This is a genomic window from Pseudomonas libanensis (genome assembly GCF_001439685.1).
Classification (GTDB): domain Bacteria; phylum Pseudomonadota; class Gammaproteobacteria; order Pseudomonadales; family Pseudomonadaceae; genus Aquipseudomonas; species Aquipseudomonas libanensis.
In genome coordinates this window covers 55,640-170,170 of the sequence record NZ_JYLH01000007.1, presented here as the reverse complement: position 1 = coordinate 170,170, position 114,531 = coordinate 55,640, and the positions used below count along the sequence as shown (strand labels likewise).

The following is a 114,531-nucleotide window of genomic DNA, read 5'->3' as shown; positions in this document are numbered from 1 at the left end:
CAATCGCAAGTTCGGGGCGTTCTTCTTTCCGCGTGATGACCAAGCTTCCCAGCCCCCATCACTCAGGTCGGCCGACCTGGGGAAGGCGGTGGTTGCTTGGAGGGCAGCGGCACGCCTGGCGGGCTGGAACGTCGACAACTGGGACCACATCAAGGCGGCGGCAGCATGAATCCGACTAAAAGTGTGTTGGGTGTGTTGGGTGTGTGTTGGGTTGGTTTTCGATACCCCACACAATTTAAAGCCTTCTATTTCGCGGCTTTCCGGCTTGTGTGTTGGGTGTGTTGGGTTTGCCGTCGCGCACGCGCATGGGTGACACTATTTCAATCCATGACGGCACGGTTTTTTTCTTATGCGATGACCGTTAAACCCAACACACCCAGCACACTCAACACAGACGTTTTAAAGCTATTGAATTTAAAGGCTTTTAGCTGTGTTGGGTTTGTGTTGGGTATGGCGTTTTTTGTGTTGGGTTGGGTTTTTAGCGGGGGAGCGGGGCAATGATCGAAGAAATGGAAACTCTGTTGAAGCACTGGGCCGAGCAATGCCGAAGCAATGGGATGGGCGGCGGAATGGGAAGCCCCATGGCTACGATAATGGAGTGGGGTGGTTGCGCTCCTCGCGGTACGCCTGGCCCCCGCATTATCCTTGGTGCTGGCGCTGGTCCTGATGGTGTTGCTCAAGAGGTCACTGCTGGTTTGTCTGAGATTGAGCGCCAGGACAAACGTGGCGAGGCACTGGCCCGGTTGGCGGTTGTTCGGTATGGGAGTGACCCCACACCAAGCTGGCTTATGCAGATGCATCTGGCGGGCTTTTCATCTACGGCCCGTCAGACGTATTACGATCAGGTGCACGCTTTGCATCTGCGGTTGCTTCAAGCGCTGACCCGCCGGGCAGAGGTTCGAAAACAACTGGCCGTTCGTCGGGGCGGACAGACTCAAAGTGTTCTCAAAGTTGCGTCAAAGTTGCGTCGAGCGAATTAACCGAAATTGCCCCCTTTTCGGTTCCGTACTCAAGGGGTAAAAAGTCCCCACGATATGGAATTTGCGCCTCGGCGCTGACCTCGCACGTGCTGTGCAGCTTCACCCGGTTCCCCTAGACCGGTTCCTCAACCCCGCCTTGTGCGGGGTTTTTAATTTCTGCCCGATGGGTTTTTGCAATGGAGTTATCAGCATGGGCGAGCCAGCGAGCACGGCTGCAACTGTTGTCGTGGCCGGCGCCGCCGGTACTGCTGTAACGGGGTTGCTGACCGGTGTTGATGGGCTTGCCGTAATCGGCGCTCTTGCCGGTTCACTTGTATTTTTTACCACGACCGAAGAGTTGCCCGTCTGGAAGAGGTTGGTGTTCCTCCTGGTGTCATTCGTGATGGGTTACTTGTTCGCCCCAGGTCTCGGTGAACTGGAGTTGTGGGGCATTCGACCGTTCAAGCACTCCGGCCCGGCTGCGTTCGGTGCGTCGGTACTGGTTGTCACGGTTGCACTTGCCATCATCAAGCGACGCGGTCTCGATGCCGAGCCGCAAGGGAGGCAGGATGGATAGTCACGTGATTCAGGCAGTGCTGACCCAGGCCACGTTCTGGTTGTGCGTGGCGTTGTTCGTTCGCTTGTTCACCTTCCGGCGCCGTGGGGCGCGCTTTCGCCGCGACATGAGCTGCCTTGCCTGGATGGTGATGGTGGCGTCCGGTGCAGTGATTGTTTACATCGGCAAAGGCCAGTTGATCATGCCGCGTAACGCGTGGCCGCTGGTGGTACTGCTGGCGGTGTTCGTTGGGTCGGTGTGCCAGAGTTCGGGCAACCTGGCCCGCGTATGGCGAGTCGGTTAACTGTGATGGCCGGAGATGATGCACATGATGCGGCTTGAGATGCGCGACAACATCGACCAGATCGTCAAGGAGATGCGTGGCATCAGCCGGTCGAAGGTGCCCACGGCAGCAGCCAAGGCGTTGACCTTCACGGCAGAGCGCGTCCAGGCCGCCGAGAAGGCTGAACTGGCGCGGGTGTTTGATCGCCCCACACGCTGGACACTGAACGCCATCTTCAAGCGCAGCGCCACGGTCAACCGGTTGTATGCCCGGGTGTGGGTCAAGGATGAAGCCAGCTCAGGTGTGCCCGCGTCCAAGTACTTGCCGGTACACATGGATGGTGGCAACCGCCCGCACAAGCGCTTCGAGAAGGCGCTGATTCATTACGGCCTGATGGCTGCTGACATGTATGCAGTACCAGGTCGGCGTGCCCGAATGGATGGCAACGGGAACATCAGTCGCGGCCAGATCGTGCAGATCCTTTCCGCCCTCGGCGCAGCAGAGCGGGTGTCGGGCTTCATGGCTAACCGCACGAAACGAAGCAAGCGACGCAACCGCAATGCACCGGACTACTTCGTGGGTCGGCCCGGTAACGGCACCGGACCTCGCGGTATCTGGCAGCGGGTCGGCAGTGGTGCCAGGCCCGTTCTGATCTTCGTCAAGCGCCCAACTTATCGACGGCGCTTTGACTTCTACGGGGTCGCCAATCGCGTGGCCCAGGCCGAGTTCGAACCGCTGTTCCGGCGTGCCCTGGCTCGGGAGATGGAAAGGGGCTGACCTCCCGTCGATTTCGTGCTTTTTCTCTTAAAAAGTGGCGACATTTCAATGATTTGGCAGGTTTTAGTCTTGACAGGGGCATATGTGCCCCGAAATCAATGGGTCCTTCCGGGCACCGGGGCCAACGGGGTAATTCGAACCCCGACTTTTTCACAGATTCAACCTGACATAGGGGGTTCCGCTTCCATGTCGGCAATAGGACAAGACCATGCAAACCCAACGTGAAGTCGCTGATCACCTGGACATGAGCGAGCGAAATGCCCGCGATGTGCTCAAGGCGTTGGACCTGGACTGGCAGACCGCAAGCCTGGACGAGATCCGGACGGCCTATATCCGCGACCTGCGCGGAAAAGCCGCTGGGCGTGGGGGCAGCCAGCTGGAACAGCTCAACAGAGCGCGCATCGATGACCTGCAGCAGAAGTCGGCAAACGGACGGTTGGCCTATCACGAAAAACTGAGATCACTGATCCCGGCAAGTGAGGCTGAGCGGGTGCTGTCCGACTGGGCCAGCTTCGCAAACCGGGAATACCTGGGCGGCCTTGAACGAATCATTCAGGAAATCGAGAACGTGCAGAAACTCACGGTAGATCGAACAGTGGTGGCCAAAGTTGCTGGACCTACAACCGAGCGAATTGCAGGCTACGCGCGAAAACTTGGCGCGGAGCTTGTCGGCAGCAGCGGGGAAATTCAACCCGCCCCGTGATATCCCGACCGCGCATTACATGAGCACCGAGTTTTACCTGCCCGCCGAGAGCGGTGTGCTGCACGGGCTCTACGACTTCCAATACACGCCTTACTTTCTCGGCGTCGCCGCCGCCCTGGACGATCCTCGGGTGAGCGAAGTTGACCTGATGAAAGCGGCGCAGATCGGCTGGACGTGGTTCCTGATCGGCTACCTGTTCAAGTTCATCCACAACCTGCCGCGTCCGATCATGATCCTGTTTGCCAAGGAAAAGGACGGCAAGAACTTTCACGACGAAAAGCTCAAGTTCGGCGTCAACGCGAATACCGAGGTGGCGAAGCTCATGCCGGTGGACGTCAGCCGCACATCGGGCAACCGATGGGACCATAAGACCTTTCCAGGCGGGTTCCTCAAGCTGGTCGCGTCCAACTCCCCGGGCAACGTCAAATCCACGTCTTCTGTGGGCTTGTCGGTGGTAGAGGAACCGGACGATACCAGCGACGACGTGAAGGGGCAGGGCGATGCGATCGCTCTGCTGGAAGAGCGTGGCAAACGCTATCCCGGCTCTAAGATGCTGGTTGGCGGGACGCCGGCAATCAAGGGCGCGAGCAAGACCGAGGCGCGCCTTGCACAGACCGATTGCCGGGTACTGCCGGTTATCTGCCATTCCTGCGGCCAGGCGCATGTGCTGGACTTCGCTCATATCAAGTGGCTCGACATTGAGGAAGAAGCAACCCCTCATGATATCTACGGCCGCGCGGATCCTGATACCGCTGGCTATGGCTGCCCGCACTGCGGCGAGATCTGGGACGACTACCAGCGTAAAGAGAACATCCGCAACACGGTGTTCAATGCGGTCGAAGCCGGCGACCCGTACTGCGGTTGGGTTCCGACCAAGCCCTTCGCCGGGCGCGCCGGGTTCATTGAGCTGAATGAACTGTATGCCTGTTTGCCCGGCACCAGCCTGGCCGACATCGTGCGCGAAAAACTCAACGCCGAGCACCGGGCGTCGATGGGCGACCTGTCGCTGCTGATCAAGTTCGTTAACCAGAAGCAAGGCCGGGCCTACGAGTACAAATCTGATCTGCCCGAAGCTTACAAGCTGGCCGAACGCGCAGAGGACTACCCGGAGATGTACGTGCCCATGGGCGGGATCGTGGTCACCGCCGGCGTCGATGTGCAGCACGATCGCCTGGCGGTGGTGATGCGTGCCTGGGGGCGAGGTGAGGAATCTTGGTTGCTTTACTGGGGTGAGATCTACGGTGAGGTGGTGTTGCCTGACCAGGGCGTCTGGTTGGATCTGGAAAAGCTGCTGTTTGCGGCAATTCCACACGCCTGCGGCGCCAAGCTGAAGGTGTTGGCTACGTCACTCGACACCTCCGACGGCACGATCACCCAGGACGCAGCTTATGCGTTCTGCCGCAAACACCAACGCAACGGCGTGATGGCGATCAAGGGCGCGAGCGAACGCGGCAACACCCGCGACGACGAGCGCCGGGAAATCTTCAGCGCGCCTCGGCAGGGCGTCGATACCGACAAAGAGCAAAAGGCATCGAAGTACGGCCTGCGCCCTTACATCGTCGGCACGTCGCGGGCCAAGGATCTGTGGATCGAGGGTCGGCTGCCGTTGACCGGTGATGGTCCTGGCCGCATGCACTTTTACAAGACGGTGCGTCCGGATTACTTCCGGCAGATCACCGCCGAAGTGAAGGCGCCCAGTCGTCGGCATCACTACCGCAAGGTGTGGCAGAAAAAGGCTGGTGAGCCGAACGAAGGCACGGACTGTGAAACGTATGCCTTGCACGCGGCCCGCTCTCTGAAAACGCACCTACTGCAGGAGCAGGATTGGGCGGCACTCGATGCACAGATCCGACAGGGTGGGTTGTTCGATCAGCCCGATCCGGTTAAGCCAGAGACGGAGCCCGATATCGAAGGGGCGGCCCCTGAACCATCACCACCAGTTGAACCACCCGATCTCCCGCCTGCTGGCGGGAGAGTTGTTTCTGGGCGCCGCAGTGCAATGCGCGTGCTCTCCCAACGTAGGAATTAATCATGGCTATCACCCTGGAACAAGCACAGGGCCAGCTCCAAGCCTGGCTCGATGCGAGCATGAAGGTCAGCCAGAAGCAAAGCTACCGGATCGGCACCCGACAGCTGGAGTACGCTGACCTTGCCGAGATCACCAAAACGATCGACTACTGGCAGAAGCAAGTTGATGGCCTGGAAAGCGGCCGGCCACGGGGGATTGTCCTGCGTGGAATCACGCCGCGATGAGCCGCGCACCGAAAGCCCCAGAACCCACACTGCTCGACAAGGCCATCACTTGGTTGAGCCCTGAACGCGGCGCCAAGCGCATGCATGCCCGCCTCACAATGACCGCGCTGGGCGGTTACAGCGGCGCATCGAAGGCCAAGCGTTCGTTAAGCGCGTGGAACCCGGCCGCCGGCAGTGCAGCGGCTGACTTGTTGCCCGACTTACCCACGCTGCGCGAGCGTTGCCGTGACCTTGAGCGCAACAACCCCATCGGCGGCGGTGCGATCAACACGGTGACGACTAAAACGGTCGGTACCGGCTTAGCGCTCAAGTCCGTGGTGAATCGCCAGATCCTCGGCTGGGATGAAGATCAGGCCCGGGAGTGGCAGCGCAAGACTGAATCGCTCTTCAAGTCCTGGGCGGAAACCACCTGCTGCGACATCACCCGCGAGCAAAACTTCTATGGCTTGCAGGATCTGACGTGGCGTTCGGTACTGAGCAGCGGTGATGTGTTTCCGCTGTTGACCCACAAGGAGCGCCCTGGTCATCACTACTCGGCGTGTATACAGCTCATTGAAGCTGACCGAATCTGCAACCCGTCGGGCAAAGCTGATACGGAAACCCTCACCGCCGGTATCGAACGTGATGCCGACGGCGCTCCGATCAAGGCTCACATCCTGCGCAGCCACCCAGGTGCGCTGGGCGTTAAAGAACGGGTATGGGATGAGCGTCCGTTCTTCAACGAGCGTGGGGGGCGGGTGTTGTTGCATGTGTACCGACGCCGCCGGGTGGGCCAGCCGCGGGGCGTGCCGTACCTTGCGCCGGTGATCGAAAAGCTCAAGCAATTGGACCGCTACACCGATGCCGAGTTGGAAGCCGCGGTGGTTTCGGCGTTCTTCGCTGTGTTCATCAAACCGGGGACAGGCGGGAGCCTAAGCCCATTGGCATCTGCTGCCACCGGCAACACGCCTGTCGGTGGTGACCGGCCTGCGGGAAGGGAACAGGGTGGCTGGGACGGTTCACTTAGTGGCGGCATTGTCGCCGAGCTGGACGATGGCGCGTCCATCGACACTGCGGCCCCAGGCCGCCCGAACATGGCGTTTGACCCGTTCGTGCTGGCTATGCTGCGCCAGATCGGCATGGCCCTGGAATTGCCCTATGAGGTGCTGATCAAGCACTTCACTGCCAGCTACACCGCCGCGCGTGCAGCCGTCATGGAAGCGTGGCAGTTTGTTCGCGGTTGCCGTGACTTCCTGGGCTCACACTTCTGCCAGCCGGTGTACGAGCATTGGCTTGAAGAGGCCATTGCGCAGGGTGATATCGAGGCCCCCGGGTTTTTCGATCACCCGCTACTGCGCTATGCCTACTGCGGTTCGCTGTGGGTGGGCGATGGTCCTGGCACCGTAGATCCGCTGAAGGATATCAACGCCGCTGAAAAGCGGATCGATATCGGCGTCAGCACGCTGGCGAAGGAATCCATGCTCTACGACGGCAGCGACTGGGAGGAAAACCACGAACAGCGCGCCCTGGAAGTGAAGCGCCGTCGCGATGACGGGCTATCAGCTTCACCGACGGCCCGCCCGGACAATGAACCGCCGGCCAATCCCGACCTACCTGAACGGACCTAACTATGAGCGACAACCCAACCGATGCACCCGTGCACCGGGTGACGGCGTTCGACCTGGTGTCACGCGAGCCCTGGGCCATTACCCCGGACATGCTGCAGACCATCACCGCCATTGCCCGTCGGGAGCATGAAGGCCCAGAAGCGCTGGAGGCCAGGCAGGGCAAGCCCCTGCAAAACAGTCGGGTGGTGACTCAACGCGGCAACGTTGCCTTGTTGCCAGTCACTGGCCCGGTGTTTCGCTATGCCAACTTGTTCACGGCGCTGTCCGGTGCAACCTCGCTGGATGTCCTGGCCAAAGAGTTCACCAATGCCGTCGACGATCCACGTACCGACACCATCATCCTGGTGATGGATACACCGGGCGGCATTGCCAGTGGTATCGCTGAGTTCGCTCAGATGATCCGTGCTTCTCCCAAGCAGGTGGTGGCCTACGTATCCGGCAACGCAGCCAGCGCAGGCTATTGGATGGCGGCAGCGGCACATGAAATTGTCATGAGCCGTACCGGCGCCGTTGGCTCCATTGGCACGGTGTTGACGGTGCGTAAAAGCGAAGACGACGGCAGTTTCGAGATCGTCAGCAGCCAGAGCCCGAAAAAGCGGCCTGACTTCGGTACCGAATCTGGCCGTGCTGTTGCACAGGCGCACGTTGACCGACTGACCGACATCTTTGTCGAGGACGTTGCCAACTATCGCGGCCTCAGTGTTGAAACCGTTCTGGCGGACTTCGGCCAGGGCGACATGCGGATTGGCTCGGATGCCGTGGCATTGGGCATGGCCGACCGTGAATCCACCCTTGAAAACCTTATCGCCGAATTCAACGGCAGTCCCTCTGGAGATCGATCCATGTCTACTACCACCAGCAGCACCGCACCCGCACCGACGCCAGAAAAACCAGCTATTACCCGTGAATACCTCGCCGCGAACCATGCTGAGTTGCTTGCCAGCCTGGAGCATGACGCACATGCAGCTGGCGCTCGCGCCGAGTGCGATCGCATCAAGGCAGTCGAGGCGGCCGCGTTGCCCGGGCATGAAGAGCTGATCGCCAGTCTCAAGTTTGATGGCAAAACCAGCGGCGCTGAAGCGGCTGCACAGGTGATTGGCGCCGAAAAGTCCAAGCGCGCCACTGCTCTTGCCGACATCCGCAGCCAGGCCCCTGCGCCTGTACCCAACGCACTCACTCCACCGGTTGCACCAGTTGCCGCCGAAGAGGATCCGGAGGCGCCCCTGGAAGAGCGCGCCAAAGCGACCTGGGACGGTGACAAGGATCTGCGCGCCGAGTTTGGCACTTTCGAGGCCTATCACGGTTATCGCAAGGCCACCGACCGTGGTTTGGTCAAGGTTCTGAAAAAGTAAGCCCTGGTCCGACCCTTAAACCCTGGCTCTGGAGAATCCCATGCCTCTTACACTCGATACCCCCCGCGCTTACGAGATCGGCACCATCAACGACTTGTCGGTTGCCGCCGGTGTGCAGATCTTCGAAGGCTCGGCCGTTGGCATCATCGCTGCTAGTGGCCTTGCTCGCCCTTTGGCGGCGGGTGACCTGTTTGTCGGTTTCGCTGATCGCGGCGTCGATAACCGCACCGGCGCCGCTGCGGCCGCGCGGGTCCGTCTTTGCGAAGAAGGCAAGATTGAATTGCCTGTGGCTGCCCTGGCACTTGCCGATATCGGCAAGCAGGTCTACGCCAGCGACAGCGGCGCGTTCCTGCTGACCGCCGCCGGGAATAGCCTGGTTGGCCATGTTCACCGTTTTGTCCGCTCCGGCGTCGGCATCGTCAAGTTCGCCGCCCAACCAGTACCCGTCGCGCCTTAACGCAACACCCAACCCCCTTTTTTGACCGTATCCTTCTTCAGGAGAATCACCCATGGGTGCTGAAGTACTTTCCAGCCGTGCCGTCATAGGCATGTTTTACGAAATGCTCGAACAGAATGTGGGGTCGAACTGGATCGACGCCGTGTCCAACCTGTTCGATTCTGACCAGGCCAAAGAAACCTACCCGTGGATTGGCATGGTGCCAACGCTGCGTGAGTGGATCGGTGGCCGTCATGCCAAGGGCTTCATCGGCGCTGAACTCGAAATCGAAAACCTGCACTTCGAAGCAACCATTGAGGTTCTGGTCAAGGAGCTGCGCCGAGACAAAACCGGGCAGCTGCGGATCCGCCTTGGTGAATTGGCTGACCGCACAAATGCCCACTGGGCCAGACTGCTCTCGGTACTGTTGCTCAATGGCGAAACCCAGGTCTGCTACGACGGCCAGTACTTCTTCGACACCGACCACGAAGAAGGCCAGAGCGGGGTGCAGTCGAACAAAATCACCACCAAGCTTTCGGAACTGGCCGCGACTGTTCATGGCACGCCGACTCGTCCGAGTGTTGAGGAGTTTCAGCAGGCAGTTGCTCGGTCCGTTACCCAATTGACCAGTCTCAAGGATGATCAGGGCGAACCCATCAACGAACTGGCCCGGGAATTCCTGGTGATGGTGCCGTTCAACCTGTTGAGCGTTGCTCAGTCAGCGTTGAGCGTTCCACGCGGCACCAACATCAACGAGATTGTTATGCCCGACAACGTTGTGGTTCGGGTGGTGGGCAACGTGCGACTCAATGCCTGGCAGGACAAGTTCGTGACCCTGCGTACCGATGGCCGCTTGAAAGCGTTTATCCGTCAGCAGGAAACCGACGTCGCGATGAAGGCGAAGGCGGAAGGCTCGGAATACGAGTTTGACAACGACGCTCATCAGTACGGTGTCGACACCTGGCGCAACGCCGGTTTTGGCCGCTGGCAGTACGCCGTCCTTAACCAACTGGTGGCATAAGCCGGTCGGCCTGCCACCTCACCGAGGACACTGATATGCCGAAATACCGTGTTAAAGAGACCATCACCCTTTACGGCGGGGAGTTGATCCTGACAGCCGCTCAGGCTAGCGCACGCCAGCACTGCCTGGAGCCGGACGAAAAGAAAAAGGGGCGCTACACCATTCTGGAGCCTGTCCAGTTCAAAGTCGGGGAGGTGATCGTCATTCCTGGTGAGCCGGACAAGGCGCTGGAGCAGCGGCTTGTAAAAGTGGACAAGGCAGGAGGGGCCAGCGATGCCGAATAAAACCTATACCGTTCTGTCAGGTTCTTTCCGCCGGCCAGACAACAGCCTGGTGGGCCAAGGTGGCGTAGTCGAGCTGCCGGACGATGTGGCAGATCGCTTTCGTCACCAGTTGGAAGTCGTGGTGCCCGGTCCATCGCTGGCGCCGGCTGGTGATGGTGGACGCAAGTCGAAGGTGAGTCCCGATGCTTGACGAAGACCTCAGGGGCTTCCTTGAGGACTTCGACGTCGGCGGGGTGGTTGATGGTGAGCCGTTTCTGGCGGCACGCGACATGCCTGATGAGATCCATGGCATGGGCGGCACCAACAGCCAATCCACCGGCTACGAGATCCTTGTCATCACCTCGGACGCCGAACGCCTCGGTATCAAAAATTCCAAGCTGATCACCGTCGGTGGTGTGTCCTACCGGGTGCGCGACTGCCGGATGATCGATGACGGCGCCTTCAGCCTAGCCTCACTCACCAAGGTTTAAACCATGCCTTCGATCCAAGAACGCATCGTCGCAAAGGCGCAGGCGCTGATCCTGGCTGCCGACACGCCGGCGGCTGATCGCGTGTTTCGCAGCCGTACCGAGGCGATCACGCGCGACATGACTCCAGCGCTCGTTCTGCGGCCCAGCCTCGAAACTACTGAGCGGGAAAGCTTTTCCGTGGACCGCAACCAGTTCGAACTGACGGTGGAAATCATCGCCCGGGAAGACACTGTCACTGGAGACGCCTGGGACCAGGTGGCTGACCTCGTAAAGGTCGCCGTGCACGCTGTGCTGACCACCGAGGATGCCTTTCCTGAAGCGGACCGGGTACAGCGCTTTTACATCGACTGGATCGAGGACGAAGGCGACAACACAGCCGGCAACTGCCTGGTCCGCTACCGCTTTACCTACCTGTGCAACACCGGCGACTTGACCACCGGCCCCACCTTTTACTGAGGAATAAACTATGCAAATTGCATTCGGCAGTGGGTTGTTTTACGCCACCCCGCTGATGGACGCCTATGGCAACGCCCTGGCGTCACCCACCCCGATCCTGCTGGGCATCATGCAGGAAGCATCGGTTGATCTGTCCTACGACTCCAAGGAGTTGTTCGGTAGCGAGCAGTTCGCCGTGGATGCGGCGCGCGGTCAGGGCAAGTTGTCTGGCAAGGCCAAGGCCGCCCAGATCAGCCTGTCGCAAATGAATGCGCTGGTGTTCGGGCAAACCCTGCAGGCCGGCCAGGTGCTGGTGCACCACGCGACCACGCCCCAGGACATCCCGGTGGGTGGCAAAATCATTGTCGCCGCACCAGGTGCTGGTTTGCTGTCGGGTGATCTGGGGGTTCGCGGCGGTGGTGCAGCTCCCTTTACCCGTGTTCTGGCGGCGCCGGAGAAGGGGGAATACACCTTCGACTCTAGTACCGGTGAATACGCGTTCGCCACTGCGGACGTCGGTGTGCCGGTCTTTATTGACTATCGCTACTCGGTCGCCACCGGCAAGAGCCTTTCAGTGCGCAACTTGCCGATGGGCGATATGCCGGTGTTCCAGGGCGAGCTGTACCTGAAATACAAAGGCAAGTCGATCTACGTGCGCGTGCCCAACTTCGTCAGCAATAAGTTGAGCCTTTCGACCAAGCAGGACGACTACACCATCCCTGACTTTGAATTCACCGGCTATGCCGATGAATTTGGCGAAGTCGCTTACTGGAGTTCCAGCGAATGACCGTCGTTAATATCCCAGGTGTTGGCTTCCCGTTCCCCGGTAAGACATTGGTTATTCCGCCGCTGACGCTGGGCGACCTGGAGCAGCTGCTGGATCGGATCAACCGGGTCATGGCCGGCAACATGGACAAGGACAGTATCGCCACGGTGATCGACGCAACCCATGCGGCGCTTCGTCGAAACTACCCTGATATGGAGCGCAATGAGGTCGCCAACCTGTTGGACCTGAGCAACATGCGCGAAGCACTCAACGCCGTTATGGGGGCGTCTGGGCTTGAGGTGACGGAGCCGGCGCCGGGGGAAGGCCAGGCCCCTTCGACTGGGGCCAGCTCTACGCTCACCTGATTGCCAGTACGGGCCAAAGTCCGGTCACCCTGCGGCGTGACTGGGACATGGTGATGGTGGGCCATATGACGGACTACTGGCGGCACCATCCGCCCGTGCATGTGCTGGTGGCCGGGTATATGGGCTATAAACCGGCAGGAGACGTCACGGATGCGCCTGATCTGGCGAGCAACCTGGCGGCAATGGCTGCGGATATGCGCGGAGAGTTGCCAGAGCATCTGCGCGGGGCGCTGGACGCGTTTGTGGCGCCCGGTTAGTGACTGGACGCCATAGCGCTGCCGCGTTAGCCTCCCGACACCAAACCAGGGAGGCTATTTGATGCGTTATTTGGTTGCTTTAATGATTGGAGTGATTGCTTTCAGTGCTGAGGCGGATACTGATAAGGAATTCAAACAAACTGCTCTCGCAAAAACATTGGTTAAAGCGCGACTCAAAGATCCTGATGCTGTTAAGTTTCAAGGGATTTACGCAAACAAATTACCAAATGGAAATCTGGTTATTTGTGGAGAGGTGAATTCTAAAAATAAGTACGGGGGTTATGCCGGGTATCAAAGGTTTTTCAGTACAGGCGCCTCTGTGAAATTCAAAGAGGACTCGCCTGAGACATTCGATCAAATTTATCAAATGGTTTGTCCTAAATAAGTTTGCCTGTAAAAACAAGACCTCGCCTCGGCGGGGTTTTTTATTCTCTGCGATATGAGGCCCTGGCATGGATAGGAATATTGCGTATCAGTTCACTGCCGGTACTCAGGGCTTTGATCGAGCAATTGAAAGTATTGAACGTAACATGCGCGATGCCAGGACTACGTTTAGTCGGGAACTGAGGGCCATCAATACAGAGATGGTGGGAAGTCAGGCCCAGCTAAGCCGTTTTGGTCCAGCGGTAAATGACGCTCTCGGTGGTGTTAGCACGATCATGCGTTCAGGGCTTTCCAGTGTGGCTGCTGGGTTGATCGGCGTGTTTGCGCTGGGTGCCTTCAAGGTCAAGCAGCTAGTTGCGGACAGCAAGGATGCGGCGATTCAGCAACAAGCTGCTTATCGTGGTTTGGAAGCCGTAGCCAACCATGCTGGCGTGGGTATTGGCCGCGCTATGGATGAGGCGAATAAGCTCGCGGCTGACGGTCTACTCAGCGTCGGTGATGCAGCGAAGGCGCTTCAAAATCTGTTGAGTCGGGGATATAGCGTCGATCAGGCCGTAGGAGTAATTACCCGTTTGAAGGACGCTGCAGCGTTCAACCGCCAAGCGAATCTCAGCATGTCTGAGGCAGTGGTGACAGCTACCGAAGGTTTGAAGAATGAAAACTCGGTACTGGTCGATAACGCTGGCGTGACGAAAAACGTTGCAAAAATGTGGGACGAATATGCCAAGAGTATTGGCACTACCCGCGACAAGTTGACTGACTCGCAGAAGATCACCGCTGAATACAACGGTGTGATGAAAGAGACAACTGCACAGGTGGGTAACGCGGCGAAAGCGGCGGAAGGGCTAACCGGTAGCCAGGCCGAACTCGACTCTAAAAGCAATGAGCTTCAGGTAACTATTGGAACCATTCTTGAGCCTGTCTTCGTTAGCTTAAATAAGAAACTCTCTGAAACCGCAGGTTGGTTCAATAGCTTGTTGAAAGGCATGACAGGTGTAGGCGCCACCGTGGATGAGGTGGCTGCAAATGTCGCCCGCTACGAAGCTATCCTCAAGGATTTCAAGCCAGGCCCGCGGGGTAACGGCAGCAAAGCGCCGCTCGAAGCGGCTTTGGTGGAAGAGCGTTTATTGCTGGAAAACATGCAGCTTGTCTCCAACAAGGTAGACGAAGTGGACGCCGGTATGCGTTCTCGTGTTGCGCGTATTGAAGAGCAGCGCCGAAAGGTGGCTGACATGGCGGCAACGGGTGACACGGCGCTAACTAAGGCTCCGCAGCAAGGTAGGACGGCGCCAACAGCTTACGGCATCGAGATCGCCCGTCTGACCAAGCTTGAAGCCGGCTATGCCGCCGCAATTGAGCATCGAAAAAAGGTCGAGGAGGCGACAACGCCACCGAAAAAAACTGATACCCCTGCAACAGCACCCGGCAAAGCAACCTCGCGAGTAAGCGAATGGTCCGAAGCGCTGGATGCGCAAAAAGTCGCTCACGCCCAGCAGCAGGCAGAGCAGGGCACGTTTCTCCAGTTCTCCCAGCAGCAGGAGGCGGATTACTGGCAAGGTATCCTCAAACGCGCCGACTTGACGGCCAAGGAACGCCTGGGCGTGCAACGCAACTACCTGACGGCTCTGGGTTCACTACGTCGCCAGGATGAAGGCAAGGCATTTGCTGACCTCCAGGCCCAGGCCCAGCAGTTTCGCAACAACATGGATGCGCGTTTGAACATCGCTCAGCAGACGCTGGAGCGCAGCCGGCAGCTCTATGGCCAGGACAGTCAGGAATACCGTAGGGCGGCGTCTGAGGTCGTCGCCATCGAGCGGGAGAAACAGCAGCAACTCACCAACATGAAACAGCAGGAATATGCCGCTGATAAGCAAGCCCGGCTGACCGATGTTGCCCATGCCGAACAAATGGCTCAGTTGGACCTGCAAGCCAATCTGATCACCCAGGCTCAGTTACTGCAATCCCAAGCCGAGTTTGAAAAACAACGGTATGCCATCGAGGCTGAAGCGCTGGCTCAACGCAAGACCCTGCTGGATCAGGATCCTGACCGTAATCCGGTCGCGCTGCAGCAGGTCCAGCAGCAGATCCTCGCCCTGGAGCAGACTCACCGAAACAGCATGGCCGTGATCGGCCGGCAGCAAACCATGGAATCTCAGAGCAACTGGACCGGGATGATGGGGAGTTTGCAGTCCAGCTGGTCTAGCGGGATGAACGGCATCCTCACTGGCACGATGGGCACACAGGGGCTGCTCAAAGGGATTTTCGGCAGCATCGGTACGGCGTTCGTCGAAAACATGGTCACCAAGCCATTGATGGCCTGGATCTTCGGCGAGACGGCGAAAACGGGCGCGACTGTAACCGGCGTCGGCTTGCGAACTGCCGCCGAGGTTGGAGGTGCCGCGATGTCTGTAGCGGTCTGGGGCGCGGCCACCATCAGCAACATCATTTCCAGCGCCTACCAGGCCATCGCGGGCGCGTTTGCAGCGATGTCGGCAATCCCGATCATCGGCCCGGCTTTGGGGGTTGCAGCGGGTGTTGCTGCTGGTGCGTTCGTGTTCGGCTTGATCAAGAACGTGGCGTCTGCTGAAGGCGGCTACGACATCCCGGCCGGGGTGAATCCAATGACCCAACTCCACGAACAGGAAATGGTTCTGCCCAAGCAGTACGCCAACGTAATCCGTCAGGCAGCGAACGGCGAAGGTCAGTTGGGCGGCGGTGGTGGCGGGGGTTACCACTATCACGACAGCAGCGGCCGGCTCACACCGGCGGACATTCGGCGCAACGCCCGGGTGTTTGCTCTCGAAATGCAGAAGCTGCAGCGCAACGGTGCACTCAAGGCATAAGGAGTTTTCATGCTGCTCGGGCCATTTTTTCCAGCGCGATGGATTGCCGGTTTACCGGATCGCGGTGTTATGGCGGACGACGTGTTGCCCTACATGCCAGGGCAGACGTACCTCGCCAAGAAGTCTCCAGCGTGGAGCACGGGAGTACAGACGTCGGCCAGCGGTCGACGTCGTACCACAGCGTATTACCCGGCGCCGTTCTGGACCTTTCAGATCAACTACAACGCGGTGCGCAAACGTCCAGGTCTTGATGAATGGTCGCGGCTGGTGGCGTTCTTCAATCGCCGAAAAGGGCAGTTCGGAGACTTTCTGTATTTCGACAGGACCGATCACCAGGTGACCAAGCACCGCTTTGGCTTCGGCGACGGGGTTACCCGAACGTTTCAGCTGACGCGGGCCATTGAAGGGTGGGTCGAACCCGTTTACGGAGTAGTCAACATTGACCTGATGACCATCGCCGGAGCGCCTGTGACGGCCTACAGCGTCAGTGCTCTCGGCCAGGTCACGTTCGCCCAGGCACCCGGGCTCGGCCAGGCCTTGGAGTGGACAGGCGCCTTCTTTTTCCGCTGTGCATACGACTCAGATTCGCTAGACGGCGCCCAGCCGTTCGGGCGGATCTGGGAGATGAAAAACGTCTCTTTCACGAGCATCAAACCATGATCGATGTCAGTCCTGAGTTGAAACAGTTTCTGGCTACGGCCCGAAGCTTTGTGATGGCCGATCTTTACACCATTACCCTGGCAAGTGGTCAGGTGCTGCGTTACACCGATGCCGGCGTGCAATTGTTCGCCGATGGCGCGAATTATTCCGCGTCCGGCCCCCTGCTCAAACGTACCGGCATCCGCACGGTTCGAGGGGTGGAGGTCGACACCTTGAGCGTCACCCTCTACGCCGGCGTCGAGGACACGTTGCTGGGGGAACCGATTCTGGCGTTCATCGCCGGTGGTGGTTTCGATGGCGCGTCATTGAGCCTGGCCCGGGCGTTTATGCCCGATTGGACGGCTCCAGTAGTCGGTACCGTGTTGCGCTTCATTGGGCGGGTTGCCGAGGTTGATCCTGCTGATCGCGAGCAGGCGACGTTCTCGGTTAAATCGCCGATGGAGCTGCTCGATACCAAGGTGCCTAAGGGGGTCTATCAGCCTGGATGCCTGCGGACGGTTTACAGCGCTGATTGCGGCGTTAATCGCTCGCTGTTCGAAACTGCAGGTTCGGTGCTGGAGGCTGCTAGCGGTCTACGCATTCGTACCGATATCGGCGCCGAAAACGGTTGGTTTGACCAGGGGGTGATCCGGTTCGTGAACGGCGGCAATGCCGGCGTTGCGCGCACTGTCCGTCGTCAGACGGCTGACGGTTCAGTCACTGTGATTCTTGGTCTGCCGGCAGAGCCGCAACCGGGGGACCAGTTCCTGATTTATCCCGGTTGCCCCCGCACGCTGGACGCCTGCACGAACAAGTTTGGCAATCGCGGGCGTTATCGTGGCATGCCGTTTATCCCTGTTGCGGAGACTTCCGTATGACCGAATTGGAGTTGCAGCAGCGCGAAGCCGTGGTCGCCGAGGCAAGGCGCTGGCTCAGGACGCCTTATCAGCACCGTCAGCACTTGCTGGGCGTGGGCGTGGATTGCGCCTGGCTGTTGATCGAGGTGTATCACTCGCTGGGCCTCTTACCTTGGATTGATCCTGGGTCTTACGCCCAGGATTGGCACTTGCACCGCAGCAAAGAGTTGTATCTGGCCTGGCTGGAAGAGTACGGGCGGCAAGTCGAAACCCCGCAACCCGGCGATGTCGCCATCTGGAAGTTCGGCCGCACCTACAGTCATGGGGCAGTCGTTATCGATGAACACCGAGTCATTCACGCCTTTTTAGATATCGGTGTGGAAGTGGCTGATATGCGCGAAGAGCGCTTGGCAAGCAGACCGGTGCGTTATTACACACTCAACAGTTTTGGAGGCAGTGATGGGGGGAGGTGGCGGTAGTTCAATTTCCAATAGTGCAACGCGCATCAACGCGCTGCAGATCCAGAGCAGTGCCAGTGGCAAGCCCATCGCCTGGATTGCTGGACGTAACCGGATCAGTCCCAACCTGATCTATTACACAGACTTCGATGCGGTTGCCAAAACCACCAAGACCAAGACTGGCGGCAAGGGCGGCGGCGGAGCCACACAGAAAGACACCAGCTATACCTACTATGCGGCAATCATCCTCGGTATCGGCCGGGGCCAGCTCGGCTCGGTGCGGCGGATCTTTCGTGACAAGGAAGTCTTCGCCGATAAGGTTGTCGATGGTGTCACGCAGTCGGCACTGGCTCAGATAGGTTTGAGCTTCATGCCGGGCACAGCAGACCAGCCTGTCTGGGGTTACCTGGAGACTAATCACCCGACCGAGGCGATCGCCTATTCGGATACATCGTATGTGTATGCGGCGCGCTACTTGCTCAATGACAACGCCGGCGTGCAGAACCATACCTTTGAGGTTGACGGCCCTTATCAGGTGCCTGGCTTGCCCGATGCTAACCCTGGGCTCTTTCTGCCGGGGCTGTTGCTGGACCCGCTGGATGGCATAGGTTTTGATCCTCGTTGGATTGATGACCTGAGCAGTTATCGCGATTACTGCCTGGCCGAGAACTTGTTGCTCAGTCCCGTGCTGGATGAGCAGGCCCCGTGTAGCGAAGCCATCACGCGCTGGTTGCAGCTGACCAACAGCGAGGTGATTTGGTCTGCTGGAAAAATGAAGGTGATTCCCTTCGGTGATCAGGTGGTCACTGGCAACGGAGTGACCTGGTACCCGAATGTCACTCCGGTGGCACACCTCACGGATGATGACTTCTTGACGGAGGAGGGTGAGCCGCCGATTCAGTTGAAGATCAAGAGCCAGGCCGACAGCTACAACGAAGTGTCGCTGGAGATCCTCGACCGCGATCACGAGTACAACACCGATGTAGTACGCGCACCGGATCAAGCTGCTATCGAGCAGTTTGGCTCTAAGCCGATGGACACCATCAAGGCTTACGAGATCTGCAACACGGCCATTGCGTCGCACTCGGCGCAACTGCTGGTGCAACGCAAATTGTATATCCGCAATGAATACCAATTTTCCCTCGGTTGGCAGCATGTGCTGCTGGAACCGATGGATTTGGTCACGATCACAGAGCCGGCGTTGAAGCTTGATCGCCGCCTGGTCCGGCTGATTTCTGTTGAGGAAGATGAAGACGGCAAGTTGGCTGTTGTGGCTGAGGATGCCTTGCTGGGGACGGGCAGCGCACCGAATTATCCTGTGCAAAGCAAGACGGGTTATCAGGGCAATCAGAACGCGGCGCCAGGTCCAGTGCTGCCACCGATTATTTTCAACCCACCAGAAAGTCTGCTGCTACCAGGGGAGACGCAGGTCTGGGGCGCGGTCGCCGGTGCCGGTGAGGCTTGGGGTGGCTGTGAAGTCTGGATCAGCGCCGACGGTGACAGTTATCGGATGGTGCAGAGTGTCTACGGTCGCTCACGTATTGGACGACTAACGTCGCCGTTGCCTCCTGGTAGTGATCCTGACACCACCAACAATTTGGCAGTGCAACTCTCGGTCGCCGATCAGTTGACCGCCGCTACAACCGCTGAAGCAGATAGCGGTGCAACACTGTGCTGGATAGACGGCGAACTGATCAGTTACCGCGATGCGATCCTCACGGGGCCAGGAGCTTACAACCTGCAGTACTTGCGCCGGGGCCGCTTGGGGTCATCCGTGGCAAACCACCCTGTGGATGCGTCATTCGTGCGCCTGGATGACGCTATTTGGAAGTACAGCTACACGGCGGACCAGATCGGCCACACCGTCTGGGTCAAGTTCCGCTCGTTTAACGTGTTTGGCCGCTCGCTTGAAGATCTGGCCGACGTAACACCCTACAGCATCACGTTGTTGCCGGCTCGGGTTGTCCCTGGTGTGGCGCAGGGGCTTGCGCTGGTCGGAGCGTTTGAGGCGCCTTATTTCACCGTTGGCTGGTCCGCTGGGGCCCATGCAGCAGATCGCTTGATCAGGATCCGCAATGCCAGCACGAACGCTTTGTTGCGTGAGGTGGCCACCACCAGCACCACGTTCACCTACCAGTTGGCAGACGCCTTGGTTGACGGTCCTTTGGTCCGTAGCTACCGGGTTGAGGTCATTGAGCGCAATTCAGCGGGGAGCGCACCAGTCGCCGCCCTAGTCGTGGTCAACACGGCGCCGCCCGCTGTGTCAGGTACCGGTGCGACGGTTAGTGGCACGACCGCCAACGTCAGCTGCAGCACAAGTGTTGCGCCTGACGTCGCAGGCTACATGTTCGTGTACGCCACTTCGCCTGGGTTTGATCCAACTATCACCGGCACCATCGGCTATCAGGGCGCCTCAGTCGCCGGTCAGATCACAGGCCTGGCGCCAGGCACAACTTACTACCTGCGCGCTGCCGCGTTCGATACGTGGAGCAGCGTCCGCTCCCAACTCAATTTCGCTCCTGCGATTACATTTAAAACCTGACAGAGATTAACTATGCAGCCTATTCAGTTCTTCGCCGCACGGGCCGAAGACGGTGCCCTATTGCCTGGAGCAAGCGTGGACGTGTTCGTTCATGGATCGCAGGAGCGTGCCGTCTTGTTCTCAGACTCTGCCGGTAATATGCCGCTCAGCAACCCGTTTCTCGCTGACGCCAACGCCCGGGTGTTCTTCTACTCAACTACTAATCGCATCGACATTCAGATCAGCCGCTATGGCTACGTTGCGCCCAGGATCATGGATATCTCGACCTTGGACGTGGCGACGGCCGTAGAGCAGGTACGGGGCGAGATTGATGCAGCATTGGGGAAGATCTCGGATTCGTTGGTTGCTATGGAGGACGAGTTCTATCAGCTTCTGAAAAACTCTGGTTATGAAAGCGCGTTCTTGACCTACGGGGCGGGCGTGGTGATAGAGCGCATCACCCAATTGGTCCAGCGGGAGGATCGTCGCTACCGGGTTCTAAATCCTGATGATTTGCCTTTGACCCTGACTGGCACCTGGGCGACAGACGCACTGAAGCTTTCATTTGTCGGTGATGACGCATTGCGTCAGGAGCTTTATGACTACCTCGATCCAGCAAATACGGGGTTCAGCAAGGTTGGCCGTGCTGTTGGTTTCATCCATACAGCGGCCGAACTCAGTACCGTTAAGGGCCGCTATGAGGGTGATGTGGTTTATCTGGCCGGTAATACTTCGGAATCGGACGGGTTTGCTGGCTTACTGCCTTGGCGGGCATCCAGCACAGCGCCAGCTGATGGCAAGAATGTTTATGGAGTAGCGGGCGTGCCGGTGGGGCGGTGGGTTCGGGATAAGAAGCCGTTCACACCGAGCGCTGCCGAAGTATTTACGTCAATTGGGAGTCCGGTGGTTGCAGAAGTACTCAGAATGCAGGCGATGTTCAAGGCTGAGGCTATTCGCCGTAAAGCGGGCTGTCAGCCTTGGGTAACGCTCGGGCCGGCTGATATGACAAAAGTGGGCGTTACCACAGACCCGCGCGTCAACTCGGCAGCAATCTCGATTACTTCGGCTGCCAGTGCGCAAGCTTTGGCAGCTGGCGGCACGGGTACCGCGCTTGATCCTTACATCATCAAAAACAGAAACCTGACATTCGCCAGCGGTACGCCCGCGTTCGTATTCAACGATCCTTCCGCTACTTACTACGTTCGATTTTACAACGTGCAGGCGTCCGGTACGTCCAACGGTTCGTCCGCGATCAATATGGTCGCCTTTGGGACACCGATAACATTTGAACGATGCAAGTTTGCCGGAGCTAGCGGTACCGGTGATGAGACGTTGGCGACCATCAGCGCGGGTGCATTGGAGCTGTATGGCTGCGAAGTCTCAGGCATGTCTAGTTATTGCTTTGTAGGAGCCGGACTTACTTCGAAGAGGGTGAAGTTGACTGACTGTATCGTCGTCGGTACTGCAAAGGCCGTTAACACCAATGGTGTTTTTTATGCGGCAGCAGCTGGCGAGTTCATAGTTGAAATTTACCGTTGCTCATTCACTTCGCGGCACTTCCACTGGCACGTTGGCAACGGATGGACGATTGATTATGTCCAGGTCCAAGACACCATCATTGGCGGTTGCGCTGTGGGGATTGGCGACCTCAACTATTTGAAGCCTGGTGGCAATATCCTCAGCCAGCTTCCCAACATGATTCGGCGTAGTCACTTCAAAAATGTTCGTTTCAGCTATACGCCAGGTGTCACGCAAACAGCCGCTTACGGCAATGGCGCCGATAAGTGCACTTTTGAAAACTGTTCGTTTGACGGGAACGTCGCAGATCGCCGCCTCTTTGAATGGCGTCGTACCAGTGATGTGACAGTACTTCGTTGCTACTTTTCGAAGTTGCAAGGCGGCAATACCGCAGGGAACGAGGTATGCGAGTTCTGGGAGTCTGCAGGTTTGACGATCCAGGAATGCTGGACCAACGGGGCGCCGGAGGACTGCTACGAGTTAGTCAGCTCCTACGGTCGGAATAAATTCATTGATAACGTTGCTGACAACGTGACCGGGCAAATAATTGACTTGTTCGGCGTGGGCAGCTTTGACGTTGAAGTTAACGGGGTCTATGGCGATTGCGGTGATGCCGTGGTGCTGGTGACCGACGTTGACTACGTGATGATTACGAATGTGTATGCCAAACAGACCGGCACATCTGCTTTAGGTGCGGTGGTGCTGGAGCGACGCAACGCAGTTCCTGGCGCATCTCCCAAAGGCTGTGTGGTGACCGGGTTCCTGCCGCTACCCGCTGTGTGTAGCCAAGGCAAACCGTTCGCAATCGACACCCGGCAGGCTGGCGCAGCGGGTGGGCTTGGATCGAACTTCGCTACCTGGTGGGAAGATGGAGAATTGAAACTCCACGGCGCTGCGAATCCTGATCGCCTGATTCTTTGCTAACAACAATATTGCCCCGCTTATGCGGGGCTTTTTTACGGCTGGAGAAAGCTATGTCAATTACAGAGCAGCAGTTGCTGCAGATACTCCCGAACGCCGGCCGCCAAGCCGGCGTTTTCGTTCCTGTACTGAATACGGCCATGACAAAGTACGGGATCGTCACTCGACTGCGAGCCGCCGCGTTCATCGCTCAGGTCGGGCATGAGTCGGGGCAGTTCCGCTGGCTGAAAGAGTTGTGGGGCCCCACTCCGCAACAGGCCGGGTACGAAGGCCGTTTCGACCTGGGCAACAAGGTAAATGGCGATGGCTTCAAATACCGTGGACGTGGCCTGATCCAGGTTACCGGCCGGGCGAACTATGCAGCGTGCGGTGAGGCGCTTGGCCTGGACCTGATCAATCAGCCCGCACTGCTCGAGCAGCCGCAGTACGCAGCTATGTCGGCGGCGTGGTTCTGGTCCTCCCTCGGGCTGAACACCCTGGCAGACCAGGGCGATTTGCTGAAGATCACTAAGCGCATCAACGGTGGTACCAACGGACTGGCCGACCGTCAGGCGCTGTATGGCAAGGCGCTGAAGGTGCTGGCGTGACGCTGGTGCAGAAGTTGGCTGTGGTCCTGCTGGCCATGGCCGTGAGCTTCGGCGCCGCCTGGCAGGTGCAGGACTGGCGGTATGACGGGAAGCTGGCCAAGCAAGCGGGGCAGTTTCAGACGGACCTCGACGCGCTCGGCAATGCCGCTACCACCCAGGCGCGCGCCGAGCAGGACAAGCGCCTGGTCATCGAGCAGAAACTCGCTATCCAGGACCAACAACACACAAAGGAATTATCCGATGAGCAACGCAAGCAGGCTGTTATCCGTGATCGCCTTGCTACTACTGAACTCCGGCTGTCAGTCCTTCTCGACGCCACGGATTCAGCCAGTGGCTGCAGCGTGCCTGCCACCTCCAGCGCCGTCGGCGTGGTTCATGCAGCCCGTCGAGCCCAACTTGACCCAGCGCATGCTCAACGAATTATCGGCATCACCAACGCCGGCGACCAAGGATTGATTGCGCTAAGGGCGTGCCAGGCTTACGTTAGAGAGGTATCTCGATAAATCCTGGTTATCATATTGGCTCGGGGTTAGATGATTCGATTCCCCTAACTGGAGCGCCATGCGCCAGCATCTCGTTGCCAGTGGCTTGATCGACAAGAATAGTTAGCTGAAGAAATTGACATTTTTCGACTGTACAGTCGAGAAGTAACGTTACACCTGAAAGGAAAATGTTTGAAGGAAGTGCGATTATTTCGCCGCAGTTATTAAAAGAGTTATCTCGATATAAGCCCCCGATAATCGCAAGTGTGGAAGGGCCAGTGAACACGCATCCTTTAAAGTGTTTGTTCTTATGGAGTTGCTGTCCGGGCAGTTTTAGGTCTTCAATATGGATTATCAGGTTTGTGAAACTTTCGGCTAATGGATTTACATCGCTTTTTTTCATTAGCTGAACTTTGTAAAGATCCGCTATTGACTGCTTAAGCATTGCCGACTTAATTAGGAAAAATATCAATGATAGGGCCAGCGCAACAACTATCCCTGTGGCAATCCAGTAAATTGGCCCGAACTGGCTTAGGATAGGGTCAGCTTTGGCGATTAGAGCGGAGCCGGTGGCGCTACCCCCAATGAAAACTAAAGTTATTATGCGCCATCCCCACTCGGCAGCGGATAGCCCCGTTTCAAAAATTGTAATGGAACTCCATATTTTATTATTTGCCATATTGGTCTATTTCCATTCGATGAGATGTAATGGCTCGCCTCGCTTTCGGCTCACAGGGTTCCTCGGCGGAACAGAATGGGCCTTTCTTACTCCAGGTGACAATTATGCGAATCTATCATGTTGTTCGCGTTGTATACGATTTTTCATGCTCCTTCTTGCAGCATGGATTGGAGGCTCCTGAATTAGGAGGGCCACCTAGGAGCTTCGTTGTATCAGCTTTGGTCCTTTGTTCCGTACATTGCCCACGGCCGTATCGACCTTGAACCATTCGAAGGCCTCGGCCGGGTCGCCCTGGTGCAGCACCATCTGCTCGGCGCGCTCCTTAGGCGTGGCCGGGTCCAGCCATTCTCGGGCCAGGTCCGGCGTCAACACCACGGGGCGCCGGTCGTGGATGTCCACCATACCGCCGGCGCTGTCGGCGGTGATGATCACGAACCCGTCATGCTCGCCTGGGCCTTCTTCGCTGTCGGGCAGTTGGCCAATGGCAGCGCACAGCACGGGCGCCCCATCTCGCCGGCGGATGAGGTAGGGCTGCTTCTTTGGTCCGCCTTCGTCCACCCACTCAAACCAGTTATCGATGGGCGTGATTGCCCGGTGCGGCCAGATCGCCCGGAAGAAAGGGCTGAGCGCTACTTTCTCCACGCGTGCATTGATTGGCGCCGCACGATCCTTGGCCCAGTATGGCCGCCATCCCCAGCGCACCGGGTCAGCGTGTAGTAAATCGCCCTTCAGGTGCAGCAGCGCAACCGCGGTTGTCGGTGCGACGTTGTAGCGCTCTAGCGGCTGATCGCCTACGGAGTTCGCCAGAGCATTGGGCATACTCAGCGCCGCAACGAAGTCGTGGATGCCGCTGTATTGTGAAAGCCTCCCGCACATAAGCACGTCTCCGTCCGTCGAAATCCCCGACAGAAAAATTGACCGCAAGCCGGCTGCAAAGTTAACTGTACATTCGTACAGTATATGTAGAAGGCTGCATCATGAGCTTTACCATTTTAGGCCCTATATCCGAAGGCGGCACGAAGCTGCCTTACTGCTCATTTCGTGTACCGGCTGGGTTCCCATCACCAGCGGCCGATCACATTGAGCAGCATATCTCATTGGATGAGGTTCTAAATATCAGGGCGCCGCACGTCTATCTGATCGCGATTACTGGCGAAAGCATGCAAGGGGCGGGAATTTTCGAGGGAGATCTGGCTGTTGTGGATCGTTCAATTGAGCCGGCCCACGGGCACGTCGTTGTGGCACTTTTAAACAATGATCCCGTCTGCAAGCGACTGTGCAAGCGTGGGAAAGAGGTGATTCTCCTGTCAGAAAATCCGAAATACCCAGCGAGGTATGTTTTGGAGGGTGACGAGCTATCGATTTGGGGCGTGATCATCAGCACGGTGCGCAGCCATGTCTGACACGCCAGTCTTTGCACTGATTGACTGCAATAGCTTCTATGCAAGTTGCGAGCGTGTCTTCCGTCCGGATCTGGCAAAGGTGCCCATCGTGGTATTGAGCAATAACGACGGTTGCGTCATTGCCCGGAGTTATGACGCCAAGCCTTTTATCAAGATGGGCGAGCCGTATTTCCAAATCAAACACAAGCTCAAACAGCACGGCATCGTTCCCTTCTCATCCAACTACGCGCTTTATGGCGACATGAGCGAGCGAGTAATGACCCTAATCGAATCGATGGTTCCTACCGTCGAGATTTATAGTATCGATGAGGCCTTTGCTGACCTATCGGGTATTCCTGAGTTGGATACTTTGGGCCGACAGATCCGGGCACGGGTGTTGCGCTGCACTGGCATACCGGTGGGTGTTGGAATAGCGAACACTAAGACCTTGGCCAAGCTGGCCAACCACACCGCAAAGCGACTGCAAGCTCAGACCGGTGGCGTGGTGAACATTACCGATCCGGTGAAGCGCGATTGGGTGCTGCGTAATACTCACGTCTGCGAAGTGTGGGGCGTAGGCCGCAAAATGAAACTCCACCTCGACGCCATGGGCATAAAATCAGCGATGGACCTGGCCAAGGCAGATCCTTGGACGCTCCGTAAAAAATTCAGCGTAGTGGTCGAGAAGACGGCGCGTGAATTGGCCGGCACGTCGTGCCTGGAGCTGGACGAGCCCGACCCGCCGAAGCAGGAAATCTGCTGCAGCCGGATGTTCGGCAAGCGGCTGACTGAGCTGTCACCGATCAAGGAGGCGGTGGCCACCTACATGATGCGCGCCTCAGAAAAGCTGCGCGCCCAGAACTCACTTTGTAAGAAGGTCCGCGTCTGCATCCGCACCGGGATGTTCAACCCCGAGGAGGCGAAGTATGCCAACGGTGTGGTAGTCGATATGCCGTACCCCACCGATGACGTGCGCCTGCTCACGAAAGCCGCCGTCGATGCGCTCGACAGGATTTTCCGGCCAGGTTTCAAATACAGCAAGGCAGAGGTAATGCTGCTCAACCTGTGCCAGCCAGGCGAATATACCGATGATCTTTTTGCAATATCGCAGCCGACCAAGGCTACCCAGGTTATGACTGTCCTTGACCAGATCAACGAGAGGTGGGGAAGGGGAACGCTTCGTTCTGCTAGCGTGCCCATCAATCCCGAGTGGGGTATGCGTCGGGAGATGATGAGCCAGAGTTACACCACCAAGCTGGACGAACTTTGGGCTGTAGCTTGCAAGTAGCCGTTATTCCGGACTCATCAATACCGCCAGAGTCAGCTTGATGAATTCCTCGTTATCGTCGATGGCATGGAGGGCACCGCGAATATTTTCTGCTACTTCCGCGGAGCCACGCTGCTCCACCCAGTTTGATAGCTCCATGATGGAGGCTTCCAAGGCGAGTTGATTTTCGTATAGCTTTGAAAGCAAGGTTGGGAGTATGTCTGAGTTGGGCATGGGCTTTCCTCGATAAAGGTTGAGCTTAGCAGTTTAGGTCAGAAATCAATTCCGCAATCCGACTAAACTGCCACGAATTTAGCGGGTTACAACGCAGCAGATAAAGTGGTATTGCGGAATTTATTTCCAATTAAGTTGCTGATAAATAAGAAAAATTCCGCGGATTGCAAATCCGCCTACGCCGGTTCGATTCCGACCTCGGCCTCCACTCTTAGAAACCCCGTAGATTAACCTCTACGGGGTTTTTTATTGGCTGGGATTTGACGGTCGCTTCCATGAATTCATCGGGCGACCTCAAATGCCGGTTTAGCCGCGCGTCTATCCTGCCTGTGCAGGATAATGCTCGTAATCATCAAAGCTGACAGGGTGAACCATGAAACAGAACATTCTTCTCGTGGCCGTTTGTGCTGCATTGATCCAAGGCTGTGCCGCCACCTCCAAAAGCCCTGAAGAGTCACCCTCCATGCCCACCGCTACCTCGGCGGCTATAGCCCAGCCAGCCTTATCCGCTTACTACTGGAACCTGGTCTCGGCGACTGATGCTTCGGGCAAACCTCTCGTTGCTTTGAACAAAGGTGTCGAACGCAAGCTGCGCGTTTCCTTTGGTGAGAAAAACCTGAACATCAGCGGTGGCTGCAATGGCCAGTTCGGCGGCTATCACTATCAGGGAGGGGTTTTGAAGGTACAGCCACTGGCCTCTACGCTTATGGCCTGCGATAAGAGCCTGATGGACCTTGACGCCCAGGTAGGCCGACTGTTCAAGGGTGATCTGCGCGCCGTCATCACTGGCGATAACACCGAACCGATGCTGCAACTGATTACAGTGGACGGCTCGGTGCTCAAGCTACAGGGTGAAGCCACTCCAGAGACCCGCTACGGTAGCCAGGGCGAGGTCAAGTTCCTGGAAGTGGCGCCCAAGACTGTCAAGTGCAGTCACCCGATGATCCATGACTATCAGTGCTTGCAAGTACGCGAGCGCCGCTATGACGACACTGGCCTGCAACTTCCGCCCCAGGACCCATGGCACCCGCTGTATCAGTCTATCGAAGGCTTTGAGCATCGTGATGGCGTGCGCAATGTATTGCGGGTCAAGCAATACGAATGGAAGAATCCGCCAGCCGATGCGCCTTCGACGGTCTACGTGTTGGATCTGGTGGTCGAGCAGGACGCTTGCGGAGCTGATAAGTAGGGAGAGCCAGGGCAGGTCGGTGTGGGTGTCTACGGGGTTTTATTGCCGGCGTTTATCGAGTGTCCCGCAACGTAACGGGCTGTGCGCAGCGGGAGCTAACGCTTGAGCCCCATGCATGCATCGTAGGCGTCTTTGCTTCTTTCGAGGTTATTCAATAGCTCCTGGCGACGAGCGCCTTTGGGTGAATACACATCAAGGCCCGACATCGCCAGGCTGTTCTCCAGATGTGCAATCTCGTCCCTGTAGGGCGCGCAGCGCTTGTCTGCAGCCACCAGGGCTTTGTAGGCTTGTGCTTCGGATTGGGAGTTGAGCGCGGCCTGGCTCGCAGAAGTCAGCTGTTTTTCTGTCTCGTTGAACCGAACTTCTTTTTTGGCGAGTTCTACCTCAGCCTTTCGCAGAGAGTCCGCCAACTGCTTGTTGTCCAAGCGAGCAGCGTCCAGGTCTTTGCGTGCCTGCGTCAATGAGTCGGTTAAATGTCTTGCGTCGCTTCGCAACTGGCCCCGGTCTTCCACAACCGTAAATGCGTAGATGGCTAGCGTTATGAAAGCGGCAAACCATGTTCCGTCCTTGAGCAGGCCCCAGCGCGATGGCTTGACTGGATCGGGGTGGTCGCTTTTCAGTTGGCGCATATCAAACTCTCCTGTGTTATCGCTTGAGCCTTCGCAAGCTCTACCGCAGCCGCTATTGCCGCCCGGGCCTGAGGGCTGTTCTTCCAGCAGGTAGACTTCAATGCGGCAGAAGCATGCGCCAGGATATCTCCCACTTGCGACTTTCCGAGTACCTCCATCGAGTCAATACCCATTTGCTCCAGCCGTGCGATCACGGTAGGGCCAACGCCTTTGAGCGCAAGCAGCGCGGTTCTTTCTTCCAATGAAAACGGCACTTGGGAATTCCTTTCTCCACGGGTGAAAAATCTAAGCGGGATACCGTCAAGCAACCGGCAACACCATTGAGGCATTTTCGACGAGTGACAGGTCTAGAGCAAGGGTCCCAGCCCGGTTGGGGTTGTCACTCGAGCATTTGCCGACCACCCTGAAAATGTTTGCCATTGGCTTCGGATCTGTTGATTTTCTGTGCTTTGACTTCATTGGCATAGGCTTCAAGTCTTTGCTGCTGAACGGCGAGTAACGCGCAGACCTTCCTTAAAGCAACCGCGTCACCTGAGAGCCCGCCGGCGGCCAATGCCGTCAGCTCAACCACCGACCATCCGATAACAGCGCTGGCGTCTTCAAGGTCATAGAACAATTCCTGTTGCGCGGTCCTGGGGCCTTCAAGGTCTTCTATCAAAGCGTTCACTCTGGTCTGTTTGGGTTAAAACGAATAGATGCGTACGGCATGATATTCATCCAGGGGTTAATGTTTTTAGCCTGGCGCAAATAACAGGCAAAGAAAAGCCCGCGATGGGGCGCGGGCTAAGAGAAGCTGATTAAGGAGCTGAGGCCACCATAAATGCTGGTCTGTGAAAGGGTTGTGAAACGTGACCTGCGTCGGTGTGAGTGATGTAGACCGCCAAAGTGTACGCCTCGATCTGTCTCCAGCTGTATGGGCCGATGGGCGCCGCAACCCACTAACGTCGCAGGCATATCACTGTCGTTTGGATACCGCGCCCCATGCTCATGTCTACCAGCCTGTTGTCAGCCTTCGTGCTTTTTGCCTTCGTGTCTTCCATCACCCCTGGCCCCAATAACACCATGTTGCTGGCCTCGGGAGTGAACTTCGGGTTTCGTCGCTCGATCCCTCACGCCTTGGGTGTCAGCATAGGGTTCATGTTGCTGGTGATCTGCGCCGGATTGGGTCTAGGGGAAGTGTTCAAGCTGTTCCCATGGGCGTACACGCTGCTGCGCTATGTTGGCGCCACCTACCTGCTGTACCTGGCGTGGAAGATCGCTACCGCTGGCGGGATGTCGGATAGTGATAACGAACAGGGCAAGCCGATGACGTTCCTGGGGGCGGCGGCTTTCCAGTGGGTAAACCCCAAGGCCTGGATCATGGCGCTGGGTGCAATCACCACCTATACGCCGGCCGAGGGTTACGCCACTAATGTGCTGGTGATTGCGGTGGTATTTGCCGTGGTCAACCTGCCAAGCGTGTGTGTATGGCTCGGTTGCGGTAGCGGCCTGCGCAATGTATTGCGCGAGCCGCGCTGGCTGCGGATGTTCAATTGGTCCATGGCTGGGTTGCTGGTGTTGTCGTTGTATCCGATGCTTTTCGTGAGCTGATTCAGGTTCAGACCGGCGAAATAGTCGCCAGCAAACCGATACCAATGGTCAGTACCAAAAAGCCGAACAGGAAAATTGCCATTTTGGTCATAAGGCCTCCGAAGGGCGGGGAGCGACAGGGATGTCGAGATGGCGCCTATTGTCCGCCTGGGACGGCGTTCAATACAGGTGCAGATGACAGAGAAAAAACCGTATCAGATGATGCCGCAGTAGCTGGGCTGCGGCTTTTGAAGCATCTTTGATTGATCAATATCAGGGACGCCGATTGAGACAGTGACAGCGTTTGCCCCTAAGATAGCGCCCATTGCATCAACAATAAGAGTGGGCCAACCCTCGATGGAAAGACGCCAGTTCAGCGGTGGCATGCAAGGCAAGAACCTGCGCTACCTCAATGACAAAACCCAGCAAGCAACCTCCGTTACCCAAGTCGGTTTCCTGCTGCTCGAACACTTCTCCCTGCCGGCCTTCACCCAGACCCTCGACACCCTTGTGACCGCCAACCTGCTGCGCCCCGAGCTGTTTGCCTCGCGCACCTTCGGCTGGGGCGAGGGTGAAGTGATCAGCGACCTTGGGCTGGTGATCCGACCCGATGCGAATCTGGAGTTGTCGGCACTTCAGGATCTGGACCTGCTGGTCATCTGCGGTGGTTTTCGCACCGAGCTCAAGGCCAGCGAACCGTTCATTCAACTGTTGCGCAGCGCTGCGGAGGCGGGCATTCGCCTTGCCGGTTTGTGGAACGGTTCCTGGTTTCTCGGTCGCGCCGGGCTGTTGCAGGGCTACCGTTGCGCGATCCACCCTGAACACCGCCCGGCGCTGGCGGAAGTGTCCAAGGGGGCCCAGGTCACCAGCGAGCCCTATGTGATCGACCGCGATCGCCTCACCGCATCGAGCCCCTCCGGCGCCTTCCACATGGCCCTGGACTGGATCAAGAGCCTGCACGGCAAGGCGCTGGTCGAAGGTATCGAGGACATCCTGGCATTCGAAGAATCACGCTACCGCCGCATCAAGCCAACCGAGAACGTCTGCGTCAGCGCGCCCCTGCGCGAAGTGGTGAAGCTGATGGACGCCAACCTCGAAGAACCGCTTGAACTCGATCAGCTCGCCGTATACGCCGGCCGCTCCCGTCGCCAATTGGAGCGCCTGTTCAAGGAGCAACTGGGCACCACGCCGCAGCGCTACTACATGGAGCTGCGCGTCACCGAAGCGCGCCGCCTGTTGCAACACACCGAGTTGTCACAGGTGGACGTGCTGGTGGCGTGTGGGTTTGTCTCGCCTAGTCATTTCAGCAAGTGCTACAGCGCGTATTTCGGCTATCGCCCCTCCAAGGAGAAGCGGTTGGTCAAGTAGCTGGACAGCTCCCACCCTTGTGTTTCGGGATCAGTCGTCTCAGAAACGGTCCAGTCGATAGGACTGTAACTCAGGCACTGACTCTCCTGCCGCCAGTTGCCCGATCCTTTCAGCCGTCACCGCCGCCTGAGTCAGCCCCAGATGCTGATGACCAAACGCAAGCAGCACCTTACCCTCGCACACCCGGTCAATGATCGGCAGCGAGTCGGGCAGGGACGGCCGAAAGCCCATCCACGCTGTGGCGTCACTGTCGTTCAGGTCGTGGCGAAACAGCCCCTGGCTCAAGCGGTGCAGCTGCCAGGCCCGTTGCATATTCGCCGGGCGGTCGAGGCCGGCGAATTCGACCGTTCCAGCCAGGCGCAAGCCGTCGGCCATGGGGGTCATGATGAACTTGCGCTCCAGCGAGGTGACGGCGAAGGGCAGGCGCTGGTGTTCGTGGGGCAGCATCAGGTGATAGCCGCGCTCGGTGTCCAGCGGTACCTGTATGCCTGTCAGGGCCGCAGTGAGTTTGGCCGAGTGGGCGCCGCAGGCGATCAGCACCTGGCGCGCCGTCACTACGCCTTGATCGGTCATCAGTGAAACACCGCTGTCTTCCAGGCGTCCATCCAGAACACGCTGCTGGAGAAACTGCACACCCTCGGCCTTGGCCGCATTCACCAGTTCGCCGACCACGGTATAGGGGTCGAGAAAATGCCCGGTACTGGGGAAGAACAAACCACCTTGTATGGCGTCGCTCAATTGCGGCGCGGCCGTGCGCACCGCCTCGTCGCTCCAGAATTCCACGGCTACGCCTTGCTGTTGCATGCGTTGCTGCAACGCATCCAGGGCGACGCGGGATTCGGCGCGCTCAAACACCAGCAGCGAGCCATCTTCGCGCAGCAGTTGCGTTTGCCCAATGGAATGCAGCAAACGCTGCCACGCACCCAGGCTGCCTTCGTTCAAGGCACGCAGGCCGGCCACGGTGCGCTGGTAGCTCGCCGGTCGCAGGTTCAGCAGCAGGCGGATAAACCAGGGTAGGGCATGGGGCAAGTAGGTCCAATCCAGCCGCAACGGGCCCATGGGGTCCAGGAGCATGGCCGGCAAGCGCTTGAGGATCGACAGGTCGGCGATGGGGAATACCTGCTCCGTCGCCAGATGACCGGCGTTGCCGTAGGAGGCGCCCATGCCCGGCGCCTGCGCGTCGATCACCCGCACCTGCCGGCCTTGGCGTGCCAACTGCAAGGCACAGGCGACGCCGATGATGCCGGCGCCGACCACCACGATATCCGCTCGATTGGGCTCGGCCATGGCTACGCCTCTCTCTGGCCGTCAAGCAGGCGCCGCAGCCCCAGCGGGTTGGCCTGTTGGAGGGCATCGGGCAGCAAAGTATCGGGGAAGTCCTGATAGCACACTGGGCGCAGGAACCTGTGGATCGCCGCCGTGCCCACCGAGGTGCTGCGCGCATCCGAGGTCGCCGGGAACGGCCCGCCATGCACCATCGCATCGCAGACTTCCACGCCGGTCGGCCAGCCATTGACCAACAGGCGCCCAGCCTTGCGTTCCAGTACCGGCAGCAGTGCGCGGGCCTGTAGCAGGTCCTGGTCATCCATATGCAAGGTCGCGGTGAGTTGACCTTCCAGGTGTTCGGATACCTGGCGCACTTGCTCGACATCGCGGCATTCCACCACCAGCGAGGCGGCGCCGAAGACCTCGATTTGCAGGTGTTCGTTGCTCAGGAATGCCTGGGCCTGGCTCACGAACAGGTGGGCCTGGCCTTGGTTTGGCCCGGCGGCCGCCACGCCCTTGGCGGCGACTTGGGCGTGCTGGGCCAATGCACTCACGCCGGTTTCGTAGGCGCTGAACATGCCCGGGGTGAGCATGGTCTGGGCAGGGCAACGTGCAAGCCGATCACTGACGACCTTGATAAAGCGGTCCAGGGCGCTACCTTTCACGGCGATTACCAAGCCGGGGTTGGTGCAGAACTGGCCGGCACCTTGGGTCAGTGACGCGACAAAGCCTTCGGCCAATGCTTCAGCCCGTGCTTCAAGCGCGGCAGCAAACAGGTAGACCGGATTGATCGAACTCATTTCCGCATACACCGGGATCGGTTCCGGGCGTGCCTGGGCGGCCTGGCACAGCGCGATACCGCCACTGCGCGAACCGGTAAAGCCTACGGCCTTGATGCGCGGGTCGGTCACCAGGGCGATACCCATCTCGTTACCCGCGCCATAGAGCAGTGAAAACACACCTTCGGGCAAACCACACTGTTTGACCGCCTGCGCAATGGCGCGGCCCACCAGCTCGCTGGTGCCAGGGTGGGCGCTGTGGGCCTTGACCACCACCGGGCAACCGGCCGCCAGTGCCGATGCGGTATCGCCGCCCGCCACGGAGAAGGCCAGGGGAAAGTTGCTGGCGCCAAACACTGCGACCGGGCCCAGGGCGATATGGCGTTGGCGCAAGTCGGCGCGAGGCAGCGGTTGGCGCTGGGGTTGCGCGGTATCGATCCGCACGTCGAGCCATTCACCCAGGCGCACGGTGCGGGCAAAGGCGCGCAACTGCCCGCAGGTACGACCGCGTTCGCCTTGAATGCGTGCGCGGGGCAGGCCGGTTTCGGCGCTGGCGCGTTCGATCAATTCATCGCCCAGGGCTTCGATATGGTCGGCGATGGTTTCAAGAAACCTGGCGCGATCTGCCAAGGTTGTTTCGCGGTAAGTGTCGAACGCGGCCCATGCCAATGCGCAGGCCTGTTCGACCTGCTCGCCGTCGCCGCCGGCGTAGGCGGGTTCCAGTGGCGTGTCGGAGGCGGGATTAATGGCGCGAATCGCATCGCGATGGCCGCAAAGGGATTGCTGACCGATCAGCATCTTGCCTGTCAGAGTCATGGGGCATCCTGGAAAACAGAGGGGTGTTGTAGGGGCGAGCAAGCTCGCTCCTACAGAAATTCAAGCGACGTTCTGTTCAGCCGACCAGTTGGCATACCACTGGCGGAACAGCGCGTATTGCTGCTCGGCGTACCGACGCTGGGCAGCGCTGAGCACATCGGTTTCGTTGAAGTGCAGGGCGTACCCCTGGTCACCATTGAGCACCATCAGGTGCTTGTAATACAGCACCAGGTCGCAGCCTTCGTCGAACGACGACAGCACCGCCAGCGCGGCTTCCAGCTCGCGGGCCTGGCGACGGGCCTTGGCATCGCCCTTGGCGGCTTTTTTGCTCAGGGCCACCAGCTGCAGGACTTCCCGTGGCAGCGCGTTGCCGATACCGGTGATCGCGCCGGTGGCGTTGCAGTTGACGAAACCGTGCACCACCTGGGTGTCGACGCCGACCATCAGGGTTACGTCATCGTCCTGGGAGGTGATGTTTTCTGCGGCGTAGCGCAGGTCGGCAGCGCCGCCGAACTCCTTGAAGCCGATCAGGTTCGGATGCTCACGGCGCAGTTCGAAGAACAGGTCGGCGCGGGTGGCGAAGCCGTAGTAGGGGCTGTTGTAGATCACCGCCGGCAGGTTGGGCGCAGCGTTGAGGATCGCCGCGAAGTGGGCCTTTTGCGCGGTGACCGAAGCCCCACGGGACAGCACGCGGGGAATCACCATCAAGCCATGGGCGCCGACCTTGGCGGCATGGGCCGCGTGGGCCACCGCCTCGCGGCTGTTCACCGCGCCGGTACCGACGATGGTCGGCACGCCGGCCGCGACCAGGCGCGCCACGCCTTCCTGGCGCTGTGCCTCGGTGAGCAGCGGCCAGTCGCCCATAGAGCCGCAATACACCACTGCGCTCATGCCGATATCGATCAGTTCGCGGCCTTTGGCGACCAGGGCGTCGAAGTCCGGCTGGCGCTCGGCGGTGCAAGGGGTCATCAGGGCGGGCATGCAGCCGGTGAAGATGTTGTCGCTCATGGTGCTAACTCCATTCAGGTCAATAAATAAAAGGCTCAGATGCCCCAGGCAAATGGGTCCTGCTCGTCGATCAGCAAGGTGCTGTCGGCAGTCATGTACGCGCGGCCGGTGATGAAGGGGCGCACGCGTTCGCCGTCCCATTCATAGTGGCCCTGGAACTGGCTGCCGGTGATGCTGGCTTGTACCCAGGTGTCTCCTGCGGCCAGTTTGCCGTCGGCGGCCAGGCAGGCGAGCTTGGCGCTGGTGCCGGTGCCGCAGGGTGAGCGGTCGTAGGCTTTGCCGGGGCACATGACGAAGTTGCGGCTGTCGGCGTGGTCGTCGTCGGCGAACAGTTCGATATGGTCGATCAGCGCGCCATCGGCGCCATGAATACCCTGGGCCTCAAGGGCCTTGAGCATCGCCCAGGTGTAGTCGGTCAAGGCCTCCACGTTGTCCATCTGCAACGCCTGGCCGTGGTCCGAGACCAGGAAGAACCAGTTGCCGCCCCAGGCAATGTCGCCCAGCACCGTGCCATGCCCAGGCACCTGCACCGCTATCTGCTGGCGGTAGCGGTAAGCCGGCACGTTGCGCAGGGTCACGTTGCCGTCCTCGTGCAGGGTGGCCGCCACCGGGCCCACCGGCGTGTCGATGGTGTGCACACCCGGGGCGACAAGCCCGAGGTAATGCAGCGACGCCACCAGGCCGAGGGTGCCGTGGCCGCACATGCCCAGGTAGCCGGCGTTGTTGAAGAAGATCACCCCGCAGGTGGCGCCCGGCGTGACGGGCGCGCAGTACAGCGCGCCGACCAATACATCATTGCCCCGAGGCTCCAGCAGGCAGGCGCGGCGCCATTGATCGTGGTGGGTGCGCAGGTAATCCAGTTGCTCGGCGATGGAGGCGCCGAGCAACTCAGGGAACCCGCTCATTACCAGGCGCGTAGGTTCGCCGCCGGTGTGCGAGTCGATCACGTGCAGCCGTTTCATAGAACGCTCCATCAGTGGGTAGTCGGGGACAGTGGGGCGCTGTAAGGCGCGTCGTTCACGGCTTCGCTTTCGTCGTCTTCGTGTTCCAGGCGCACCAGGTGGGCCGGCACGCCGGTGGCGGCGCCCCAGTAGTAGATGGCTAGAGCACAGGCCGCCACGACCAGAGTGTCAAACGGGTGGCTGATCACACCGATGCCGCCAAAGCTGCCGAGCTTGGAGAGCAGGATAATCACGGCGTAGAAGCCGATCAGCCAGGCCGACGAGCGCACTTGTTGCTTGAGATTCAAGTGCCCGGTCGGCACCCAGCGTGCGCACAGCAGGTACAGCACAAACATCAGGATTTGCAGGCCCAGCAGCCAGGACACCGTGCTCCAGCCCGACCAGTACACAATCAGTGCGGCGATGATGAACGACAGCGGGCCCAGCACCGCCATGCCCTTGACCCGGAACGGGCGCGCCATGCCCGGCGCATTGCGGCGCAGCGCGGCGACGGTCACCGGGGCCACGGCGTAACTGAGGATCAGCGCCGCGGACACCACGTTGATCAGCGCTTCCCAGGACGGGAACGGCAGGGTCCAGAACACCGACAGGCCAAAGGTCAGCCACAGCGCCGGGCGCGGGATGCCGGACTTTTCATCGATGCGCGTGAAGATCTTGAAGAAGGTCCCGGTCTGTGCCCAGCCATACACCACGCGCGGCGTTGCGTTCATGTAGATATTGCCGCAGCCGCTGGGGGAGATGACCGCATCGGCCACCACCAGGTAGGCCAGCCAGCCCACGCCCAGGGCCAGGGCGATATCGCGATAGGGCAGGGCCAGTTCCTTGCTGATCCCGGCCCAGCCATTGGCGAGCATTTCGGTGGGCACGCCGCCGAGAAACGCGGTTTGCAGCAGCACATAGATGGCTGTCGACAGCAGCACCGAGAGGATCAACGCGATAGGAATGGTGCGCTGCGGGTTCTTGACTTCGCTGGCCACTGAAATGATCGGCGTCAGCCCCAGGTAGGCAAAGATCACCCCGCCTGCCGACACCGCCATCTCGATGCCTGAGAGGCCGAATGGGGCAAAGCCGTGCATCTGGAAATTCGCCGGTTTGAAGAAAGTGAACAGCACGCCGATCACCAGTAACGGCACGATGAACTTGAACACGCTCACCAGGTTATTGGCGATGGCGAACGTCTTGACGCTGCGGTAGTTGAGGACAAAGAACAGGCACAACAGGGCGAACTGCACCAGCCAGCCCAGGGTGGTCGGGTCGCTGGAGCCGGCCTTGGTCAGCTCGGGAAACCAGGCCGCGGCGTATTGGCGCGAGGCAACCACTTCAATCGCCACCAGGCTGGAAAACGCAATCAGCGTGATAAAGCCCATCAGGTAGCCCAGCAGCGGGCCATGGGAGTACACCGGATAACGCACCACGCCACCGGCGCGGGGCAGGGCGGCGCCGAGTTCGCAGTAGACGATGCCCAGCAGCAGTACGGCGAAACCACCCAGCAACCAGGAAAAAATCCCCGCCGGGCCGGCGATGGCCGACACATGGCTGGCAGCGAACAGCCAACCCGAACCGAAGATGGCCCCCAACCCGATAAAGGTGAGGTCCATCAGTGACAGCTGTTTCTTGAACTTGCCTTGGCCTGACATAGCGGCGCCTTCTTGTGAGTTATTGGATAGGCATGCAGTGGCGCTATCGTGAACCCATCGACATGGCAGCGATTGATGTTTTGCGTGGGGATGGATGACGAATTCAGCACAGTTTGCCGTGCTCGACAGTGCCTGGCGCATGGCGCAATCTGCTCGTTTAAAAAGCATGAAAAGGGCAGTGATAGTCATGTTGCACAGCGCGTTTGCGAACCTTTTCCAAGGCAGTCGACCCCACAGCATCGAACAGCTATTGAGCGGTGTAGAGCAGTTGCTGCCGATGCTCGACGTATTGCCCAACGCCGCGATTTTTATCAAGGACATCGACGCCCGCTACGTGCTCGCCAACCGCACCCTGGTGCAGCGCTGCGGCCTGCGGCAATTGCAACCGCTGCTGGGCAAGACCAGCGCCGAGGTGTTTCCCGCGCAGCTGGGGCCGGGCTATACCGAGCAAGACCGGCGTGTACTTGAGCAGGGGCTGGTGCTTGAAGACCAGCTTGAATTGCACCTCTACGGCACCCGTGAACCCGGCTGGTGCCTCACGCACAAGTGGCCGCTGTACAACCATCTCGGCGCGATCATCGGCCTGGCCGGGATTTCGGTCGACCTGCAATCGGCCAGCGAAACCCACCCGGCCTATCAACGCCTGGCGGCTGTGGATGAACACATTCGCGCCCACTTCAACCGCCGCGTGACCCTCGGTGAGTTGACCCGAATCGCAGGGATCTCCGTGGCGCAACTGGAACGCTACTGCAAACGCGTCTTCCACCTCACGCCGCGGCAAATGATCCAGAAAGTGCGCCTGGAACATGCCCGGCGGCTGTTGCACACCGACCTGCCGATTACCGAGGTGGCGCTGCAATGCGGGTACACCGACCACAGCGCGTTTACCCGGCAGTTCAAATCTTCGACCGGGTTCACCCCGAGGCAGTACCGGCAAGCGACGCAAGGCAGTAGGCCAGATGAAAGTCTAATGTGGGAGGGGGCTTGCCCCCGATAGCAGTGTGTCAGCCAGCATATTTTTATCTGATCCACCGCCATCGGGGGCAAGCCCCCTCCCACATTTGGATGAAGCCAAGTCGATGCAACGAATGGCGCGCACGCCCCTCATATGCTTACGAGTAACCTTAAACGACCACAGGTACCGAGCTTATGACCGCGGCGAACAATGATCATGTGAACTGGCTGGTGCAGCAATCCATGCTGCACGCGGCGCGACAGCGGGCCAAGCTCTACTCCGGGCAAGGGCGCTTGTGGCAGCAGCCCTACGCGCATACCCGGCCGCGTGATGCGTCAGCCTTGTCGTCGGTGTGGTTCACCGCCTACCCGGCGTCGATTGTCACCCGCGAAGGCGGCACGGTGCTCGAAGCGCTGGGGGATGAAACCCTGTGGCACGCCTTGTCGAAAATCGGCATTCAAGGCATTCACAACGGCCCATTGAAAAAGTCCGGTGGCCTGGCTGGCACCGAACACACCCCGACCATCGACGGCAATTTCGACCGCATCAGTTTCGATATCGACCCACAGCTGGGCACCGAGGCGCAGTTGCAGGCGTTGACGCGCATGGCCGCCGCGCACAATGCGGTGATCATCGATGACGTGATCCCATCCCACACCGGCAAGGGCGCGGACTTTCGCCTGGCGGAAATGGCCTACGAGGACTACCCCGGGCTGTACCACATGGTGGAAATCCGTGAGGAAGATTGGCCGTTGCTGCCTGAGGTGGCCGAGGGCCGTGATGCGCAGAACCTCAGCCCGCTGCAGGTGGACGCGCTGCGTGACAAGCACTACATCGTCGGCCAACTGCAACGGGTGATTTTCTTCGAGCCTGGCGTGAAGGAAACCGACTGGAGCGCCACGCCGGTGGTGGTTGGCGTGGATGGCAAGCCACGCCGCTGGGTGTATCTGCATTATTTCAAGGAAGGCCAACCGTCGCTGAACTGGCTGGACCCCTCGTTCGCCGCGCAGCAGATGATCATCGGTGACGCGCTGCACGCCATCGATGTGATGGGCGCGAAGATCCTGCGCCTGGACGCCAACGGTTTTCTCGGCGTGGAGCGCAAGCTCGACGGCACGGCCTGGTCGGAAAGCCATCCACTGTCGATCACCGGCAACCAGTTGCTCGGCGGGGCGATCCGCAAGGCCGGCGGGTTCAGTTTCCAGGAACTCAACCTCACGGTGGACGATATTGCGTCCATGTCCCACGGCGGCGCCGACCTGTCCTATGACTTCATCACCCGGCCGGCCTACCAGCATGCGTTGCTGATGGGCGACACTGAATTCCTGCGCTTGATGCTGCGCCAGATGCATAACCTTGGCATCGATCCGGGGTCACTGATCCACGCCTTGCAGAACCATGACGAACTGACCCTGGAGCTGGTGCATTTCTGGACGCTGCATGCCCATGACACCTTCCTGTTCCAGGGCCAGACCTTCCCGGGCAACATCCTGCGCGAGCACATCCGCGAGCAGATGTACGAACGCCTGACCGGCGAGCATGCGCCGTATAACCTCAAGTTCGTCACCAACGGCGTGTCCTGCACCACCGCCAGCATCATCACCGCTGCCCTGGGTATTCGCGACCTCGAAGCGATCACCCCGGCCGATATCCAGCAGATTCGCCAGATCCATCTGCTGTTGGTGATGTACAACGCCATGCAGCCCGGGGTGTTTGCGCTGTCCGGCTGGGACCTGGTGGGCGCGCTGCCATTGGCGGCCGAGGAAGTCGCGCACTTGATGGACGATGGCGATACCCGCTGGATTCATCGCGGCGCCTACGACCTGGTGGACCTCAACCCCGACGCCGAGCTGTCGGCCGGGCAGATGCCACGCTCGAAAAGCCTGTATGGCAGCCTGAACAGCCAGCTGGAAGACCCGGAGTCATTTGCTTCGCAACTGCAAAAAATCCTCGCCGTGCGCCGCGCCTACGACATCGCTGCCAGCCGCCAGATCCTGGTGCCGGACGTGGAAAACCCCGCATTGTTGATCATGGTCCACGAATTGCCGGCCGGTAAGGGCACGCAGATCACCGCGCTGAACTTCGGTGCGACGCCGATCACCGAAACCTTGCACCTGCCCGATATCGCGGCGGGGATGGTGGTGGATATTATCAATGAACGGGTGGAGGGCGACCTGACGGCCGAGGGCGATTTCACTATCACGCTGGATGCCTATGAAGGCTTGGCGTTGCGGGTGGTGAGCAGTACGCCGATGCTTTAGATGTGCAGGTGAGGACGTTACGAGACATCCCTGAGAGCTTTGTGGTGTTGAGCTGGACAAGATGATGTCAAATGGCTAGCTTCACCGTCACTTATCTCCATCGGGACGTTTCACATGACATTGAAGTTGCGCAACCGTGTGTTCGAATTACTACAGCAAACTCCTGGCAAGCGCTGGACACCCAGTGATTTGGCGTGGGAACTGTTCCGTTTGTATCCAGTTGAGTGCCAGGAAAAAAAAGCGCGCAGCAAGGCTATCCAAACTGACGATGCGCTCGTGTCCCAAATAGCCCGTGAGATATACGGCTCTCGTGGCCGCTGGGAGGATAATTATCCTCGGTTGCAATCAGAAGGGGAAAACCCTCGCCGCCTCTATTGGGACAACACCTTGACGGCACCTTCCACACTTGCGCAGGCTTCGCCATCGGTGGCCGCTGAAAAAGTTGCCCTGAACCGCATTCTGTTCGGTCCACCGGGTACCGGTAAAACCTACTCGACCATCGAGGCCTCTTTGGAAGTGCTGGACCCGGAATTTCTTGCCGAGCAGCGCCTGAACAGCTCTGCGGATGATGAACTGCGCCATGCGCTGAAAGCCCGCGTCGACGAGCTGGAACGTGAAGGGCGTATTCGCTTCGTCACCTTTCATCAGAGTTTCAGCTATGAAGACTTCATTGAAGGCTTGCGCGCTGTCAGTAACGACAAGGGTCAAATTGAGTACCCGGTTGAGCCAGGCGTCTTCAAGCGCCTTTGTGATCAGGCGCGGACCAGCTCTGCCAATGCCGGCACCAGTAGCAATCCGCGCATCTGGAAAATCTCCATCAATGGCACCTGGGGCAGCCCCGAGCTGAGTTATTGCCTTGAACACGGCGAGGCGCGTATTGGCTGGGTGGGCGCCGGTGATATGAAGGCCGAAAAACTCACACCGTATTACGATCAACTCCATAGCCATAGCAAAGGTACCTTGAACGCCTTTGCAAAGGAGATTCAGCCCGGCGATATCCTGGTGTGTATCCACTCAGCGGAACTGATCTCCGCCATTGGCGTGGTTACCGGTGACTATCGGTATGAGGCAAGCCCGCCCAGTATTGTGCGTGAATATCCGCACGTATTACCGGTTAACTGGCTGTATCGCGATCTTCAACTGTCGGTCCTGCCGATCAATGGGGAGACGTTATTTACCCAGAAGACTGTATATCCACTGGATCGCTTCAATTGGGGTGACCTGCTGGGTTATTTGAACAAGTCGGACGCCAAGCCCATCAAGCCCTTCGAACAATCTGACGGGATACGCAAGCCCCACGTCTTGGTGATCGATGAAATCAATCGGGGTAACATCTCGCGTATTTTCGGCGAGTTGATCAGCCTGATCGAGCCGAGCAAACGTGAGCGACTGAATGCAGAATCGAACGAAGCGTTGAGTGTCCAGCTTCCGTACTCGAAAAAGCCGTTCAGCATTCCGGACAATGTTTACCTCATCGGCACGATGAATACGGCAGATCGCTCCCTTGCTTCAATGGATATAGCCCTACGCCGTCGTTTTAACTTTATTGAAATGCCACCCAAGCCAGATTTGCTGGAGGGCATCTTTGTCAACGCTGGTGATGAAGTGACCACTGAAGGCGGCGTGGACATCAAGCAACTGTTGATTACGCTGAATCAGCGGATTGAAGTTCTGCTTGATCGCGATCATTGCCTGGGGCATGCCTACTTCCTGCCGTTGCGCGATGAGCCGAGCTTGTCTTTACTGGCGTCTATCTTTCGCCAGCAGATCTTGCCGCTGTTGCAAGAGTATTTCTTTGAAGACTGGCAGCGTATTCACTGGGTGCTTAATGATCACAATAAACACCCTGATGATCAGTTCGTCCAAGAAGTAGAAATAGACTTCCTGCAATTGTTTGGCGATAAAGGGCCGGCTGACTCGCGTACCCAGCGCTGGAAGCTAAATGAGCGCGCATTTGATCGTATCCAGGCCTATTTTGCGATCAATAGGGTCGCCCGTTGAATCCTTCCGTCACGGTGCGCGAATATGCCTGGCTGACCACCGACGAGATTGAGTCGGGTCTGGATCGTGCGCAAATCCCTCCCTCCGCTTTTAAGTGGCTATGTGACCTGAATGATTCTTTCACCAAGGCAGGGACGGCGTTGGCGCAGATCGCTGGTCAGTGCTGGTTGAAGTTGGACAATTTTGTCGGCGTGCTGGAAAGCCCTTGCGGTATGCGGCTGGAGATACTGCCCAAGCATTTTGAACAGGGCGATTGCATTGCGCTGAATCGTAAATTGCTGTGCAAGATGATTCAAACCTCCTTCAACCTCAAGACCCGTCAGGTTGGCCCTGCGGACTTAACATTGTTCGATGCGCCGCTCAGCGAATGGGTGATGCTCCAGTTCTTGCTGGAGTTGGATCACCTGGTCAAGCGCGGGCTGCGCTTTGACTACCACCGGGTCGAGGAGGAGCAACGCTATCTGCGTGGTCAACTGGATATCGTCAGGCAGATTCGCCAACCACCGGGTCGCCAGCATCAGTTTCAACTGCGCCATGATGTTTTCCTTCCCGATCGCCCGGAGAATCGCCTGCTGATGTTGGCTTTGCAGAAAGTCTGTACGGCGACGCAGCAACCTGACAGTTGGCGTTTGGCCCATGAACTCCGGGGACTGTTGCAAGAGCTTCCTGCCAGCCGCGATGTAAAAGCCGACCTGAAACTTTGGCGTAATGACCGCTTGATGGCCCATTACCAGCCCGTAAAACCTTGGTGTGAACTGGTCCTTGGAGAGAGTATGCCGACCGCCGTGTCGGGCAATTGGCATGGAATCAGCCTGTTGTTTCCCATGGAGAAACTGTTCGAACGCTATGTCGAGGCCTGTCTACGAAGAACGTTGCCGGCTGGCGCAACGTTGCAACGACAGGTCAAGCAAGAGTTCCTATGTTGGCACAACGAACAAGGTATGTTTCAGCTGAAACCTGACATGCTCATTACACAGGATACTCGACGCTGGGTTGTAGACACTAAATGGAAGCGCTTGGATCAAGGCACAAATAAGTACGGTTTAAGTCAAGCGGACTTTTATCAACTCTATGCCTATGGACAGCACTATCTGAGAGACCAGCCACAAGGCGAAATGCTCCTGATCTATCCCTGCAAAGCGAGCTTTGATCAGCCACTCGCGCCATTCCGCTTCTCGCCGCAATTACAACTATGGGTGGTGCCTTTTGACTTGGAGTTGGGCGCCCTGGTCGACAGGCGATCTGAACCGCTTCCTCTATGGAGCGATAGCGCCACTGCTCAGCTGTCGTGAAGTGTTGTGAGCAGCACGCAGAGCTGAGTCGCCGGCTTTGACACGCCGGGTCGAGGCTCTCAATGCCCTCGACCCTGGCCAGTTTGCAATCAGAACAGCATCAGACCATCAATGATGCTTATTCTTGTGCTTATGTTTGTTACCTTTGTGCTTCGCACCGCCTGAACGATGATTGCTCTCGTCATCGGCCAGGTTATTGCCCAGCGCGCCACCGGCTGCTCCCCCGACGCCTGCGCCGATGGTCGAACCGGTGCTGCCGCCCAGGCGATTACCAATCAGCGACCCGCCGGCAGAACCCAAACCGCCGCCAATCGCCGCCTCGGTTTTATTGCCCTTTTGTGCGCCAACCGCGCCACCGGCGGCACCACCCACGCCTGCACCGATGGCCGCGCCGGTCGATCCGCCGAGCTGTTGGCCTACCACATTGCCCAACGCGCCGCCGACACCGCCGCCCAACGCGGCAGTGCCATCTCCGGCGGCCAGGGCCCCTTGGGAAAGCAGAATGCCCAATGCCAGGGCAGGGAATGTCATTTTCATCTTTTTGTACCTCAAGGGCTGTCTCAGGCGCTCACGGTTTAAAGCACGCCTGGCAATCAGATTAGAGCACACGCGGTATCTCTGCGGTTTTCGCGATTGGCATTGGGGCAAGAAAAAATTTCTTGCAGCCCTCTTGAATTCCATTTCCGCGTCCATAAATTTTTGATCACGCGATGCCGAATTCGGGTCGCGTACTAAATCACTTGGAGAAACTCAGGAGATTTTAAAAATGGCTACTACCCTTTCGTTGGCCCCACTGTTCCGTCAATCGGTGGGCTTTGATCGCTTCAATGACCTGTTCGAGTCGGCGCTGCGTAGCGAGGCTCCGAATTCCTATCCGCCTCATAACGTGGAAAAGCACGGTGACGACGCGTACCGCATTGTCATCGCCGTCGCTGGCCTGACCGAGGAGGACTTGGATATCCAGGTCGAAAGGGGCGTCTTGACGGTTTCCGGCGGAAAACGCGAAACCGACGATAAGGTCGCTTACCTGCACCAGGGTATTGCCCAACGTGCCTTCCGGCTGTCGTTCCGCTTGGCGGACCACATCGAAGTGCGTGGTGCAGCCCTGACCAACGGGTTGCTCAGCATTGACCTGCTGCGCGAGGTGCCTGAAGAGGCCAAACCCAAACGCATCACGATTGGCGGCGAGGCCAAGCCTGAACTGCGTCAGGTAAGTGTGCAGTAAAGCAAACGGCGGTAAAAAGGCGCTCTACGGAGCGCCTTTTTGTACGCGTCAGACCTCGGTCTTGACCGCAAACAACTTCCTGGCCTCGGCAAAACACTTCTCGGCAATGGCCGAGCGTGGTTCGGTCTTGCGCATCACCATGCCCAGGGGCGCGAGGACGCTGGCGTCCGGCAGGTTGATGAACGCCAGGTTTTCGATCGGGCTCTCCAGGCCGCTGTCCAGGGGCATGATCGCGCAGCAGAAGCCTTCGTGGATGGCCTGGAACAGTTGGTACGTCGAATCGCTTTCCAGGATTGGCTGCGGGTCGAGGCCGCGGCTGCGGAAGCTCAGGTCGATGGATTTGCGATAGTGCATGCCATTGCTGATCATCCCCAAGGGTAATTCGGCGGCGTCTTCCCAGCTCATTTCCGTGCCTTCGAAATGGAAATGACGGGTGTCGTAGAGCAGGCCGACGCGGGTCTCGCCCAGTTCGAAAAAATCCAGGTAGTTGGCGTTTACATGGTCCAGGTAACACACACCCAGGTCGAGCTGGTTGGTGCCCAAGGCTTCGATGATTTTGTCCGAGCTCATGGAGGTCAGGCTGAACTTGAGTTCCGGGAAGGTATGGGACAAACCCTGGATGTAGCTGATCGGGTTGAACCCGCTAAGCGGCACCAGGCCCAGGCGCAGGTTACCGACCAATTGGCCACGGCAGGCAGCGGCTTCGGCGAACAGGCCGTCGTGGGCGGCGAGCAGGGTTCGGGCCCAGGCCAGCACGCGCTCACCGGCCTGGGTGAAGCCTTCGAAGCGCTGGCCGCGGGTGACCAGCTCCAGGCCCAGCTCATCTTCCAGGTTGCGCAGGCGCATCGACAGGGTTGGCTGGGTGATATGGCAGCGTGCGGCAGCCTGGCCGAAGTGCCGGGTCTGCTCCAGCGCGATCAGGAATTTGAGTTGCTTGATGTCCATTAAGGCACCTGCCTGGGAATAAGTGAGAAGCCGTTCAAGGCGCGAGGTGCTGGAAGCTCGCGTAACCCGGCGAATGAATGAACAGACGATCTCATTGTAACGGCAGGCACGTCCAATCACCTGTATTGACGATGCGATTGATGCACTCGATAACAGTCCAGGGCCGGCAGTAAAAGCCGTAATAGAAACGCTCGATAACCCGGTCAGTCGTAACGATTAGACAGCCATCGTTTCAGCGCTTTAGCCTGCGGCCATTGTCTTGATAATCGCCTGCCGGAGAATCACATGAGCATAACGTCGGATGCATTGTTTGTACCCTTGAATATTGCCGTATTGACGGTCAGCGATACCCGCGAATATGCCAATGACACCTCCGGGCAATTGCTGGTCAGCCGCTTGTTGGAAGCCGGGCACAGCCTGGTGGAGCGCAACCTGCTCAAGGATGACCTGTACAAAATTCGCGCCCAGGTGGCGACCTGGATCGCCGATGAGCGTGTGCAGGTGGTATTGATCACCGGCGGTACCGGCTTTACCGGCCGCGACAGCACTCCCGAGGCAGTGGGATGTTTGCTGGATAAGCATATTGACGGTTTCGGTGAGCTGTTTCGTGCGATCTCGATTCTTGATATTGGCACGTCCACGGTGCAGAGCCGCGCCTTGGCCGGCCTGGCCAACGGCACGCTGGTGTGCTGCCTGCCGGGCTCGACCGGTGCTTGCCGCACTGCGTGGGAAGGTATTCTTGCCGAGCAGCTCGATGCGCGCCACCGCCCATGTAACTTCGTGCCGCACCTTAAGCCGGTGGCTCTGTGCGGCACGCGAGGATGAGCCGCGCAGGGCTGATGTTGACTGCCTCGGCCAGGTACTGCGTGAATGCGGCAAGCCGTTGTTCTGGAAGCTTGCGATCAAACCGGGCAAACCCCTGACTGTCGGTTCGTTTGGCCGTGTGCCAGTGATTGGCCTGCCCGGCAACCCGGCCTCGGCACTGGTGACCTTCGGCTTGCTGGCGCGGGCTTATCTCCTGCGTATCCAGGGCGTCGATGACGTCACGCCGATGAGCTTTGCGGTGAGTGCGGGGTTTGACTGGCCCAGGGCCGGCAGTCGCCGCGAATACCTGCGAGCCAGGATCGAGGCGGGCAGGGCGGTGCTGTATCCGAACCAGAGTTCCGGGGTGATGCTCGGTGCGTCGTGGGCGGATGGGTTGGTTGAAATTTGCGAGGGCAGCACGTTGCAGATGGGTGATATGACGCGGTTTATACCGTTCTCTGAATTGTTCTGATTGGGGCACGCTGCGCCTTGGCGAGGTACCGAGTGGTCGGGCAAGAGTAATCAGTCTTGATCCAACAGCCTGTAGCTATCTGACTGATGCCCCGCGCTCCGAATGTGGGAGGGGCGGTGCGACGATTCGACTTGCTCCTGATTGGGCCTGTCGGTGTACATATCCATTCCTGCGACAACGGCCACCTTAAGCGGCCGTTACCTGAATACCGGATAGGTACTCGGCCTGATCCAGCATTCTGGTCGCCTGTCAGGCCTATATCGGGAGCAAGCCCCTCCCACAGGTCCAGCGGCGCACCCAAAGTTGTGTAGAAGGTCGAACAACTCGTTCTGCACCTGAACCGGCATGGGTCAGCCTCCAGTCACTAGGGGGAGGAATGCGATTTCGTCGAAGTCTTCGATCACCCGCCTCCGGTGTACAGAGTTCCTGGTTCAGCGCACACATCAGGCTGGTTTCACCCAGCACTCGCTGCCAGGTCTCACCGCGGTCGCATAGCAATTGCCTGACGTCTGCAATGGTGTGCGGGGACTCATCCAGTACGAGCTTTTCACCGCCAGTGCCCTCGTGCATGGAGCATCTCGGGGCAGCTCGATAAAAAAGGGAAAGCCGGTCGATTAGCCGCCGGTCATGTTCATGAAACGCACCACCTGCACGTCATCGTTGAGCTCGAAGTTGTGTCGGTACGGCTTGATCTTCATCGACTCGAGGATGGCGTGCTCCAGCCGTTGCGGCTCTCCCGGATAACGGCGTAGCACCTCCTTGAGGTCGACCGAATGCTCGTTGCCCAGGCACAACAGCAAGCGGCCTTCAACGGTCAGCCGCACGCGGTTGCAGGTGCCGCAGAAGTTGTGGCTGTGGGGGGAAATAAAGCCCAGGCGGATATGCGGCGCTTCGGCCAGGCGCCAGTAGCGAGAAGGGCCCTGGGTCGATTCGGCCGAGTCGATCAGGGTGTAGCGTTCGGCGATGCGCTCGCGCACTTGCGCGCTGGAGTAGAACGCCTCGGCACGGCTGTGTTCGCTGATCACGCCCAGGGGCATTTCCTCGATAAAGCTGATATCCACGCCGCGTTCGATGGCGAACGCCACCAAGTCGTTGATCTCGTGATCGTTGCGGCCTTTCATCACCACGCAATTGAGTTTGGTGTGTTGAAAACCCGCGGCATTCGCAGCGTCAATACCGGCTATGACTTTGGCCAGGTCGCCGGTGCGCGTCAGTTCGCGAAAGCGTTTTGGGTCCAGGCTGTCGAGGCTGATATTCAGGCGCTTGAGGCCGGCGTCGAACAGGGGGGCGGCGAGCTTGCCCAACTGCGAGCCGTTGGTGGTCATGCACAGCTCGCGCAGCCCGGGGAGGGCGGCGATGCGCTGGCACAGGTCAACCACTCCCGGGCGAATCAGCGGCTCGCCGCCGGTCAGGCGGATTTTGCGAGTGCCCAGGGTGACGAAGCTTTCAGCCAGTTGATACAGCTCCTCCAGGGTGAGGATGCGCTGGCGCGGCAGGAACTGCATGTCTTCGGCCATGCAATACACACAACGGAAATCGCAGCGGTCGGTCACCGACATTCTGAGGTAGTCGACCCGGCGAGAAAAACTATCCATCAGGATCTTATCGGTCATTGAAACCTCCGGCAGCGACTCAATAGAAGCGTAGCCATGACGTTGCTTTTGAGGGCTCGATAGTTATAAGAGCCTTGTTTGATTTCAAGACTAAAGTTGTTTTTTAAGAGCGTCTAATCACTATTAGCAACCGAGTGATCGATGAGGTCTATGGTGGTTTTATTTTGGTCTATATGTTTTTATCTAAATGAAAAATAAAGATTTTTGTCGTGATAGATGTATTCGATGAGGTGGTCATTATTTGTGATTAGACAGGTATTTATGCAAGGCCTAGGCTGAATACGCAAGCCAAAGTCGTGACCGTGAAACAGACCGACGCAAACACTGTTTAGTTGGCGGTAACACTGTTTGCGTTCTGCAATGCCTGAAAATAACCATCAATAAAGGCTTTAAGTTAGGCGCTGCCTATGCGTGAAGTCCTGGAGAAGCATCATGAGCGAAGTTGAGCGTTATAAACCCTACAAGGGGGCGGCCGCCGGTTGGGGCGCGCTGATCGCGGTGACGAAAAACTGGCTGGGCAGTGAAAACGCGCTCAAGAACATCCGCGCGATGCTCAAGACCAACCAGAACGGCGGTTTCGACTGCCCCGGTTGTGCCTGGGGCGAGTCGCCGGAGAGCGGCATGGTCAAGTTCTGCGAGAACGGCGCCAAGGCGGTCAACTGGGAAGCCACCGGGCGCCTGGTCAACCCGGCGTTCTTCAACAAATACACGGTGTCGTCGCTGGCAGGGCAAAGTGACTATTGGCTCGAATACCAGGGCCGCCTGACACACCCGATGCGCTATGACGACTCCCTGGACCGTTATGTCGAAATCTCTTGGGACGATGCCTTTGCCCTGATCGCCAAGCACCTCAACGAGCTGGAATCGCCGGACCAGGCCGAGTTCTATACCTCGGGCCGCGCCAGTAACGAAGCGGCTTATCTGTACCAACTGTTCGTTCGCGCCTACGGCACCAACAACTTTCCCGACTGCTCGAACATGTGCCACGAAGCCAGCGGCCTGGGCATGGACGACAGTGTCGGTGTGGGCAAAGGCACGGTGACCTTCGACGACCTGGAAGAAGCCGACGCGATTTTCGTCATCGGCCAGAACCCCGGCACCAACCACCCACGCATGCTTGAGCCACTGCGCGAGGCGGTAAAACGCGGTGCCCAGGTGATTTGTTTCAACCCACTCAAGGAGCGTGGGCTGGAGCGTTTCCAACACCCGCAGCATCCTCTGGAGATGCTCACCAACGGTTCCGAACCCACCTCATCGGCATACTTTCGCCCGGCCTTGGGCGGCGACATGGCGGCTTTTCGTGGTATCGCCAAGTTCCTGCTCAAATGGGAACGTGAAGCCCTGGAGAACGATGGCGAGGCAGTGTTCGACCGCGCCTTCATTGCCCAGCACACCTCGGGCCTGGAGCGCTATCTGGCGCAAGTGGACGCGACTTCCTGGGAGCATATCGTCGAGCAATCGGGCCTGAGCCTTGAGGATATCGAGCTGGCCGCACGCATGTACCGACGCGCCAAGCGGGTGATCATGTGCTGGGCGATGGGCGTGACCCAGCACACACACTCGGTGCTGACCGTGCAGGAAATCATCAATGTGCAACTGTTGCGCGGCAACATCGGCCGGCCAGGGGCGGGGCTGTCGCCCGTGCGCGGCCATAGCAACGTGCAAGGTGACCGCACCATGGGCATCAACGAACTGGCGCCGCCGGAGTTGATCAACGCATTGGAAGCACGTTTTGACTTCAAGGTGCCGCGCCGCCATGGTCACAACACGGTCATGGCAATTGCGGCCATGGAGGACGGGCGCGCCAAGGTCTTCATCGGCCTGGGCGGCAATTTTGCCCAAGCCACGCCGGACACCCCGCGCACCCATGCGGCGCTGCGCAAGTGCGATCTCACCGTGCATATCGCCACCAAGCTTAACCGCAGCCATCTGGTGACGGGCCGCGAAGCCTTGATCCTGCCGTGCCTGGGCCGCACCGATATCGACATCCAGGCAGAAGGCCCGCAAGGCGTGACCGTTGAAGACACCTTCAGCATGGTGCACATCTCCCACGGCCAGCTGAAACCCAAGTCGCCGCTGATGCGTTCGGAACCTGCAATCATTGCCGGGATCGCCAATGCGACCCTGGGCAAGCACCCGATTGACTGGCTGTGGACGGTGGCCGACTACGGCCGCATCCGCGACTTGATTGCCGACACCATTCCCGGCTTCAAGGACTTCAACACCAAACTGTTGCACCCGGGCGGTTTCCACCTGGGTAACGACGCAGCGCGACGCATCTGGAAAACCGACAGCGGCAAAGCCCAGTTTGTCTGCAGCGTGTTGCCGGCGCATCTGGTCAGCGAAGGCGTGCGCAACCTGGACGTCAAGCCGGAGCTGATCCTGCAGACCATGCGTTCCCACGACCAGTACAACACCACCCTGTACGGGCTTGATGACCGTTATCGCGGCGTCTATGGCATGCGCGATGTGGTGTTCGTCAATGAACAGGACATTCGCAAGCTGGGCTACGAGCCGGGGCAGAAAGTCGACATGGTCTCGCTGTGGGGCGATGGCCGTGAGCGTCGGGTCAGCGGCTTCACCTTGATCGCCTATGACATTCCCGCCGGGCAGGCCGCCGCCTATTACCCCGAAACCAACCCGTTGGTGCCGCTGGAAAGCTACGGCGACCGCACCTTTACCCCTACGTCGAAGTTCATCGCCATCCGGCTTGAACCCGCGCCGGCCAGCAATCTGATCCAGTCCCACGGCGCTTGAGCCGTACCGGGGCGGCCGGTACGGCGCCCTGGGTTTTCCTGATCACTGCACATCCGTTTGCCCCAGGCCACCAGGCCTGAGGCACGCCGGGCTAGGTGCGCGCGCATCAAGTTTCCATAAGGGTATTGCCATGTTAAATATCGAGGCGCTGGACCTTGCACGCATACAATTTGCGTTCACGGTCTCGTTTCACATTGTTTTCCCCGCTATCACCATCGGCCTGGCCAGTTTCCTGGCGGTGCTCGAAGGCTTGTGGCTGAAAACCAACAACGCGGTCTACAAGGACCTGTATCACTTCTGGGCGAAAATCTTCGCCGTCAACTTTGGCATGGGCGTGGTCTCGGGTCTGGTCATGGCCTACGAGTTCGGCACCAACTGGAGCCGCTTCTCGGACTTTGCCGGCAGCATCACCGGGCCGTTGCTCACCTATGAGGTGCTGACGGCGTTCTTCCTGGAGGCGGGTTTCCTCGGAGTGATGCTATTTGGCTGGAACCGGGTAGGGCGCAGCCTGCACTTCTTTTCCACGGTGATGGTCGCCATCGGTACGTTGATCTCGACGTTCTGGATCCTGGCGTCCAACAGCTGGATGCAAACGCCTCAAGGTTTCTCCATCGTCGATGGCCGGGTGATGCCGCTGGATTGGTTCGCTATCGTGTTCAACCCGTCGTTCCCGTTCCGCCTGGCGCACATGGCGATTGCCGCGTTTGTTGCCACTGCGTTCTTTGTCGGCTCATCGGCGGCCTGGCACCTGCTGCGCAAGAACGACTCGCCGGCGGTGCGCAAAATGCTCTCGATGGCGATGTGGATGGCGCTGATCGTGGCGCCGATCCAGGCAATCGTGGGTGATGCCCATGGCCTCAACACCCTGGAGCACCAGCCGGCGAAAATTGCCGCGATTGAAGGGCACTGGGAAAACGTCGGCGATGGCGCAACGCCGCTGGTGTTGTTTGGCATCCCGGACATGCAGGCCGAGAAGACCCGCTTTGCAATTGAAGTGCCGTACCTGGGCAGCCTGATCCTCACCCACAGCCTGAACAAACAGATCCCGGCGCTCAAGAGCTTCCCCAAGGAAGACCGGCCGAACTCGACCATCATCTTTTTCAGCTTCCGCATCATGGCCGGGCTGGGCATGTTGATGATCCTTACTGGCTTGCTGGGCTTGGCCTTGCGTCGTAACGGCGCGTTGTATCGCAATCGGTTGTTCCTGCGCCTGGTGTTGTTCATGGGGCCGACCGGGCTGATCGCCATGCTGGCCGGCTGGATCACCACCGAAGTAGGGCGCCAGCCTTGGGTGGTCTACGGGCTGATGCGCACCGCCGACGCGGCGTCCAATCACAGTGTCACGCAACTGAGCATCTCCCTGGCGTTGTTTGTGCTCATCTACTTCTCGGTATTCGCCGTGGGTATCGGCTACATGATGAAGTTGGTGCGCAAGGGCCCGCAGCCCCATCACGACCATCCGCCACAGGGCGGCCCCGGTCAGGAACGCACACCGCGCCGTCCTCTGTCCGCTGTCACCGAGACGCTCGCGTCCGGCGACCACACCAACTGATCAAGGGGATTGCACATGGGCATTCAAGGTATAGACCTGTCGTTGATCTGGGGCGTGATCATTGCTTTCGGGGTGATGATGTACGTGATCATGGATGGTTTCGATTTGGGCTTGGGCATCCTGTTTCCGCTGATCCCGGACGAGCAGGAACGCGACGTGATGATGAACACCGTGGCGCCGGTGTGGGACGGTAACGAGACATGGTTGGTACTCGGCGGCGCGGCGTTGTATGGGGCGTTTCCGCTGGCGTACTCAGTGATCCTGGAGGCGTTGTACCTACCGTTGATTTTCATGCTGGCCGGGCTGATCTTTCGTGGTGTGGCGTTTGAATTCCGCTTCAAGGCCAGCCCGCAGAAGCGGCATATCTGGGACATGGCGTTTATCGGCGGCTCGTTCCTGGCGACTTTCTGCCAGGGCGTAGTGATCGGCACCTATATCGCCGGCATTCCTGTGGTCAATCGCCAGTTTGCCGGGGGCAACCTTGATTGGCTGTCGCCGTTCCCGCTGTTCTGCGGGGTCGGGTTGGTGGTGGCCTACGCGTTGCTGGGCAGCACCTGGTTGCTGGTCAAGACCGAAGGCATGCTCGAATCGCGCATGCGCCTGTTCAGCCGTTACCTGGCCTTCGGGCTGATGGCGGTGGTGGCGGTGCTGTGCGTGTGGACGCCGTGGCTGCACCCGGAAATCGCCCTGCGCTGGTTTGCCCAGGCGCACATTGTGGTGTTCGGCGGCCTGATGCTGCTGGCCGTACTGGCACTGGTGGGGCTGTTGAAGACTTTGCGCCAACACCACTCGCACTGGCCGTTCGTGTTCACCCTGGTCCTGGTATTCCTGGGGTATATCGGCCTGGCCTTCAGCATCTGGCCGAACATTGTGCCGCCATCCATCAGCTTGTGGGAGGCTGCATCGCCGCCGTCCAGCCAGTTGTTCATCCTGATCGGCACGCTGTTCATTCTGCCGATCATCCTGATGTACACCTGCTGGAGCTACTACGTATTTCGCGGCAAAGTGAGGATTGGCGATGGCTACCATTAAGGCGCTGGAGGATCCGAGCGTTTCAGTCGCATTTTGTTACTAACCAATGCGCTAAAAATATAGGGCTGTAGTGGCAAACCGGGACAAAACCCCGGTTTGCCACTCAATTTTCATAAAAATGTAACAACCCTGCTGCACAGTTCGGGAGCCCGTCACCACAACGAGTTCCTTTTAATGAAAAGCTTGATGAAGTCTGCTGCACTGGCCGTTACGGTTTCTCTTTGTGCCTCCTCCATGACCTTTGCCGCCGAGAACGTGCGCCTGACCGGTTCCGGCGCCAGCTTCCCTGCACCGATCTATCTCACCTGGTTCAAGGATTTCAGCAAGAAAACCGCTGGCGTTACCGTGGATTATCAATCCAAGGGCAGCGGCGCCGGTGTGCAGGACTTCCTGAACAAAACCGTCGATTTCGCCGCCAGTGACTCGGCCATGAAAGACGAAGACATCGCCAAGGTGGCCGAAGGCGTGCAGTTGCTGCCGATGACCGCGGGTGAAATCGTGCTGGCCTATAACCTGCCGGGCAATCCCAAGGGCCTCAAGCTGCCACGCGATGTTTACTCCAATATCTTCCTGGGCAAGATCACCAAGTGGAACGACCCACAGATCGTGGCCGCCAACCCCGACCTGAAGTTGACCGATACGCCGATCACCGTGGTGGTACGTGCGGACTCCAGCGGCACCACGGCGGTCTTCACCAAGCACCTGGCGACCATCAACCCTGAGTTCAAGCAGGCGTTGGGGGAGGGCAACACCGTTAACTGGCCGGCCAGCGACAAGTTCATCAAGTCGCCCAAGAACGACGGCGTGACTGCCACCGTACGCCAAACCCCGGGCGCTATCGGCTACATCGAATACGGTTTCGCCAAACTGGCCAAGGTTGACTTTGCCCAGTTGCAGAACAAGGCTGGCCAGTATGTGGTGCCGAACGCCGAAAGCGGCGCCGAGGCCCTGGCCGCGGTGAAGATGCCTGAAAGCCTGGTGGCCTGGCTGCCGGATCCGGACGGTGCCAAGTCCTACCCGATCACTTCCTACACCTGGATGATCTTCCGCAAGGACAACGGTAACCCGGCCAAGGCCAAGGCCATGCGCGAAATGGTCGAATACAGCCTGACCGAAGGGCAGAAAATCGCCGATTCGATGGGTTACATCCCGCTGCCGCAATCGGTGGTCGATCAGGTGCGCAAAGCGTCTGCCAACATCCAGTAACACCCGTGCGGCCGCTCCCGGTGTGTGCTGCCAGCCATGCCGGGAGCGTTTCCCCCTTTGTTCCGGAATTGACCAATGATCAAACCTTTCGTCGTACCGGTTAACCCGGACTCTGCCTGCCAACCCCCCTCGGCAAAGGATTTCCTGGTTGACCGCACCTTCCGTGCCCTTGCGAAAATCGGGGTGGTACTGATTCTGGCGTTGGTCGTCGCCCTGGTCTTTGAGGTGGGCCGCAAGGCCCTCCCAGGCATGGAAAAGCACGGGTTCGACGTGCTGCTTGGCAGTGTCTGGGACGTTAACCAAGGCAAGTACGGCATTCTGCCGGCCATTTGGGGCACGCTCTACAGCGCCCTGATTGCGCTGCTGATTGCAGGCGCTTTCGGCGTCAGCATGGCGATTTTCCTGACCCAGGATTTCCTGCCGGCGAAGCTGGCCGCGGTATTTCGTACCATCGTCGAATTGCTCGCGGCCATCCCCAGCGTGGTGTATGGCCTGTGGGGCATCTACGTGGTGATTCCGGCGATCCGGCCCCTGACCACCTGGTTGAACAGCGAGCTGGGTTGGATACCGTTTTTCGGCACATCGTTGAGCGGGCCGGGGCTGCTGCCGGCGGCGCTGGTATTGGCGATCATGATCCTGCCGACGATTGCCGCCGTTTCCCAGGACGCGCTGACCAGCGTGCCGATGAAAACCAAACAGGCCGCCTATGGCATGGGCACCACCCACTGGGAAGCGATTCTCAAGGTGATGGTGCCATCCGCCGCCACCGGTATCTTCGGTTCCCTGGTACTCGGCCTGGGCCGCGCACTGGGTGAAACCATGGCGCTGGCGATGCTGGTGGGCAACGCCAACAACATTTCACTGTCGCTGTTCGCGCCGGCCAATACCCTGGCCGCCTTGTTGGCACTGAACTTCCCCGAAGCCGGGCCCAACGAGATCGAGGTGTTGATGTACGCCGCCCTCGTGCTGATGTTCATCACGCTGCTGGTGAACGTTATCGGCTCCATGATCATGCTCTACGCCCAGCGGGGTACTAAACAATGACGAACCTCACGTCTCCTATAACCGCCGTGCCCAGCCTGCAGCGCAAGTTCGAAGGGCGCGCATTGCGCAGCCTGGTGTTGACCACGCTGGTCTGGCTTGGCGCGCTGCTCGCCAGTGTGCCGCTGATTTCCGTGCTCTACATGCTGATCACCCGTGGCGGCGCACGCTTGAGCCTGGAGGTGTTCACCGAACTGCCGCCCACCGGCTTCGAGACCGGCGGTGGTTTCGGCAACGCGATGGCCGGTACCTTTGTGATGGTCGGCATCGCCGCCGCCATCGCGGTGCCGGTCGGCATCCTGGCCGCGATCTTCCTGGCTGAACTGGGGCCGGACAGCAAACTGGCGAACACCGCACGCTTTGCCGCCAAGATGCTCACGGGCCTGCCGTCGATCCTGGCCGGGGTGTTCGCCTATGCGCTGGTGGTGATGACTACCGGCACCTATTCGGCACCCGCAGGTGGTGTGGCATTGGCGGTACTGATGCTGCCAATTGTTGTGCTGACCGCTGAAGAGTCGATGCGCATGGTGCCCAAGGTCATGAAGGACGCTGCCTACGGCATGGGCTGCACCCGTTCCCAAGTGATCTGGAAAATCATCTTGCCCACCGGCCTGCCGGCGATCCTCACCGGCGTGATGCTCGCCGTGGCGCGCGCTGCGGGCGAAACCGCGCCGCTGTTGTTTACCGCGCTGTTCAGCAACTACTGGATCTTCCACGACGGCGACCTGTCGGTCATGAACCCGACTGCCTCCCTAGCGGTGCTGATCTACAACTTCTCCGGCATGCCCTTCGACAACCAACTCGAGCTCGCCTGGGCGGCCTCGTTGGTGTTGGTGATGATCGTGCTGGTCGTCAATATCGTCAGCCGTATCTTCGGCAAGCCCAAGTATTAAGAACGGGAGCATCTGAATTTTGAACGTATCAACTGCGCAAGTAGCCGCTCCGTTTGTCACCCAGGCGCCTGTGGTCATGGACTGCAAGCTGGACAGGATCTTCTACGGCAACTTCATGGCGGTGCGTGACAGCCATGTGCCGATTGAAAAAAACAAGATCACCGGTTTTATCGGCCCTTCGGGCTGCGGCAAAAGTACCGTACTGCGCAGCCTCAACCGCATGAACGACTTGGTAAAAGGCTTCCGCTTCGAGGGCCACGTGCATTTCCTCGGCCAGGACGTGTACGGCAAGGGCGTCGATCCGGTGGTGGTACGCCGCTACATTGGCATGGTGTTCCAGCAGCCCAACCCGTTTTCCATGAGCATCTTTGACAACGTTGCGTTCGGCCTGCGCCTGAACCGCTACAAGGGCGACCTGGGCGACCGCGTCAAGCACGCCTTGCAAGGCGCGGCGCTGTGGGATGAGGTCAAGGACAAGCTCAAGGTCAGCGGCCTGTCGCTTTCCGGCGGCCAGCAGCAACGCTTGTGCATTGCCCGTGCGATCGCCACAGAGCCGGAAGTGCTGCTGCTCGATGAGCCTTGCTCGGCACTCGACCCCATCGCTACGCGCCGAGTCGAGGAGCTGATGGTGGAGTTGAAGAAGGACTACACCATCGCCCTGGTGACCCACAACATGCAGCAGGCCATCCGCGTGGCGGACACCACGGCGTTTTTCTCGGTGGATATTTCCCAGGGCACCCGCACTGGCTACCTGGTGGAGATGGGGCCGACCACCCAGGTGTTCGGTAACCCACGGGAAAAAATGACCGAGGATTACATCAGCGGTAAGTTCAGCTGAGCCATCAATGTTCGCTAAAGGCCACACCAGTGGCCACGTTTGCCAGGAATATCAATGTCTGTAACCCATCGTCTTGATTTGTCAGCGATTGAACGCGCCCTGCGTAAAGTGCAGAGCCGCTTCGCCGAGCTCAGCACGCAATTTACCGAGCCGCGTGACCCTTTGACCGACGAAGTGCTGCTCAATGTACTTGAGGGTTACGCGCTGATTGACGACTATGTGGCCCGGGGCGTCGACCTGTTTGATCTTCATCATCTCGACTTGATGCTGGAGATCAACGCCACGGTCCTGTGCGGTCGGGACCCGGCGCGTCGGGTGGAATACGCCCAGCACCTGGCCGCGACCGAGGAGCACTTCTTCAACAACGTTGAAGGCGGCATCAAGGACTTGTTCAATTGGTATTGCGCGTATCGCAGTGAGTCCGTCTGGAAGCGGGCGGCGGGTGTGTATGTACGTATCCTCAGCAAGCCGCAGTTGTTTATCGAAGGCAACAACCGCAGCGGCTCGCTGATCGTCAGCTACCTGCTGATGCGCGCCGGTTTGCCGCCGTTCGTGCTGACGCTCGAAAATGCCGAGGGCTACTTCAACCCGTCCTCGGTGATCCGCAACTCGGCCAAGCATGGCGTCAAGGCGTTGTATGAATTGCCCAAGATCAAAAAAAAATACGCGGCTTTCCTGGAGGAGCAGGCACCTGATCCAAAGGCCTTTTTCTTGAGCGACACACCGCAGCCCATCTATGGGGGAGGCCACTGATGCGTTGGTATCCAACACTCGCGGGCAAATGCCGAACGTCCGCCCGCCGAGTCATACAGTCCCTGTCCAGGCAGGTGCACACGCGCCCGCGCATACGAATCTCGTTTGATATCGACGACACCCTGGCCTGCCAACTTCATCACTCCGCCGTGGAGAGCAGTTGGCTGCCGGCCTGCGCCCATCGCTGGTGGGGCGAGCCGCTGCGTATCGGCACCCGTTCCCTGACCCGTGAGCTGCGGCGCCAGGGTTGCAGCATCTGGGTCTATACCTCGTCCGGTCGGGCACCTTCCTATATCAGGCGCTGGTTGATGCTGTACGGAATCCGCGTTGACGGGGTGGTGAATAGCACCCTGCATAACGACGCCCTCAGTGCGCACGGGCTGGCCAATACACCGTCGAAATTCCCGCCGGCTTTCGATATTGATTTGCACGTGGATGACTCCGAGGGCGTGCGCATTGAAGGTCACGATCATGGCTTTCGTGTGGTCGTGGTTGACCCGCAGGATGAGCAGTGGGCGCAGAGAGTGCTCGATGCGGTCGCGGGGGTTCAGGCGCAATTGGTCAGGCAGCAAATGCCTCGATATCACCAGCCTGCACGGCAAGGCGCTGAAGTTTTTTCTTCCTGAGGTCAATATTCCCGCGCCACGTTTTGCGATATCTCGATTCGTGGCGCGGCGGATTCAGTAGTGGCTGGCACTTCGCCGAACCCATCGCGTGCAGGTGATGAATCATCAGCGTCATCGCTTCGCCCTGCTCAGTAATGCCTGACCACTTCATCAGGTCGGCCAGGACCTGCCGGATGCCGGGGCGAACCCTGAGCCTCAATTCCACTTCGGCAAGTGCCACGCGCTTCCTGGCAGACTTGGCCGAGTGTTTTTTCTGCGGTACTGCTGCCATGAGAAACCTCATGGAGTTACTCACTATTGCTTATCTTTAATTCTGGATATTCGTAACGTGTAGGGATAAAAAACAAGTTGTTCTAGCGCGTGCATTTTGCTTATTTCGCGTAAAAGCCAAACATAGCCCAAAAAGATACCGTCTTTAGTATCTCCTTGGGATCTATCGGTTGGTCTTTGAAGTTTTAGCAGATGCCAAACAGAGTCGCCGTGAAAAGAACAGTCCCGTTCAAGTACACAGTAGCCTTAAGACCTGTGGGTATGAAAGATCCACATGTCTCGGCACAAACTTTTAGCTGTCCGCTGACTGGAATTGCAATTGGCGATTTTAAACAGTAATCGCCATATATGGGGATGGTGAAGCAGATTTGATTGGTGGCCTGAGTGTAGCTGGCCCCAACACACACGGACATCCTAAGCGCTAGCACACCATCTAGCTTAGGGCTTGAGACAGCAGTTGCTCCGAACCCGACAGTTGAATAATCGGGTACGTGTTCGTTGGAATCTGAGTTTTTATGTTCTTTGCAAGTGCAGTCGCTCATTGCAGTATCCTCATCCTGAGTTTTTGTTAGCGATTGCCAACGGAACTCAACTTAGCTCTAGAATTTAGAGTTCACAAGTTTTTAAGGTGGCAAATTGATATTAAATTGAGATTGTAATTTTGGCTGATCAGTTATTCGGCTATAAGGGTGTGTTATAGCGAATTGGTTGTTGGGTTTTTTACGGAATTAGTTCGAGTTCCATTAGTTATAAGGCAAAATAAAGCTCTGACTCGAAAGCTCTGTTTTATCCTAAGGGGGGGCGGTTTCAGCTGACGGTTCTATCACGCTGGTCGCAAGTGCGAGCCAGGTTTGACCTTTGCGTTGCTGGATACGGGCTATGCGTTGCATGGGTCGACCTTGACCTGGCGCCAGGCGCCGACGGCTTCGAATATCCGCGCGGCGTGCGCCTCGTCCAGCGATACCGCCTCGGGAATGGCGATCCAGCCCGAAGCCACCATCTGGCTTTGGTTCGCCTCGTCGCGCAGTTTCCTGTAGCAATGCTCGATCACGTCTTCCAGGTGGTCGCAGAGGTAGACGCCATCGGGCGCCACCTCCACCGACTCTCAGCGGGCAACGGTTCAATCATGCGGCTCGCCTCTGTCGTGCTCTTCTACTTTCCTGACAGCAGTCGGATCCAGGCCTTTTCAGCCGATAGCTCCCGTACGACACACGCCGCTCAAAAAAGCGCTTGAGTGTTGTGGGCGACGATCATTAACGCGCCCCGCAAAAGCGCAGGGCGAGTTTGATGCTATTGGCCGAGTTTCCTACGCACATCTGTAACCATCGGGCCAACGGCTTTTACCGCATCCTTGAGCTGTTGCTCAGTCACGCCAAACTCCTTCGTCCAATACTTCAACTCCCAAGCTTCTGAAGTGTTCACCCGGGCACGGTCTTGAGGGCCACGGTTTTTCAGATCGTCAGACATAGTCCACTCCTGCGGGTTGGCCTGGAGATGTTCAGGCGTCTTTCGGTAGAGCATTTGAAAGCGTGGGTAGTTCGGTTGAGATTTAAGGAGGGAGCTGGATATGACAAAACGCGGAGGAGATGATTGCGGAACATACAAGATAAGGGCCTGCCCAGGTTCCCTGGCAAACCCTTGATATCTATGGTCGAACCCGGAATCGAACGACACGGTAAAGGATTGAAAATCCTGTTTTTTGTGCGGCGTTTTTGAGAGTGCTATCTCTAAAAGTATCCTATTCGGAATGGCATTGCTGGACCTTGGCTACGAAGAATAATCGCGTATCGAAAGCGGGAAATGACAATGAGCGGGTGCGGTTTTATCCAAACGGTACGAGCAGCACCTGGTGCAACAACGGATTCCCAATCAGTGGCGTTGCATATTGGCGGTTGTGCTCAAGGAGCCCACCGCTGCACAGCCTCAAGCGAATCGAATGGCCCACTGTTGAAACATATTTTTGCGTTGGGTGCATGTTCATGAACTGTGTTGATGAGGCGTTCAAAGAGGCTTAGATACGCTGCATCAGTACGAACGCCTGCTCCGATCAGGACGCAATCACGTGGTTTCTCCTGAAGAAGACTGAGAAGGAGCGTTTCTGCGGTCTGTTCACTTTGGATTAAGCCTAGTTCAGTCGCGTAGCCGAGGCTTTCAAACGTGTTTTTATCGGCGTCCAGCGCGGCCTGTAGTTTCTCGTGCGTCAGCCCCGGCCATTTGTTGTAATCCACTGCGTTGGGATGCCAGCCGACGAGAAGTATATTAATTTTTTTGCTCACTGTTTTTCTCCATTTTAAAATAGCTTAGCTTTTCTGGAGGGGAGAAAAGGTGCTTTCTCCAAAGCCCATCGCTAAGTGAAATAGCGGATCGTCGCCCTGGGTTTGTTATTGCTCTGAACCCCACTCCATTTCATCTTTGGCAACCTTGGCCCCAAGTTGTAGCGCAATACCCATACCGGCATCGGGATACAATTGGGTCATGGCTTCTATCACTGCCGCGCTGTCGGCGGCCTTGGCAAGCTCATGCTCGAATGCGAGTAGATAGTCGCGGGTATAGTGGATTGCTGAGGCGTTTACCTGAGCATTGGGGGTCAAGTGGCCAGGGACGACTACCTGAGGCTTGCGTGCGATCATGGCGTTGAGATTGTTTACCCAAGCCGCACGGGCACCAGGATTTTTGGTATCAGCGGTCCATACGTGAACCCCAGAAAATACAAGGACGCCGCCGAAAATGGCGCTGAGCGATGGCACCCACAGATAGCTGCGATTGACCAGACCATTGGCCTTGACGACCTCAATGGTATGGCCTTCCAGGTTGAGGGCAGGCTCGTCAAAGGCTTCAGGAATCACCACATCTGCCAAGGTTTGCGGGCCGTTCTCTTTGAGCTGAGGCCCCCAGGTCGCCAGCTTCTTTCCGACGCTGTCCTTGATCGCGGCAATAGTCGCCGAAGCAGCGATTACTCTGGCCTCCGGGAACGCAGCCTTGATGGGCTGTAGGCTGAAGTAGTAATCGGGATCGCTTTGACTGATATAAATCGTTGTCAGGACCTTTCCGCTGTTTTTAATGGCTTCAACCATTAATTTCCCATCCGAAAGCGTAAAGCCACCGTCAATCAGAATAGCCTCGCGCTCACCGGAAATTAGAATAGGCGCCCGGAAAAAACCCTGTAAGTCAGCAGGGAAATGCTGCCAGGTCAATGTGGCTTGAGTATCCATAGTATGTTTGCTCCTGAAGACTGTTGCGTTGTTTTGGTCTGTGTCAGATGGAATCAAAAACAGCTTTTACTTCGGCCTCGTTTAGTACACCTCGCCCGTTGTTGAGCAGAACAAACTCACCGTTGGGGCTTATTGAGACTGAGGACGCGCCGGCCACGACGATTGACACATTCTTTGTTCTTAAAAGATCCGCTAATGGCATGCTGTCCGAGTTTGTAGATTGTCCGATCGTCAACGCTAGCCCGCAATTGGATTGCGAACTGAGGCCGCCCACAAGAATGATTTTTCCACCAGCGCTTAGTGAGATTTTAAGTCGTGAAATTACTGAGTAAACATCTATACCCCATAATCCGCTGTCGAGGCTGCTGCCGACTAAATGCATCAGTGTGCGCCTATGGTAAGTATGCCCGTTCCAGTTTGATAATATCGCCAAGGCAGAGCAGTCAGAGAGCCCGCTGGTGGAAAGGACAGCGTCCCCTCCGGTCAGGGAAACGGATTTCCCCATGTTGACAATGATGATGGGTGGCGGCATAGGAATAGATTGCTCATTGATTTATGATTTCGAAGGCGAGGGCGTTAGAATCTGCTATTTTTTAGAGCTAACGTAGTAACTGCGAGGGTTGGAAGTTTTTGCCCTACAGTTCTCGGAAGTTGTTGGGTGCTACATAAATCGGAAGCCGCAAAATCTTCGGTCTATGTGCAGTGTAGGCTGAGTTTTTGATTTGTTTTCTATAATCTCATGAAAAATTATTATTGACGGTGAATGGGTGTGCTTGTGCTTGGTTTAAATGGTGGACTCTATTTTCTTTGAAGAGTATCTCGGCGCGGCGTATGAAAATGGCGCCACTGGCCAGATATGTGAGAAACTGTGAATTAATGACTTTTTAGCCTTTTTTCGCTAAAAATTGATGTAACTTGCGCTGCGCATTTACGTTGTTTGAGTTTGAGGTGAATCTATTTTCAACGAGAGCAACACTGGGCTATGCATATGGCAAGCGACTGGACTCCTTACTCTCAAATCAGCTCAGGTCAGCAATATGAACAGGCGCTCAGACGCTGTTACGCCTGATAACGTGGCCGCAGCCTATTGGCGTTATGCCTTGCCCACGGTCATGGCAATGTTGGTCAGTGGTCTGTATCAGATCGTCGACGGGATCTTTATTGGGCATGTAGTGGGCGCCGAAGGGCTGGCAGCTATTAACATGGCGTGGCCCTGGATCGGCCTGATGGCCGGTGTTGGTCTTATGATTGGTGCGGGGGCGGGCACTCATTGTTCAATCGCCCAGGGCGAAGGGCACTTCCAAAGGGCCAAGGGCTTTCTCGTACAGGGCTTGTGGCTGTTGGCATTATTAGGCGTTGTCGTTGGCCTGTTGATTATCGCTGGGCGCGATAGCTTGCTTGCTTTGCAAGGCGCCAATGCCAACGTGCAGCGCCATGGCAGTGGCTATTTGCAAATTATCGGTTGGTCCTCACCGTTGGTAATGGCCAGTATTGCCATGCCCATTCTGGTCAGAAACTTGGGTGCTCCCATGTTGGCCACCATCATGATGCTCGTAGGCGCACTCACTAATATAGTGCTGGACTACGTATTTATCGTTGAGTTGGGCTGGGGTCTGCAGGGGGCGGCCATTGCGACAGTCACCGGCGAGTCGCTCTCGGCACTGATCGGCTTGGTGTTTCTGTTCACCCGTTACAGTTCCCTGCCGTTAAGCCTGGCCCTGGGCGAGTTCGGTCTACAGCCGGCATCCTGTCGGCAGATTCTGCTTAATGGGTTTTCCAGTTTATTGATGTACCTTTACGCCAGCTTCGCAGCGTTATTGCACAACACCGCGTTGATGCATTACGGCAGTACCGTGAACGTGGCGGCCTATGCCATAACCGGGTATTTAATGACGGTTTATTATTTGCTGGCCGAAGGCTTGGCCAGTGGCATGCAACCTCTGGTCAGCTACTTTCATGGTGCCGGGCAACCGGCTTTAGTCCGTAAGGTGTTCTTTCTGGCCATGCGCTGGGTGATGGGCACGGGCGTGGTGTTGGTACTGATGATTCTGATCTACCCACACATTGGCACGCGAATATTTATCAGCGACGAAGACCCTGCGTTGGATGTGGCAGCCATCGACGCTGTTCGCCTGCATTTGTTTGTGCTGTTTCTGGACGGATTCCTAGTGCTCGCCGCGGCGTATTATCAAGCGATCAGCGACAGCAGAAGCGCGACCATGATTACGCTGGCAAATATGTGCATTCAAATTCCGTTTTTGCTGATACTAGCGCCCTGGCTCGGAGTTACCGGAATATTACTGGCATTGCCGCTGTCGACCATTGTGCTCGCGACGGGCGTGGTCACGCTATTACGTCGGCAGTTCTCACGGCCTGTTGGTGTAAATAGATAACAACTCGATAACGACCTGCGTCGTCCCTCGAACGCTGAGACCTTGAAATTCGGGACTAAAAAAGGGGACGACCAAAAAAGATGACAGATTTATTTTTAAGTTTTGTCCCGTCCTGAATAAGGTTTACACCTTCTGATCTGTTTTTCAGGAGGACGCAAAACAACCCGGTACGCTTGGCTATCTGGTGCAGCGAGAGAGCTGGCTCGTGCGATTCGCACGTACGAATTAATTAACAACAGGCCGCCTTGCAAAATTTTTGGTTCTACTGCGACTGCCCATCAGGAAGGGAAAGCTCGCCGTCGCGATGCCGACATGGATATTTGCCTGTTCAAACCTTCAGCCTGCTGAATTTATAGAGCTGCCTGATGCTGTCGGAGCGTTGGACTCAGCAGTCTTTTTGGGAGGCATCGACCTTGACGGACATCGAATAAAGGGGGCTTCAGAGTTATCAATGGAGACAAAGTGACAACGGCGTGTGGGTGGTTGGAGTTCGCATGTGCCTGCCAGGAGCATGCTGAGGTGACGACAGCGGTAAATGCAATGCGGCGATCCATGAGTATTGAGGGGGCCCTGAGTGAACAGGTCGCCATCAGGTCACGACTGGCGAGCTTTACCAGGGGGCTATCAGGTCAGTCAACCACGGCGGTTACCTGTCTGGTCCCGTCGCTTATCTGGCGAGAATATGAGCTCTGAGCGATAAATATGCACATCTTTCGGCGCCTCGAACCCTAACTGAACACTATTACCTCGAGTGGCTAGAACTCGCAGTGTAGTCTCAAAGCTCAAGTGACAGGTATCACCGACATTCAAATTTATAATTTCCATGTACATTGCTCCGTGATGGTTGTTGCCTGTACATGCTCTGCGTGAACGGGCTGAAATTTAAATCAAAAATAATGAAAAACCAATTTAATTGTCGATCGAGAGCATGCCGGAAAACGTGAGTCAGGTTGCCGGGCACCTTTGACATAATTTAGCTAAAAATAGAGTTTTTTAGATTTGAGTGCCCATGTGTTCGATTATTCTGGTGAGACTTCTATAGTTGGCTTGGCTTGACTGATATCAGAGGCAAGCGTCTGTGACAGGCGGAATGAACGATGGGAAAAATAACAGCTGTTGCACTGAGCGGGCACTCTCAAAGGAGAGATAGGATAGCCGGTGTTTTGGAGCAAGCGTCTGTTGGTGTATTGATTAATACGCCGTGCGCAGTGAAGGTTGTTGAAGTAGCACGAATTAAACGCCCTGAAATTGCAGTGCTGGATATTCCTGCGTTCGATATCGAGGGCATCCACCTGATCAGGCAAATGCGTGAGGAGGACCGGGGATTGAAAATAATTGTCCTGACAGAACAAAATCCCTCCCATTTTTCAGCGCGCTACAGGCGAGCCGGGGCAAGCGTACTGCTAAGAGTGTGTGGTGATATGCGGGGAGTCGCGTTCATTCTTCGAGCAATACGTTCGGGTTACGGTTATTTCGACTTTATTCATTCCCCCATAAAGACCCGGGAGCGATCTTTTGATAGTGATGCGGGTTTAATTGCAACGCTGACGGATCGCGAGCTGATGGTGTTTCAGCGCCTGGCTGCAGGATTGACCAATCAAAAGATTGCTGAGGAAATGAAAATTGGTAGTCGCTCTATCAGTGTTTATAAAACCAATATTTTCGAAAAAATACAGCTGCAGTCAATGGCGCAGTTAAGTGCGTTAGCAGTTCGCAATAAGTTGCTTTGATCGCCTGGCGCTCCTCCATGCTCAAAGTCTGGTAGACCATCAGGATGGATTTATGTGTGAAAACCTGTGAATCATTATTCTTGATTTGTGACGCGCCGAATTGAGACTAGAGTTGCTTTAACGGAGGTGGCTATATGATTTGGCAAAACTCCACCGTTAGTAGAGGAGTGAATGAATAATGATGTATAGATGCAAGGCATGGGCAGTGACGGGCGGCATGGTATCGCTGCTCGTAATGTCTGCCCAGCCTGCCCTCGCTGCTGTAGCGGTTGCAGGTGATGGCCAAATTCTGTTTGATGGTGGTTTGGTGACGGAGACATGCACCATTTCTGTCAACAATGAGATGGGTAGTACATCAAACATAGCGCTACCCAAGGTGAGTCGGACGGGTATGGTCGCAGAAGGCAGCACCAAGGGTGGTACTGATTTTACGTTTAAACTGACAAGCTGTTCGGGAAGTACTGCTACTAAGGCGAAGGTATTTTTCCAAGGTGGGCCGCATGTCAATTCGGACGGCACACTGGGAAACGCCATCACTTTCCATGGGGCCACGGGCGTCGCGCTACAGTTATATGATGCTTCGATGAATCCCATTTTGATAGGAGACCCCTCTCAGTTAAATCAGCCAGCCACCACCTTTGGCGGTCTGATGGGATACACCGCTCAGTATGTCGTTAATAGCGACGCGGTAGGTTCCGGAAAATTTTTCACGAACGTAACTTATTCAATCAGCTACCAATGAAGAAGTAGGTAGTAACTTGAAGTGGTTTTAATAGATGGAGGTTATGCCCCTACGCGTTGGAGGATGGCGTTGATCGGGTAGTGAATTGAGGTGTGAATGTTGTTTTTTGAGTTGTTCGAATGTCGTAGACCATGATTGACTGATTGTGCCGCGCAATAAGAAGTGCGAAGGGCTCTTTATGTTGTGTGGCATCTGATTTTTAAGTTTAACCAAGGAAGTTCTTAAAATGAAACGTCAAATAATCGCTGTATCATTGTTGATGGTTGCATCGTCTGTTCAGTTCGCTAATGCCGCTGCCAGTGACGGCACTATCAATTTTACGGGTGCAATTACTGCTGAAACGTGCACCATTAATGTTAATAACAATGGTTCGTCACCTAGTGTTATTTTGCCGACGGTCTCCACCGCAGGGATGAACGCAGTGGGCCTGACCAAAGGGAGCACTGCACTTAATTTTGCGCTGACTGCTTGCACAGGAACGGCGTCGAATGCATCTGTATTTTTTCAAGGCGGCTCGGGTATTACTGTGAATGGTACAGTGGCTAACACTGCGCCTAGCGGTGTTGCTGCGACGGGTATCGCGCTGCAAATCAACGATTCCGGCAATTTCCCTGTGACCATTGGCAGCTCCAATCAGCTGACCTCGAGCCTCACGCCAATTGCAAATGGCAATGCCTCAATGGCCTATACCGTTCAATATGTGACGACCAATCCAGCGCCAACAGCGGGTAAGTTCGCGGGTGCCGTGATGTATTCCATTAACTACCAATAAGCAACAGCGTCCTGGCTTCTCTCGTTATCTTTGCCCATCAAGACAACAGCGGGGGGAGCTGGGCAGCCAGACAAGGGACTTTATGGCTTACTTCACGTTGATACGCCAAGGTGTAGTGGCAGCAATGACGTTAATGGCCTGTTGCCAAGCAACGGCCAGTGTTGTGATTAGCGGCACGCGTCTGATCTACCCCGCACACGAAACAGAAATTACCGTGACGCTGAAAAATAACGGTGAGTTGCCGGTATTAGTGCAAACCTGGGTTGACAGCGGCGACCCGGCGTCAAGTCCAACTCATTCAACGGCGCCTTTTGTGTTATCCCCTCCTGTTTTTCGTATGGACCCCAATAAAGGTCAGAGCGTGAGGATGATGTTTACCGGCGCGAGCGTGCCCGAGGATAAAGAGTCGGTTTATTACTTCAACTTGCTTGAAGTTCCCGCCACCCCCCCAGAGACCGGTACACCGGTCAACATATTGCAGATGGCCTTCCGTTCGCGAATCAAGATTTTCTACCGGCCCCAAACGCTAGCGGGTGATGCGTCGGACGCCATTGAGCGAGTTCAATGGCGGGTTGCTCGCCAGGCAGGTGGTATTGCATTGGTTGGGCATAACCCGACTGGTTTTCATATAACCGTGACCGGCGTGGTGTTGGTGGACGGTGAGCAACGCTTTGCGGGTGGCAGCGAAATGATTGCGCCAGGGGCTACCCAAGCTTTTGTCTTGCCTGCGCTCAAGCATTTGCCAGGGCCTCAGGCCCAAGTGGAACTCAGCGCTATCAATGATTATGGCGCGGATGTGGTGATCAAACGGCCACTGGCGCCTTAGACGCTATTGGCGCGTATAGCGCAGACGAGTAATCCATGAAGATCCTTTTTTATTCCTGGGCCGAATTAGCTCGGTATCTGTGTGCCTCACGTTTGTCCAGGCCAATCGTTGTCTGGATGTTCACGGCGGTCATGCAGCCTTTGCAGGGGGCCCAGGCAGCTGAAGTACGTTTTAACAGTGCGTTCCTGCCTGAGGGGTCGGAGCATTTGGATCTGACGCCGTTTGAAAAGGGAAGTGTCGTTTTACCGGGAGCGTACCGGGTGGACGTGTTCGTCAACGATCAGGCCATCGGCCGAAAAAGCATCCTTTTTTCCGCGCTGGGGAGTGATGTAGTGCCCTGTTTCACGCCGGTGCTGCTGGATGAATTGGGGGTCGATTCGCACGCGCTAGGTGGAGCCTTATCAGACCACCCAACGTGCCTGGTATTGCCGGATACCGTCAACGGCAGCAGCGTGGCATTCGACTCGCAGGCCTTGGCCTTACGTGTTTATGTTCCTCAGGTGGCGATGCGCCGTGACGCCAGAGGGTACGTTAACCCTGATTTGTGGAGTCGTGGCGCGACCGCGGCGACGTTTGGCTATAGCCTCAACGCCACTCGCAACCTCAAGGGCGACGCCGACGACTCGGCTTACCTCAACTTTGATGCCGGATTGAACCTTGGCAATTGGCGTGCCCGCCATAACGGCTCGGTAAGTTGGCAGCCCACGAGCGGGTCAATGTATCAGGACCTGAGCACTTATCTGCAACGTGACTTGGTGGCACTTAAAAGCCAACTAACCCTGGGCGAAGCCAACACCACGGGCGAGATATTTGACAGTGTGATCTATCGAGGAGCGCAAATAGCCACGGACGATCGAATGCTGCCGCAATCGTTGCGCGGGTATGCGCCAGTGATTCGCGGTATTGCCCGCACCAGCGCCCGCGTAGTCGTGCGCCAGGGAGGCAACGTTTTGCTGGAGACCCTGGTGGCGCCTGGCGCGTTTGTGATCGATGATCTTTACGCCAGTGGATATGGCAGTGATCTGAGCGTAACCGTCATTGAAGCAGACGGCAGCGAGCAACGCTTTACCGTACCTTACGCGTCGGTCAGCCAGTTGCTGCGCCCCGGCGTTTCGCGTTACAGCCTGACGGCGGGGCAATTGCGTAACCAGTACCTTGATCATCCGCCCAGCTTCGTCCAGGCCACCTTTCAACATGGCCTGAACAACCTTTTTACGGGCGAAGGCGGCGTACAAGCCAGCGACTCGTACAATGCATTGTTGGCTGGGGTAGCCATGAATACGCCAGTGGGGGCACTGGCGGTAGACCTCACGCACTCAAAAACCCGGTTTTCCGGAGGTACAGAGGACGGCAGGACCCTGCGCTTGCTGTACAGCAAAAATGTGCTCGCCACCGGTAGCTACTTCACTGCGGCGTCTTATTGGTACTCGGCGACGGGCGCACGGGACCTCAACGATGCCGCGCAGCGCCTGGAGCTTCAACAGAGTGCTCTATCCGGTGGCTCTGTACTTTCGCTTGTGAGCAATCGCGTAATTCTGAGCGCCAATCAGCGTGTTGGAGACTGGGGACAGCTGGGTGTCAGTGCGTCTTCCCAGCGCTACTGGAACGCTGCCGGGAATGACTTGCAGTATCAGCTCAGCTACAGCACCCAGGTGGGACGTGTGGGCCTTAGTCTAAATGCCAACCGTAGCCGCCTGGCATTGGGGTCGATGGACACCAGCTACCTGCTGACTGTCAATTTCCCCTTGGAGTTCGGCGCAAGGCGCGGTTATTCCCAGTTGTCGGCGCGCCTGGGGCGCGATGCACAAGGCAAACTCAGCGAAGACTTATACCTGAGCAGCAGTGCCGGAGAGAATAATCAATACAGTTACAGTGTGGGCGTCCAACGTGACGGTGCAAGCGGTGCGACAGGTACTTCATGGAATGGCCAGTACCAAGGGACAAAAACTGCTATGAGCGGATCGTTGAGTCAGGGCGACGGTTACGCCGCTCTGGGGCTGAGCATGGGTGGCAGTCTGGTAGCCCACCCGAAGGGGATTACGCTCAGCCCGTTTCGTAGCGACACCATCGCGGTGGTCAGTGCAACTGGGGCGCAGGGTGCAGAAGTCCTGGGCTACCCGGGAGTCAGGCTGGATGGGCAGGGTAATGCGGTGGTGCCTTACCTGCGTCCTTATGAACTCAACGAAGTGGGCATCGACCCTCGCGGTGCATCCAGTGGGGTTGATTTGGCTGAGTCCAGCCGCAAAGTTGCGCCAACCGCTGGCGCCGTGTTGGCGGTTGATTTCGCGACCAACACTGGCAGGGCGCTGTTACTTAACGTGCATTTGGTCGATGGCAGCCCTCTGCCTTTCGGTGCGAGCGTGAGCCTTTCTGCTGGACAGCCATTGGGCATGGTTGGCCAGGGAGGGCAGCTCTACGCGCGGGTGCCAGAAGGCGTGGATCAGGTACGGGTCAGTTGGGGGCGGGAGGCCAGTCAGCAGTGCCTGCTGATGCTCCCGGCGCCAGACGAAAAAGGGCAAGGTTTACAGTCACAAGGCGGCGTATGTACACCCATCCAACACTAATCCGTTCTGGCCTGAGGAGAGGGAACATGTTCATCCCTATCGGTATTCGATATGCATTGGCATGGGTCGTTGCACTGGCGTCTGGTACCGCCATGGCCTCTTGTGAGTTGGTGGAGAGAGGCGGGTTGATCCAATCGACCCTGGCGTTGCGTGCCGTTCAGATTACCGTTGGGCGTGACATTGCAGTGGGAACCGAGGTCTACCGGCAAGTGTTCAATCTTGCAGGCAATCCTGCGATTCGCTGCGCCCCGGGGGTAGATGACATCAGTGTCAGGCGTAGCGTGGAGACCCCCTCTGCAGCGATTCCCGGCTATCAAACGCGCGCGGGGGGCAGCGTTTACCCGACCAATCTTGCAGGTATCGGCGTGCAAATTCTGGACGCGGATAATCGCCCCTTTCCATCCATCACAAGGAGCCCCAACTGCCCTGGATCGGAAGGGTGTGTTTTGCGCAATCAGGGTCTGGATAAATTCACTCTGTCGTTTATAAAAGTCAGCGCCAACGTAGAGGCGGGAGCTATTTCCAGTGCAACATTGCCCACTGTGCTTATCAGCTATGACATCCGAGGGCAGCAGCTACCGGTGCGTAAAGTACGACTCTCTGGCCTGCTCAGAGTCGCGTCACAGACCTGCCGGACGCCCCATGTTCAGGTCAATCTGGGAAGGCATCCAATCAGTGAGTTTGAGCATCTCGGCTACACCCCGTGGCAGGACTTTGGCATCGCACTCAATCAGTGTCCCGGGTTTCACGGCTATTACTCTGCGGGTGCGGTGGGTGGTGAACCGGGTGTGGTGTTAAACCCCAACAAAGTGACGTTCAGAATCGATCCCACCCAACCGGCCGTATCCAATGAAGAGGGGATCTTGAGTCTCACGCCTGGCCTGCAGGGTGCAGTGAAAGCTGCGCAAGGCATTGGCGTGCAAATCGCTCAAGAGAGCGCTCAACCGATCAAGCTGTCCGCCTTGCTTGACAGTGGTCTCTCACTGCAGTCGAACGAAGGAGGGAGTTATCTTATCCGTCTCAAGGCGCGTTACATCAAGCAAGCCAACGCAGTGGCGCAAAGCGGCCCGGCGAATGCCACCGTGACCTTTACGATCAACTACCAGTAGTCAGAAATATCGGGCGTCAGGCCCGTATGAATGTGTCTATACTCTCGCTCATTAAGCGTGCCGCCGGTTGCTTAGGTGTATTCGCAATCTATCCAGGATGTCGTAGGCGGGTGCGGGGTAATAACGGTAATGCAACCCATTGAAAGCGCTGGTAGCAATACTCCACCGTCGGTGGGGCATCAGCAGGTGACACTCAAACTTCATGACACTTCGCGCTATGCGCAATTTACCCCCAGCCAGCATCTTTTGCTGGTAAGTGATGGACGCACTATCACCCGACTGGAGTTGAGCTACAGCTCAAGCAGGCTCCTTGAATTGTTGATTTCCCGGGCGGACCTGATCGTCGATCGTGATGAGATGTTCGCCTTTGGATGGCCGGGCAGGGTGGTCGGGCAAAACAGTCTTAATCAAGCAATCTCCAATATTCGCGAGGTGCTGGGTGACGATGAGCAACGCACCATCATTCAGACCGTTCCTCGTCGTGGTTATCGCTTCAACTCCGTTTTTTTGAGCGAAACGGAGGTTCCGTTTGTCACCACAGAAAAAATCGTTATCCCAGAAATAGCGGCAAGTATTGCAAGTGTTAGCGCTGCGCCAGTATTGGGTGGCGCATCAAAAGTGGGTTATTCATTAAAAGCCCTGTCCGGCTACACCAATTATGTGCTCGCAACGTTAGTCGTGGCGTTGACCATCAGTCTGGTCTGGCGTGTTGACTGGGGGCTTTGGCTACAGCAAGGGATGTACCGTGACACTGAATCGACGGGTGACTTGAATGTTGAATACATATCGGAGAGCCCAGAAGAACTGACCAAGCTGCGCCAGGATTTGCAACCGTTGCGTGATCGTTTAGCCGCGTATGTTAAAAAACCGGAAACTGTCCTCTTTAATAAAATGCACGGCTTTTATGAAATAGTGTGCATTGACCAAGGAAAGACCGTGCAGTTTTTGACCGTCCATAAATCAAAGGTATCGCAACTGACGGACGAGCAATTACAGAGGTGCGTCAATTGAAGCCTCTTAATATTCGCTATACCATTGCCTTAACGGTGGCAGTGATTGCGTTGGTGGTTTTGCACATCGCCTATTCTGCCCAGTCAAGCAGGCAGATATTTAAAGGGACTTTTTTCGCCTCTGGCGGGATCATCATGAGTAATGGCGACGTCTATGACACACGACTGCGCTTACAGTCTCATGGCTACAAACTGCATGACTTTGAAGAGGTCAATAAAAACAGTCAAGATTTTGCATTGACCCAGGAAAGCAGCTTGTTTGGCAACGCCAGATTCGTGATTAGCCAAGAGCGAGACAATGAATGGCTTAAGCACAACCTGAGCATCGATCGCGACATTGCTTTCAATTACGCGTATTACTCGAACGTCTTTTCCAGGTTAAGCCTTTATAAGTTAACGACCCGCTCCAAAAGTGAGTGTTTTTATATCAAGGAGTTAGAGGCTATACGCTGCTTTGGTATTGAGCGCTGAGTCGACCCATACCGTCAGGCCTTTTCTGATGTTACGCAGGCGCCCGTCCTGGGCGCCTGTAGATGAAAAACATTAATTAGAATTTATCTGCCCATGCCTAGAGGAACCTGGAGGCATTTGCGTGTCCGCGCATTGGGAGGTCGTGGAATAAGACATCTTTGGGTGAATAGTTATGAAATCACGGTGATTGATTTGCGGGGCATTACGATTGGTGACAAATTTTTGTGGTGTCAAAGGGTGTGTTGAACCAACAGCGCCATGTGTTTGCGCAACCGTCACCGAGCGTGATGGCGTTGAACTGCGTTTAGTCGCGTTGACCGCGCTTTAAGTGACCGTGCAACTACTGTAGCTAAATAAATCAATTGAAATGGAATTTACATCATGAACAACAAAATATTGGCTCTTTGTGGTTTTGTCTTGGCAGCGCCTTATGGCTTAGTCAGTGCTGCCATGACAAGTTCCACAGGCGGCGAGATTAAGTTTACTGGCTATTTGGTTGATACTGCCTGTGCGGTGGAATCAGAGTCGGCAAATTTGGTTGTTGACTTCAATGAAATTCGAATCGCCCAGTTCACCGGCGATGATCCTACCGCTGCCGTGAAGCCCGCCGGTGTCGCATCTAAAGCCAGATTGCCCTTCAAGATTAAGTTAGGTGGGTGCAATCCGGATGTTTCATCGAACGCTGCTGTACGTTTTTCAGCGGTAGCCGACCCTGATGCTTTATCGTCTTCTCTGCCGGATGCGGGGACAATGATTGTCGCTGGGCTTGGCGCTCAAGCCTCCTCAGGTGTTGCGTTGCAAATTTTCGATTTGAGTAACTTACCCGTTAAAGTGGATGGCTTGACTAGAACCCAGGCCATTACTTTGCAACCTGGTGAGAATGAATTTATTTTCAGCGCGGGCTATGTGTCGGTACTTCCTTCAGATCAAATTACAGTCGGTGATGTGACAGCGACTGTAAATTTTAATGTCGATTACTATTAATAGAGTCGTCGTCAAATTATAAAATGCCTAGTTGGGCATTTTATAATCTAGCAGCTCTTATTGATATAAGGAGTGTGGTATTTGAGTGTTTGCAGACTCTCGAAGTGGGCCGTACTGTTGGTTGTTTTTCTCAACATGTCCGCACACTCAATAGCGAATGCCGCCAAGGGCACCACTGTTGTATCAGTTCCTGGAGGCAGGGTGACGGTGGTAGGCGCCGTAATTAATAGTGGTTGTTTGGTCAGTACGAGCAATACCGACAAAGTAGTACAAATGGGTGAGGTGAGGAGTAACCAGTTTTTGGGAGTGGGTAGTGATGCTCAGCCAGTGGCTTTTTCCATCCAGCTAGAGGATTGCGTCAGAAATATTCGTGATTCCATAGGCGTCAGTTTTGTGGGTGTTGCGAATGAGCATGATGCTGAGGTCTTGGCTGTTTCCCCAGGGCCTAATGCAGCTCAAGGTATTGGTGTGGCGCTGTTTGATGCGGATAACAAGTTTTTACCTATCAATACCTTGCCTGTCAATTTCACGCCTTTGAACAAAGGAGTGAATACGTTACATTTTTTCGCCAAATATAGGCTTGCAGAACAACACCCAATTCCAGGGATCGCTGATGCGTGGGCAAATTTTACGCTGACCTATCAGTGATTTGGATTGAACAGAGCATGTTATTTAACGTTTTATATGGAGCAGATTTTGGATATTTTCTATCCCTCTAGAAAAAAAATATCGCTATGCGCCGCGATACTTATGTCTCTACTCTCCAGCGCCTCCCATGCTGGCGGAGTCGGCCTTGGCGCGACGCGAATTATTTATCCCGCCGAGACTAAGCAGGCTGCTTTAGCAGTAACCAATACCGATAAAAAAAACGTTTTCCTGTTGCAATCCTGGGTAGAGAGCGCTGAGGGATTGGTCACTCAAGATTTTGCGATTACCCCCCCACTTTTTGTGATCAAAAAACAATCCGAAAACACCTTGCGCCTAGTATACGGCGGCCCCCCCCTGTCAGAAGATCGTGAAACACTATTTTGGGTCAATGTTAAAGCTATCCCTTCCACAGATAAAGAAGCAACTGAAGGGAAAAACCAACTTCGATTAGCCGTGGTGAGTCGAATAAAGATGTTTTACCGGCCCGAGGGGTTAACGGGGGATTCGCGTGATGCTGCGTTGGATATGAAAGTTAACCGCGTGGGTGAACATGTGCTAATTAATAATCCTTCTCCTTACTTTGTTAACCTTGTCCAGCTAAAGGTAGGTACTCAGCAGCTTGAGAATACGATGGTCGGGCCCTACTCTGAAGTTAAGGTTGACATCCCGATGAAGGCGGCTGGAGAAATTAGCTATTCATTTATCAGTGATTACGGTGGGATTGTTAAAGTCAAGTAAGAGCACAACGGCCTCTGATGCAATATCGAAGTGCTGATATTTTATATCTAATATCGCCAAAATCACTTGGCAAACAACTGACGTGCGGTCACTCATACCCAACGGCTGCTGTGTACCGTACGCGATGGCAAAGTGCTGCATTTTAAATGTTAGTTACTGCGTTAGGCGGGTATTGAACAACGTGAGCCCGATGGAGCAGGTGCTTGAGGGGTGATTGCTTCAAGACAGTAAAGCGTTGTGAAGGTCGTATTAAACATGGAGTAAAAAATGCGATATGTTCCCTGTTTCGTTAAGGTCGGGCTGCCCCTTTGTAGTGACCGAGTTAACCGATTGTCTTTTGGTTATGCCAAGGCGTATGCCTGTTTGATGCTTGTGATCTATGGTGGCTTGGCCCAGGGTGGTCAATATTTTGATCCTGCTTTCTTGACGGATACCAAATCAAAAGTGGCCGACTTGTCGCGCTTTGAAAAGGTAGATGCGGTGCTACCCGGGACTTACCGTGTTGATGTCTATCTGAATGGTGTGTTTATCAATACACGCGATGTATTGTTTGAACCTAGTACTCAGATAAATGAAGGCGCTACAGCGCTTGCGGCATGCTTTACACAGCAAGAAATTATTGACTTTAAGATCAATCCTGCGGCTGTAGTGGGACTCGATAGCGTGGCTCCAGGCACCTGTATTCAACTAGAAACGTTGATATCCCAAGCGCAAAGCACGTTGAATTTAGAACAGTTAAGGTTAGATTTAAGCGTGCCTCAGGCGATGTTGACATTTCAAGCCAGAGGCTTAGTACCTGTTGATGAATGGGATAACGGGGTCAACGCTCTTTTGGTGAATTATAATTTCACCGGAGCCCATACCCGTGACTCCAATACCACGGGCAAAGACAGTTATTTTTTGAATCTTAATACTGGACTTAATGTGGGGGCCTGGCGCCTGAGGAATAATTCGACGGTCAGTGAGGGCAATCGTTATAACTCGGGAGGCGGCGTTAACTGGACTACGCTTAATAGCTATGTACAGCGTGCTCTACCGGGAATAAAAGGCAGTCTGGTACTGGGGCAGGCGACCACGTCTACAACTGTTTTTAACAACTTTGGTTTTGATGGGGTGCGACTGTTTTCAGATGACAGTATGCTCGCGGACAGTGAAAGAGGTTTTGCTCCGGTGGTTCGGGGCATTGCCGGCAGTAACGCCGAAGTTACCATCCGTCAAAGCGGCAACGTGATATATCAAACCTATGTGGCAGCTGGGCCATTCACCATCAATGATCTATATCCAAGTTCAACGAATGGTGATTTGCAAGTCAGTGTCACTGAAGCAGACGGCAGGGTGAATGAGTACAGCGTCCCTTTTGCTTCGTTGCCTATCATGCAGCGCGAAAGTCAGCTGAAATATGACGTGGTTGTCGGCACATTGCGCGGTAACAGTTATCAGGAAAGCCCTAGCATCGTTCAAGGCACGCTTGCTTGGGGGTTGCCCGCTGGGTTGACGCTTTACGGCGGTCTGCAAAATGCTGAAAAATATCAGTCGTACTCCTTGGGGGTAGGGCAAAATCTAGGGCACTGGGGCGCAGTATCGTTTGACGTGACTGCGGCCAACAGCACATTACCTGATCACAGCGAACATACCGGGTATTCGCTGCGCATGTTATATGCAAAAACATTGGCCATTTCCGGCACGAACTTTAAGTTGGCCGGCTATCAATACTCGACTCGCGGTTTTTACAATTTTACTGACACGGCCAGTAAGATGATGGAAAGAAACCCGACCGTTATTGCTCAGGATGGCGAGATTTATCAAAAACCTGATTTTGCTGATCGTTTCAACCTGAACTATCCAAAGCGCAGTAGCGCTCAGTTAAATATCAGCCAGCCGTTGGGCGGTATGGGTTCACTGTACGTCGGTGGCAACCGGCAAACATTCTGGAATACCAAAGAAGTCACTGATCTTTTGCAAGCGGGTTATCAGAATACTATAAAAGGTGTTAACTACTCGTTGTCCTATAACTACAACAATGGTGCATGGATTGATAAGCCGGACCGGATCGTTGCCTTGAACATATCCATGCCACTGGGGGATGGCGCTTGGTCTGGTAAAAGAAACAGCAGATCCCGCGGCATGTACGCTACCTATGGTCAGACAGTCAACGATGAAGGCCACACACGTTACAACGCAGGCGTATCGGGCACGGCCCTGGAAAACAATAATTTCAGTTACGGCATGCAGCAGAGTTACAACGATCAAAGTCACGCGGCCAGCAGTAACGTAAACGGTATATATCGTGGCCCCACGGGCAATGCCTCAGCCGCGTATAGTTACAGCAAAGAAAACAGCCGTCTTAATTACGGGCTAAGTGGAGGGGTCGTCGCGCACGCTGACGGTGTTACCTTCAGCCAACCGCTGGGAGACACCAATATACTTGTCAAAGCGCCACTTGCCAGAGATGTGAAAATCGCAAATAGCGTGGGAATAAAAACGAATAAACAAGGTTATGCGGTTATTCCATCAGGCATGAATTACCGTCAAAATCGTGTCGCGCTGGATACCAACTCTTTAGCCAATAATATAGAAATTGATGACCCCGTTACTTATGTCGTGCCGACCCAAGGTGCGCTTGTACGCAGTACGTTTAATGTGCGCATTGGTGTGCGTGCATTAATGAACATCTTTTACAAGGGCGCACCTGTTCCCTTCGGGGCCAGCGTGACCCAACTCGATCATTCAAACGACAATATCGTAGGTACTAACGGTCAGGTGTTTCTCTCAGGGCTGGCTCTTGAAGGACGGTTAAACGTGCGCTGGAGTGACGGTCCGGAAGGGCAATGTACCGTTGACTATCAATTGGATGAAGGCAGTGAATATAAGGACATCAGCAAGTTAGATGCGGAGTGTCTGTAATGAACTGGCGCTATTGTTTTGCAATTGTGGGCATGTTTTTCTATCACAACGCAGCCGCCTATGACGCCTTGATTTATGTGTATGGCGCAGTTGCAGATAACGGTTGCCGCGTATCAATAAATTCACAAAACATGACTGTGGATTTTGGCAATGTATCGACTAAACAGTTTTACTCGGAAAACATACCTTGGGCGAAACGTAAATTTGTCATTGATCTTGAAAGTTGTGGTCCTGCTGCGAAAGGCGTGAAAGTTACTTTTACAGGGGATGCTGATTTGGTGAATCCAAAATTGCTTGCGGTCAAGCAAGAAGGCGGTTTTGCCACAGGGGTTGGAGTTGAATTCCTGGATATGAACGGTGTGCTCATTCCTCTCGGTGTTCAATTGGACTCTGAGTGGCTAATTAATCCGGCGCTGGCCACAAACCAGCTAGAGTTTCAGGCTCAATACCGTTCCACGGGGCCTGTAACAACCGGGGCAGCTAACGCGACGGCGAATTTTGTATTGGAGTATCAATAATGAGAGCTGCAATAAGCACATGCGTAATGCTTATAGTCTCGATTCTGTCGTTAAGCATGATTGACCGAGTTGAAGCTGCTATTAATAACGGTAGGCCTTCATCTGTATCAGCTCAAAATATTTTAATAAAAAAACCAGCCCTGACCAACTCTATTGTTGGCGAAGCGTTAACCGGCTGGATCAATACGCCATACAGAACTGTTGGCGTGACGGGCCCCTGGGGACAGTTCGGTTTAACGATGCGTGCTAGCCCGACGGCGATACCTTATTCTGAAGGCGGTGTCGCTTATACGGTATATGCCTTAAATAGCTCGCCCAATATTGGGTTTGTGTTGCGTATTGCATCCAGTGACTGCTTTTATTTGTTTCCTATAGGTTGTATTTGGCATCCTACCGGTCCTTATGCAATCACCGCTGGGCAAAATGAATTTCAATCGTTCAGGAATGGAGGCATCCTCGCGTCAGGTTTAGAGTATGACTATAATATAAAATTCATTGCGTTAAGTTCAGATTTTATTCAGAGCGACGTATCAGTTTCGCCCCAAGAGATTGCCACTGCTGTCATGTGCGGCGCAGGGGGATGTAATGATACAGGCGCTGTTACGCTTGACGGTTTTACCCTTACGTATGAGAAGTTGGGTTGTGTAGCAAGTTTTCCACCGAATATTTATATGGGGGTTATACCGCTCGATCAATTTAATGGGGTAGGGGCTACGGTCACTGCGCATTCAGCCACAACAATCAATCTTGTGTGTGACGATGGACTCGGCGTACACGCGATGATGACGGATCAAAATGACCCTGGGAGCGATAAAACAACGCTCACGCTGACAGATGTACCCAATAAGGCTTCAGGCATTGGTGTGCAATTTATCAAAGATGATGGCGGAATAGTTCAGTATGGGCCGAGCTCAAGTGTAGTTGGCGGTGGGCCAGGCCAATGGCGTATCAAGTCGTCTACAGACAGCAATAATTTTTCGTTTACCTTAATGGCGCAGTACATTCAGACGGAATCTGTTGTTACACCAGGGGAGGCAAATGCTGTCGCGAGCATAACGTTTGCCTATGACTAGTTAATCGCCGACTGTTTGCGCAACACGCCAAGCGCGAAACCTCACTCGATGAGTGGTGAATAATTGCGAATTCATCGCTCGTCACCCTAGTTAGCATTCGATCTGATCTATTCCAGTCACCCAAATCAGACGTTCGAATAAGCTAGATCCTACATTTCGCAAAGTGTGAGGCCTGCTCATCACTTCTATCATGCGGGTGAGTGTGTGTGGCCGGCCGCGAAGTTAAGTTATGGCATTAATAGGGTGCAGCTTCCGATGCCCTTGCGTGCTCACTGGCCCGCTCCCAGACGTACACCCCTGAAATTTCGAAGCGTTTCAGTGTCGAGTAAACACCCTGTCGCTGGGTTTCGTATTTCTACGGCAGACGGTGATACTAAACATGCACTTCTTGATCGGGATGTTTACCCGTGAGGTTATTACCCCACGGGTGTATCGCGGTGTACTCAATATAGAACCCCTTATGGGGCGTAAACATACTGAAATGTGTGTGCGTTTAGCCGTGTTAAACACGCTAGAATCTTAGTCTCTCATGTTCCGCGTAACGGGCATCGGCTTCGGAATCAATGCTCGTGGTATAAGTGTCCTTAGTTTTGAATTGGGCACGCACATTCGCGCACCAAAGATAGATGTCTTTTGCGAGAGTCCGTTCATCCTTAAACCTATTGAGCATTTTGCCCTCTATATTTAACTTATCCATTAGCATGATTGCAAAGTCCTGGCAGTTATATACGTCGCCGCCTTTCCATTCGCCGTGCTTCTTGGCCAGCTCATAGGCCGCGTTATAGATAAATGAAAGGGGTACTGGGTGATCCAGCTTCAAATTATACATTCTGATGCTGTCGGTGATTTTTGGCAGTGTCGCATGATACAAAAGTTGATAGGTGTCCGACCTAAGGTCTACTTTTACATAATGGGTGCCTGTACGATAGGGCACATACAGCGCCCAGTGTGCTGATGGTTTCAAGCTGCGTTTTTCTAGAACAATTTCCTGTATTAGCGTTTCAGGTGTGATATCTGAACATTCAATTGGGCACTTTAATAGACTAATTATATTACTCTCATCAATGTTCGGAATAGAGGTGATGGATTTTCGTGTGGTGGTGGTATCTTTACTCGTTATTGTTGGAATCATTATTTATTTCGTCTAGGTAGGGGCTTAAAGCAGCTCGTATTTATTTAGATTTAAATGTGCCAATTAACAGGTGGGCTTTGTGTTTTGAGAGGTTGCTGTCTACTTGTTAACAGCTCGTTAGAATTTATTGATAAGTTGATTGGCAGTACTCTTGTGCGGTGGATCGCCCGGTTTTGATGATTGTTTGCATGGCCATCCAAATCGGTAGTCTCGCTAGATTAAGGCGCGGTATTTCCCGATCGCCCATCGAGTTATGAAATTATTTACCAGCTTTTAGATTTTAATCGGGCTGTATGGCATGCACTTCAAAGCGACCCATACCTTCTAATTCTTCATCTGCGTTCACCCGAGTACCTTCACGATCAATCATCGTTTCGATCTCGATTTGTAGGCTCAGGTGTTCACCCGATGCCAGCACTGGCCCTGAGTAGGGGGCAAGTTTATCTCCAGGTCGTAGAAGCGGCTGGTTGGAAGTAGGGGTTGTTGTGTCAAGTGTGCGTAACCGAACCGGTTTACCATCCAGTTGGGCGTCGATGATTTTCAAGGTAAAGACACCATTTTTTGCGAAGCGATAACCCACCTCGCTGCCTTGCGAGGCCCTAAAAGACAAGGCAATTACGGTGTCTGTGCCGCAGCTGGCAGTCAGGTTGATCGTTCTTTTGCCAAGGCTCAGCAAGGACACGCCCGGGATCTGCGTTGGTTGGTCGCGGCTAAAGGATCCTAAGTCGATCGTTGTTTCGTTGAGCTGTAGCTGGCATTGCGGCTGTGCATGTGTCGGGTTCTTAACCACCCCAAGACCCAAGACTGCAAGGACTGCCAATGCTCGCAACAGGTGTTGGAAGACTTTCCGGGTGGTGAGTGTGCTCAGTATTGGTCTCAATGTGTTCACCTTAAATAGCCACGCACGTTGCTTCGATGGTTTCGATGGTTTTTGACAAATCGGCATACTTGGGTTGTGAATAACGGACCTGGCAGGTTTGTTCTTCGTTGAGGACGATGTTCAACGTTGTACCCGGCTCTAGGGTTGGGAAATAAATTTTGCCGTTGCCGATAGTGGTTGTGACGTACTGTTTATGTTCGTTCTGGACCGCGAGCCCTTTGGTCAACGGCGTGCCTTGGGGGTCTGTGACCACCAGCATGGTGCGCCGTGTGGTACTGACGTCGAATTTGATGTGGTTAACCGAGCCCCGGCTGGCCTTCAATTTTTTTATCCCATTATTGATGTCAACATTGCGCGGCAGTGATGCCCCGCTGACTGCCAATTGACTCTCACGATGAGGTGTAAGGCTAGGAGCGATGGCCTGACCAAACATGTCAGTCCATACTGGCCCGCGCGGGGTCATCACTTTTACCCCGGCCAAGTCGCCTACCGAGAGTACGCCGAAGGTGTCGTCAACAGGGTAGGGTGACAATGTCACGCCATTCCCATGAGCCACCACTGCACCGGTCAGACGTGCGTTGTAATTGGTGCTGCCCTCGCTTGATCTGGCATAGCCCAAATTGGCTTGCGCGTAGCGCGGCAACAGGCTGGTCGACGCTGAAAAGTTGGTACGGTGGGTGAAGTCGTCATGATCAGCCCGAAGCTGATAGTTGACGCTCTCGTTGAGCTTTTGGTTGAGCGCTACGCCACTGCGCGTGCCGTTTTTGTCGGCATTGGCATAGGTTCTTATGTTGTCGCCGAAAGGAACACTGACGCTTAGTGAGGTGGTCAGGCCGTTGTCGTAGGCGCTGTTACCGATGTTTTTGCGCACACTGGCATTGAAAGTGGCACGTTTGTAAGACGCAGACCATGAGGCAGACAGGTTTTGTGCGCTTTGATTGTCAAAGGTGCGCGAGTAAGAGGTCGACAGATTGAAGTTGCCAACAACGGTATTCCCCACACCCAGAGAAAGGCCGTACTGATCACGGTTTTGGCTTTTAAAGCCGTCAACAGTTTTTAGTGCTCCGCTGGTTTCAAGAATGTCTTCAACGTCGTCTGCGTTATAAACGCTGTCCAAAAAGTCGCGATAGCCTTCGGTTTGTTGCGTAGTGCTCAGCCCCAAGGACACGTTCTTGTGTAGCCGGGTTGACATAGAGGCGCTGATTTGGGTGCCGCGCTGACCCAGTTTGGTGCTGCTGGAGGCTGACTGCGACATGGCCAAGGTGGTTTCTGGGGTTAGCCGATACCCAGCCGACCACGCGAGCCCCTGGTAGTGGGCGCTGGCCAATACCCCGGCTGTCAGTTGAGTACTTTGACTCACGGGCCAAGTACCGCTGGCACTCATTAGCAAAGGTTTTTCGCTTTGATCATCGGTCGAGCGATATTGCCCGGCGGCAAATGAGTAGCCGGGCGTTGTGTCAAACGCACTGCCGTCCAGACTTGAGGCTGGCAATGTGAATGAGCTTCTTGAGCCGTTGTCTTCAATCACGGTGACGAGCACATCAAGGCGTTTATTGAGCGCAAGGTCGGTCAATAAGTAAGGGCCTTCGGCAATCACTGAGGTGTGAATCAGATTGCCGTTCTGCCGCACTTCAATCCGGCCTGGCGAGCGTGCCATGCCTTCGATGCGCACCGGGCTTTCGCCTGCACCCAGTCGCAGGCTGTCTTCGGGTACTACTTGAATACCGGAAAGTGCAATGCCTGAAAAAACCGAGTTGGCAATGTTGATCTGGCCACCCTGAACGGTAGAGTCGATGGCGCTGAAGGTGCGTTGACCATATGCATACAGATGATTCCATTGGCCACCGGAGGTCGAGGTGCTGTAATTCTGGCCACTGCGAAATAGCCAATCACCGGTGTTGAGCCCCGCCACGGTATTCACGTTCTGGTACGACTTGATGTTGCCTTTGGACTCGCTCTGCGAAGTAAAGACCTCGTAATTGAGCATGGCCGCCGTGCCGCCCCGATTGAAATAGCGATCCTCAGACTCGCGAGGTCGCAACGCATTGACTGGCACGATCAGGTGTACTTCTGATTTTCCTGGGCGCAGGTCAACGACGGTTTTTGGGAACCGGGACAAAAAACCAAGGCTGTCAACGCCCTCGACTGAGTCGCAGGCTGCATCCTTATCGGATGCGCCTTCAGGTGTTATCAGATGGGCGTTTTCCAACAATTCGGCGTTTAGGCACAACTGCCCTTCGTGATTGAACGAGGCGATCATATCGGCTTTGCGGCTACTGTTTACGAATAAGCTCACGGGTTGGCGTCCTGCGAGGAAGCGTGCAGAACGCGAAAAGAATGCCACCTGTTTGGGGTCCAATTTCCGGCCCTTGAGCCTGCCCAAGTCGTAGGTAATTTCTTTGACTGAGCTTGCCCCGCTGTCAGGCTTTACTGTTTGGGCAACGGCAGCCTGTACCGAGGTACTGACGCACACAAACCCAATCAGGCGTGCAGCAGGGCGTAACAAAAGAGCTCGGTAAACGGATGCATTCATGTTGGTTTTAATCAGTGCTCGAGTGTCAGTTGCTAAGGGAAACTGCACTTACTCGATAGGTGCACTGAACGGGTCGGCCGCGTAACCGTGCAAGTTGGCCGGTTTAATTTTGATGTGGGTCGCGACAGTGCGCTGATCTTTAGGCAGATCAAGGCTCAACGTTTGGCCCGGCAAAATATAGGTATTGGGCAGCGTCACGGTCTGGTCGCCGGGCAACAGTTCCACAACAGGCAGCAATCGAATTACATAAGGGCTTGGGTTTTTAACCACTAACTTTCCTGGCGCCGAAGTCCACGTCAGGTTTTTCCATGGGGTCAGGTCTTTCTTTAATCCTTTTGGACTGATAATGACAGGCATGTCATGCATCAGCGTCATGCCCACTTTTGATGACCCTGAATCACTATTGGGCGGGATGCCCTCAAAGGTCGCACGGCGCAAGCGTTGTACGGTGGAGGGTTCTTTTTGTTCCAGAATAAAGCGAACCGATTGTGTGTCTCCTGCCTCTACCCGAGCCATGGGCGGGCTCACCACAATGATGTCCTCGTTATCACTGTCCAAGTTGTAAACGGCACTGACCAACAACGAAGGCCCTTTGTCCGTATTGGTAACATTGATTGTTGCCTCGCCTTGACCTTCATCAATCAGGAGCACGGTTCTATCCGGGCTCATGCCGCTGGCGTGAGCCTGAGCAAAACCCAACATTAAAACAGGGAATAACAGTGCGGTGAAAGATAACGGGAATTTAAAACAAGTTTTCATAATGGAGCCTATAGTTTGACGTGCTAAAACGTTAATTGTTGAGGTGTCCTTAATCTGCTCAAAGAGCAAATAAGTCATGGTGCGATGGCTGATGTTGCGTAGGCCATGCGCACGTTTACCATCGACGCGATAGCAAACGTGCACGTTGTTTGTTGGCTTTCTGCAAAGACTTACAGGTAAACCATTTTGAACGTTGTTTCGCCGACAACATCAACGACGGTATTCAACTCGGCATTGATCTTGCCAGTGGGCAGTATTTCAGGGTATAGGTCGAATTCGATAACCAGATTTTTTGAAGGGTGCAGCGTTTCTGATTTATCTTTATCGGAAAAAAATATGGTATCTGGCGCTCTGTTATCATCATTAATACTGGACTGAAAGAGTTGGTCTCTACGGAAGCCGTTGTTCACACTTTTCAGGTTGAAATGTCGGTCGTTATCCGTATCACGAACATCAGTCATCAGCATGCGATAGCTGCCGATTAACACATTATCCTTATTGTTCGCATCAACAAGACCAAACTGCGTTGAGGGGCCAACACCGCCGTGCATCATCCTGTGTTCGCCGTTAAGCAGCGTATTGGCATAGGTATCGACAAGGCTCATGGACACGAATGCCTTGGCCTCGCAGTCGACATTAAGGCTTAATTTTTTTTGTGCTGGAAGTTTGAATGCGTGATCTTTGCTTAGTTGGCTTGGGTTGATGATGCCTAACTCGACATTCGCACCACTGTTTAAGATAAGGTTGCAGACCGGTGCACGGATATTGATATTTACCTTGAGTTTTTCGTTCTCATCAGAGCCTGTCTGTTGAGACGCAGCATTGGCAAAGGTTGACGTACCCATAGCAAGGGCAAGGACAGATAGCAAAAAAGCCTGTTTCACGTGTGCAGCTCCGGTGTGTCAAAAGTTGGCCAAGGTTGTAAGAACCTTAAACTTATGTGACGAAAGCCAATCCTTTGCCAATCCGTTTACGTTAAGCCTGCTCTCGATATTGCATCAAATAGAGCCGGGTCACAGACCTGTAGTCCCTGAAGGTGAAAGTGACACCGCAGAGCATAACGAGCAAACGCTAATACCCGGAGTGAATAGATGTGAATTCACTGTTGTTGATGCTTTCAGAGGCTTGAAATAGAGGGGGCGAGGCTAAATACCGAGACGCGCCCGACCTTTTTACAGGCGGGCGTGGAGGGCGGGGTTACGAGATTTTAAGGCTTTATGACTGTTTCCCAAGACAGCATAGGCGGTTGTCCTGATTGATAGGCCAGCTGCTCATTAACTTCATAAGCAATAGGCTCAGCTAAAATCCCAGCGTTGATAGCGCTTTCGGCAGGACGTAGTTTCAACGAGACCAACCATTTAGCAATCACAGGGCTAAGCTCCGAGAGCTCCGCGCGTTCAAGCGCACCGATCAAATCGACAGCGCACTGTGGCGTTGCGTACAGACCGCTGATATCAAGTGTACATTTTCCATAGACATGCGATCCGCCCACCCAGCCGCTGTTTGATAGCACTGTGAGTAGCTTCCGACTTATCAGGGACTGAATTTCAATAGCTGAGAATGTCAGTTGTCTGTTATACCAGTACAGCTGCAGGTTTCCAGTGTTGCCAATACTCTGCAATTGCAATACAAGTGCTTTTTTGAACAGCGCTCGGTGCGTGGCAATTGCAATAATGGCTGGAATATAATTAAACGTTTCGGCACGGGCCAAGGTGATGTTTTCTGCGCCCTGGTAGTCGGTGAGCACGCGCCTATACAGAAATCCTTTGAGGATGGACACTTCATCCTCATTGGGCCGCATTTCATAGTTCAGGCCAGACGGGCCGGTAAACTGTATGACTTTATCTTCACGTTCAAAAGCTGTTGTGATGTTTTCAAGCGTGAAGTATTTATTGACCTCCTTAATTGCAAACTCACTGTCAATGAACGCCGCGGCGATAATGTCGTCGACGGTCACGTTTTTCCGGTTCTCAAAGTGCATGATCAATTTCACGCCCGGTTTGATCGCATTTGCAATCTCCAGCATGCTGCCTGCGCCATATTGAATCGCCAGGTCAGGCCCTACCAGTCGGAACATATCCTTTGTAAACCGTATGCCGCTGAGGGTCAGTTCAAATGCACTGTTCTCTGGCATCAGGATGAGTGTTTTTGAGTAGAGGGTTGTTTCGTGAGGCAATGTGAGGGCTGAAGTGGCTTTTTTGCTACTGACGTTCAGTATCAGCTCTGTGTTTGCCGCGCGCCATTTAAGGTCAATATCGGCTGGGCTGAGCACGAGTGTGGTGACATGGGTTGCGTTTATAACGAACACCGGGGCGGGGGCCATTGAATAGGTAAACGTTATGTCTGGCGCTAGCCAGTGGGCTGACGTCAAGACGCAGTGGCCCATTGTGCTACCCGGTGCGGGTTGATTTTTGTAGACAAAAGCCAGTTGTTTGCCTGCGGCTGTTTTTGTCCGCAAGGGCATATCCTCAGCTAGACGCCATGCACTCGCTTCTAGTTTGCAAGCGGTGCCGGAGATGCTATTAATCCAACCCACAAAGTGTTTGGCCTCAAAGGGGGCGTCTAACAGTTTGTCGAGTTCTTTGATGGCAACGTGGTCATCGACATCGGCGCTGTTGAAGACCAAGTTGATGTCGGCGTGGCTGTACTCAGGCCGGAAAGTAAATGCCATATCCCCCTGCTGGGGGGTGGTTGGTTTAAAGGTAGTGGTCAGCAAAATGTCATGTGCGCTGGACAGCAGTTGAACATTGCCCGGAATGCTAAATTCACGGCTTATCGTATGTTGGCTAAACCAGATTGAGTTCGGGCCTGCACTGGCGACCCATACAGCACTTGCTTCACTGATATTGAGCAAGCCATTTTTGCCATTGACCAGAATTGGAAGAATACCGCTTAACTCTAAAGCGTTCGCGGCAGCGGCTAATACCTGCGCCCGCACGGGTTGAACACCGTCGCTTGCAAATATCAGAAAGGGTTGCTGTTTGGCTGTTTTGAGATTGACGTTTATACCCAGGCTCAGGCTTTGCAGCAGTTTTTGCTGGGTTGGGCTCTGTGCGGGTAGATCCAGCCTGCACAGTAGCAATAGCTCGTTGGGCGAGTGGTTAGTCGCAAACGTGATGCGCTGATTGCCAATACGCAGCTCTGATGAGCTGACTTTCATTGTTTTGAGTAATGCCGGTTGCAGCCCCCCTAAAACGACCTTGCCATCCTTGATGGTGGTGGCTTTGAGTACATATTCGACATCGATAGTCCATTGCTCGCTGGCGTTAGGGCTGGCAGAAATCTCAATGGCCAGTGGCTTATAGGCCAGTATCAATTCGTATTTTCCGCCGGCGCCCACCATGTGATAGGACAGTTTGCTTCGTGCGTCATCGTCTGAAATTGCCGGGAGGATCAAGGTTCGATTCTTGTGATCCAGTGTGACATTGATTGCTGTCACGGATGCCTTAAAGGCATGGTGGCAAACTGCGTAATCAGAAACAAACGCATTGAAATGCCAGATCAACGCTTTGCCGTGGTAAGCGCTCAAACGTCTAAGTGCGGGTGCGGCGGCGCCTCGGTGAAAGGAGTAATAGTCGTAATCAAACGTGTAGTGCTTGTTCAGACCTGAGGGCAGAGAAAGCAGCGCAGTGTCTGCCATGTTGATGGGCTGTAGTTTGGGATTGACCCCTAAACCGGCGTACACATCCAGCTTGGCTCGAGTGTCGAGTGCCGGGCCAGAGAAGTAACTGTCGAAGCCACCCACGCGGGTATGGCCCGACCCTGAGCCGGGCTGGGTGCCCATCATGGTCACGTTGCCGTATTGCACGGTGTTGTTCTGGAAGTTGATCTGTGTAACCACCGCGCCTTCAGCAAACCCCCATAGCGGCTGCGTGGCGTCTTTGGGACCGATTATTTGCAGTTGTGATGGCGTTGCGATTTGCGCTTGCACGTGGTCAAACTCATCAAAGGTGTCCTGGCATGACTTGGCAATAGTGCTGAACCCCGAGACAACTGCGGGCAAACCCGCGGAGATGCCTGCCAATGGAACGGCAACAAGGCCCAAAAGTGCGCTGGCACCAGCGGCTGCCGGTATAAAACTGGTAACGATGGCGGCGACATTCACCCCGGAAGACAGCCCTGCCAATACCAGGTTGGTGCTGCTGGTAGCAATGACAACTGGATCTTTGGTGTTGGCCAGGTCGCCGATAATGCCGACGATATTAGCTGCATCCAAAAATAACCCAGCAACACTCAGTGCAGGTGCCGCGGCGTGTAGCAGCGTCAGCGCTTGGGTTAATGGCTTGATTTCGATGTTCATTGCACCTGTAACCAGGCTGGCCAAGTGTGCAACATCTTCAACCAGGCCTAATGAGGGTTGAATCAGGCCAACATAGTTTTGCAACTGAGAAGACCAGGCCAAGGCTGTGTCGTGTTCGCCCATGATGGCTTGCAGCAAAAATGCGGCATTGAGCGTGTGGATAGCTTCTGCTTCGCCAATACCAGGTTTGGCACTGATATGACCAGACGCCGGATCCAGTTGCAGCGTACTGCCCAGCAGTGCGCTGAGTTGCTCATGTTGCGATCCAAATGCTTTGAATATGTCCTCTTGGGTAGGGAGCCACTGGTGGTCCCCTGTTGTTTCGTGAACGAACAACACCTCGTGCCCTGTTTCTATGGGGCGCGTCGTAAAGGTAGCATGCCACTCTTTGTCGAGGTTATTGCTGGCGTGTAAATCAGCGGCTGCCTCGTTCCACTCTTGGCTTAAGTTGGTGAGGGTTAACGCTTGAATGACTTTCTTTTCCACATCGGTTCGATAAGACGCCGGTTTGTCTTGAAGGAACAGTTGTTCGCGTATTTGCTGGCTGTTCATTTCATGGAGCACGTTAAGTTGCTCCTGAGAGGCAGCGCCTAACTCTGAAAAAGACTTCATGGTTGCATCAATACCGTGAGCGGCCTCTGTAATCTCCGCCATGCTGACGGGCTGCTTGATAATACTGCCGGTTCTAGCGTCCCACGACAGCTCAACCTTGGTTAGCAAGCCTTCAATGGCGGCCACTTCTTTGTCCAGCCACTGGCCATTGAAGTAGATTTCTTTTTTACCGTTTTCAGTCACCCGAAGCGGGTATTGATAGGCCACGATTGAAAACTGGTCACGGGCAATGCCCAGCGTCTCTGATTGGCCTTTCATCCATTGCGTAACCTGCCCTGGCAGCGTGTCGGTAATGGGCCGCGCAGCATCGTACAGCGCACAGCCGACAAGGTTGAGCTTGAGGCTGGTTGCTTTTGCAAGATGACCTCCTGCGGACTCAAACACACCGCTCAAGGTTTGGATGATTTTTTCCAGGTTCATCCCGCCTAGCGCGGGAGTCCCGTCTGTGGTGGTGCCGTGCCCAACCAGGGTAATGCGTACAGCACCTTCATTTTCCAGTACAAGCGGGGGCGCGTAGCGATACGTTTGCTCCGCCTCTGACCAAGTGAGCACACCAGGAGTGAGCGTATCGCCCAGTTGCAGCCACTCACTTTGCTTGGGGTGTTTGCTAAATAAGTTCTGCGCCGATTGAAAGCAAACATCATCGCCTTGTAACTGAACGATCAGCTGCTTTTCATAGTGGAAGCTGTCAAATTCTGGCGCGCCGTGCTGTTCGGCAAGGGCGTGTAATTGTTCGACCGAAGGGCGCGCCCAATGCTCAATGCCGACGCCTGCAAGGCTATCAATCAATGCCTCTGCATGTGTGCTGAGCGCTAGGTAAGCGTCAGACAGCGCCGCCGCTGTTTTGAGGGTTTGCACCTCTTCAGGGGAGAACTTATCAAGGCGCTGGAGGAAACTAATCGCATCTGGGGTTAGTGATGTTCGGGAATCGAGTCTATCGAACAGTTCAGTGCGTGTGTCGTGGGTTTCTTGGGGTGTTAAGCCTATACCAAGCTTAGATTTTTCGAGGACAAAGGCGAGCTCGACATCTTGTTCTATTGCCCATGAACTGAACTTCTCTTCGACCGTATTCAGGCTGGCAATGGAGGTGTCGTGGATGATTGCGGCACCTGTATCACTGCGACCGATAAGTGTGCCAATAATTCCTGGACCGGTCAGGGCCAGCGTGGCGGTTTCTATAGGCCGCCTTGGAAAAATGGAGTCTTGATAATAGTTTCTAAGCTTTGAGATGATCGCGAAGTTGATGTCGCGCTCCCCAAATTGCCTGTCAATGTCGTTCTCCACCTCGTGGGTTAGCGTCGTCGATGTGACGGGGAATCCCAATTTTCCATTGAACATCTCCAGCATGGCATAACCGTCAATAAAGGCATCAAACATCCTGTCAGGGAAGAGGTTTGATTTTTCACACCCCATTTGAGAGTTGGTGTAGCCATCACGGGTATTCGCTATATGGAAAACCCCAGAGCTTAAAGAGTCCAAGGGGTTAAACAGTTGATTACTGTTCATGTGGTTTTGAATAAAAACTATCTGATCTTCATTCAAACGACTTCGCAAACCTGTGGTCTTTGAACCTGGCAGGGTGAGAAATTTTTCAATTTCAATATAAATATCAGCGCCGTAAGTTTTGTCGAAGGGTTCTTCTGACGTAATCTGTGTGTGCTGATCCGTTACGTGTTTGCTGGGGAATAGGTCGGTGCCGCGAATTAAATCCAAATTGAGAGTGGGTAATAAATCCATGTCGATATAGACGCCGCCATATTCGTGGAGCGCTATAAACCTGACTAGATCTGATGCCGCAGCCAGATTGCCCCGATCGTTGAGTTCTTTATTATAAATGGCACGTAATTTTTTGCCTCTTACGGGCTCTTTTTTCGAGAAGGTTTCAAAGAGGCCTGATACTTCCTGATATTTTTTATTTTTGTGGCCTTTAATAATCGCGCTCTTTTCATGTTCTATGATGTCTATCTGGTGTTCATATTCATTTCTTTTTGAGGGGCTTAAGCTGTCGGCCAATAGCCGGATAGTGTCTTTTCGCTCCTCGTCATTGCTGTGTGGGTGTAGTTCTCTGATGCTCTTCTCAAACACCACGGCTTTTTCATAATATTCCACTGCTGTCCAGGTAGGGTTGCTCTCTAGGCTGGTGTTAAGAAGCTCGGTACGAAGTGTTTTGACGGCCTTGTTGTAGAGCGCTACCAACATGTTGTCGGTATCTACCCACGTGGTGGGTGTATATATTTTCTTTGGATCAACCGTTTTCCAGACACCTAGATAAGACTGGGTAATGACTGGTAGAGGGCCTCCCACCCAGACGGTATGGAGGTATTTTTTTTTATTGAACAGTTTGTTATGAATGCCCGTGGTATCCGGACCGTATGGGGTGGGGTGCATGCTTAACTCCATATAATTAATAAGCCGTGTGGCGGCTGTTTTTATGGCATGGATGACAAGCGGTTAATAGTGAAATTACTGTGTTTCACCCTTGTTATTTTGGATTCATGTTGTCTCATGCACTGTTGTCGGACTGCACAGTGCACCTGTTGGGGAATAACAAAATAGAGGGCGGTGGAAATAGATACTCAAGGCATTGGTTGAAGATCAGGATTCAGCCGTTTGTGCGTTGGGTGGTAAAACTGACAGGCATAAAAAAGGCCTGCCATTAATCATTCAATTAGTGGCAGGCCAAACGGATGTAACGCTAGCTTTAAGCCATGTGATTACATGTAAACCATCTTGAAGGTGGTTTCGCCGACAAGGTCAACGTCACGGCCAAGATCAAGCGTGGAAGCAGGCAGGATGGTAGGAATAATATTGAATACGGCGTCAATTTTATTTGCGTAGACATTGCCATCACCGAACACCATGGTTTCTGGCTCTACGCCTGTTGCGGTTTTACTGGAGAATATTTCATTTGTTCTACCTCGCCCAGCGGCACTCATGCCAGGCTGGCTGACAGCGCCATCGATGGTAGCGTTGAGTGTTTTGATTTCAATTGTATAACTACCAAATAACTTGGTCTCAGCTGGGTCGGATACATCAACCAGACCAAACTGTCGAGTAGCGTCATGACGCATGCCAGGGGCATTTTTGGCACGCAGAATATCTAGGTACTTATCTTCGACTGTCATTCGGACCAGTGTCTTGCCCTTGCAATCAACAGTCATGGTGACCTGTTGTTCTGGCAGGGTGTAAACGCTGTGCAATGTCAATTTTGTAGGTTCGATTACGCCGAAATTGGCAGGCTCACTGTCGTTCAAATTAAAATCGCAAATAGGTGCAGCCACAAAAGCAGAGACCTTCATAGTCTCTGAGTCTTTGCCTGTTTGGCCTGTAGCAGCATTGGCAACAAGGGGGGAAGCCATGGCAAGGGCGAGTGCTGGAATAACAAAAAGCTGCTTCAAAGTAGTGCTCCGGTGTATCAATAATTGGCAAAGGCTCACTGCATGAGCTTTATAACTGGGGTGTGACGAATGCCAATCCGTTGCCGATCCGTTACGTATACTGTGAGTGTTACGTTATAGAGGTGACACGTTGTTTTTTACCTGAATTCCTGTCAGGTAGTTACACATCACCAACGAATCACAGATAAACCATTGAGAATGCTACTTCCCCGACGATGTTGACGTCAGCGCTTGATGCATTCCAGTCGTTGCGGGGCAGGAACTGAGGTTCAATTTTATAATCAACGGTTATGTCGTTTGTGTAAAAGCCATTGCCATCTTGCAGCACCAGAGTCTGCTGGTCTCGGACACTGTCACTTTTGGTGCTGAGGAACACGCCGGTATGACCACCGCCTTGCACGTGGAGGTTTTTTGTTGCACTAACGCCGTCGGTTACTGTAGTGATGGTAGGCGTAATAATGTAACTACCTACCAGTTGCTGGCTGATGTCATCGACCAGACCAAATTGAGCAGAAGGTCCGTGACGGCGAGCAAACAATGAACTGTGCTGACCTGCCCACAGGGCATCGGCGTAAGCATCTTTTACTTCGATTCTGGTTAGGGTTTTGCCTGTGCATTTCACAGTGAAGGCACCTGCAACCGGAACAATAGCGCCTGCGGTAACGGCGGTTGCATTCAAAATGCCCGGGGCGATGTCGCCAAATTTAACTTCGCCGCTATTGGCCATTTCAAAATCGCACACGGGTGCATTGATTTTGGCTGTGACATGCAGAGTTTCTTCATCCTTGCCTGTTTGTGCGTCTTTAGCATTCACAGCGAAGGAAGAGCCCATAGCGAGGACAAGGGCGGAAATTACGTAGATTTGCTTCAAGGGTGTTGCTCCGATGTGTCAAAAATTGGCAAAGGCTCTTATTCACTGAGCCTTATAACTGGTGTGTGACGAATGCCAATCCGTTGCCAATCTGTTTTACTCTAACTGTCACGTCCGCTACGTTCATCTATTTGTCTGCGTAGGGTCATACATCCCTGATTCCGTCAGGTAGCAATGACGAACAAAGAGTAAGGCCAACCTTTGCCAAGTTAGAGTGAATAGCTATGAATTCATAGTTTGTGATGTTTTTTGTGGCTGTTCAGGTGCTCTAGCCCTGAGCGTTCGAGGCAGGGCAGCACGCGCTGCCCCTATGCCTTCGTGCCTTAAGGGCTCAATCGATAGATTGAGGGGGGGCTCTAGTGCTTAGCGATAACTTTCGGAACCTGTTGAATGGTGCCCCTTTGTTTGATGTTGCCGAGATCCACGCATGAGGGGGGTGGGATGGGTGGCCTTCGCGCGCCGCCGCGGCATCCAGGCTGTGCTTATAGTAAGATCAAGCGGGTGAATAATTATGAATTCACCACTCATCACCTCGCCTCTACGCCAATCTGCTTTATGCTGGGTATTCAAATCGGGCAGTCAATAAATCATTATCGTAGCCATGAAACAACCGGGTTCACTTAATTCGCCCGCTTGTGAGTGTTATTCAGATTTAGCCCCGCAGTTCTAGAAACGACTTTACCTAACAGGTTGATACGTGAAAGCAATCAAGCGCGTTCTCAAGCGTGGGCGTTCTGTTGAGCGCTCATGGGCAAATTATATGTCTTCAATGTGGTCTCAGGGAGCAGCCGCGCATGTCGCGCTTTGGTTGATCGCCGCATTACTGATGGTTTGGGCGTCGCTGTACTCGGCGGAGCATTTGGCGCAAATGTACGTTTTTGAGCGCCTGAGTAATATTGTCGATTTGAGCAATGGCAACTTCTCTGGTTTTGAGCCTGGCATACTCAGTGAGTTGAAAGCGCTAGGTAACTATCAGGCCACCGGTGAGGAGTGGCCTTCGCTATTGGCTAAAGCCTACGCATTTATAAAGTACTGTATTTTATTGTTTGTGGTGGCTGCTGGAGTATGTACCGTTATGGGCCTCTATAAGGCTTTCAGCTCGGTCTATACGCATTACTTTTCGATGCAAGCAAGGTTTTACAGAGGCTTGGTTAACGGTGAGTTGAGCGTGCACTATCAGCCGATAGTGAATATGAACACTGGCCTGTGGGTCGGCGCTGAGGCATTACTACGCTGGAACCATAAAGGAAAGGCGATAAGCCCTGCGGTGTTTATTCCGTTGATCGAGCGATCCGGCTTCATGCCGTTGACAACCCGTTGGATTTGTCAGCGCGTTATTGAAGATTATTCGTGCCTGCTATGGGCATGTGATGAGTTTTATATCAATATAAACTTGTCCTCTCAAGATGTATCCGACCCCACGTTCCCTGCGTTTGTTCAACAATTATTGAGTCAATATCGTCTCCCCGCGTCACGCATTGTATTTGAGGTCACTGAGGGTGTCGTACTTGATAAGCGCGAAGCCATCATGCATTTGAAGCAATTACGCGACCAAGGCCATAAGATTGCCCTGGATGACTTCGGTACGGGCTATTCAAATTTGTCTTATCTGGCTTTCCTGCCTCTGGACATTCTTAAGATTGACCGTTGCTTTGTGAGCAAAAAAGACCACGGACGCGCCAATACGATTTTGGTTCATCTACTGAATATGGCCAAACACCTCAAACTCAACGTAATCGTCGAAGGGGTTGAAACACCCGAGCAAGTGGAGCGTCTGCTTGCCTTAGGGGCAGACACCGCCCAAGGTTGGTTTTATTCAAAGGACTTGACTGCGGAAGACTTGGTGCATGGCTATTTCTCATTAGTTCATCCGGATATGAACCGGGTGATCTAAAGATATAGGTACTCACCGTTATCATTGCAAGGAAAAGAGCATGCAGTCATCGATTGTCCCGACGTCGAGCGATAAGGGTATTCAAGCAGAAGCTAAAAAAGTATTAATTCTGTGTGCTTCTGAAGGGCGGCAAGTTATATTTTGGCCTTCGCACAATACGTTGGTTATTCATGAGCGTAATAACCAGCGCAAAGTTGAGCTTGGGTACAGTGCCAGTCGCATCCTGGAAATTCTGATTGACCGGGCAGACACCATTGTCAGTCGCGATGAAATCTTTGCCTTTGGCTGGCCTGACCGTATCGTTGGGCAGAACAGCCTGAACCAGGCTATTTCAACGATTCGGGAGCTGCTGGCCGATGATGAGCATCGTGAGATCATTCAGACTATTCCGCGAAGGGGTTACCAGTTCAATTCTGAGTTCTTGGTTGCGCCCGGGCAAGTTAGCGACATGAGCGCTCCGGTTCCTTTAACGTTGGGCGCCGCACCAAGCCCGGAAATGCCGCAGGTTAGGCTCTCATGGCTGAGAAGCCGGCTAAGCACTGAAAATATCTTGATGACAGCGACGCTGATATTAGCGATGAGTTTTCTTTGGCGGATTGATTGGACCCTTTGGCTGCAGCCGGACTTCGTCAAAGAAACAGACACGCAGGGCTTGCTGACCGTGTGGTACACCGGTGCAAATACGCCGGAAGTCGAGAGGCTAAAAGTGAGCATGGCACCGGTGCTACGGCGCATGGAGAGTTTGTTGGAAGTGCCCGGCACAGTGATTTTAAATACGATGCACAGCTTTTACGAAATCCTCTGCATCAGTGGCAGCACGGTGGAATTTGTTTCAGTGCATAATTCGAAGTTGGCCCTCTTGACCGACGAACAGTTAGACAGGTGCCTGAAGTGAGCAAACGCAGGGTTGGACTATTGATGGGCATCGTGTTACTCGTGGTTTTGCATTTGATGTATTCATCAGCATCGCGTAAAGATGTACTTAAAGGCGCTTGTTTCACCACCGGCTCGATGATCATGAGCAGTGGTGAAATCTTAAATGTGCTGATCAGGCTCCAGTCGCATGGCAATCAAATTCATGATTTTGAGAAAATCAACCATGATAGCCAGAAGTTTTCGTTTGAGCTGGTTAATAACTTCTTCGGTAGTGCAAGATTTATGACTAATCCAGTAAGCGGCAATGAGCTGCTTAGAAGCATGTCAGTGCGGGATCGAGACGTTGCCTTTAATTACGCTTATTTATCCAGTTATGCGTCACAATTGACCTTTTATAAATTAGACCTGAACCCGGACACGCCGTGTTTTTATATCAAAGAGCTCGAGCGCGTATTGTGCCTGGGGAGCGAGCGCAGTCGCGATATTTCATCACGCTGAGCTCACCCGCACTGGAAAAATTTCCGCAGATGTTACTGCTCGCCGTGTTCGAGCAGGTTCAGATAATGGTCAATCAACTCAACGCTCTGTATCGGTGAGTTATGTCCTGCGATAATCGCTTCAACGGGCAATTCACCGCTGCTGATCAGCCCTTGCAATTTCTTCAGGGTTTTCGGGTACTCGCTGCGATTGGCGAACGTCATGTTCCCCAGCTTTTCCTTGAGGATGCAGTTTCCATACAACACACGTTCTTCTGGAAAGTACACAAAAATCCCATCTTCGGTGTGAGACGCGCCTAAATACAGCGCTCGAACATGACCGTTTTGCAAGGCGAAGTCGCCCGGATAAACCTGGTCCGGCAGGCTTTGTTCCAGGACCGGATAGTGTTCCATCCCTTGCCGGGTAAAGTCGACAATACTGCGCCATTGGCTTTTTTCCAGGTCATAAGTCATCTGCGTGGAGACAATACTGGCGCCGAGCTTCCTCCAGTAGGCGTTACCTCCCGCACGGTCGGTGTGGTAGTTGGTGTTGATCACCTCCTTGATGGGCAGGGGGCTGATTTTCCTGATTTCCTGCTCCAGCTTTTCAGCGGTGGCGGGGGTCCAGGTTGCGCCGATAACCGTGATGTGTTGCTCGCCAATGTAGACCATTGAGTTCTCCTGCACATACTCCTTGTCTTCAACGATGTAGAGCGGGCCTTTGAAGTGGATAAGGGTCAAGTCACTCTGGTTAGCGAAGACCTGGGAGGTGATGCAGGCCAGGCTGATGGCTGACAGGATATTAATAAGCTTCATAAGTTTCTCAGGGAATGAGTTATACAACACAGGGGCATGCCCCACATTTTCTGATCAGCAGTGAGGGCGCGCCATAGGTTCAGGCAAATCCCAGCTATCGCGAAGTGAATAAGCGTGAATTAAGAATTAATGGAGGGTTGGCACGCGCCTGGCTCAACTGCGAATTCCGGGCGCTAGTGCAGGCGTGGTATTAATCTGAGCTACTTTAAGGGCGCTGGCTGCACAATGGAGGGGTGTGATAACTTATTAATTTCTTTAGCAGATTAGTATTTTAGTTAAGTGACAGTCGCCGCGTGTGTAGGATTGTCGGATAAGAAGTTTTCTGTAGTTTATCTGACTGAAACGCTGGGGTGCCGATGTTCAAAGTCATTGTTATTGATGGGCAACCGCTTGTGCGAGCGGCTATTAAATCCATTCTAAGTCAGGATGACTTCGCCTGGGTAGCAGAGGCTGATAATGGTACCGACGGCCTTGACTTGGTACGTGAGCATAAACCTGATTTAGTGATTTTGGACATCCAGCTCTCCGGAATCGCGGGGTTGGAGGTGATGCAGAAAATTTACAGCTTCGATAAGAGTATTGAAATCCTGGTGCTGACATCCTGTTCGGCGCGCCATTATTACAATCGTTGCCGTGCGGCGCGCGCGTCGGCGTTTTTGTCGAAAACGTGCACGGTTGAAGAGTTGCAAAGGACCGTCAACCTGTTAATGAAAGGCGGGGTCTATGTGCCTCGTGGCATTGATCGACTGCCTGCGGTCAGTGACAGTTTCGCCAATGAGGCTCTACTTATCAATACGCTTTCCAATCGCGAGTTAATGACATTTGAACTGCTCGTGCGGGGGATGAGTAATAAGGAGATAGCCAACCATTTGCAGCTGAGTAACAAGACGATCAGCACCTATAAGGCACGACTATTGGAAAAGCTCAATGTCTTTTCTCTGGTTCATTTGTTCGAAGTTGCCAAGCGTAACGGCTTCGCGGACTAGGTTGCTTTACGAAATTGCGAAAGCAATATCAACCCCCGTCCTGTTTTTTTCACAACTTATGATTAGTGACAGCCTGACACGCGCCACTTATAGAGGCTTCAGAGAAAATGTCGATTTTGGATCAGATATCCCATCGTTCGATTCAGTGGACTGATTGGCGTTGGCAGCAGAAAAATGCCGTGCGCGATGAGCCCTCGCTTCGCGAGGCCTGCGGTGGTTGGAGTGAAGAGGTGACTGCTCATATTGAACGAAATTTGCAAGATCGTAAGATGCAAATTACGCCGTACTATATTGATTTGATCATGCGTTCGCTCGATGGTGACCAGGTGACGGACCATCCGCTGTGGCGACAGGTTGTGCCTTACTGGAATGACAATGTGCCGGGTGACTACGACGGTACTTCGGAGAACTGGGAGTTGCATCACGAGATGAAAACCCCCATCTGCCAGCACAAGTACGATAACCGCGTTATCTTGCGGATGACCAACACCTGCAACGCGTATTGTCAGTTCTGCTTCGAAGCCCTGCGTACCTTGCAGGTCGATACCGAAAAGGCCAATGCCAACACCAACTCGTTCCTGGACTCGGTGGAGTACGTACGCAACAATCCGGCCATTGAAGAGGTCATCCTCAGCGGTGGTGACCCGCTGATGCTGGCTGACCGCCGATTGGAAGAGAACCTGGCGGCGTTACGCTCGATCAGTGACGACCTGTTGATTCGTATTCATTCACGTGCCTTGAGCTTCAACCCCTTTCGCGTCACCGATGCGTTGATCGCTATGCTGGAGAAGTACAAGGTTAATGCCTTCGGCGTCCACGTGTGTCACCCGCTGGAGCTCAGTGACGATTTTGCCACGGCGGTTAAACGTATCCAGAGTGTGGTGCCGATTGTCTTTTCCAATATGCCGTTGTTGCGGGGTGTCAATGATGATGAAGCCACGTTGCATAAGCTGTTCATCGAACTTTATCGCCTGGGTGTAAAGCCGTATTACCTCTACCACTTCATGCCGTTTTCACCAGGCGCGTCCGAGTATAAGGCCTCTATCAGCCATGCCATTGCCATCATGGGGCGTCTCAAACGACGGGTCTCCAACATTGCGATGCCCGAATATGTGCTGCCGCACGCACAAGGAAAGTTCACCGTCCCGCTGCTGGATTTTGAAAAGCCTGAAGAACTGCCGCACTTCGAAGTCCGTGACGGGCAGCGCTATTACTGCTTTCGTAACTGGGAAAATCAATGGTGCAGTTGGCATGACGCCTGAACGGACTTACGGATTGAGGCAGGACCCATGATAAACCAAGACGCTGTTCTTTTTATTGATATCGATGACAGTGCTTCTACTCGTTACCGCTACCGTGAACCACACTTTGCCGTCGCCCGTGAGCAGGGGTTGAAATGTTTGACGGCCGGGTTATTGGGACGTCGTCACTTGCAACGGCTGTGTGACGACAGTGATCAAGTGTTCTTGCTGGAAACGCTCAGTGAAACGGCCATTCTTGAGTTGATTGGTGAACTGGATGGGCGATACAACGTGCGCGCGGTCTTCTGCCAGGCAGGTCACCCGTCTGCTCAAGGTGAGGTGGGTTGTATAGTCGCGCGCGTCTGCAAGCAGCTCGGTCTGGTGCACAGCCGCCCAGAAGCGATTGCAGTGTGCAATAACAAGTTCCTGATGCGCCGCGTGTTGAAACAGCATGCGCTGCGTTCCGTGCCGTCCGCGCTGTGCAACAACGAACAGGAACTCCAGCTGGGTGCCGCGCAGGTGGGCTATCCACTGATCGCCAAACCTCCCTTTGGCGGTGCCTCGGCGTTTATCAAGAAGTGTTCCAACTGGGCGGAGCTACGCAGCCACTATGCGCATTTTGTAAGTGATCATGGCGCCGCGGCTTATGCGGACTTCTACGGTTGCGCGCACGTTCTGCCGTCTGAAGATGGGCTGCGGCGTGACTATGTGCCAGGGCGCAGCATTCTGCTGGAAGGCTATATTCCCGGCATCGAAGGCAGTGTGGAATGCGTGATTGCGGGCGAACGGGTCTACCCGCTGCTGATCAATGAAAAATTACTGCTGACCGAGCGCAGCGGCACGGTCCTCGAGAACCTGCTGATTTCTCCGCCGACGTCGTTCAACCAGGCTCAGTGCGCACAGATCCGTCAGTACGCCGTTGACTGCCTGCGCGCGACAGGGTTGACCAACGCTGTGGTGCATTTCGAGTTCCGAATGACTGAGGCGGGGCCTGTGGCCATTGAGATCAACCCGCGCCTGGGTGGCCTCTATGTCAACGCGGCATTCCGTGACCTGGCGGCGATCAACCCTTACCAAGTGTATCTCTCGCTATTGCTGGGCGAGCAGGGCATAGATGCGCAACTGGGCGCTGCTGTGCAAAAGGTTGCTGATGCGCGGCAACATTACGCGATGTTGGCGATCTATCCGGATCACAGTGGTCACTTCAAAGGTATTGAAGGTACGGGCTATCTGGCTGAAAACGAGCAGGTGCTCGAATATGCCCAGCAAGAGGCTGGCGTCTGTATCGATGCAGATATCGAGGAACACTACTTGCTCAAATGCTGGGCCAAGGTTGGCGATGCGGCAGACGCCCATGCCCTGCATGATGCAATAACACACCACTTACGCGTGGTCATCGATATGCCGGACGCAGGATAGCGCTATGGATATTTCACAGATTTCAGCGCACCTGCGCGAGCATCAGTACTGTCATCGTCGAGACTTTCGTGAGTTGATCGACGTTCAGCCCGGGCGACGAGCAAAGCTTTCGCGCGTACTGGAACAATCTGGTGCGCGACGAGGCGTTCAGGGCGTACACCCATCGCGAGCGGCGCATTTTGCGCTATCGCTTGTCGCCGTCCCGTCAGTTGCAGATCGACAGGGATGCCGCGTTCAAATCGATGGTCACCTATGCCGTTAATTATCGCCAGGGCGTGAACGACCTAAGCTATTGCGAGGACGGCTTTATCGAGCATCCACTCCTGCAGAAGTTGTTGGCCACAGACCTCGCGGTGATTGCATCGCATCTAGGCGATCAGGCCTGCACGATTGATATTCATCAGTTCCGGGTACGGGCGGATGGGCAGTCGAGCAGCCCGACGACCTCAGGGATCCATCAGGACGGTCTGGATTGGGTGTTCATGCACTTTATAGGCGAGCGCAATACAGTGCCGGTGGTATCGCAGGTGTTTGCCGACGACACGGAGCAAAGCTGCATGTTCAACGTGGCAATGGAGCAGTTTCTTGAAACCATCGTGATCAATGATCGTGCTTATTACCACCGGGCCGCGGACGTGCGACCGCTGGTAGGCACCGCGCCCGCCTGGCGCGATGTACTGCTGGTCAGTCTACGTAGGGTCGAAGAGGCGCAGCCGACATGAGCGATGATCAACAGTTGTACCTATCGATCCGCAACGCACGCCTGATCATCTTTGCTCGCGGTGTTTCGGATTTCGGCGCGTTCCTTAACTTGGTAGCTTTGTCCACGTATGTGTACTGGCTTAGTCAGAGCGTGGTGTTTGTCAGCCTCTTCCTGGCGTGCCGGGTCACCGGCGGGATTGTCGCCAGCCTATTTGGCATCCCATTTTTTCGCCGCTTCGCCGGGCGCGGCACCTTGGCTGGGCTGGACTTGGCGAGGGCGTTGTTACTGATGCCGTTGCTGGTGCTGATACCGGCTCATCAACTTAATCTGCTGCCTTTTATCGCCTTTGGTATCGGATTGTGCAATTCGTTGTTTGCCATCGGCCTCAATAGCCAATTGCCCACCTGGGTCGCGCCAGAGCAACGGGTGAATACCAATGCCTGGATCACCTCGGCAGCGGCCACCGGTGCGGTTTTCGGCAGTTTGCTCTCCGGCTTGCTGATCGCCACGGGAGGGTTTGAAGCGGTGTTTGCCGCCAACATCGGTACCTATGTGATCGCTGCTTGCCTGGTTTTGCCCTTGCGCGTGTTGTATCGCTCGACCGTTGCCGCCCATCGCGGGCTCGCCGCCGAATGGCAGGAGTTGACCAAGGGGCTACGTGGCGCGCCGGTGCTGGCCGCCATGTTGCTGATCAGCATGCTCGACACCCTAGGCAGCGCGGCGCATAACGTCGGCTGGCCGGTACTGTCCCAGCTGATTTCGCCTGACACCGCGAAAACGGTCATGGGCTATCTGCTGGCGGTTTGGGCCTGTGGCAAATTCGTTGGGGCGCGACTGGCCAGCGTCGTATTGAGAGGCCGTAGCACCCACGGCATGGAGCGTTTGTTCATGCTCGGCGTGGCGCTGATGTCCAGCGGTTTTGTCCTTACCTTTCAGCAAACCGAGCTATGGGTGGCACTGCTGCTGGTAGTGTGGGCTGGGTTGGGCGATGGGTTATCCGAGGTGGCTCTGATCTCTCGTGCGCAAAGCGAGCCTGATAGTCTGCGTTTGCCATTATTCAGCTTATTGACGCTGATTCAGATGGCGGGCTTCGGCGTGGGGATGCTGGTGGCTGGGCCGTTCTATTTGGCCTGGACTCCGGCCCAGGTAATTATTTTATTCCATGGCTTGCCGTTAACCGCGCTAGTCGTCATGGCGCTATGGATGAGAAGGCGAGCTTAGTTGCGTGAGTTGTCTCGGTTGCCTGCGTAGATGCTACCGGAAGGATCGGCTGAATTGAGCTTAATCACAGCTATTCACTTGCTGTTGCGTCAGCTGTTTATGATGATTGGACAAGGAAACGTAAATGTTACTGCTTTCTTTGCGCAGCTGACCATTAAGACTGGTAGCCATACGGACGGTGACTACTCAGGTGAGCGGCAGGCTGGCAGCTGTACAAGGTTTGGAAGATGGATTCTACGCAGGTAGAAACGCTGATCACGCAAAACTCTGAAATCGTGGACTACATGCGAATGCCACGGGCTAGATGTTTCGACTGTGCGGTAAAAGTGGCGAGTATATTACGCGCGTGCAACGTCCGGCATCGCATAGTAGGCATGTTGAAATGGGATTCTTTCACCCGTGAGACCGATACGCACTTTGTCGTGGCTGTCTATGGTCTGGAGGATGCATTTAAGCGTGACAATCCAGGAGTGCAGGCCACTGCTGGAGTACTTCCAGCGCTAGCGAAGTTGTTTAATGATTCGAGTGGCGCGAAGGCCGGGGTTTCGAATTTTCCGTTGTTTGGCGTGCCTGGCATTATTCGCATACTGTTGATGCGTTGAAATACTGTGGATTAATTTCATTCAATATTGATGTGAATTAATGTTGTGCTGAATATCGCGCCAAGTATCTTTACGCCTTGTAATAAGTAAACACTGAGATCGCTCTGCGCTTATGAATTATGTAGATGAATATATTAGCGCGCTCAGTAATCGCTCCTGTGGCCGCGACCTTGAGTATACGGCCGAATTCGTCGAGCTGGAGCAAGCTTCACGTACAGCCGAAACTGTTGAATACGGCGAGCATGTGTATGTCACCCAGACGACAGATTGGCCGCACGTTGAGGCCCTATGTCGAGGTTTGTATGAGCAGACACTGGACCTGCGGGTGATGGTAATTCTGACACGCGCGTTACTTGACCGCTGTGGCTTGAATGGGTATTTGGACGGTTTGCGCCTTGTGGCCTGGCTGGTGCGGCAACGCTGGGAAAGTGTGCACCCCCAACTAGTCGCCGAGGATCAGTTCGATCCATTGATTCGGATTAATACCCTGGCAGAGCTGGTGGTACCGTCCACCGTGATTGGCGTGCTCAAGCGTCAGGTATTGGCACGCACCGAGGACGGCCAAACCCTCTGCCTTGGAGACCTGGACACTATTAGCAGCACTGAGGGCGCGCAGCATAGCGAGCACTTGGCACTGTTGACCCAGTTGATAGAACCCAACTGCTCGACTGAATTAATGCGCAGTCTTGGGCTGATAAATGCTTTGCGTACTGTGCTTGATGAAATGACGGCGGATCTGGACGAAAAAACCGCTGTGCAGGGGATTTCACCTTTTCTTGGCTTAAGCAAATCGTTGCAAAAGTGGGGGCGGGTGATCGAAGACCGTTTACGTTTAGTAGTGACGAAACGGCCATCGGTACAACCCTCAGAACGTGCATCTTCGGTCTCAAGGGCCCAAAACCACGAACGCACTGGCTCCACTTGTGAGTCTCGGGAGGACGTGGTTCGCGCCTTGGATGCGATCTGCTCGTACTACCAACGGCATGAACCTTCAAGCCCGGTTCCCTTTTTGATTGCCAGGGTTCGCCGAATTACCACCATGAGTTTCATCGATATTATCGAGGAACTGGCACCTAACTCTGTTACCGACTTGCGCCGCTTGGGCGGTCGCGTCGCGGATTAATTAATCTTTTACCAGGTCGAGTCGTATGTCGAGTAATAACAGCGGTCAGAAATTCATTGGCCGGAATCGTGCGCCACGCGTGCAAATTGAATATGAAGTTGAACTGTACGGCGCAGAGAAAACCGTCGCCATTCCGTTTGTTAACGGTGTGTTTGCTGATTTGTCAGGGGCGAACCGCAGTCTGTTGCCAATTTTCTCTGAGCGTAAGTTTCTGGATATTGATATTGATAACTTTGATGACCGCATGGGTGCGATCAACCCTCAAGTAAAAATGACGGTGCCAAATAAACTCAGCGGTGACGGCCACCTGGCGATTTCACTGAGCATGAGCACGATGGAAGATTTTTCCCCGGGTGCGGTCGCACGCAATGTCGAGCCGTTGCGCGAGTTACTTGAAGCGCGCAATCAACTGGCAAACTTGTTGACGTACATGGATGGTAAAAGCGGCGCTGAGCAATTGATGGCTCAATTGCTGGAAGACCCCGTGTTAATGGCCTCGTTACTGGCACACAGCAATCCGCCTGCCGATGCGGCAGTGGATGTTTGACGCGTGTTTTCCATTCTTATTTGAACAGGTGTAACCCATGTCTGGTGTTGTTCAGCAGTCCATTCCAGTCGTCGTTTCCAACAGTGAGTTTAATGATCTGTTGCAACGCGAATTCAAACCTCGCAGTGAGCAGGCCCGGGGCCTGATTCAGTCGGCCGTGCACACGCTGGCCAAGCATGCATTGCGCAATACTCAGCTGATTGCCGATGACACGTTAAGTACCATTTCGGCGTTAATCGCCGAGATTGATCAAAAACTCGCCGAGCAAGTCAATGTTGTGTTGCATCACCCCAATTTTCAAGCCGTTGAATCGGCCTGGCGGGGCCTGGAATATCTGGTCAGCAACACGGAAACCGACGAGCAATTGAAAATAAGGTTTTTCAATGCATCGAAGGCTGAAGTCGCTCATGAGTTGAAAAAATTCAAAGGCGCGGCGTGGGACCAAAGCCCGCTGTTCAAGAAAATCTATGAGCATGAATACGGGCAGTTTGGTGGTGAACCGTTTGGAGTGTTGATTGCCGATTACTATTTTGATCACAGCCCGCCGGATGTGACGCTGCTCGCCTCTATGGCCAGGATTGCAGCGGCGGCCCATGCACCGTTGATCAGTGCGGCTATGCCAAGCGTGCTGATGATGGATTCCTGGCGTGAACTGGCCAACCCGCGTGATCTGACGAAAATCTTTCAAACCGCTGATTATGCGGCGTGGCGCAACCTGCGCACTAGTGAAGACTCGCGCTATGTGGGGCTGACAATGCCGAGATTTCTTGGGCGAATTCCGTACGGCGCTAAAACGGCCCCGGTGGACGAATTCGCTTTCGAGGAAGTGACCGATGGGCAGGCCGACAATTATCTGTGGACCAACGCGGCTTACGCCATGGGCGTCAGTATTAACCGATCGTTCAAAGAATACGGCTGGTGCTCACGTATTCGCGGGATTGAATCGGGCGGCGCGATCAGTGATTTGCCCCTGCACACCTACCCAACTGAAGACGGCGGCGTGGACATGACGTGCCCCACAGAAATCGCGATCAGCGACCGGCGTGAGTTGGAGTTGGCAAAGAACGGTTTTATGCCGTTGGTGCATTGCAAAAATTCGACACTGGCGGCCTTTATCGGTGCGCAGTCGCTGCACCAGCCCCAGGAATACAGTGATCCTGACGCGACAGCCAACGCCAAGCTGTCTGCGCGCCTGCCTTACTTGTTTGCCACGTGCCGTTTCGCGCATTACCTCAAGTGCATCGTGCGCGACAAGATCGGTTCGTTCAAATCACGCGCCGACATGGAGACCTGGCTTAACAACTGGATTATCCGTTACGTCGAGCGCAACCCAAGTACCGCGACGGATGCCGATAAGGCACGCAAACCATTGGCCAGTGCCGAGGTTGTGGTCGAGGACATTGTGGAGAATCCAGGGTTTTACCAAGCCAAGTTTTATTTGCGCCCGCATTACCAATTGGAAGGCCTGACCGTCTCGCTGCGCCTGGTTTCTCAACTGCCCTCCGTCAAGAACTGAGGCCGACGAGTTTAGCGCTCGATCTGTTATTTAACGCACTATTTTCCTGAACCAGAAGGCTCATCATGATTGCACTTAAGTTTGAAACCGAGATTAAAGGCACCTGCACCGAAGCGAACCATAAAGGCGAGATCGTTATTGACTCCTACTCTTTTGGTTCTTCCCGTTACGTAGCGATTAATGACGGCGAGCGTCAAACCGGCGTTTCGAATATTTCGGAAATGAGCCTGACGAAGTCCACCGATATTTCTTCCCCCGATCTGTTTCTGCAATCGACCAATGGCAAGTCGTTGGGCGTGGCCACGCTGACGGTGCTGCAGACCGGCGGCAGTACGGAAGATACGCAACCGTATTTGATTATTACCTTGAGTGATGCACTGCTCACCAGCTATGTCATTGAAGGTTCCAAGAGTCGTCCGACCGAGCGTCTTCACTTGAGCTTCACCAAAATCAAATTCAAGTACGTTGAGTTCAACGGTAATACCAAGAATGGCGATGTTGAAAAAACCTACGATTTGCTGGCCAAAAAAGCCGGGTGATGGGTTTCTTCAGTTGTTTGATAACCGCCCAATAGTCTGTTGAGGTCTCTGTATGTCTATTGCCACAGCATCACTGCTGGATCGATTGACCAGCTCTACCGGTGCCTATGGCAATGACCTGACGGCGCCTCCAGACGGTGTAGGGCGGCTATGTCATGAGTTGGCACAGTTGTTCAACTCAACAGGGTTGGGCTGCTTTTATGAACTGAGTGGGCAGCCGCGGGTTGCCCGTTCGGTACTCAATTGTGGTCTCGGTAATTTTGCAGGTGTGCTGTTATCGAGCGTTGACCTCAAAGCACTGGAACTTCGTATCCGTACCTTGATTCGAGATTTTGAGCCCCGGGTGCTCAGCCATACTTTGCAGGTACAACTGTTGCCTGGTTCTGGTAGCTCCAGCTATTTCAAGTTTTTGTTACAAGGCGAAACGCGTCACCGCGCCTCGCAGTGGTCGTTTCGGCTGCAGGCTTCGTGGAATACCGAGAGCGGTGAAGTGAGCGTCCAGCCATATGGCAAGCATCATGGATGATCGCCTATTACGTTTGTATGAGCGCGAGCTGAATTTTTTGCGCGAGGCGGGCAGTGAGTTCGCCAAGGATTACCCGAAGGTGGCCAGCGCTTTGGGGTTGGGCCATGACGAGGTCACGGACCCGTCGGTGGAGCGCTTGCTCGAAGGCTTGAGTTTTCTCACCGCCCGCGTGCAACTGCAAATGGAGGCGGAGTTTCCAACGTTCACACAGAACCTGTTGGCGTTGATTCAACCACAGTTTTTGTTGCCGGTGCCCTCAATGGCGGTGGTCCAGTTTGCTCCGGACCTGCAAGAGGGCAACTTGGCGTCGGGTTATACCCTACCCAGCGATACGGCCCTGCGTTCAAGCCTGGATCGCGAGGGGCAAGTGCCTCGTTGCGAGTTCAGAAGCCTTGCGCCGGTCACGTTGTGGCCGATTCGTCTGGAATCTGTGGGCTACCTTCCCAGCTCCCGATTGCTTAAAGGTTTGCCGTCGGCATTGGCCGATCAAGCCGTGTCTGCGTTGCGCTTGAATGTACGTACGACCTCGGGCCTACGCTTCGAGCAATTGGCAATTGAGGCGCTGACATTGTTTCTGCCTGGCACCGATTCATTGCCGATGGTTTTACAGGAGGCGTTGCTGGCACATGCGTGTGGCGTACTCGTGCGACCGGCCGAAAGTGATGCACCATGGGAGCATAGGATCGAACCGCACCAGATAACGCAGACCTATCGTGAGCCCCGCGAGGAAGGACAGCCAGTACCCTCCTCGGTGAGCGATTCAGCGTTTGCCCAGTTGAGGCAGTTTTTGGCATTCGCGCCTGCACAACGCTTCGTGACATTGGGCGGATTAGGGCCGGCGGTGCGCGCATGCCGCTCTGATCAGTTGGAGTTGGTGATTCTGTTTCGATCACTCACGTTACCGCTCCCCGCACGTTTGGATGTCAGCAGTTTTGCGCTGTTCTGTGCGCCGGCGATCAACCTGTTTGCCAAGTATACCGATCACGTTGCGTACGACCCGCACCGCCAAGAGTTGCCGGTGGTTGTCGACAAGTCCAATCGTCTGGCCCACGAGGTGCTGGACGTTCTCTCGGTGCATGGTTATTGCGCGGGGTCCAGGGAACGGCTGGTGTTTTTGCCTCTCTATGCGCCTCAGGCACTGGCTGGCAGCGGCGTGCGAGCGGCGGGTTTTTATCAGTTGCATCGCGGTCTGAGCCGCAGGCCCGACAGGGCGATGAGCCGTGAGTCCAACTATCAAGGCAGCGATGTCAGCCTGTCGTTGGTTATCGCTTCGCTTCCCGAGGGCGAGAGTGACCTTCAGCAACTGGCGCTGAAAGTACGGTGCTCCAATCGTGATTTGCCGTTGAGGATTCCACTGGGGCAGGGCAACACGGATTTTGCACTCGATGTCAGTGCGCCAGTCTTGTCCGTGCGCTGTGTCGCCGGCCCCTCCAAGCCGGTACCCGCGCCGCTTCAGGGGGAGCGGCAATGGCAAGCGATACGCCATCTTTCGCGCAACTTTTTGCCGCTGGCCGAAGAGGATGGTAAGGCGGGCGCGCGGGCGCTGTGCGATCTGCTGTCCTTATACATCGCCGACGATAGCGTGAGCAGCAGGCTGTTACAGGCTATCCATTCGTTGCGTGCACAGGTGATCACGCGACGGCTTCCGGGGCCTGGCCCGGTGACGTTTGGCCGAGGGTTAAAACTCATGTTGACGCTGGACGACGGCGCTTGTGAGAGCACAGGGACCTACGCGTTCGGCTCGATACTGGAGGCGTTCTTCGCACATTACTGCGCACTTAACTCGTTCACCGAGACCGAGCTGCACAGTGCGACACGTGGTCATATCAAGACATGGCCGGCGAGGGCGACTCAATGCATGACCTTGTGATTCGCCGACCCTCTCTAGGACAATGGCCATGGCGCTATGAATTTTTCAGTGCGATGCGCTGTATTGAGTCTGCCTACCCAAAGATGCCACGCTGGGGGACCGCTGACCATCTGCGCGACGACCCTGTGCGTCTGGCGCAGCAAGTGTCCCTGGCGTTTCAGCCGGCGATGATTGCCGGTTGGCGCCTGCGTGAAGGGCAAGCGGCCTGCCTGTTGGTCAATTTCTTCGGTTTGACCGGCGTTAATGGGCCGATGCCATTACATTTCAGTGAAAGGCTATTGTCGTTGCAGGTCAATCATAACGACCCTGGCGCCGCGCATTTTCTGGATGTCTTTCATCATCGATTGTTGAGTCTGCTCTACCGCAGTTGGGCCATGGCTCGCCCGGTGGTGTCGGCTGATCGGCCAGCACAAGATCGCTTTCGCGACTATGTATCGGCTTTCTCACCCGCACGAATGAGCGCATTGCCCGGGGCTGGAACTTATTACGTCAACCAGATGGTCGACCAGCGACGCAGTGCTCGCGGTTTACTTGCGATGGTCAGGGACTTTTTGCAGGTGCCGGTCAGTGTGCAAACCTTGGTTGGGCGGCGTGCAGCCTTAGAGCCTGAGCAATGCCTCAGGCTCGGGCGTCGACAGGAGTCCAGCCAACTGGGCGTGGCAACGCTAGTGGGCAAGCATGCCTGGAATGTCCAACACAGTTTTACGCTGCAACTGGGGCCACTGTCGTGGTGCGATTACCAGAGGCTTTTACCCGGCGCAGCGTTCCTCTTGCCGCTCTATCAGTTGGTCGAGCGTTATGTCGGCCGCACTTTTCAATGGGACCTTCAATTACAGCTCGATCCTGCACAGGTCGTGCAGTTGCGCCTGGGAAGCCAATTACCGCTGGGCCAGGCAACCTGGTTGGCGGCGGTCGGCGAGCCGCGCAGGCATCGGCATTGGC

General features: G+C 55.3%; 108 protein-coding genes and 4 pseudogenes (2 of these 112 only partly in view). 81 read left to right on the top strand and 31 right to left on the bottom strand.

Annotated features, from left to right (window positions below; all coding sequences use genetic code 11):
- The 28 genes from TU73_RS13275 to TU73_RS13140 form a co-directional block, all read left to right on the top strand.
- Nucleotides 1–169 carry the 3' end of a bifunctional DNA primase/polymerase gene (locus TU73_RS13275; RefSeq protein ID WP_057012600.1) on the top strand. The gene continues 2,522 nt to the left of window position 1, outside the view, so only the last 169 of its 2,691 coding nucleotides appear in the window; its start codon lies beyond the left edge, outside the window; its stop codon occupies nucleotides 167–169.
- Nucleotides 170–497: 328 nt separating this feature from the next.
- Nucleotides 498–980, top strand: a complete 483-nt coding sequence (locus TU73_RS13270) for a hypothetical protein (protein ID WP_057012599.1) — start codon at nucleotides 498–500, stop codon at nucleotides 978–980.
- A gap of 190 nt (nucleotides 981–1,170) precedes the next feature.
- On the top strand, nucleotides 1,171–1,536 hold the full coding sequence (locus TU73_RS13265; protein WP_057012598.1) for a putative holin: 366 nt from the start codon (nucleotides 1,171–1,173) through the stop codon (nucleotides 1,534–1,536).
- The gene (locus TU73_RS13260; RefSeq protein ID WP_057012597.1) at nucleotides 1,529–1,819 is read left to right on the top strand and encodes a phage holin family protein; all 291 of its coding nucleotides are present in this window, start codon (nucleotides 1,529–1,531) and stop codon (nucleotides 1,817–1,819) included. Before TU73_RS13265 ends, TU73_RS13260 begins: the two co-directional genes overlap by 8 nt.
- Before the next feature lie 24 nt (nucleotides 1,820–1,843).
- A complete protein-coding gene (locus TU73_RS13255; RefSeq protein WP_057012596.1) occupies nucleotides 1,844–2,575 on the top strand; it encodes a hypothetical protein in 732 nt (243 codons plus the stop codon).
- A gap of 208 nt (nucleotides 2,576–2,783) precedes the next feature.
- Nucleotides 2,784–3,278, top strand: a complete 495-nt coding sequence (locus TU73_RS13250; RefSeq protein WP_032892956.1) for a hypothetical protein — start codon at nucleotides 2,784–2,786, stop codon at nucleotides 3,276–3,278.
- 19 nt (nucleotides 3,279–3,297) lie between these two features.
- Nucleotides 3,298–5,307 (top strand): phage terminase large subunit family protein, encoded by a 2,010-nt coding sequence (locus tag TU73_RS13245; RefSeq protein WP_057012595.1) that lies wholly within the window; start codon nucleotides 3,298–3,300, stop codon nucleotides 5,305–5,307.
- Between the two features lie 2 nt (nucleotides 5,308–5,309).
- Nucleotides 5,310–5,531, top strand: coding sequence for a DUF6148 family protein (locus TU73_RS13240; RefSeq protein ID WP_032892955.1), 222 nt, complete (start codon nucleotides 5,310–5,312; stop codon nucleotides 5,529–5,531).
- Nucleotides 5,528–7,138, top strand: a complete 1,611-nt coding sequence (locus TU73_RS13235) for a phage portal protein (RefSeq protein ID WP_057012594.1) — start codon at nucleotides 5,528–5,530, stop codon at nucleotides 7,136–7,138. Before TU73_RS13240 ends, TU73_RS13235 begins: the two co-directional genes overlap by 4 nt.
- A gap of 2 nt (nucleotides 7,139–7,140) precedes the next feature.
- Nucleotides 7,141–8,490, top strand: coding sequence for a S49 family peptidase (locus tag TU73_RS13230; RefSeq protein WP_057012593.1), 1,350 nt, complete (start codon nucleotides 7,141–7,143; stop codon nucleotides 8,488–8,490).
- Between the two features lie 40 nt (nucleotides 8,491–8,530).
- Entirely contained in the window at nucleotides 8,531–8,947 is a 417-nt protein-coding gene (locus TU73_RS13225) for a hypothetical protein (RefSeq protein ID WP_057012592.1), read from the top strand.
- A gap of 52 nt (nucleotides 8,948–8,999) precedes the next feature.
- The gene (locus TU73_RS13220; protein ID WP_057012591.1) at nucleotides 9,000–9,947 is read left to right on the top strand and encodes a Mu-like prophage major head subunit gpT family protein; all 948 of its coding nucleotides are present in this window, start codon (nucleotides 9,000–9,002) and stop codon (nucleotides 9,945–9,947) included.
- A gap of 35 nt (nucleotides 9,948–9,982) precedes the next feature.
- Nucleotides 9,983–10,231, top strand: coding sequence for a hypothetical protein (locus TU73_RS13215; protein ID WP_057012590.1), 249 nt, complete (start codon nucleotides 9,983–9,985; stop codon nucleotides 10,229–10,231).
- Nucleotides 10,221–10,421, top strand: a complete 201-nt coding sequence (locus TU73_RS13210; protein ID WP_057012589.1) for a hypothetical protein — start codon at nucleotides 10,221–10,223, stop codon at nucleotides 10,419–10,421. Before TU73_RS13215 ends, TU73_RS13210 begins: the two co-directional genes overlap by 11 nt.
- A complete protein-coding gene (locus TU73_RS13205; protein WP_057012588.1) occupies nucleotides 10,414–10,701 on the top strand; it encodes a hypothetical protein in 288 nt (95 codons plus the stop codon). The genes TU73_RS13210 and TU73_RS13205 overlap by 8 nt, the downstream gene beginning before the upstream one ends.
- A gap of 3 nt (nucleotides 10,702–10,704) precedes the next feature.
- Nucleotides 10,705–11,157 (top strand): hypothetical protein, encoded by a 453-nt coding sequence (locus TU73_RS13200; RefSeq protein ID WP_057012587.1) that lies wholly within the window; start codon nucleotides 10,705–10,707, stop codon nucleotides 11,155–11,157.
- Between the two features lie 10 nt (nucleotides 11,158–11,167).
- Entirely contained in the window at nucleotides 11,168–11,923 is a 756-nt protein-coding gene (locus TU73_RS13195; protein WP_057012586.1) for a major tail protein, read from the top strand.
- Complete coding sequence (locus TU73_RS13190) at nucleotides 11,920–12,267, top strand: hypothetical protein (RefSeq protein ID WP_197674125.1); 348 nt, start codon at nucleotides 11,920–11,922, stop codon at nucleotides 12,265–12,267. Before TU73_RS13195 ends, TU73_RS13190 begins: the two co-directional genes overlap by 4 nt.
- A 65-nt stretch (nucleotides 12,268–12,332) precedes the next feature.
- Nucleotides 12,333–12,524: a hypothetical protein gene (locus tag TU73_RS13185; protein WP_156421225.1), complete on the top strand. Its 192-nt coding sequence runs from the start codon at nucleotides 12,333–12,335 to the stop codon at nucleotides 12,522–12,524.
- Between the two features lie 61 nt (nucleotides 12,525–12,585).
- A complete protein-coding gene (locus TU73_RS13180) occupies nucleotides 12,586–12,909 on the top strand; it encodes a hypothetical protein (RefSeq protein ID WP_057012584.1) in 324 nt (107 codons plus the stop codon).
- Nucleotides 12,910–12,976: 67 nt separating this feature from the next.
- A complete protein-coding gene (locus TU73_RS13175) occupies nucleotides 12,977–15,751 on the top strand; it encodes a hypothetical protein (RefSeq protein ID WP_057012583.1) in 2,775 nt (924 codons plus the stop codon).
- 9 nt (nucleotides 15,752–15,760) lie between these two features.
- Complete coding sequence (locus TU73_RS13170; protein WP_057012582.1) at nucleotides 15,761–16,411, top strand: DUF2460 domain-containing protein; 651 nt, start codon at nucleotides 15,761–15,763, stop codon at nucleotides 16,409–16,411.
- A complete protein-coding gene (locus TU73_RS13165; protein ID WP_057012581.1) occupies nucleotides 16,408–17,268 on the top strand; it encodes a DUF2163 domain-containing protein in 861 nt (286 codons plus the stop codon). Before TU73_RS13170 ends, TU73_RS13165 begins: the two co-directional genes overlap by 4 nt.
- Nucleotides 17,265–17,726, top strand: a complete 462-nt coding sequence (locus tag TU73_RS13160) for a CHAP domain-containing protein (protein WP_057012580.1) — start codon at nucleotides 17,265–17,267, stop codon at nucleotides 17,724–17,726. The genes TU73_RS13165 and TU73_RS13160 overlap by 4 nt, the downstream gene beginning before the upstream one ends.
- A complete protein-coding gene (locus TU73_RS13155) occupies nucleotides 17,707–20,247 on the top strand; it encodes a phage tail protein (protein WP_057012579.1) in 2,541 nt (846 codons plus the stop codon). Before TU73_RS13160 ends, TU73_RS13155 begins: the two co-directional genes overlap by 20 nt.
- A gap of 75 nt (nucleotides 20,248–20,322) precedes the next feature.
- Entirely contained in the window at nucleotides 20,323–22,668 is a 2,346-nt protein-coding gene (locus TU73_RS13150) for a hypothetical protein (RefSeq protein WP_156421224.1), read from the top strand.
- 50 nt (nucleotides 22,669–22,718) lie between these two features.
- Nucleotides 22,719–23,252 carry a glycoside hydrolase family 19 protein gene (locus TU73_RS13145; RefSeq protein WP_057012577.1) on the top strand — a complete coding sequence of 178 codons (534 nt, stop codon included), beginning with the start codon at nucleotides 22,719–22,721 and terminating at the stop codon, nucleotides 23,250–23,252.
- Nucleotides 23,249–23,755 (top strand): lysis system i-spanin subunit Rz, encoded by a 507-nt coding sequence (locus tag TU73_RS13140; protein ID WP_057012576.1) that lies wholly within the window; start codon nucleotides 23,249–23,251, stop codon nucleotides 23,753–23,755. The genes TU73_RS13145 and TU73_RS13140 overlap by 4 nt, the downstream gene beginning before the upstream one ends.
- A gap of 10 nt (nucleotides 23,756–23,765) precedes the next feature.
- Here the strand turns inward: TU73_RS13140 and TU73_RS13135 are convergent, their stop codons facing one another.
- Entirely contained in the window at nucleotides 23,766–24,413 is a 648-nt protein-coding gene (locus TU73_RS13135) for a hypothetical protein (protein ID WP_057012575.1), read from the bottom strand.
- Nucleotides 24,414–24,608: 195 nt separating this feature from the next.
- Entirely contained in the window at nucleotides 24,609–25,289 is a 681-nt protein-coding gene (locus TU73_RS13130) for an SOS response-associated peptidase family protein (protein WP_057012574.1), read from the bottom strand.
- 101 nt (nucleotides 25,290–25,390) lie between these two features.
- Here TU73_RS13130 and TU73_RS13125 point away from each other — a divergent pair, with 101 nt between their 5' ends.
- A complete protein-coding gene (locus tag TU73_RS13125; RefSeq protein ID WP_057012573.1) occupies nucleotides 25,391–25,816 on the top strand; it encodes a LexA family protein in 426 nt (141 codons plus the stop codon).
- Entirely contained in the window at nucleotides 25,809–27,083 is a 1,275-nt protein-coding gene (gene umuC / locus TU73_RS13120; protein WP_057012572.1) for a translesion error-prone DNA polymerase V subunit UmuC, read from the top strand. Before TU73_RS13125 ends, umuC begins: the two co-directional genes overlap by 8 nt.
- Nucleotides 27,084–27,086: 3 nt before the next feature.
- Here the strand turns inward: umuC and TU73_RS13115 are convergent, their stop codons facing one another.
- Entirely contained in the window at nucleotides 27,087–27,296 is a 210-nt protein-coding gene (locus tag TU73_RS13115; protein ID WP_057012571.1) for a hypothetical protein, read from the bottom strand.
- A gap of 463 nt (nucleotides 27,297–27,759) precedes the next feature.
- On the opposite strand from TU73_RS13115, the gene TU73_RS13110 reads away from it, so the two are divergent.
- Entirely contained in the window at nucleotides 27,760–28,485 is a 726-nt protein-coding gene (locus tag TU73_RS13110) for an META and DUF4377 domain-containing protein (RefSeq protein WP_231984792.1), read from the top strand.
- Nucleotides 28,486–28,580: 95 nt separating this feature from the next.
- Here the strand turns inward: TU73_RS13110 and TU73_RS13105 are convergent, their stop codons facing one another.
- The 3 genes from TU73_RS13105 to TU73_RS13095 form a co-directional block, all read right to left on the bottom strand.
- Nucleotides 28,581–29,114 carry a hypothetical protein gene (locus tag TU73_RS13105; RefSeq protein ID WP_057012569.1) on the bottom strand — a complete coding sequence of 178 codons (534 nt, stop codon included), beginning with the start codon at nucleotides 29,112–29,114 and terminating at the stop codon, nucleotides 28,581–28,583.
- Nucleotides 29,102–29,368 (bottom strand): hypothetical protein, encoded by a 267-nt coding sequence (locus TU73_RS13100; RefSeq protein ID WP_057012568.1) that lies wholly within the window; start codon nucleotides 29,366–29,368, stop codon nucleotides 29,102–29,104. Before TU73_RS13100 ends, TU73_RS13105 begins: the two co-directional genes overlap by 13 nt.
- A gap of 125 nt (nucleotides 29,369–29,493) precedes the next feature.
- The gene (locus tag TU73_RS13095; protein ID WP_057012567.1) at nucleotides 29,494–29,781 is read right to left on the bottom strand and encodes a hypothetical protein; all 288 of its coding nucleotides are present in this window, start codon (nucleotides 29,779–29,781) and stop codon (nucleotides 29,494–29,496) included.
- Between the two features lie 314 nt (nucleotides 29,782–30,095).
- Here TU73_RS13095 and TU73_RS13090 point away from each other — a divergent pair, with 314 nt between their 5' ends.
- Nucleotides 30,096–30,704 carry a LysE family translocator gene (locus TU73_RS13090; protein ID WP_057012566.1) on the top strand — a complete coding sequence of 203 codons (609 nt, stop codon included), beginning with the start codon at nucleotides 30,096–30,098 and terminating at the stop codon, nucleotides 30,702–30,704.
- A 363-nt stretch (nucleotides 30,705–31,067) separates the two neighbouring features.
- Nucleotides 31,068–32,051, top strand: a complete 984-nt coding sequence (locus TU73_RS13085) for a GlxA family transcriptional regulator (RefSeq protein WP_057012733.1) — start codon at nucleotides 31,068–31,070, stop codon at nucleotides 32,049–32,051.
- A gap of 39 nt (nucleotides 32,052–32,090) precedes the next feature.
- Here the strand turns inward: TU73_RS13085 and TU73_RS13080 are convergent, their stop codons facing one another.
- From TU73_RS13080 to TU73_RS13060, 5 genes are read right to left on the bottom strand one after another with little or no spacing between them, the layout of a single operon-like run.
- A complete protein-coding gene (locus TU73_RS13080; protein WP_057012565.1) occupies nucleotides 32,091–33,338 on the bottom strand; it encodes an NAD(P)/FAD-dependent oxidoreductase in 1,248 nt (415 codons plus the stop codon).
- A gap of 2 nt (nucleotides 33,339–33,340) precedes the next feature.
- The gene (locus TU73_RS13075) at nucleotides 33,341–34,912 is read right to left on the bottom strand and encodes an aldehyde dehydrogenase (NADP(+)) (RefSeq protein ID WP_057012564.1); all 1,572 of its coding nucleotides are present in this window, start codon (nucleotides 34,910–34,912) and stop codon (nucleotides 33,341–33,343) included.
- 60 nt (nucleotides 34,913–34,972) lie between these two features.
- Nucleotides 34,973–35,920: a dihydrodipicolinate synthase family protein gene (locus TU73_RS13070; protein ID WP_057012563.1), complete on the bottom strand. Its 948-nt coding sequence runs from the start codon at nucleotides 35,918–35,920 to the stop codon at nucleotides 34,973–34,975.
- A gap of 35 nt (nucleotides 35,921–35,955) precedes the next feature.
- Entirely contained in the window at nucleotides 35,956–36,882 is a 927-nt protein-coding gene (locus TU73_RS13065; protein ID WP_057012562.1) for a 4-hydroxyproline epimerase, read from the bottom strand.
- A gap of 11 nt (nucleotides 36,883–36,893) precedes the next feature.
- Nucleotides 36,894–38,519 (bottom strand): APC family permease, encoded by a 1,626-nt coding sequence (locus tag TU73_RS13060; protein ID WP_057012561.1) that lies wholly within the window; start codon nucleotides 38,517–38,519, stop codon nucleotides 36,894–36,896.
- 187 nt (nucleotides 38,520–38,706) lie between these two features.
- On the opposite strand from TU73_RS13060, the gene TU73_RS13055 reads away from it, so the two are divergent.
- The 4 genes from TU73_RS13055 (at nucleotide 38,707) to TU73_RS13040 (ending at nucleotide 45,028) form a co-directional block, all read left to right on the top strand.
- Nucleotides 38,707–39,516 carry an AraC family transcriptional regulator gene (locus TU73_RS13055; RefSeq protein ID WP_057012560.1) on the top strand — a complete coding sequence of 270 codons (810 nt, stop codon included), beginning with the start codon at nucleotides 38,707–38,709 and terminating at the stop codon, nucleotides 39,514–39,516.
- A 152-nt stretch (nucleotides 39,517–39,668) separates the two neighbouring features.
- Nucleotides 39,669–41,735 carry a maltose alpha-D-glucosyltransferase gene (gene treS, locus TU73_RS13050; RefSeq protein WP_057012559.1) on the top strand — a complete coding sequence of 689 codons (2,067 nt, stop codon included), beginning with the start codon at nucleotides 39,669–39,671 and terminating at the stop codon, nucleotides 41,733–41,735.
- Nucleotides 41,736–42,161: 426 nt separating this feature from the next.
- Nucleotides 42,162–43,736 (top strand): AAA family ATPase, encoded by a 1,575-nt coding sequence (locus TU73_RS13045; RefSeq protein WP_414860419.1) that lies wholly within the window; start codon nucleotides 42,162–42,164, stop codon nucleotides 43,734–43,736.
- Nucleotides 43,733–45,028: an McrC family protein gene (locus TU73_RS13040; protein WP_057012558.1), complete on the top strand. Its 1,296-nt coding sequence runs from the start codon at nucleotides 43,733–43,735 to the stop codon at nucleotides 45,026–45,028. Before TU73_RS13045 ends, TU73_RS13040 begins: the two co-directional genes overlap by 4 nt.
- A gap of 108 nt (nucleotides 45,029–45,136) precedes the next feature.
- Here the strand turns inward: TU73_RS13040 and TU73_RS13035 are convergent, their stop codons facing one another.
- Nucleotides 45,137–45,565, bottom strand: a complete 429-nt coding sequence (locus TU73_RS13035; protein ID WP_057012557.1) for a glycine zipper domain-containing protein — start codon at nucleotides 45,563–45,565, stop codon at nucleotides 45,137–45,139.
- 229 nt (nucleotides 45,566–45,794) lie between these two features.
- On the opposite strand from TU73_RS13035, the gene TU73_RS13030 reads away from it, so the two are divergent.
- On the top strand, nucleotides 45,795–46,253 hold the full coding sequence (locus TU73_RS13030; RefSeq protein ID WP_046068267.1) for an Hsp20 family protein: 459 nt from the start codon (nucleotides 45,795–45,797) through the stop codon (nucleotides 46,251–46,253).
- Nucleotides 46,254–46,301: 48 nt separating this feature from the next.
- On the opposite strand, the gene TU73_RS13025 is transcribed toward TU73_RS13030, so the two are convergent.
- The gene (locus TU73_RS13025; protein ID WP_057012556.1) at nucleotides 46,302–47,198 is read right to left on the bottom strand and encodes a LysR family transcriptional regulator; all 897 of its coding nucleotides are present in this window, start codon (nucleotides 47,196–47,198) and stop codon (nucleotides 46,302–46,304) included.
- 285 nt (nucleotides 47,199–47,483) lie between these two features.
- On the opposite strand from TU73_RS13025, the gene moaB reads away from it, so the two are divergent.
- Together moaB and TU73_RS13015 are read left to right on the top strand one after the other, a co-directional pair.
- A complete protein-coding gene (gene moaB / locus TU73_RS13020; protein WP_057012555.1) occupies nucleotides 47,484–48,023 on the top strand; it encodes a molybdenum cofactor biosynthesis protein B in 540 nt (179 codons plus the stop codon).
- A 13-nt stretch (nucleotides 48,024–48,036) separates the two neighbouring features.
- Nucleotides 48,037–48,474 (top strand): annotated as a pseudogene (locus TU73_RS13015) (molybdopterin-binding protein); the annotation flags it as partial.
- Nucleotides 48,475–48,824: 350 nt separating this feature from the next.
- Here TU73_RS13015 and TU73_RS29345 read toward each other — a convergent pair.
- Nucleotides 48,825–49,044, bottom strand: a pseudogene (locus tag TU73_RS29345) (MoaD/ThiS family protein).
- A gap of 44 nt (nucleotides 49,045–49,088) precedes the next feature.
- Complete coding sequence (gene moaA, locus TU73_RS13010) at nucleotides 49,089–50,087, bottom strand: GTP 3',8-cyclase MoaA (protein ID WP_057012554.1); 999 nt, start codon at nucleotides 50,085–50,087, stop codon at nucleotides 49,089–49,091.
- A gap of 432 nt (nucleotides 50,088–50,519) precedes the next feature.
- Between moaA and TU73_RS13005 the strand changes: the two genes are divergently transcribed.
- From TU73_RS13005 to TU73_RS12965, 9 genes are all read left to right on the top strand, one after another.
- Nucleotides 50,520–52,844, top strand: coding sequence for an FdhF/YdeP family oxidoreductase (locus TU73_RS13005; protein ID WP_057012553.1), 2,325 nt, complete (start codon nucleotides 50,520–50,522; stop codon nucleotides 52,842–52,844).
- Between the two features lie 130 nt (nucleotides 52,845–52,974).
- Nucleotides 52,975–54,396, top strand: coding sequence for a cytochrome ubiquinol oxidase subunit I (locus tag TU73_RS13000; RefSeq protein ID WP_057012552.1), 1,422 nt, complete (start codon nucleotides 52,975–52,977; stop codon nucleotides 54,394–54,396).
- Between the two features lie 15 nt (nucleotides 54,397–54,411).
- Nucleotides 54,412–55,428 carry a cytochrome d ubiquinol oxidase subunit II gene (cydB, locus tag TU73_RS12995; protein ID WP_057012551.1) on the top strand — a complete coding sequence of 339 codons (1,017 nt, stop codon included), beginning with the start codon at nucleotides 54,412–54,414 and terminating at the stop codon, nucleotides 55,426–55,428.
- 174 nt (nucleotides 55,429–55,602) lie between these two features.
- Complete coding sequence (pstS, locus tag TU73_RS12990; protein ID WP_057012550.1) at nucleotides 55,603–56,634, top strand: phosphate ABC transporter substrate-binding protein PstS; 1,032 nt, start codon at nucleotides 55,603–55,605, stop codon at nucleotides 56,632–56,634.
- 75 nt (nucleotides 56,635–56,709) lie between these two features.
- Nucleotides 56,710–57,678, top strand: coding sequence for a phosphate ABC transporter permease subunit PstC (gene pstC, locus TU73_RS12985; protein ID WP_046068257.1), 969 nt, complete (start codon nucleotides 56,710–56,712; stop codon nucleotides 57,676–57,678).
- Nucleotides 57,675–58,568, top strand: a complete 894-nt coding sequence (pstA, locus tag TU73_RS12980) for a phosphate ABC transporter permease PstA (RefSeq protein ID WP_046068256.1) — start codon at nucleotides 57,675–57,677, stop codon at nucleotides 58,566–58,568. The genes pstC and pstA overlap by 4 nt, the downstream gene beginning before the upstream one ends.
- Nucleotides 58,569–58,644: 76 nt before the next feature.
- The gene (gene pstB / locus TU73_RS12975; protein ID WP_043047778.1) at nucleotides 58,645–59,406 is read left to right on the top strand and encodes a phosphate ABC transporter ATP-binding protein PstB; all 762 of its coding nucleotides are present in this window, start codon (nucleotides 58,645–58,647) and stop codon (nucleotides 59,404–59,406) included.
- Nucleotides 59,407–59,460: 54 nt separating this feature from the next.
- Nucleotides 59,461–60,159, top strand: coding sequence for a hypothetical protein (locus tag TU73_RS12970; protein WP_057012549.1), 699 nt, complete (start codon nucleotides 59,461–59,463; stop codon nucleotides 60,157–60,159).
- Nucleotides 60,159–60,785, top strand: a complete 627-nt coding sequence (locus TU73_RS12965) for a hypothetical protein (protein WP_057012548.1) — start codon at nucleotides 60,159–60,161, stop codon at nucleotides 60,783–60,785. Before TU73_RS12970 ends, TU73_RS12965 begins: the two co-directional genes overlap by 1 nt.
- On the opposite strand, the gene TU73_RS12960 is transcribed toward TU73_RS12965, so the two are convergent.
- Nucleotides 60,721–61,056: a hypothetical protein gene (locus tag TU73_RS12960; RefSeq protein ID WP_057012547.1), complete on the bottom strand. Its 336-nt coding sequence runs from the start codon at nucleotides 61,054–61,056 to the stop codon at nucleotides 60,721–60,723. The two genes, TU73_RS12965 and TU73_RS12960, sit on opposite strands and share 65 nt — an antisense overlap.
- Before the next feature lie 876 nt (nucleotides 61,057–61,932).
- Nucleotides 61,933–62,160: pseudogene (locus TU73_RS12955) on the bottom strand (hypothetical protein); the annotation flags it as partial.
- On the opposite strand from TU73_RS12955, the pseudogene TU73_RS29340 reads away from it, so the two are divergent.
- Nucleotides 62,161–62,296, top strand: a pseudogene (locus tag TU73_RS29340) (ADP-ribosylglycohydrolase family protein); the annotation flags it as partial.
- A 49-nt stretch (nucleotides 62,297–62,345) separates the two neighbouring features.
- Here TU73_RS29340 and TU73_RS28320 read toward each other — a convergent pair.
- The 4 genes from TU73_RS28320 to TU73_RS28965 all read right to left on the bottom strand — a co-directional run bounded on the left by TU73_RS28320 (nucleotide 62,346) and on the right by TU73_RS28965 (nucleotide 64,799).
- Complete coding sequence (locus TU73_RS28320) at nucleotides 62,346–62,522, bottom strand: DUF3606 domain-containing protein (protein WP_082642607.1); 177 nt, start codon at nucleotides 62,520–62,522, stop codon at nucleotides 62,346–62,348.
- Between the two features lie 431 nt (nucleotides 62,523–62,953).
- Nucleotides 62,954–63,331, bottom strand: a complete 378-nt coding sequence (locus tag TU73_RS12950) for an SGNH/GDSL hydrolase family protein (RefSeq protein WP_057012546.1) — start codon at nucleotides 63,329–63,331, stop codon at nucleotides 62,954–62,956.
- A 105-nt stretch (nucleotides 63,332–63,436) separates the two neighbouring features.
- Complete coding sequence (locus tag TU73_RS12945) at nucleotides 63,437–64,267, bottom strand: MBL fold metallo-hydrolase (RefSeq protein ID WP_197674126.1); 831 nt, start codon at nucleotides 64,265–64,267, stop codon at nucleotides 63,437–63,439.
- 43 nt (nucleotides 64,268–64,310) lie between these two features.
- Entirely contained in the window at nucleotides 64,311–64,799 is a 489-nt protein-coding gene (locus TU73_RS28965; RefSeq protein WP_156421223.1) for a hypothetical protein, read from the bottom strand.
- A 505-nt stretch (nucleotides 64,800–65,304) separates the two neighbouring features.
- Here TU73_RS28965 and TU73_RS12940 point away from each other — a divergent pair.
- Nucleotides 65,305–66,660: an MATE family efflux transporter gene (locus TU73_RS12940; RefSeq protein ID WP_057012545.1), complete on the top strand. Its 1,356-nt coding sequence runs from the start codon at nucleotides 65,305–65,307 to the stop codon at nucleotides 66,658–66,660.
- Nucleotides 66,661–67,293: 633 nt separating this feature from the next.
- Here the strand turns inward: TU73_RS12940 and TU73_RS29625 are convergent.
- Nucleotides 67,294–67,485, bottom strand: coding sequence for a carbon storage regulator (locus TU73_RS29625; protein ID WP_162276318.1), 192 nt, complete (start codon nucleotides 67,483–67,485; stop codon nucleotides 67,294–67,296).
- Nucleotides 67,486–67,757: 272 nt separating this feature from the next.
- Between TU73_RS29625 and TU73_RS12935 the strand changes: the two genes are divergently transcribed.
- The 14 genes from TU73_RS12935 to TU73_RS28310 all read left to right on the top strand — a co-directional run bounded on the left by TU73_RS12935 (nucleotide 67,758) and on the right by TU73_RS28310 (nucleotide 82,749).
- The gene (locus TU73_RS12935; protein WP_057012544.1) at nucleotides 67,758–68,390 is read left to right on the top strand and encodes a response regulator transcription factor; all 633 of its coding nucleotides are present in this window, start codon (nucleotides 67,758–67,760) and stop codon (nucleotides 68,388–68,390) included.
- A gap of 217 nt (nucleotides 68,391–68,607) precedes the next feature.
- A complete protein-coding gene (locus TU73_RS12930; RefSeq protein WP_162276319.1) occupies nucleotides 68,608–69,132 on the top strand; it encodes a fimbrial protein in 525 nt (174 codons plus the stop codon).
- A gap of 226 nt (nucleotides 69,133–69,358) precedes the next feature.
- Entirely contained in the window at nucleotides 69,359–69,904 is a 546-nt protein-coding gene (locus TU73_RS12925) for a fimbrial protein (RefSeq protein WP_057012542.1), read from the top strand.
- Nucleotides 69,905–69,986: 82 nt separating this feature from the next.
- Complete coding sequence (locus TU73_RS12920) at nucleotides 69,987–70,730, top strand: fimbrial biogenesis chaperone (protein WP_057012541.1); 744 nt, start codon at nucleotides 69,987–69,989, stop codon at nucleotides 70,728–70,730.
- A gap of 35 nt (nucleotides 70,731–70,765) precedes the next feature.
- Complete coding sequence (locus TU73_RS12915; protein ID WP_082642605.1) at nucleotides 70,766–73,294, top strand: fimbria/pilus outer membrane usher protein; 2,529 nt, start codon at nucleotides 70,766–70,768, stop codon at nucleotides 73,292–73,294.
- A gap of 26 nt (nucleotides 73,295–73,320) precedes the next feature.
- On the top strand, nucleotides 73,321–74,403 hold the full coding sequence (locus TU73_RS12910; RefSeq protein WP_057012540.1) for a fimbrial protein: 1,083 nt from the start codon (nucleotides 73,321–73,323) through the stop codon (nucleotides 74,401–74,403).
- Between the two features lie 129 nt (nucleotides 74,404–74,532).
- A complete protein-coding gene (locus TU73_RS12905; protein WP_057012539.1) occupies nucleotides 74,533–75,414 on the top strand; it encodes a winged helix-turn-helix domain-containing protein in 882 nt (293 codons plus the stop codon).
- Nucleotides 75,411–75,884, top strand: coding sequence for a hypothetical protein (locus TU73_RS12900; protein WP_057012538.1), 474 nt, complete (start codon nucleotides 75,411–75,413; stop codon nucleotides 75,882–75,884). Before TU73_RS12905 ends, TU73_RS12900 begins: the two co-directional genes overlap by 4 nt.
- Nucleotides 75,885–76,265: 381 nt before the next feature.
- Nucleotides 76,266–76,868: a fimbrial protein gene (locus TU73_RS12895; RefSeq protein ID WP_057012537.1), complete on the top strand. Its 603-nt coding sequence runs from the start codon at nucleotides 76,266–76,268 to the stop codon at nucleotides 76,866–76,868.
- Nucleotides 76,869–77,069: 201 nt separating this feature from the next.
- Nucleotides 77,070–77,516, top strand: coding sequence for a fimbrial protein (locus tag TU73_RS12890; protein WP_167347565.1), 447 nt, complete (start codon nucleotides 77,070–77,072; stop codon nucleotides 77,514–77,516).
- Between the two features lie 48 nt (nucleotides 77,517–77,564).
- Entirely contained in the window at nucleotides 77,565–78,254 is a 690-nt protein-coding gene (locus TU73_RS12885) for a fimbria/pilus periplasmic chaperone (RefSeq protein WP_197674127.1), read from the top strand.
- A 267-nt stretch (nucleotides 78,255–78,521) separates the two neighbouring features.
- A complete protein-coding gene (locus TU73_RS12880; RefSeq protein WP_057012534.1) occupies nucleotides 78,522–81,158 on the top strand; it encodes a fimbria/pilus outer membrane usher protein in 2,637 nt (878 codons plus the stop codon).
- Nucleotides 81,158–81,676, top strand: a complete 519-nt coding sequence (locus TU73_RS12875) for a fimbrial protein (protein WP_057012533.1) — start codon at nucleotides 81,158–81,160, stop codon at nucleotides 81,674–81,676. Before TU73_RS12880 ends, TU73_RS12875 begins: the two co-directional genes overlap by 1 nt.
- Nucleotides 81,676–82,749, top strand: a complete 1,074-nt coding sequence (locus TU73_RS28310; protein ID WP_082642603.1) for a fimbrial protein — start codon at nucleotides 81,676–81,678, stop codon at nucleotides 82,747–82,749. Before TU73_RS12875 ends, TU73_RS28310 begins: the two co-directional genes overlap by 1 nt.
- Before the next feature lie 511 nt (nucleotides 82,750–83,260).
- On the opposite strand, the gene TU73_RS28960 is transcribed toward TU73_RS28310, so the two are convergent.
- The 8 genes from TU73_RS28960 to TU73_RS12835 form a co-directional block, all read right to left on the bottom strand.
- Nucleotides 83,261–83,881, bottom strand: coding sequence for a hypothetical protein (locus tag TU73_RS28960; protein ID WP_156421222.1), 621 nt, complete (start codon nucleotides 83,879–83,881; stop codon nucleotides 83,261–83,263).
- Between the two features lie 280 nt (nucleotides 83,882–84,161).
- Nucleotides 84,162–84,761, bottom strand: coding sequence for a DUF1120 domain-containing protein (locus TU73_RS12865; RefSeq protein WP_057012531.1), 600 nt, complete (start codon nucleotides 84,759–84,761; stop codon nucleotides 84,162–84,164).
- A 10-nt stretch (nucleotides 84,762–84,771) separates the two neighbouring features.
- Entirely contained in the window at nucleotides 84,772–87,294 is a 2,523-nt protein-coding gene (locus tag TU73_RS12860) for a fimbria/pilus outer membrane usher protein (protein WP_082642602.1), read from the bottom strand.
- Between the two features lie 48 nt (nucleotides 87,295–87,342).
- The gene (locus TU73_RS12855; RefSeq protein ID WP_057012529.1) at nucleotides 87,343–88,131 is read right to left on the bottom strand and encodes a fimbria/pilus chaperone family protein; all 789 of its coding nucleotides are present in this window, start codon (nucleotides 88,129–88,131) and stop codon (nucleotides 87,343–87,345) included.
- A gap of 92 nt (nucleotides 88,132–88,223) precedes the next feature.
- Complete coding sequence (locus TU73_RS12850; RefSeq protein ID WP_057012528.1) at nucleotides 88,224–88,937, bottom strand: DUF1120 domain-containing protein; 714 nt, start codon at nucleotides 88,935–88,937, stop codon at nucleotides 88,224–88,226.
- A 323-nt stretch (nucleotides 88,938–89,260) separates the two neighbouring features.
- Nucleotides 89,261–95,353 carry a TcdA/TcdB pore-forming domain-containing protein gene (locus tag TU73_RS12845; protein ID WP_057012527.1) on the bottom strand — a complete coding sequence of 2,031 codons (6,093 nt, stop codon included), beginning with the start codon at nucleotides 95,351–95,353 and terminating at the stop codon, nucleotides 89,261–89,263.
- Between the two features lie 326 nt (nucleotides 95,354–95,679).
- Nucleotides 95,680–96,363: a DUF1120 domain-containing protein gene (locus TU73_RS12840; RefSeq protein ID WP_057012526.1), complete on the bottom strand. Its 684-nt coding sequence runs from the start codon at nucleotides 96,361–96,363 to the stop codon at nucleotides 95,680–95,682.
- A gap of 178 nt (nucleotides 96,364–96,541) precedes the next feature.
- Nucleotides 96,542–97,234: a hypothetical protein gene (locus TU73_RS12835; RefSeq protein ID WP_057012525.1), complete on the bottom strand. Its 693-nt coding sequence runs from the start codon at nucleotides 97,232–97,234 to the stop codon at nucleotides 96,542–96,544.
- 697 nt (nucleotides 97,235–97,931) lie between these two features.
- On the opposite strand from TU73_RS12835, the gene TU73_RS12830 reads away from it, so the two are divergent.
- From TU73_RS12830 to TU73_RS12820, 3 genes are read left to right on the top strand one after another with little or no spacing between them, the layout of a single operon-like run.
- The gene (locus tag TU73_RS12830) at nucleotides 97,932–99,128 is read left to right on the top strand and encodes an EAL domain-containing protein (RefSeq protein ID WP_156421221.1); all 1,197 of its coding nucleotides are present in this window, start codon (nucleotides 97,932–97,934) and stop codon (nucleotides 99,126–99,128) included.
- 40 nt (nucleotides 99,129–99,168) lie between these two features.
- Nucleotides 99,169–100,023, top strand: coding sequence for a winged helix-turn-helix domain-containing protein (locus TU73_RS12825; protein WP_057012523.1), 855 nt, complete (start codon nucleotides 99,169–99,171; stop codon nucleotides 100,021–100,023).
- On the top strand, nucleotides 100,020–100,502 hold the full coding sequence (locus TU73_RS12820) for a hypothetical protein (RefSeq protein WP_083355390.1): 483 nt from the start codon (nucleotides 100,020–100,022) through the stop codon (nucleotides 100,500–100,502). Before TU73_RS12825 ends, TU73_RS12820 begins: the two co-directional genes overlap by 4 nt.
- 32 nt (nucleotides 100,503–100,534) lie before the next feature.
- On the opposite strand, the gene TU73_RS12815 is transcribed toward TU73_RS12820, so the two are convergent.
- Nucleotides 100,535–101,296, bottom strand: a complete 762-nt coding sequence (locus tag TU73_RS12815; protein ID WP_057012521.1) for a subclass B2 metallo-beta-lactamase PFM-2 — start codon at nucleotides 101,294–101,296, stop codon at nucleotides 100,535–100,537.
- A gap of 356 nt (nucleotides 101,297–101,652) precedes the next feature.
- Between TU73_RS12815 and TU73_RS12810 the strand changes: the two genes are divergently transcribed.
- From TU73_RS12810 to tssG, 13 genes are all read left to right on the top strand, one after another.
- Nucleotides 101,653–102,282 (top strand): response regulator transcription factor, encoded by a 630-nt coding sequence (locus TU73_RS12810; protein ID WP_057012520.1) that lies wholly within the window; start codon nucleotides 101,653–101,655, stop codon nucleotides 102,280–102,282.
- Between the two features lie 107 nt (nucleotides 102,283–102,389).
- Nucleotides 102,390–103,544 carry a KamA family radical SAM protein gene (locus TU73_RS12805; protein WP_057012519.1) on the top strand — a complete coding sequence of 385 codons (1,155 nt, stop codon included), beginning with the start codon at nucleotides 102,390–102,392 and terminating at the stop codon, nucleotides 103,542–103,544.
- Nucleotides 103,545–103,571: 27 nt separating this feature from the next.
- A complete protein-coding gene (locus TU73_RS12800) occupies nucleotides 103,572–104,942 on the top strand; it encodes an ATP-grasp domain-containing protein (RefSeq protein WP_057012518.1) in 1,371 nt (456 codons plus the stop codon).
- Nucleotides 104,943–105,073: 131 nt separating this feature from the next.
- Complete coding sequence (locus TU73_RS12795) at nucleotides 105,074–105,664, top strand: 2OG-Fe dioxygenase family protein (RefSeq protein ID WP_231984794.1); 591 nt, start codon at nucleotides 105,074–105,076, stop codon at nucleotides 105,662–105,664.
- The gene (locus TU73_RS12790; protein ID WP_057012517.1) at nucleotides 105,661–106,866 is read left to right on the top strand and encodes an MFS transporter; all 1,206 of its coding nucleotides are present in this window, start codon (nucleotides 105,661–105,663) and stop codon (nucleotides 106,864–106,866) included. The genes TU73_RS12795 and TU73_RS12790 overlap by 4 nt, the downstream gene beginning before the upstream one ends.
- Nucleotides 106,867–107,093: 227 nt before the next feature.
- Entirely contained in the window at nucleotides 107,094–107,468 is a 375-nt protein-coding gene (locus TU73_RS12785) for a hypothetical protein (RefSeq protein WP_057012516.1), read from the top strand.
- Nucleotides 107,469–107,580: 112 nt separating this feature from the next.
- Complete coding sequence (gene tssA / locus TU73_RS12780; RefSeq protein WP_057012515.1) at nucleotides 107,581–108,591, top strand: type VI secretion system protein TssA; 1,011 nt, start codon at nucleotides 107,581–107,583, stop codon at nucleotides 108,589–108,591.
- Between the two features lie 25 nt (nucleotides 108,592–108,616).
- Nucleotides 108,617–109,138 carry a type VI secretion system contractile sheath small subunit gene (gene tssB, locus TU73_RS12775; protein ID WP_057012514.1) on the top strand — a complete coding sequence of 174 codons (522 nt, stop codon included), beginning with the start codon at nucleotides 108,617–108,619 and terminating at the stop codon, nucleotides 109,136–109,138.
- 37 nt (nucleotides 109,139–109,175) lie between these two features.
- Nucleotides 109,176–110,654: a type VI secretion system contractile sheath large subunit gene (gene tssC, locus TU73_RS12770; RefSeq protein WP_057012513.1), complete on the top strand. Its 1,479-nt coding sequence runs from the start codon at nucleotides 109,176–109,178 to the stop codon at nucleotides 110,652–110,654.
- A 65-nt stretch (nucleotides 110,655–110,719) separates the two neighbouring features.
- A complete protein-coding gene (locus TU73_RS12765) occupies nucleotides 110,720–111,193 on the top strand; it encodes an Hcp family type VI secretion system effector (RefSeq protein WP_047710936.1) in 474 nt (157 codons plus the stop codon).
- 52 nt (nucleotides 111,194–111,245) lie between these two features.
- Nucleotides 111,246–111,719, top strand: a complete 474-nt coding sequence (locus TU73_RS12760; protein ID WP_082642599.1) for a GPW/gp25 family protein — start codon at nucleotides 111,246–111,248, stop codon at nucleotides 111,717–111,719.
- On the top strand, nucleotides 111,712–113,589 hold the full coding sequence (gene tssF, locus TU73_RS12755) for a type VI secretion system baseplate subunit TssF (RefSeq protein ID WP_057012512.1): 1,878 nt from the start codon (nucleotides 111,712–111,714) through the stop codon (nucleotides 113,587–113,589). Before TU73_RS12760 ends, tssF begins: the two co-directional genes overlap by 8 nt.
- Nucleotides 113,553–114,531, top strand: partial view of a type VI secretion system baseplate subunit TssG gene (gene tssG / locus TU73_RS12750; protein ID WP_082642598.1) — the 5' portion only. Its footprint extends 29 nt past the window's final position; 979 of the gene's 1,008 nt are visible here — the first part of the coding sequence; its start codon is at nucleotides 113,553–113,555; its stop codon lies off the right edge, out of view. Before tssF ends, tssG begins: the two co-directional genes overlap by 37 nt.

What these genes read in the sequence shown, in the direction of transcription:
- TU73_RS13270 (WP_057012599.1), top strand. Translation starts at nt 498, where the DNA reads ATGATCGAAGAAATGGAAACTCTGTTGAAGCACTGGGCCGAGCAATGC.
- TU73_RS13265 (WP_057012598.1), top strand. Translation starts at nt 1,171, where the DNA reads ATGGGCGAGCCAGCGAGCACGGCTGCAACTGTTGTCGTGGCCGGCGCC.
- TU73_RS13260 (WP_057012597.1), top strand. Translation starts at nt 1,529, where the DNA reads ATGGATAGTCACGTGATTCAGGCAGTGCTGACCCAGGCCACGTTCTGG.
- TU73_RS13255 (WP_057012596.1), top strand. Translation starts at nt 1,844, where the DNA reads ATGATGCGGCTTGAGATGCGCGACAACATCGACCAGATCGTCAAGGAG.
- TU73_RS13250 (WP_032892956.1), top strand. Translation starts at nt 2,784, where the DNA reads ATGCAAACCCAACGTGAAGTCGCTGATCACCTGGACATGAGCGAGCGA.
- TU73_RS13245 (WP_057012595.1), top strand. Translation starts at nt 3,298, where the DNA reads ATGAGCACCGAGTTTTACCTGCCCGCCGAGAGCGGTGTGCTGCACGGG.
- TU73_RS13240 (WP_032892955.1), top strand. Translation starts at nt 5,310, where the DNA reads ATGGCTATCACCCTGGAACAAGCACAGGGCCAGCTCCAAGCCTGGCTC.
- TU73_RS13235 (WP_057012594.1), top strand. Translation starts at nt 5,528, where the DNA reads ATGAGCCGCGCACCGAAAGCCCCAGAACCCACACTGCTCGACAAGGCC.
- TU73_RS13230 (WP_057012593.1), top strand. Translation starts at nt 7,141, where the DNA reads ATGAGCGACAACCCAACCGATGCACCCGTGCACCGGGTGACGGCGTTC.
- TU73_RS13225 (WP_057012592.1), top strand. Translation starts at nt 8,531, where the DNA reads ATGCCTCTTACACTCGATACCCCCCGCGCTTACGAGATCGGCACCATC.
- TU73_RS13220 (WP_057012591.1), top strand. Translation starts at nt 9,000, where the DNA reads ATGGGTGCTGAAGTACTTTCCAGCCGTGCCGTCATAGGCATGTTTTAC.
- TU73_RS13215 (WP_057012590.1), top strand. Translation starts at nt 9,983, where the DNA reads ATGCCGAAATACCGTGTTAAAGAGACCATCACCCTTTACGGCGGGGAG.
- TU73_RS13210 (WP_057012589.1), top strand. Translation starts at nt 10,221, where the DNA reads ATGCCGAATAAAACCTATACCGTTCTGTCAGGTTCTTTCCGCCGGCCA.
- TU73_RS13205 (WP_057012588.1), top strand. Translation starts at nt 10,414, where the DNA reads ATGCTTGACGAAGACCTCAGGGGCTTCCTTGAGGACTTCGACGTCGGC.
- TU73_RS13200 (WP_057012587.1), top strand. Translation starts at nt 10,705, where the DNA reads ATGCCTTCGATCCAAGAACGCATCGTCGCAAAGGCGCAGGCGCTGATC.
- TU73_RS13195 (WP_057012586.1), top strand. Translation starts at nt 11,168, where the DNA reads ATGCAAATTGCATTCGGCAGTGGGTTGTTTTACGCCACCCCGCTGATG.
- TU73_RS13190 (WP_197674125.1), top strand. Translation starts at nt 11,920, where the DNA reads ATGACCGTCGTTAATATCCCAGGTGTTGGCTTCCCGTTCCCCGGTAAG.
- TU73_RS13185 (WP_156421225.1), top strand. Translation starts at nt 12,333, where the DNA reads ATGACGGACTACTGGCGGCACCATCCGCCCGTGCATGTGCTGGTGGCC.
- TU73_RS13180 (WP_057012584.1), top strand. Translation starts at nt 12,586, where the DNA reads ATGCGTTATTTGGTTGCTTTAATGATTGGAGTGATTGCTTTCAGTGCT.
- TU73_RS13175 (WP_057012583.1), top strand. Translation starts at nt 12,977, where the DNA reads ATGGATAGGAATATTGCGTATCAGTTCACTGCCGGTACTCAGGGCTTT.
- TU73_RS13170 (WP_057012582.1), top strand. Translation starts at nt 15,761, where the DNA reads ATGCTGCTCGGGCCATTTTTTCCAGCGCGATGGATTGCCGGTTTACCG.
- TU73_RS13165 (WP_057012581.1), top strand. Translation starts at nt 16,408, where the DNA reads ATGATCGATGTCAGTCCTGAGTTGAAACAGTTTCTGGCTACGGCCCGA.
- TU73_RS13160 (WP_057012580.1), top strand. Translation starts at nt 17,265, where the DNA reads ATGACCGAATTGGAGTTGCAGCAGCGCGAAGCCGTGGTCGCCGAGGCA.
- TU73_RS13155 (WP_057012579.1), top strand. Translation starts at nt 17,707, where the DNA reads ATGGGGGGAGGTGGCGGTAGTTCAATTTCCAATAGTGCAACGCGCATC.
- TU73_RS13145 (WP_057012577.1), top strand. Translation starts at nt 22,719, where the DNA reads ATGTCAATTACAGAGCAGCAGTTGCTGCAGATACTCCCGAACGCCGGC.
- TU73_RS13135 (WP_057012575.1), bottom strand. Translation starts at nt 24,413, where the DNA reads ATGGCAAATAATAAAATATGGAGTTCCATTACAATTTTTGAAACGGGG.
- TU73_RS13130 (WP_057012574.1), bottom strand. Translation starts at nt 25,289, where the DNA reads ATGTGCGGGAGGCTTTCACAATACAGCGGCATCCACGACTTCGTTGCG.
- TU73_RS13125 (WP_057012573.1), top strand. Translation starts at nt 25,391, where the DNA reads ATGAGCTTTACCATTTTAGGCCCTATATCCGAAGGCGGCACGAAGCTG.
- umuC (WP_057012572.1), top strand. Translation starts at nt 25,809, where the DNA reads ATGTCTGACACGCCAGTCTTTGCACTGATTGACTGCAATAGCTTCTAT.
- TU73_RS13115 (WP_057012571.1), bottom strand. Translation starts at nt 27,296, where the DNA reads ATGCCCAACTCAGACATACTCCCAACCTTGCTTTCAAAGCTATACGAA.
- TU73_RS13110 (WP_231984792.1), top strand. Translation starts at nt 27,760, where the DNA reads ATGCCCACCGCTACCTCGGCGGCTATAGCCCAGCCAGCCTTATCCGCT.
- TU73_RS13105 (WP_057012569.1), bottom strand. Translation starts at nt 29,114, where the DNA reads ATGCGCCAACTGAAAAGCGACCACCCCGATCCAGTCAAGCCATCGCGC.
- TU73_RS13090 (WP_057012566.1), top strand. Translation starts at nt 30,096, where the DNA reads ATGCTCATGTCTACCAGCCTGTTGTCAGCCTTCGTGCTTTTTGCCTTC.
- TU73_RS13085 (WP_057012733.1), top strand. Translation starts at nt 31,068, where the DNA reads ATGCAAGGCAAGAACCTGCGCTACCTCAATGACAAAACCCAGCAAGCA.
- TU73_RS13080 (WP_057012565.1), bottom strand. Translation starts at nt 33,338, where the DNA reads ATGGCCGAGCCCAATCGAGCGGATATCGTGGTGGTCGGCGCCGGCATC.
- TU73_RS13075 (WP_057012564.1), bottom strand. Translation starts at nt 34,912, where the DNA reads ATGACTCTGACAGGCAAGATGCTGATCGGTCAGCAATCCCTTTGCGGC.
- TU73_RS13070 (WP_057012563.1), bottom strand. Translation starts at nt 35,920, where the DNA reads ATGAGCGACAACATCTTCACCGGCTGCATGCCCGCCCTGATGACCCCT.
- TU73_RS13065 (WP_057012562.1), bottom strand. Translation starts at nt 36,882, where the DNA reads ATGAAACGGCTGCACGTGATCGACTCGCACACCGGCGGCGAACCTACG.
- TU73_RS13060 (WP_057012561.1), bottom strand. Translation starts at nt 38,519, where the DNA reads ATGTCAGGCCAAGGCAAGTTCAAGAAACAGCTGTCACTGATGGACCTC.
- TU73_RS13055 (WP_057012560.1), top strand. Translation starts at nt 38,707, where the DNA reads ATGTTGCACAGCGCGTTTGCGAACCTTTTCCAAGGCAGTCGACCCCAC.
- treS (WP_057012559.1), top strand. Translation starts at nt 39,669, where the DNA reads ATGACCGCGGCGAACAATGATCATGTGAACTGGCTGGTGCAGCAATCC.
- TU73_RS13035 (WP_057012557.1), bottom strand. Translation starts at nt 45,565, where the DNA reads ATGAAAATGACATTCCCTGCCCTGGCATTGGGCATTCTGCTTTCCCAA.
- TU73_RS13030 (WP_046068267.1), top strand. Translation starts at nt 45,795, where the DNA reads ATGGCTACTACCCTTTCGTTGGCCCCACTGTTCCGTCAATCGGTGGGC.
- TU73_RS13025 (WP_057012556.1), bottom strand. Translation starts at nt 47,198, where the DNA reads ATGGACATCAAGCAACTCAAATTCCTGATCGCGCTGGAGCAGACCCGG.
- moaB (WP_057012555.1), top strand. Translation starts at nt 47,484, where the DNA reads ATGAGCATAACGTCGGATGCATTGTTTGTACCCTTGAATATTGCCGTA.
- moaA (WP_057012554.1), bottom strand. Translation starts at nt 50,087, where the DNA reads ATGACCGATAAGATCCTGATGGATAGTTTTTCTCGCCGGGTCGACTAC.
- TU73_RS13005 (WP_057012553.1), top strand. Translation starts at nt 50,520, where the DNA reads ATGAGCGAAGTTGAGCGTTATAAACCCTACAAGGGGGCGGCCGCCGGT.
- TU73_RS13000 (WP_057012552.1), top strand. Translation starts at nt 52,975, where the DNA reads ATGTTAAATATCGAGGCGCTGGACCTTGCACGCATACAATTTGCGTTC.
- cydB (WP_057012551.1), top strand. Translation starts at nt 54,412, where the DNA reads ATGGGCATTCAAGGTATAGACCTGTCGTTGATCTGGGGCGTGATCATT.
- pstS (WP_057012550.1), top strand. Translation starts at nt 55,603, where the DNA reads ATGAAAAGCTTGATGAAGTCTGCTGCACTGGCCGTTACGGTTTCTCTT.
- pstC (WP_046068257.1), top strand. Translation starts at nt 56,710, where the DNA reads ATGATCAAACCTTTCGTCGTACCGGTTAACCCGGACTCTGCCTGCCAA.
- pstA (WP_046068256.1), top strand. Translation starts at nt 57,675, where the DNA reads ATGACGAACCTCACGTCTCCTATAACCGCCGTGCCCAGCCTGCAGCGC.
- pstB (WP_043047778.1), top strand. Translation starts at nt 58,645, where the DNA reads ATGGACTGCAAGCTGGACAGGATCTTCTACGGCAACTTCATGGCGGTG.
- TU73_RS12970 (WP_057012549.1), top strand. Translation starts at nt 59,461, where the DNA reads ATGTCTGTAACCCATCGTCTTGATTTGTCAGCGATTGAACGCGCCCTG.
- TU73_RS12965 (WP_057012548.1), top strand. Translation starts at nt 60,159, where the DNA reads ATGCGTTGGTATCCAACACTCGCGGGCAAATGCCGAACGTCCGCCCGC.
- TU73_RS12960 (WP_057012547.1), bottom strand. Translation starts at nt 61,056, where the DNA reads ATGGCAGCAGTACCGCAGAAAAAACACTCGGCCAAGTCTGCCAGGAAG.
- TU73_RS28320 (WP_082642607.1), bottom strand. Translation starts at nt 62,522, where the DNA reads ATGTCTGACGATCTGAAAAACCGTGGCCCTCAAGACCGTGCCCGGGTG.
- TU73_RS12945 (WP_197674126.1), bottom strand. Translation starts at nt 64,267, where the DNA reads ATGGATACTCAAGCCACATTGACCTGGCAGCATTTCCCTGCTGACTTA.
- TU73_RS28965 (WP_156421223.1), bottom strand. Translation starts at nt 64,799, where the DNA reads ATGCCGCCACCCATCATCATTGTCAACATGGGGAAATCCGTTTCCCTG.
- TU73_RS12940 (WP_057012545.1), top strand. Translation starts at nt 65,305, where the DNA reads ATGAACAGGCGCTCAGACGCTGTTACGCCTGATAACGTGGCCGCAGCC.
- TU73_RS29625 (WP_162276318.1), bottom strand. Translation starts at nt 67,485, where the DNA reads ATGGAAATTATAAATTTGAATGTCGGTGATACCTGTCACTTGAGCTTT.
- TU73_RS12935 (WP_057012544.1), top strand. Translation starts at nt 67,758, where the DNA reads ATGGGAAAAATAACAGCTGTTGCACTGAGCGGGCACTCTCAAAGGAGA.
- TU73_RS12930 (WP_162276319.1), top strand. Translation starts at nt 68,608, where the DNA reads ATGGTATCGCTGCTCGTAATGTCTGCCCAGCCTGCCCTCGCTGCTGTA.
- TU73_RS12925 (WP_057012542.1), top strand. Translation starts at nt 69,359, where the DNA reads ATGAAACGTCAAATAATCGCTGTATCATTGTTGATGGTTGCATCGTCT.
- TU73_RS12920 (WP_057012541.1), top strand. Translation starts at nt 69,987, where the DNA reads ATGGCTTACTTCACGTTGATACGCCAAGGTGTAGTGGCAGCAATGACG.
- TU73_RS12915 (WP_082642605.1), top strand. Translation starts at nt 70,766, where the DNA reads ATGAAGATCCTTTTTTATTCCTGGGCCGAATTAGCTCGGTATCTGTGT.
- TU73_RS12910 (WP_057012540.1), top strand. Translation starts at nt 73,321, where the DNA reads ATGTTCATCCCTATCGGTATTCGATATGCATTGGCATGGGTCGTTGCA.
- TU73_RS12905 (WP_057012539.1), top strand. Translation starts at nt 74,533, where the DNA reads ATGCAACCCATTGAAAGCGCTGGTAGCAATACTCCACCGTCGGTGGGG.
- TU73_RS12895 (WP_057012537.1), top strand. Translation starts at nt 76,266, where the DNA reads ATGAACAACAAAATATTGGCTCTTTGTGGTTTTGTCTTGGCAGCGCCT.
- TU73_RS12880 (WP_057012534.1), top strand. Translation starts at nt 78,522, where the DNA reads ATGCGATATGTTCCCTGTTTCGTTAAGGTCGGGCTGCCCCTTTGTAGT.
- TU73_RS12875 (WP_057012533.1), top strand. Translation starts at nt 81,158, where the DNA reads ATGAACTGGCGCTATTGTTTTGCAATTGTGGGCATGTTTTTCTATCAC.
- TU73_RS28310 (WP_082642603.1), top strand. Translation starts at nt 81,676, where the DNA reads ATGAGAGCTGCAATAAGCACATGCGTAATGCTTATAGTCTCGATTCTG.
- TU73_RS28960 (WP_156421222.1), bottom strand. Translation starts at nt 83,881, where the DNA reads ATGATTCCAACAATAACGAGTAAAGATACCACCACCACACGAAAATCC.
- TU73_RS12860 (WP_082642602.1), bottom strand. Translation starts at nt 87,294, where the DNA reads ATGAATGCATCCGTTTACCGAGCTCTTTTGTTACGCCCTGCTGCACGC.
- TU73_RS12855 (WP_057012529.1), bottom strand. Translation starts at nt 88,131, where the DNA reads ATGACTTATTTGCTCTTTGAGCAGATTAAGGACACCTCAACAATTAAC.
- TU73_RS12845 (WP_057012527.1), bottom strand. Translation starts at nt 95,353, where the DNA reads ATGCACCCCACCCCATACGGTCCGGATACCACGGGCATTCATAACAAA.
- TU73_RS12825 (WP_057012523.1), top strand. Translation starts at nt 99,169, where the DNA reads ATGCAGTCATCGATTGTCCCGACGTCGAGCGATAAGGGTATTCAAGCA.
- TU73_RS12815 (WP_057012521.1), bottom strand. Translation starts at nt 101,296, where the DNA reads ATGAAGCTTATTAATATCCTGTCAGCCATCAGCCTGGCCTGCATCACC.
- TU73_RS12810 (WP_057012520.1), top strand. Translation starts at nt 101,653, where the DNA reads ATGTTCAAAGTCATTGTTATTGATGGGCAACCGCTTGTGCGAGCGGCT.
- TU73_RS12805 (WP_057012519.1), top strand. Translation starts at nt 102,390, where the DNA reads ATGTCGATTTTGGATCAGATATCCCATCGTTCGATTCAGTGGACTGAT.
- TU73_RS12800 (WP_057012518.1), top strand. Translation starts at nt 103,572, where the DNA reads ATGATAAACCAAGACGCTGTTCTTTTTATTGATATCGATGACAGTGCT.
- TU73_RS12790 (WP_057012517.1), top strand. Translation starts at nt 105,661, where the DNA reads ATGAGCGATGATCAACAGTTGTACCTATCGATCCGCAACGCACGCCTG.
- TU73_RS12785 (WP_057012516.1), top strand. Translation starts at nt 107,094, where the DNA reads ATGGATTCTACGCAGGTAGAAACGCTGATCACGCAAAACTCTGAAATC.
- tssA (WP_057012515.1), top strand. Translation starts at nt 107,581, where the DNA reads ATGAATTATGTAGATGAATATATTAGCGCGCTCAGTAATCGCTCCTGT.
- tssB (WP_057012514.1), top strand. Translation starts at nt 108,617, where the DNA reads ATGTCGAGTAATAACAGCGGTCAGAAATTCATTGGCCGGAATCGTGCG.
- tssC (WP_057012513.1), top strand. Translation starts at nt 109,176, where the DNA reads ATGTCTGGTGTTGTTCAGCAGTCCATTCCAGTCGTCGTTTCCAACAGT.
- TU73_RS12765 (WP_047710936.1), top strand. Translation starts at nt 110,720, where the DNA reads ATGATTGCACTTAAGTTTGAAACCGAGATTAAAGGCACCTGCACCGAA.
- TU73_RS12760 (WP_082642599.1), top strand. Translation starts at nt 111,246, where the DNA reads ATGTCTATTGCCACAGCATCACTGCTGGATCGATTGACCAGCTCTACC.
- tssF (WP_057012512.1), top strand. Translation starts at nt 111,712, where the DNA reads ATGGATGATCGCCTATTACGTTTGTATGAGCGCGAGCTGAATTTTTTG.